At 59.4% G+C, this 115,343-nt stretch carries 100 protein-coding genes, 1 tRNA gene and 1 pseudogene (2 of these 102 cut by a window edge); 60 read left to right on the plus strand and 42 right to left on the minus strand.

Features of this window, described 5'->3' with window-relative positions; all coding sequences use genetic code 11:
• The 6 genes from JFT91_RS18460 to JFT91_RS18485 all read right to left on the minus strand — a co-directional run.
• Window positions 1-1,194 carry the beginning of a TonB-dependent receptor gene (locus JFT91_RS18460; RefSeq protein ID WP_201233418.1) on the minus strand. It extends 1,209 nt beyond the left edge of the window, so only the first 1,194 of its 2,403 coding nucleotides appear in the window; its start codon is at window positions 1,192-1,194; the stop codon falls past the left edge of the window.
• Window positions 1,195-1,261: 67 nt separating this feature from the next.
• Window positions 1,262-2,209, minus strand: a complete 948-nt coding sequence (locus JFT91_RS18465) for a FecR domain-containing protein (RefSeq protein WP_201203681.1) — start codon at window positions 2,207-2,209, stop codon at window positions 1,262-1,264.
• Window positions 2,209-2,718, minus strand: a complete 510-nt coding sequence (locus JFT91_RS18470) for a sigma-70 family RNA polymerase sigma factor (protein WP_201203684.1) — start codon at window positions 2,716-2,718, stop codon at window positions 2,209-2,211. The genes JFT91_RS18465 and JFT91_RS18470 overlap by 1 nt, the downstream gene beginning before the upstream one ends.
• A 131-nt stretch (window positions 2,719-2,849) precedes the next feature.
• A complete protein-coding gene (locus JFT91_RS18475) occupies window positions 2,850-3,893 on the minus strand; it encodes an alpha-xenorhabdolysin family binary toxin subunit B (protein WP_201233419.1) in 1,044 nt (347 codons plus the stop codon).
• Between the two features lie 27 nt (window positions 3,894-3,920).
• Entirely contained in the window at window positions 3,921-5,120 is a 1,200-nt protein-coding gene (locus tag JFT91_RS18480) for an alpha-xenorhabdolysin family binary toxin subunit A (protein WP_201233420.1), read from the minus strand.
• Window positions 5,121-5,371: 251 nt separating this feature from the next.
• The gene (locus JFT91_RS18485) at window positions 5,372-6,277 is read right to left on the minus strand and encodes a helix-turn-helix domain-containing protein (protein ID WP_201233421.1); all 906 of its coding nucleotides are present in this window, start codon (window positions 6,275-6,277) and stop codon (window positions 5,372-5,374) included.
• 162 nt (window positions 6,278-6,439) lie between these two features.
• Here JFT91_RS18485 and JFT91_RS18490 point away from each other — a divergent pair, with 162 nt between their 5' ends.
• From JFT91_RS18490 to JFT91_RS18540, 11 genes and pseudogenes are all read left to right on the plus strand, one after another.
• A complete protein-coding gene (locus JFT91_RS18490; protein ID WP_201225869.1) occupies window positions 6,440-7,798 on the plus strand; it encodes a glutamine synthetase family protein in 1,359 nt (452 codons plus the stop codon).
• 149 nt (window positions 7,799-7,947) lie between these two features.
• Window positions 7,948-9,036 carry a polyamine ABC transporter substrate-binding protein gene (locus tag JFT91_RS18495; protein ID WP_201233422.1) on the plus strand — a complete coding sequence of 363 codons (1,089 nt, stop codon included), beginning with the start codon at window positions 7,948-7,950 and terminating at the stop codon, window positions 9,034-9,036.
• Window positions 9,033-10,334, plus strand: a complete 1,302-nt coding sequence (locus JFT91_RS18500) for an NAD(P)/FAD-dependent oxidoreductase (RefSeq protein ID WP_201233423.1) — start codon at window positions 9,033-9,035, stop codon at window positions 10,332-10,334. Before JFT91_RS18495 ends, JFT91_RS18500 begins: the two co-directional genes overlap by 4 nt.
• A 210-nt stretch (window positions 10,335-10,544) precedes the next feature.
• Complete coding sequence (locus JFT91_RS18505) at window positions 10,545-12,200, plus strand: PqiB family protein (protein ID WP_201233424.1); 1,656 nt, start codon at window positions 10,545-10,547, stop codon at window positions 12,198-12,200.
• A 16-nt stretch (window positions 12,201-12,216) separates the two neighbouring features.
• Window positions 12,217-12,768: a PqiC family protein gene (locus tag JFT91_RS18510; protein WP_201233425.1), complete on the plus strand. Its 552-nt coding sequence runs from the start codon at window positions 12,217-12,219 to the stop codon at window positions 12,766-12,768.
• Between the two features lie 360 nt (window positions 12,769-13,128).
• A pseudogene (gene pmrG, locus JFT91_RS18515) lies at window positions 13,129-13,757 on the plus strand (lipopolysaccharide core heptose(II)-phosphate phosphatase PmrG).
• Window positions 13,758-13,812: 55 nt separating this feature from the next.
• Window positions 13,813-15,528 (plus strand): lipid IV(A) 4-amino-4-deoxy-L-arabinosyltransferase, encoded by a 1,716-nt coding sequence (gene arnT / locus JFT91_RS18520; RefSeq protein ID WP_201233426.1) that lies wholly within the window; start codon window positions 13,813-13,815, stop codon window positions 15,526-15,528.
• Window positions 15,525-17,042 (plus strand): ArnT family glycosyltransferase, encoded by a 1,518-nt coding sequence (locus JFT91_RS18525; protein ID WP_201233427.1) that lies wholly within the window; start codon window positions 15,525-15,527, stop codon window positions 17,040-17,042. The genes arnT (JFT91_RS18520) and JFT91_RS18525 overlap by 4 nt, the downstream gene beginning before the upstream one ends.
• A 210-nt stretch (window positions 17,043-17,252) precedes the next feature.
• A complete protein-coding gene (locus tag JFT91_RS18530; protein ID WP_201203704.1) occupies window positions 17,253-18,266 on the plus strand; it encodes an iron ABC transporter substrate-binding protein in 1,014 nt (337 codons plus the stop codon).
• Complete coding sequence (locus JFT91_RS18535; protein ID WP_201233428.1) at window positions 18,267-19,865, plus strand: ABC transporter permease subunit; 1,599 nt, start codon at window positions 18,267-18,269, stop codon at window positions 19,863-19,865.
• Entirely contained in the window at window positions 19,862-20,920 is a 1,059-nt protein-coding gene (locus JFT91_RS18540) for an ABC transporter ATP-binding protein (RefSeq protein WP_201233429.1), read from the plus strand. Before JFT91_RS18535 ends, JFT91_RS18540 begins: the two co-directional genes overlap by 4 nt.
• Here JFT91_RS18540 and JFT91_RS18545 read toward each other — a convergent pair whose 3' ends face one another.
• A complete protein-coding gene (locus JFT91_RS18545) occupies window positions 20,921-21,811 on the minus strand; it encodes a site-specific integrase (RefSeq protein ID WP_201226648.1) in 891 nt (296 codons plus the stop codon).
• Between the two features lie 433 nt (window positions 21,812-22,244).
• Between JFT91_RS18545 and arnB the strand changes: the two genes are divergently transcribed.
• The 14 genes from arnB (at window position 22,245) to JFT91_RS18615 (ending at window position 37,921) form a co-directional block, all read left to right on the plus strand.
• Window positions 22,245-23,393: a UDP-4-amino-4-deoxy-L-arabinose aminotransferase gene (gene arnB, locus JFT91_RS18550; protein ID WP_201233430.1), complete on the plus strand. Its 1,149-nt coding sequence runs from the start codon at window positions 22,245-22,247 to the stop codon at window positions 23,391-23,393.
• A complete protein-coding gene (arnC, locus tag JFT91_RS18555) occupies window positions 23,390-24,412 on the plus strand; it encodes an undecaprenyl-phosphate 4-deoxy-4-formamido-L-arabinose transferase (RefSeq protein WP_201225882.1) in 1,023 nt (340 codons plus the stop codon). Before arnB ends, arnC begins: the two co-directional genes overlap by 4 nt.
• Window positions 24,409-26,400, plus strand: coding sequence for a bifunctional UDP-4-amino-4-deoxy-L-arabinose formyltransferase/UDP-glucuronic acid oxidase ArnA (gene arnA, locus JFT91_RS18560; protein ID WP_201233431.1), 1,992 nt, complete (start codon window positions 24,409-24,411; stop codon window positions 26,398-26,400). The genes arnC and arnA overlap by 4 nt, the downstream gene beginning before the upstream one ends.
• Window positions 26,400-27,284: a 4-deoxy-4-formamido-L-arabinose-phosphoundecaprenol deformylase gene (gene arnD, locus JFT91_RS18565; RefSeq protein ID WP_201233432.1), complete on the plus strand. Its 885-nt coding sequence runs from the start codon at window positions 26,400-26,402 to the stop codon at window positions 27,282-27,284. The genes arnA and arnD overlap by 1 nt, the downstream gene beginning before the upstream one ends.
• Window positions 27,281-28,933 (plus strand): lipid IV(A) 4-amino-4-deoxy-L-arabinosyltransferase, encoded by a 1,653-nt coding sequence (arnT, locus tag JFT91_RS18570; protein ID WP_201233433.1) that lies wholly within the window; start codon window positions 27,281-27,283, stop codon window positions 28,931-28,933. The genes arnD and arnT (JFT91_RS18570) overlap by 4 nt, the downstream gene beginning before the upstream one ends.
• Window positions 28,930-29,274 (plus strand): 4-amino-4-deoxy-L-arabinose-phosphoundecaprenol flippase subunit ArnE, encoded by a 345-nt coding sequence (gene arnE / locus JFT91_RS18575; RefSeq protein WP_201233434.1) that lies wholly within the window; start codon window positions 28,930-28,932, stop codon window positions 29,272-29,274. The genes arnT (JFT91_RS18570) and arnE overlap by 4 nt, the downstream gene beginning before the upstream one ends.
• Window positions 29,271-29,675 (plus strand): 4-amino-4-deoxy-L-arabinose-phosphoundecaprenol flippase subunit ArnF, encoded by a 405-nt coding sequence (gene arnF / locus JFT91_RS18580; protein ID WP_201225887.1) that lies wholly within the window; start codon window positions 29,271-29,273, stop codon window positions 29,673-29,675. Before arnE ends, arnF begins: the two co-directional genes overlap by 4 nt.
• Window positions 29,672-31,051 carry a UDP-glucose dehydrogenase family protein gene (locus JFT91_RS18585; RefSeq protein ID WP_201225888.1) on the plus strand — a complete coding sequence of 460 codons (1,380 nt, stop codon included), beginning with the start codon at window positions 29,672-29,674 and terminating at the stop codon, window positions 31,049-31,051. The genes arnF and JFT91_RS18585 overlap by 4 nt, the downstream gene beginning before the upstream one ends.
• Window positions 31,024-32,643 carry an ArnT family glycosyltransferase gene (locus tag JFT91_RS18590; RefSeq protein WP_201233435.1) on the plus strand — a complete coding sequence of 540 codons (1,620 nt, stop codon included), beginning with the start codon at window positions 31,024-31,026 and terminating at the stop codon, window positions 32,641-32,643. Before JFT91_RS18585 ends, JFT91_RS18590 begins: the two co-directional genes overlap by 28 nt.
• A 35-nt stretch (window positions 32,644-32,678) precedes the next feature.
• Entirely contained in the window at window positions 32,679-33,197 is a 519-nt protein-coding gene (locus tag JFT91_RS18595; RefSeq protein ID WP_201233436.1) for a GNAT family N-acetyltransferase, read from the plus strand.
• Window positions 33,198-33,402: 205 nt separating this feature from the next.
• Window positions 33,403-34,569, plus strand: a complete 1,167-nt coding sequence (locus JFT91_RS18600) for an MFS transporter (RefSeq protein ID WP_201233437.1) — start codon at window positions 33,403-33,405, stop codon at window positions 34,567-34,569.
• A gap of 168 nt (window positions 34,570-34,737) precedes the next feature.
• Entirely contained in the window at window positions 34,738-35,424 is a 687-nt protein-coding gene (locus JFT91_RS18605) for an HPP family protein (RefSeq protein WP_201233438.1), read from the plus strand.
• Between the two features lie 235 nt (window positions 35,425-35,659).
• Entirely contained in the window at window positions 35,660-36,766 is a 1,107-nt protein-coding gene (locus JFT91_RS18610; RefSeq protein ID WP_201233439.1) for an enoyl-CoA hydratase/isomerase family protein, read from the plus strand.
• 3 nt (window positions 36,767-36,769) lie between these two features.
• Complete coding sequence (locus JFT91_RS18615) at window positions 36,770-37,921, plus strand: acyl-CoA dehydrogenase family protein (protein ID WP_201233440.1); 1,152 nt, start codon at window positions 36,770-36,772, stop codon at window positions 37,919-37,921.
• A 116-nt stretch (window positions 37,922-38,037) separates the two neighbouring features.
• Here the strand turns inward: JFT91_RS18615 and JFT91_RS18620 are convergent, their stop codons facing one another.
• From JFT91_RS18620 to JFT91_RS18645, 6 genes are all read right to left on the minus strand, one after another.
• The gene (locus tag JFT91_RS18620) at window positions 38,038-38,811 is read right to left on the minus strand and encodes an enoyl-CoA hydratase (RefSeq protein ID WP_201233441.1); all 774 of its coding nucleotides are present in this window, start codon (window positions 38,809-38,811) and stop codon (window positions 38,038-38,040) included.
• Between the two features lie 16 nt (window positions 38,812-38,827).
• The gene (locus JFT91_RS18625; protein WP_201233442.1) at window positions 38,828-39,955 is read right to left on the minus strand and encodes an acyl-CoA dehydrogenase; all 1,128 of its coding nucleotides are present in this window, start codon (window positions 39,953-39,955) and stop codon (window positions 38,828-38,830) included.
• Window positions 39,956-40,096: 141 nt separating this feature from the next.
• The gene (locus tag JFT91_RS18630; RefSeq protein WP_201233443.1) at window positions 40,097-41,290 is read right to left on the minus strand and encodes an acetyl-CoA C-acyltransferase; all 1,194 of its coding nucleotides are present in this window, start codon (window positions 41,288-41,290) and stop codon (window positions 40,097-40,099) included.
• A 12-nt stretch (window positions 41,291-41,302) separates the two neighbouring features.
• Window positions 41,303-42,064, minus strand: coding sequence for an SDR family NAD(P)-dependent oxidoreductase (locus tag JFT91_RS18635; RefSeq protein WP_201225901.1), 762 nt, complete (start codon window positions 42,062-42,064; stop codon window positions 41,303-41,305).
• 16 nt (window positions 42,065-42,080) lie between these two features.
• Window positions 42,081-43,745, minus strand: coding sequence for an AMP-binding protein (locus tag JFT91_RS18640; protein ID WP_201233444.1), 1,665 nt, complete (start codon window positions 43,743-43,745; stop codon window positions 42,081-42,083).
• A gap of 248 nt (window positions 43,746-43,993) precedes the next feature.
• A complete protein-coding gene (locus tag JFT91_RS18645) occupies window positions 43,994-45,010 on the minus strand; it encodes an AraC family transcriptional regulator (RefSeq protein WP_201233445.1) in 1,017 nt (338 codons plus the stop codon).
• A gap of 291 nt (window positions 45,011-45,301) precedes the next feature.
• On the opposite strand from JFT91_RS18645, the gene efeU reads away from it, so the two are divergent.
• The 4 genes from efeU to efeO (JFT91_RS18665) are packed head-to-tail and all read left to right on the plus strand — an operon-like array spanning window position 45,302 to window position 49,532.
• On the plus strand, window positions 45,302-46,156 hold the full coding sequence (efeU, locus tag JFT91_RS18650; RefSeq protein WP_201225904.1) for an iron uptake transporter permease EfeU: 855 nt from the start codon (window positions 45,302-45,304) through the stop codon (window positions 46,154-46,156).
• Window positions 46,157-46,164: 8 nt separating this feature from the next.
• Window positions 46,165-47,364: an iron uptake system protein EfeO gene (gene efeO, locus JFT91_RS18655; RefSeq protein WP_201233446.1), complete on the plus strand. Its 1,200-nt coding sequence runs from the start codon at window positions 46,165-46,167 to the stop codon at window positions 47,362-47,364.
• A gap of 17 nt (window positions 47,365-47,381) precedes the next feature.
• Entirely contained in the window at window positions 47,382-48,680 is a 1,299-nt protein-coding gene (gene efeB, locus JFT91_RS18660; RefSeq protein ID WP_201233447.1) for an iron uptake transporter deferrochelatase/peroxidase subunit, read from the plus strand.
• Window positions 48,681-48,707: 27 nt separating this feature from the next.
• Window positions 48,708-49,532 (plus strand): iron uptake system protein EfeO, encoded by an 825-nt coding sequence (gene efeO, locus JFT91_RS18665; protein ID WP_016986782.1) that lies wholly within the window; start codon window positions 48,708-48,710, stop codon window positions 49,530-49,532.
• A gap of 122 nt (window positions 49,533-49,654) precedes the next feature.
• Here efeO (JFT91_RS18665) and pssA read toward each other — a convergent pair whose 3' ends face one another.
• A complete protein-coding gene (gene pssA, locus JFT91_RS18670) occupies window positions 49,655-50,998 on the minus strand; it encodes a CDP-diacylglycerol--serine O-phosphatidyltransferase (RefSeq protein ID WP_201233448.1) in 1,344 nt (447 codons plus the stop codon).
• A gap of 193 nt (window positions 50,999-51,191) precedes the next feature.
• On the opposite strand from pssA, the gene JFT91_RS18675 reads away from it, so the two are divergent.
• Together JFT91_RS18675 and JFT91_RS18680 are read left to right on the plus strand one after the other, a co-directional pair.
• Window positions 51,192-51,755 (plus strand): TetR/AcrR family transcriptional regulator, encoded by a 564-nt coding sequence (locus tag JFT91_RS18675; RefSeq protein WP_201234013.1) that lies wholly within the window; start codon window positions 51,192-51,194, stop codon window positions 51,753-51,755.
• A 55-nt stretch (window positions 51,756-51,810) separates the two neighbouring features.
• Complete coding sequence (locus JFT91_RS18680) at window positions 51,811-52,290, plus strand: nuclear transport factor 2 family protein (protein ID WP_201233449.1); 480 nt, start codon at window positions 51,811-51,813, stop codon at window positions 52,288-52,290.
• A 121-nt stretch (window positions 52,291-52,411) separates the two neighbouring features.
• Here JFT91_RS18680 and sfnG read toward each other — a convergent pair whose 3' ends face one another.
• Window positions 52,412-53,494: a dimethylsulfone monooxygenase SfnG gene (gene sfnG / locus JFT91_RS18685; RefSeq protein ID WP_201225909.1), complete on the minus strand. Its 1,083-nt coding sequence runs from the start codon at window positions 53,492-53,494 to the stop codon at window positions 52,412-52,414.
• A 627-nt stretch (window positions 53,495-54,121) separates the two neighbouring features.
• On the opposite strand from sfnG, the gene JFT91_RS18690 reads away from it, so the two are divergent.
• From JFT91_RS18690 to JFT91_RS18705, 4 genes are all read left to right on the plus strand, one after another.
• Window positions 54,122-54,406, plus strand: a complete 285-nt coding sequence (locus JFT91_RS18690) for a DUF3077 domain-containing protein (RefSeq protein ID WP_201233450.1) — start codon at window positions 54,122-54,124, stop codon at window positions 54,404-54,406.
• Complete coding sequence (locus JFT91_RS18695; protein ID WP_201233451.1) at window positions 54,403-54,669, plus strand: short-chain dehydrogenase; 267 nt, start codon at window positions 54,403-54,405, stop codon at window positions 54,667-54,669. The genes JFT91_RS18690 and JFT91_RS18695 overlap by 4 nt, the downstream gene beginning before the upstream one ends.
• 275 nt (window positions 54,670-54,944) lie before the next feature.
• On the plus strand, window positions 54,945-56,429 hold the full coding sequence (locus JFT91_RS18700; protein WP_242489316.1) for a cation:proton antiporter: 1,485 nt from the start codon (window positions 54,945-54,947) through the stop codon (window positions 56,427-56,429).
• Window positions 56,430-56,446: 17 nt separating this feature from the next.
• The gene (locus tag JFT91_RS18705; RefSeq protein WP_201233452.1) at window positions 56,447-56,743 is read left to right on the plus strand and encodes a hypothetical protein; all 297 of its coding nucleotides are present in this window, start codon (window positions 56,447-56,449) and stop codon (window positions 56,741-56,743) included.
• 132 nt (window positions 56,744-56,875) lie between these two features.
• Here the strand turns inward: JFT91_RS18705 and JFT91_RS18710 are convergent, their stop codons facing one another.
• The 4 genes from JFT91_RS18710 to JFT91_RS18725 all read right to left on the minus strand — a co-directional run bounded on the left by JFT91_RS18710 (window position 56,876) and on the right by JFT91_RS18725 (window position 63,377).
• Complete coding sequence (locus JFT91_RS18710; protein WP_201225686.1) at window positions 56,876-57,412, minus strand: hypothetical protein; 537 nt, start codon at window positions 57,410-57,412, stop codon at window positions 56,876-56,878.
• Window positions 57,413-57,487: 75 nt separating this feature from the next.
• Window positions 57,488-59,407 carry a hybrid sensor histidine kinase/response regulator gene (locus JFT91_RS18715; RefSeq protein ID WP_201233453.1) on the minus strand — a complete coding sequence of 640 codons (1,920 nt, stop codon included), beginning with the start codon at window positions 59,405-59,407 and terminating at the stop codon, window positions 57,488-57,490.
• A 5-nt stretch (window positions 59,408-59,412) separates the two neighbouring features.
• Window positions 59,413-61,728 (minus strand): ATP-dependent DNA helicase, encoded by a 2,316-nt coding sequence (locus JFT91_RS18720; RefSeq protein ID WP_201233454.1) that lies wholly within the window; start codon window positions 61,726-61,728, stop codon window positions 59,413-59,415.
• Window positions 61,725-63,377, minus strand: coding sequence for a VRR-NUC domain-containing protein (locus JFT91_RS18725; RefSeq protein ID WP_201233455.1), 1,653 nt, complete (start codon window positions 63,375-63,377; stop codon window positions 61,725-61,727). The genes JFT91_RS18720 and JFT91_RS18725 overlap by 4 nt, the downstream gene beginning before the upstream one ends.
• Window positions 63,378-63,569: 192 nt before the next feature.
• On the opposite strand from JFT91_RS18725, the gene JFT91_RS18730 reads away from it, so the two are divergent.
• On the plus strand, window positions 63,570-63,794 hold the full coding sequence (locus JFT91_RS18730) for a YgdI/YgdR family lipoprotein (protein WP_008084086.1): 225 nt from the start codon (window positions 63,570-63,572) through the stop codon (window positions 63,792-63,794).
• Between the two features lie 54 nt (window positions 63,795-63,848).
• On the opposite strand, the gene JFT91_RS18735 is transcribed toward JFT91_RS18730, so the two are convergent.
• From JFT91_RS18735 to fdnG, 7 genes are all read right to left on the minus strand, one after another.
• Window positions 63,849-63,944: transfer RNA gene (locus tag JFT91_RS18735), tRNA-Sec, on the minus strand.
• A 6-nt stretch (window positions 63,945-63,950) separates the two neighbouring features.
• Complete coding sequence (gene selB, locus JFT91_RS18740; protein ID WP_201234014.1) at window positions 63,951-65,867, minus strand: selenocysteine-specific translation elongation factor; 1,917 nt, start codon at window positions 65,865-65,867, stop codon at window positions 63,951-63,953.
• Complete coding sequence (selA, locus tag JFT91_RS18745) at window positions 65,864-67,267, minus strand: L-seryl-tRNA(Sec) selenium transferase (RefSeq protein ID WP_201234015.1); 1,404 nt, start codon at window positions 67,265-67,267, stop codon at window positions 65,864-65,866. The genes selB and selA overlap by 4 nt, the downstream gene beginning before the upstream one ends.
• Window positions 67,268-67,327: 60 nt before the next feature.
• Complete coding sequence (fdhE, locus tag JFT91_RS18750) at window positions 67,328-68,254, minus strand: formate dehydrogenase accessory protein FdhE (RefSeq protein WP_201233456.1); 927 nt, start codon at window positions 68,252-68,254, stop codon at window positions 67,328-67,330.
• A gap of 3 nt (window positions 68,255-68,257) precedes the next feature.
• On the minus strand, window positions 68,258-68,923 hold the full coding sequence (locus JFT91_RS18755) for a formate dehydrogenase subunit gamma (protein WP_201233457.1): 666 nt from the start codon (window positions 68,921-68,923) through the stop codon (window positions 68,258-68,260).
• Window positions 68,920-69,855, minus strand: a complete 936-nt coding sequence (gene fdxH, locus JFT91_RS18760; protein ID WP_201225705.1) for a formate dehydrogenase subunit beta — start codon at window positions 69,853-69,855, stop codon at window positions 68,920-68,922. Before fdxH ends, JFT91_RS18755 begins: the two co-directional genes overlap by 4 nt.
• A 14-nt stretch (window positions 69,856-69,869) precedes the next feature.
• On the minus strand, window positions 69,870-72,935 hold the full coding sequence (gene fdnG / locus JFT91_RS18765; protein WP_201233458.1) for a formate dehydrogenase-N subunit alpha: 3,066 nt from the start codon (window positions 72,933-72,935) through the stop codon (window positions 69,870-69,872).
• Window positions 72,936-73,236: 301 nt separating this feature from the next.
• Between fdnG and JFT91_RS18770 the strand changes: the two genes are divergently transcribed.
• Together JFT91_RS18770 and JFT91_RS18775 are read left to right on the plus strand one after the other, a co-directional pair.
• Window positions 73,237-74,391, plus strand: coding sequence for a MalY/PatB family protein (locus JFT91_RS18770; RefSeq protein ID WP_201233459.1), 1,155 nt, complete (start codon window positions 73,237-73,239; stop codon window positions 74,389-74,391).
• A 146-nt stretch (window positions 74,392-74,537) separates the two neighbouring features.
• Window positions 74,538-75,317, plus strand: a complete 780-nt coding sequence (locus tag JFT91_RS18775) for a TSUP family transporter (RefSeq protein WP_064390185.1) — start codon at window positions 74,538-74,540, stop codon at window positions 75,315-75,317.
• Here JFT91_RS18775 and nudC read toward each other — a convergent pair.
• From nudC to JFT91_RS18795, 4 genes are all read right to left on the minus strand, one after another.
• On the minus strand, window positions 75,285-76,115 hold the full coding sequence (gene nudC / locus JFT91_RS18780) for an NAD(+) diphosphatase (RefSeq protein ID WP_201233460.1): 831 nt from the start codon (window positions 76,113-76,115) through the stop codon (window positions 75,285-75,287). The genes JFT91_RS18775 and nudC overlap by 33 nt on opposite strands.
• Before the next feature lie 6 nt (window positions 76,116-76,121).
• On the minus strand, window positions 76,122-76,934 hold the full coding sequence (locus JFT91_RS18785; RefSeq protein WP_201233461.1) for a crotonase/enoyl-CoA hydratase family protein: 813 nt from the start codon (window positions 76,932-76,934) through the stop codon (window positions 76,122-76,124).
• A 242-nt stretch (window positions 76,935-77,176) separates the two neighbouring features.
• The gene (locus tag JFT91_RS18790) at window positions 77,177-78,100 is read right to left on the minus strand and encodes a magnesium transporter CorA family protein (RefSeq protein ID WP_201233462.1); all 924 of its coding nucleotides are present in this window, start codon (window positions 78,098-78,100) and stop codon (window positions 77,177-77,179) included.
• Between the two features lie 7 nt (window positions 78,101-78,107).
• Entirely contained in the window at window positions 78,108-79,682 is a 1,575-nt protein-coding gene (locus JFT91_RS18795) for a RimK family ATP-grasp domain-containing protein (RefSeq protein ID WP_242489317.1), read from the minus strand.
• A gap of 92 nt (window positions 79,683-79,774) precedes the next feature.
• On the opposite strand from JFT91_RS18795, the gene JFT91_RS18800 reads away from it, so the two are divergent.
• On the plus strand, window positions 79,775-80,875 hold the full coding sequence (locus JFT91_RS18800; protein ID WP_201233463.1) for a GNAT family N-acetyltransferase/peptidase C39 family protein: 1,101 nt from the start codon (window positions 79,775-79,777) through the stop codon (window positions 80,873-80,875).
• Between the two features lie 136 nt (window positions 80,876-81,011).
• Here JFT91_RS18800 and JFT91_RS18805 read toward each other — a convergent pair whose 3' ends face one another.
• Both JFT91_RS18805 and JFT91_RS18810 read right to left on the minus strand, forming a co-directional pair.
• Complete coding sequence (locus JFT91_RS18805) at window positions 81,012-82,157, minus strand: PQQ-dependent sugar dehydrogenase (RefSeq protein ID WP_201233464.1); 1,146 nt, start codon at window positions 82,155-82,157, stop codon at window positions 81,012-81,014.
• 52 nt (window positions 82,158-82,209) lie between these two features.
• Complete coding sequence (locus JFT91_RS18810) at window positions 82,210-82,551, minus strand: hypothetical protein (RefSeq protein WP_201203348.1); 342 nt, start codon at window positions 82,549-82,551, stop codon at window positions 82,210-82,212.
• Between the two features lie 190 nt (window positions 82,552-82,741).
• Here JFT91_RS18810 and ku point away from each other — a divergent pair, with 190 nt between their 5' ends.
• Window positions 82,742-83,596 carry a non-homologous end joining protein Ku gene (gene ku, locus JFT91_RS18815; protein WP_201225502.1) on the plus strand — a complete coding sequence of 285 codons (855 nt, stop codon included), beginning with the start codon at window positions 82,742-82,744 and terminating at the stop codon, window positions 83,594-83,596.
• A 178-nt stretch (window positions 83,597-83,774) separates the two neighbouring features.
• Here the strand turns inward: ku and lpxO are convergent, their stop codons facing one another.
• A complete protein-coding gene (gene lpxO, locus JFT91_RS18820; protein ID WP_201146572.1) occupies window positions 83,775-84,674 on the minus strand; it encodes a lipid A hydroxylase LpxO in 900 nt (299 codons plus the stop codon).
• A gap of 380 nt (window positions 84,675-85,054) precedes the next feature.
• On the opposite strand from lpxO, the gene JFT91_RS18825 reads away from it, so the two are divergent.
• Both JFT91_RS18825 and JFT91_RS18830 read left to right on the plus strand, forming a co-directional pair.
• Entirely contained in the window at window positions 85,055-86,641 is a 1,587-nt protein-coding gene (locus JFT91_RS18825; RefSeq protein ID WP_201225500.1) for an ABC-F family ATPase, read from the plus strand.
• A gap of 241 nt (window positions 86,642-86,882) precedes the next feature.
• Entirely contained in the window at window positions 86,883-88,070 is a 1,188-nt protein-coding gene (locus JFT91_RS18830; RefSeq protein ID WP_201233465.1) for an MFS transporter, read from the plus strand.
• Between the two features lie 136 nt (window positions 88,071-88,206).
• Here the strand turns inward: JFT91_RS18830 and JFT91_RS18835 are convergent, their stop codons facing one another.
• Window positions 88,207-89,244 carry an alpha/beta hydrolase family protein gene (locus JFT91_RS18835; protein WP_201225496.1) on the minus strand — a complete coding sequence of 346 codons (1,038 nt, stop codon included), beginning with the start codon at window positions 89,242-89,244 and terminating at the stop codon, window positions 88,207-88,209.
• Window positions 89,245-89,480: 236 nt separating this feature from the next.
• Window positions 89,481-90,092, minus strand: a complete 612-nt coding sequence (locus tag JFT91_RS18840) for an FMN-dependent NADH-azoreductase (protein ID WP_201225494.1) — start codon at window positions 90,090-90,092, stop codon at window positions 89,481-89,483.
• A gap of 127 nt (window positions 90,093-90,219) precedes the next feature.
• On the opposite strand from JFT91_RS18840, the gene JFT91_RS18845 reads away from it, so the two are divergent.
• Window positions 90,220-91,128 (plus strand): LysR substrate-binding domain-containing protein, encoded by a 909-nt coding sequence (locus tag JFT91_RS18845; protein WP_201233466.1) that lies wholly within the window; start codon window positions 90,220-90,222, stop codon window positions 91,126-91,128.
• A complete protein-coding gene (locus JFT91_RS18850) occupies window positions 91,125-91,484 on the plus strand; it encodes an MmcQ/YjbR family DNA-binding protein (RefSeq protein ID WP_201233467.1) in 360 nt (119 codons plus the stop codon). Before JFT91_RS18845 ends, JFT91_RS18850 begins: the two co-directional genes overlap by 4 nt.
• A gap of 116 nt (window positions 91,485-91,600) precedes the next feature.
• Here the strand turns inward: JFT91_RS18850 and JFT91_RS18855 are convergent, their stop codons facing one another.
• Together JFT91_RS18855 and JFT91_RS18860 are read right to left on the minus strand one after the other, a co-directional pair.
• The gene (locus JFT91_RS18855; RefSeq protein ID WP_201233468.1) at window positions 91,601-92,029 is read right to left on the minus strand and encodes a DUF1294 domain-containing protein; all 429 of its coding nucleotides are present in this window, start codon (window positions 92,027-92,029) and stop codon (window positions 91,601-91,603) included.
• Window positions 92,026-92,856: an undecaprenyl-diphosphate phosphatase gene (locus JFT91_RS18860; RefSeq protein ID WP_201225486.1), complete on the minus strand. Its 831-nt coding sequence runs from the start codon at window positions 92,854-92,856 to the stop codon at window positions 92,026-92,028. The genes JFT91_RS18855 and JFT91_RS18860 overlap by 4 nt, the downstream gene beginning before the upstream one ends.
• A 305-nt stretch (window positions 92,857-93,161) precedes the next feature.
• Here JFT91_RS18860 and JFT91_RS18865 point away from each other — a divergent pair, with 305 nt between their 5' ends.
• The 9 genes from JFT91_RS18865 to fapF all read left to right on the plus strand — a co-directional run bounded on the left by JFT91_RS18865 (window position 93,162) and on the right by fapF (window position 101,363).
• Complete coding sequence (locus tag JFT91_RS18865; RefSeq protein ID WP_201233469.1) at window positions 93,162-94,796, plus strand: methyl-accepting chemotaxis protein; 1,635 nt, start codon at window positions 93,162-93,164, stop codon at window positions 94,794-94,796.
• A 149-nt stretch (window positions 94,797-94,945) separates the two neighbouring features.
• Window positions 94,946-95,509 carry a nicotinamide riboside transporter PnuC gene (gene pnuC, locus JFT91_RS18870; RefSeq protein WP_201233470.1) on the plus strand — a complete coding sequence of 188 codons (564 nt, stop codon included), beginning with the start codon at window positions 94,946-94,948 and terminating at the stop codon, window positions 95,507-95,509.
• Window positions 95,506-96,030: an ATP/GTP-binding protein gene (locus JFT91_RS18875; RefSeq protein ID WP_201234017.1), complete on the plus strand. Its 525-nt coding sequence runs from the start codon at window positions 95,506-95,508 to the stop codon at window positions 96,028-96,030. The genes pnuC and JFT91_RS18875 overlap by 4 nt, the downstream gene beginning before the upstream one ends.
• 345 nt (window positions 96,031-96,375) lie before the next feature.
• Window positions 96,376-96,825 carry a functional amyloid chaperone FapA gene (gene fapA / locus JFT91_RS18880; RefSeq protein WP_201225481.1) on the plus strand — a complete coding sequence of 150 codons (450 nt, stop codon included), beginning with the start codon at window positions 96,376-96,378 and terminating at the stop codon, window positions 96,823-96,825.
• Between the two features lies 1 nt (window position 96,826).
• Window positions 96,827-97,399, plus strand: a complete 573-nt coding sequence (gene fapB / locus JFT91_RS18885; RefSeq protein WP_201225479.1) for a fibril amyloid subunit FapB — start codon at window positions 96,827-96,829, stop codon at window positions 97,397-97,399.
• 68 nt (window positions 97,400-97,467) lie between these two features.
• The gene (fapC, locus tag JFT91_RS18890) at window positions 97,468-98,475 is read left to right on the plus strand and encodes an amyloid-like fimbrin subunit FapC (protein ID WP_201225477.1); all 1,008 of its coding nucleotides are present in this window, start codon (window positions 97,468-97,470) and stop codon (window positions 98,473-98,475) included.
• Between the two features lie 63 nt (window positions 98,476-98,538).
• The gene (gene fapD, locus JFT91_RS18895; RefSeq protein WP_201225475.1) at window positions 98,539-99,219 is read left to right on the plus strand and encodes a fibril amyloid maturation endopeptidase FapD; all 681 of its coding nucleotides are present in this window, start codon (window positions 98,539-98,541) and stop codon (window positions 99,217-99,219) included.
• Between the two features lie 44 nt (window positions 99,220-99,263).
• A complete protein-coding gene (gene fapE / locus JFT91_RS18900) occupies window positions 99,264-100,010 on the plus strand; it encodes a fibril amyloid subunit FapE (RefSeq protein WP_201233471.1) in 747 nt (248 codons plus the stop codon).
• A gap of 45 nt (window positions 100,011-100,055) precedes the next feature.
• The gene (gene fapF, locus JFT91_RS18905; protein WP_201225471.1) at window positions 100,056-101,363 is read left to right on the plus strand and encodes a fibril amyloid transporter FapF; all 1,308 of its coding nucleotides are present in this window, start codon (window positions 100,056-100,058) and stop codon (window positions 101,361-101,363) included.
• 88 nt (window positions 101,364-101,451) lie between these two features.
• On the opposite strand, the gene JFT91_RS18910 is transcribed toward fapF, so the two are convergent.
• A complete protein-coding gene (locus tag JFT91_RS18910) occupies window positions 101,452-102,777 on the minus strand; it encodes a sigma-54 dependent transcriptional regulator (protein WP_201225469.1) in 1,326 nt (441 codons plus the stop codon).
• Between the two features lie 355 nt (window positions 102,778-103,132).
• Here JFT91_RS18910 and JFT91_RS18915 point away from each other — a divergent pair, with 355 nt between their 5' ends.
• From JFT91_RS18915 to nhaB, 3 genes are all read left to right on the plus strand, one after another.
• Window positions 103,133-103,399 carry a hypothetical protein gene (locus JFT91_RS18915; RefSeq protein WP_201148807.1) on the plus strand — a complete coding sequence of 89 codons (267 nt, stop codon included), beginning with the start codon at window positions 103,133-103,135 and terminating at the stop codon, window positions 103,397-103,399.
• Between the two features lie 283 nt (window positions 103,400-103,682).
• Window positions 103,683-104,972 carry a hypothetical protein gene (locus JFT91_RS18920; RefSeq protein ID WP_201233472.1) on the plus strand — a complete coding sequence of 430 codons (1,290 nt, stop codon included), beginning with the start codon at window positions 103,683-103,685 and terminating at the stop codon, window positions 104,970-104,972.
• Between the two features lie 112 nt (window positions 104,973-105,084).
• Window positions 105,085-106,587: a sodium/proton antiporter NhaB gene (gene nhaB, locus JFT91_RS18925; RefSeq protein ID WP_201233473.1), complete on the plus strand. Its 1,503-nt coding sequence runs from the start codon at window positions 105,085-105,087 to the stop codon at window positions 106,585-106,587.
• Window positions 106,588-106,708: 121 nt separating this feature from the next.
• Here nhaB and JFT91_RS18930 read toward each other — a convergent pair whose 3' ends face one another.
• Genes JFT91_RS18930 through gnd form a run of 3 tightly spaced genes read right to left on the minus strand, consistent with a single transcriptional unit; the run spans window position 106,709 to window position 110,027 of the window.
• Window positions 106,709-107,530: an HAD family hydrolase gene (locus JFT91_RS18930; protein WP_201233474.1), complete on the minus strand. Its 822-nt coding sequence runs from the start codon at window positions 107,528-107,530 to the stop codon at window positions 106,709-106,711.
• Window positions 107,527-109,050: a glucose-6-phosphate dehydrogenase gene (gene zwf / locus JFT91_RS18935; protein ID WP_201225455.1), complete on the minus strand. Its 1,524-nt coding sequence runs from the start codon at window positions 109,048-109,050 to the stop codon at window positions 107,527-107,529. The genes JFT91_RS18930 and zwf overlap by 4 nt, the downstream gene beginning before the upstream one ends.
• Complete coding sequence (gene gnd, locus JFT91_RS18940; protein ID WP_201147906.1) at window positions 109,047-110,027, minus strand: phosphogluconate dehydrogenase (NAD(+)-dependent, decarboxylating); 981 nt, start codon at window positions 110,025-110,027, stop codon at window positions 109,047-109,049. The genes zwf and gnd overlap by 4 nt, the downstream gene beginning before the upstream one ends.
• 273 nt (window positions 110,028-110,300) lie before the next feature.
• Here gnd and JFT91_RS18945 point away from each other — a divergent pair, with 273 nt between their 5' ends.
• The 4 genes from JFT91_RS18945 (at window position 110,301) to JFT91_RS18960 (ending at window position 115,211) form a co-directional block, all read left to right on the plus strand.
• Window positions 110,301-110,483: a DUF6026 family protein gene (locus JFT91_RS18945; RefSeq protein ID WP_008082537.1), complete on the plus strand. Its 183-nt coding sequence runs from the start codon at window positions 110,301-110,303 to the stop codon at window positions 110,481-110,483.
• 195 nt (window positions 110,484-110,678) lie between these two features.
• Window positions 110,679-112,427 (plus strand): phosphoethanolamine transferase CptA, encoded by a 1,749-nt coding sequence (locus tag JFT91_RS18950; RefSeq protein ID WP_201225453.1) that lies wholly within the window; start codon window positions 110,679-110,681, stop codon window positions 112,425-112,427.
• Between the two features lie 146 nt (window positions 112,428-112,573).
• Window positions 112,574-114,820: a TonB-dependent siderophore receptor gene (locus JFT91_RS18955; RefSeq protein WP_201233475.1), complete on the plus strand. Its 2,247-nt coding sequence runs from the start codon at window positions 112,574-112,576 to the stop codon at window positions 114,818-114,820.
• A 181-nt stretch (window positions 114,821-115,001) separates the two neighbouring features.
• Window positions 115,002-115,211: a hypothetical protein gene (locus JFT91_RS18960; protein ID WP_201203305.1), complete on the plus strand. Its 210-nt coding sequence runs from the start codon at window positions 115,002-115,004 to the stop codon at window positions 115,209-115,211.
• Between the two features lie 85 nt (window positions 115,212-115,296).
• Here the strand turns inward: JFT91_RS18960 and JFT91_RS18965 are convergent, their stop codons facing one another.
• Window positions 115,297-115,343 carry the 3' end of a GNAT family N-acetyltransferase gene (locus JFT91_RS18965; RefSeq protein WP_201225447.1) on the minus strand. It continues 451 nt past the right edge of the window, so 47 of the gene's 498 nt are visible here — the last part of the coding sequence; its start codon lies beyond the right edge, outside the window — the gene reads right to left on this strand; it ends in the stop codon at window positions 115,297-115,299.

Below are 115,343 nucleotides of genomic sequence, written 5' to 3' on the forward strand. Positions count from 1 at the left end.
TTCATTGACGTCGAACTCAGCGTTGAGCGTGCCGAAGGTGTCCTCGGTTTTCGCCTGGCTCCACGGTTGCGCGTAGTTGCGATGCACATTGTTCGCGCTTGGAACCTTGGCATTGGCCGCAACCTGCACGCGTTCCTGCGGCGCATCGGTGTCGCGTTCGGTGTGGCCGATATCGGTCGAAAGGCGCAAGCGTTCACCGCGAAAATCCAGGCCGAGCACGGCCATGTCGCGGTCGACGCTCTGATGGTCCCACTCCGTGTCACCGGACTGTTTAACCCCGTTGAAGCGCAATCCAAACTGGTTGTCTTCGCCAAAACGGCGACCGACATCCACGGCGCCACCGACCTGATTGTTGGAGGCGTAATTGGCGGTCAATGAGGTGATCGGCTGGTCGCTGGCGCGCTTGGGCACCACGTTGATCCCGCCCCCTACACTGCCCCGCGGGGAAATGCCGTTGATCAGTTGGCTCGGGCCTTTGAGGATGTCGACCCGATCGGCCATTTCCATGTCGATCGTGTAGGTCGGCAACACGCCGTAGAGCCCGTTATAAGACACATCACTGTTGAACAGACTGAAACCACGGATGGTGAACTGCTCATAGCGGCCGCCCGCCGGGTTGGTCGCGCGCACTGACGGGTCGCTGCCGATCAGATCACCCAGGGTGCGCGCCTGCTGGTTCTTCACCGCTTCGCTGGTGTAAGTGGTCATGCTGAACGGGGTTTCCATGAAGTCCCTGGCGCCCAGCAAACCCTGTGAGCCACGGCGCGCCACCTGACCACCGGCAAACACATCAGCCTCCGTTGTGCCGGTCGCACCTAGAATCGAAGTCGGCGCCAATTGCAGGCTGCTGCCCTCGGCGGCAGGAATCAGCGTGTAAGCATGATCGCCCAGCGCTTGCAGTTGTAGACCGGAGCCCAGCAACAAGCGGCTGAACCCCTCCTCCACGGCGAACTCACCGGACAATCCGTTGCTGTTGCGGCCACTCACCAGCGCCGGATCCACCGACAGATTGACCCCGGCCAACCCGGCAAAACGCGTCAGCGCGGCACTCAAACTGCCGGCGGGCACCTGATAACTGCGCCGGGCGGCGTCATCGGCCCAACTGGATTGAATCAACACAGGGCTGGCACTCAGGCTCAGCACGAAGCTCAACTGCAACAACGGACGCAAACGACCTGGAAATACTGCGGGCATTGGAAGAAGCTCTCGATTTTGTTCACTTGCCTGGAATGACCAGCGAGGCGAAAAAAAGGGACAGGCTTCAGACGATATTTTTTCGCGGCGTCAGCGTGACCCAGAAACGCGTGCGCGAATGCACCTCCAGCGGCAGGCTCGCGGCGAGCAGCGCCAGCACTTTATCGGTGTTGTCGAGACGGAAACTGCCGGTGATACGCAGACTTTCCAGGGCCGGCTCCCAACGCAAAAGCCCTGAGCGATAACGGCTCAACTCGCGCAAGAAGTCGCCCAGTGGCTGGTTTTGCGCCATCAATACGCCTTCGCGCCAGCCGGGCATTTTTGCGTCGAACGCCGAGACCGGGCCGGCACCGGACGCTTGCAGATTGATCTGCTGCCCGGCCTGCAACAGCAACGCCGGCCCGTGCAACGGTTGCAACTGCACCGAACCACTGACCACCGCAACATTGCACTCACGCTCATTGAGGCGCACACAGACTTCGCTGCGACTGAGCATGATCCGGCCGTAAGGCGCATTGATCGTCAATGCTGCGCCGCCGAGCACATTGAGCGCCATTTCACCGCGCACCAGCGTCAATTGGCGGCTGGCCAGATCGACGTTCACCGCGCTCGCGGTATTGAGTTGCAGGATGCTGCCGTCTGCCAACAGTGTCTGTTTGTGTTCGCCGGTGTCGGTCTGCAAATCGGCGCGCCACACGTCGAGCGGCAACTGGCGACTGATCAACCACGCCGTCGGCACCAGCGCCGCCAGACCCAGTGCTCGCTTCAGTGCCGCACGCCGCGCCAGATCAGGGCGATCCAGCGTGGCCATGGCCAATTCTGCCGACAGGCTGGAAAAGCGCTGGCGCAGCGATTGGATCTTCTGCCAAGCGTTTTCATGGCGGCTATCGCTGTCTCGCCAATTCTTCAGCTGCACGTGATCGGCTTCACTGGCCTCGCCGGATTCGAGCAACGCTAACCACTGCGCGGCGGCACGCGCCACTTCCCGCGCCTCGGTGCCGGGCGCCACGCGCATCATAGATCCAACATCAAGCAATGCTCGTAAGCCATTGCCATATAACGTTTTACGGTGCGCTCCGAGACCTGTAGACGCTCGGCGATTTCACGGTAACCGAGGCCTTCGAGCTGACTCCAGAGAAAGGCGCGACGCACCGCTCGCGGCAAACCGTCGAGCAATTCGTCCAGCGCTTGCAGGGTTTCCAGCAGCACCCAACGTTGCTCGGGCGAAGGCACGCATTCTTCGGGCAATTGCGCGAGGGCTTCGAGATAGGCTTTTTCCAGGCTGCGGCGGGTATAGAAATTGCTCAGCAGACGTTTGCCGACGGTGAGCAAATACGCGCGCGGCTCGCGCATGTCGGCGATCGGTTGGGCACTGCACAATACGCGTAGAAAGGTGTCCTGACTGAGATCAGCTGCATCCCACGCATTGCCCATGCGCCGCCGCAGCCAGGTTTCCAGCCAGCCACGATGATCGCGATACAGTTCGTGCAGGTGCTGCGGCGATGGCGTCGCTGCGTCAGTCATCTAAAGAGGCCCTGGGCGAAGTCGGTTTCAAATGAGACTGATTCTAATTAACTTAAACCTCGACACAAAGGTCTTTCTCGTGCACAGGCAAGACAGGCGCGGCCAACCGCAAGATCAGTCGCGCCCTCCTCTCAACTGATCATCAGTGCGTTGTAGTCCGCGCTCAGCGACTCGAGGTGAGCCTGATAACGGCCCAGCAGCGAGGTCAGATCGCTTTGCACGTAATCAGTGCCGTGGAGTCGTTCAAGCGCCATCGCAAAGCCTTTCCAGACATTGGCAACCGCCATGATCTCCTCCCCCGCGACCCTGCGCAGACGACTGACGTCGACCACCGCTTGCGCGTCCGCCAAGACATCTTCGGCCATTTGCAGGTCGTCGTTCAGCCCGTCCATCAACTGCGCGATGCTCTCGATTTCCTTGTCCAGATTGTTCCGCGAGGTCGCCAGTTCGCTGTACTTGATGCCTTCGGAGACGACACCCAGCACTTTGCGAACCAGTTCAATACCCTGCTTGACCGCCTCCTTTTTCGGATTCTCCATGTCGATGTCGTCCAGCGCTTTGCCGCTGGGAATGTAGTTCTTGTACATGTCGGCCAGATTGAACTCGCGGATCACATCCTGCGCCTTGACCAGAACGTCACGCTGCTCCTGACACTTCGCCTTGTTGGCGCAGTGCTCGCTCAGTTGCGCCAGAATTCGCGCCTTGCGCAGCTTGGCCATGTTCAATGGCTCATCCGCGCGCCCGTCGATTTCGACCTTGTAGACACTGCACACGTCGCGTTCCAGGTGCTGCGCACAATCAATGAAGCGCGCCTCAACCCGCGCCAGCATTGCCTCGACGTTGCCCTTGATATTGCCGATTTCAGCGCTGACCATCTCGCGGTCTTCCGTGCTCAGATCGTTGCGGCCCAAGGCTTCACGCAACTCCAGCAACGCTGCGAAGTAGCTGTCCCCCGATGCAGCGCTCAACGCGGTGAGCAAGACCGGGAAGGACTCGCGCAGGGTTTGATCGGTGTTGTTCAGGTAAGCGCTGACGTTCTGTGCTCTTTCTTGCAGGACGTCGTCGTGTTCATTGCGAAATCGCGCCAGCCGCGAAATATCGCGAATGGTCTGGACGATTTTTTTAACGTCGAATGCCGGGATGTGTTGGGTATTGATAGATGTCACGCCGTTCATGGCAAATCTCCTTGAGTCAGTCGGCAATCAATGAAAGCTCTTTTTGTATTCGTCCAGGGCGTCATTGAACGTGGCCACCAATTCACCCGCCGTGTTTTTCACGTCACGCCATGGATCGATCACCAGCGCGAACTCGGCGACAAAAGACGTCAGGCGCAAGGCATCGTCGATGCGCTCGAATTGCTGCGCCGACGCATCGACCTTGCTCAGAATGGTTTGCCACATGGTGTTGAGGATGTTCAGTGCCGCTTCGGCGCCGGCCATGCGGATGCCGATGTCACCGAAATTCGACATTGAGCTTTCGATGGCGCTTTGCAGGTTTTCCTTGCCGCTGACCGACGCTTCCAGCGCATCGACCTCGGTCTTCAGCGCGTTGCGTTCCTTGCGTGCGGTCTCGGCTTTCGGGCCGAAGATCGAGCCGGAAATCGGCCAGAAAATCGGCAATCCACCGGAAAAAGACATTCCCACGTAGTAGTCGTAATCCTTGTCCAGCTGGATGATCCGGGCTTTTTTGTCCTTGATGGTTTGCTTGCTGCTGGCGATCGACTCCACCAGGTTATTGCGCTCCATCAGGTCATATTTGCCCTTCACTTCCGACTGCAAACCGAATACACGCTTGCCGCTCGACAGGTCGCCACCGGCGAGTTCTATCTTGAAGTTGGATATCCGCTCCTTGAGCTCTTTGGTCGCACCCTGCTGACGCTGAATATCGACGCGCATCAGCTTGATGATGTCGGCCACCGCCGAAGCCACTTCGCCATCGTCACTGGTGTATCTGATACCGGCCAGGTCATTGCCGGACATCTGCCCAAGCGTGGTTCTGACGCGGTCCATGATCGGCATTTCCTTGATCACGGAAATGATTTCACCGCCGCTGCTGACGATGTTTTTGGCGGCGGAGGCGAGATCGATGCTTTGCTGGATGATCTTACTTTCCACGGCATCCCAACTGGCGGCGTGGATGCGGATTTTCTTGAACAGCACCTGAATATCGGCAGGTTCAAGGCCGGCGACGTCGATCTTCTTGTACTTGAGATACGACTCGACTTCCGCCAACTCGCCCGGCAGCGACAGGCCTTTCTTCACGTACTGCTTGATCTTGATCACGTCTTCTTTGGTCAGGATCCCGGCGTCGCGTGCCACGCCTGGGTATTGACCGGAAATAAGATGTAGGACTGCCTGCGGGAGATTATTGCTGCTTTCTGTATCGCTCAATGGAACAGCCATCGGATAACCTCGGTTCATGAAAGACGACGCACCATTGCGTCGGCCAGCAGAACGCTAGATGACGTTTTTGCATGGCTCCAAGGAATCAATCGACTTTATGAGTGTGCGGCAAGCTATTGATTTAAAAAGAATCGTGACGCAGAGATGGTTGCCTTGGAAACATCGAGCTACATCTACCGGAGATGTCCTACACCGAGGGATTACAAACAAAGCGCACAGTCGAAACAAAAACGCTCGATACGTCGAGCGTTTTATTTATGCGTACGTTTAAGCGTCTCGCTCGGCAACTCCTTGAACAACGCCCGATAACTGCTTGAAAAACGCCCCAAATGCCAGAACGACCACTGCATCGCCACTTCCGCCACCGTGGTTTCCGTGGGCCGGCACTTGAGCAATTCACGGTGCGCGCTGTTCAGGCGGCGCAGGCGCAACCAGTGGCTGGGTGTCATCCCGGTGTACGCCTTGAACGCTTGTTGCAGTTGGCGCAACGACACGCCGGCGACGTTGGAAAGCTCCAGGAGATTGACCGTGTCTTCCGGCGAATCAGCGGCCCATTCACCGACGCGTTTCATGATGGTTCGCTCTTCAGTGCGCCGCTGCAATCCTCCACCGTCCAGACACACCCGCGCATTGTCGAGGATGAACAGACAGTCCTCCAACAACTGACTTGCAAGAGCGTCTTTATCAAGCGGATCAATAGCTTGCGACAACTTCGTGAGAGTCGAGCTTAACCAGCGACTGAACAAGGCGTTCTGCCCGCAGTTGAGCTGGGTCATGAACAAGCCTTCGAGTTTCGCCACATCCAGACCGTGTTGGCGGACAAATTCCGGGCCGAAGACCACGGCGATTTCCTGGTAATTCTCCGGGGTGATCCAGATGTTGCGGCTCTCTTCATTGAGCAGGTACAGCGCGTTATCGCTGCGATCAAAACAGAACGCCAGCGCACCGGACGGCGCACTGAAATTCTGCTCGACCCGAGTGTTCATCTGCTCTTCATAGACCTCGACACCTTGCAAATCCAGATAGCGGATCTGCCCGGCGAAATGGCCTGGCGACATCTGTTGGTAATGCTGGACCCAGCCCGGTGTGGCACGGACCTGCTCGGCCACATCGGCGGTGTTGAATGCTTGAACCTGGAGCGGATTGCACGTTGTCATGGGGTGACCTTGCGCACTCTTTTGGTGCGCTTTGGTGCTGCTTAAAGTGGATAGATGGAACTGCAAGGCTCGCCCAAGATAGTCGTCAACGCGCCACAGGGGAAGGGGCGGAAGATGAAACCCGCCCTCCCCGGCGTCTATAAAACCAATAACGAGGTCTTTATGAATGCCCCTTTCGATCAGCTGTTCACGTGGCTGAAAGATCACAAGATTACCGAAGTTGAATGTGTGGTCAGCGACCTGACCGGCATTGCCCGCGGCAAGATCGCACCGACCAACAAGTTCCTGCATGAGCGAGGCATGCGCCTGCCGGAAAGTGTGCTGCTGCAAACGGTAACCGGGGATTTTGTCGACGACGACATCTACTACGACCTGCTCGACCCGGCCGACATCGACATGGTCTGCAAGCCAGTGGCTGACGCGGTCTACGTGATTCCATGGGCCATCGAGCCGACCGCCATCGTCATCCACGACACCTTCGACAAGTTCGGCAACCCGATCGAACTGTCGCCGCGCAACGTGCTGAAGAAAGTCTTGCAGCTGTACACCGACAAAGGCTGGAAGCCCATTGTTGCGCCGGAAATGGAGTTCTACCTGACTCAACGCTGCGAAGACCCGGACTTGCCGCTCAAGGCACCACTGGGCCGTTCGGGCCGCGCCGAAAGTGGCCGACAGTCGTTCTCCATCGACGCCGCCAACGAATTCGATCCGCTGTTCGAAGACGTCTACGACTGGTGCGAACTGCAAGGTCTGGATCTCGACACCTTGATCCACGAAGACGGCCCGGCGCAGATGGAAATCAACTTCCGGCACGGCGATGCGCTGGATCTGGCCGACCAGATCACGGTGTTCAAACGCACGATGCGCGAGGCCGCGCTCAAGCACAACGTCGCCGCGACGTTCATGGCCAAGCCGATTGGCGACGAGCCGGGCAGCGCCATGCACATCCACCAGAGTGTGGTGGAAATCGCCACCGGCAAACCGATCTTTGCCAACGCCGACGGGCAGATGAGCGAGCTGTTCCTGCACTACATTGGCGGCCTGCAGAAGTACATCCCGAAAGTGCTGCCGATGTTCGCACCCAACGTCAACTCGTTCCGCCGCTTCCTGCCGGACACCTCGGCGCCGGTCAACGTCGAATGGGGCGAAGAGAACCGCACCGTCGGCCTGCGTGTGCCGACCTCGAGCCCGGAAGCCATGCGTGTCGAGAACCGCTTGCCGGGCGCCGATGCCAACCCGTACCTGGCCATCGCTGCGAGCCTGCTCTGCGGCTACATCGGCATGGTCGAAAAGATCGAGCCGAGTGCCGGGGTCGAGGGCCGTGCCTACGAACGCCGCAACCTGCGCTTGCCAATCACCATCGAAGAAGCGCTGACGCAAATGGAAGAGTGCGAAACCGTCGCGCAGTACCTGGGCGACAAGTTTGTGCGTGGCTACGTCGCGGTGAAACGCGCCGAGCATGAAAACTTCAAGCGCGTGATCAGCTCGTGGGAGCGTGAATTCCTGATGCTGAGCGTCTAAGACCTTCGTTGTCAGTACCACCGCTATCGCGAGCAGGCTCACTCCTACATTTGGAAAGCGCTCACCTGTAGGAGTGAGCCTGCTCGCGATGGCGGCAGCTTAAACACTAGCGAACCACCTGAAAAATCCAAAAAATTAGAGGTGTCGAAATGCGTCTGTTGAAATCCGTACTCCCGGTCGCCCTGAGCGTTGTGTTCAGCGCCGTAGCCCACGCCCAACCCCAGGTCAGCGTCTACAACTGGACCGACTACATCGGCGAAACCACCCTCGCCGACTTCCAGGCCAAAACCGGGATCAAGGTGATCTACGACGTTTTCGACTCCAACGAAACCCTGGAAGGCAAACTCCTCGCCGGCCGCACCGGTTATGACGTGGTCGTGCCGTCCAACCACTTTCTCGCCCGTCAGGTGAAAGCCGGCGCGTTCCTTAAACTGGATCGCGAGCAACTGCCGAACTTCAAGAACCTCGATCCGAAGCTGCTCGAACTTCTGGAGAAAAACGATCCGGGCAACGCGCACTCGGTACCGTACCTGTGGGGCACTAACGGCATCGGCTACAACGTCGACAAGGTCAAGCAAGTGCTGGGCATTGATCACATCGATTCCTGGGCCGTGTTGTTCGAGCCTGAGAATCTGAAAAAGCTCAGCCAGTGCGGCGTGTCGATGATGGACTCCGCCGACGAAGTGTTCCCTGCCGTGCTCAACTACATGGGCATGGACCCGCGCAGCGAAAACCCGGAAGACTTCAAGAAGGCCGAAGCCAAGCTGCTGAGCATCCGCCCGTACATCACCTATTTCCATTCCTCGAAATACGTGTCGGACCTCGCCAACGGCGACATCTGCGTGGCCTTCGGGTATTCCGGTGACGTGTTCCAGGCCGCCAACCGCGCCAAGGAAGCCAAGAACGGCGTGAACATCGCCTACGCCATTCCGAAAGAAGGCGCCAACCTGTGGTTTGACCTGTTGGCCATCCCGGCCGACGCCAGCAACACCAAAGAAGCCCACGCCTTCATCAATTACCTGCTCGATCCACAAGTGATCGCCAAGGTCAGCGCGTCGGTCGGTTACGCCAACCCGAACCCGGCCGCCAAGCAGTACATGGATCAGGCACTGGTCAACAACCCTGAGGTTTATCCACCTCAAGCAGTTCTCGACAAGCTCTACATTTCCACCACCCCGCCCCAAGCGATCATGCGTCTGATGACCCGGTCGTGGAGCAAAGTGAAGTCGAACAAATGAATCAGCACACCCAAGAACACGCCCGCTCCTACTACGCTGCTTCGGCGCGGGCGACCACTCCCTATCCAGTGCTGGACGGTGACCTCAGCGCCGATGTCTGCGTGATCGGCGGCGGGTTCACCGGGGTCAACACCGCTATCGAACTGGCACAACGCGGGCTCTCGGTGATCCTCATCGAGGCGCGCCGGATCGGCTGGGGAGCCAGCGGTCGCAATGGCGGGCAATTGATTCGTGGCATTGGCCATGATGTCGACGGCTTCGCCAAGTATGTCGGGCAGGAAGGCGTGCGCTATTTGCAGCGCGCTGGCATCGATTCCGTCGAGCTGGTGCGCCAGCGCATCGGCGACAACGGCATCGAGTGCGACCTGCGTTGGGGGTTCTGCGACCTGGCCAACACCACAGCGCAGTTCGATGCGTTCAAGGATGAATTGGTCGATCTCGCCGAACTCGGTTATGCCCACGAAACCCGACTGATCGGCCCGCAGCATATCCGCCAGCAAGTGGTCAACTCCGAGATCTATGCCGGCGGGCTGGTGGACATGGGCTCGGGTCATTTGCATCCGCTGGATCTGGTGCAAGGCGAGGCGCGACTGGCGGCATCCCTCGGCGTACGGATTTTCGAACAGAGCCAAGTGCTGGAGATCATCCACGGCGCGACGGTGCAGGTGCGTTGCGCCCGTGGCACGGTGCGCGCCGGCAGCCTGGTACTCGGCTGCAATGCGCATCTGGATGAACTCGAACAACGACTCAGCGGCAAAGTGCTGCCCGCCGGCAGTTACATCATCGCCACCGAGCCGTTGTCCGAGGAGCGTGCCGCGCAACTGATCCCCAACAATCTGGCGGTGTGCGACCAGAAAGTCGGCCTCGATTACTACCGGCTCTCGGCCGATCGGCGTTTGTTGTTCGGCGGTGCCTGCCATTATTCCGGGCGCGATCCTGCGGATATCGCTGCTTATATGCGCCCGAAGATGCTCAAGGTGTTCCCGCAACTGGCCGACGTGCGCATCGATTATCAGTGGGGCGGCAAGATCGGCATCACCGCCAACCGTTTTCCGCAGGTCGGCCGGCTCAAGCAACACCCGAACGTGTTCTATGCCCAGGGCTATTCCGGGCACGGCCTGAACGTCACCCATTGGTGCGCGAAACTGCTCGGCGAGGCGCTTCATGCCGGCCACAGCCAAGGCCTGGACGTGTTCAGTGGTGTGCCGCACATGACCTTTCCCGGCGGCCCTGCCCTGCGTTCGCCACTGCTGGCACTGGGCATGTTCTGGTATCGCCTGCGCGAACTCCTCGGCTGATCCCGGATCACCCGGGCCCTGTTGGAGCTGCCGCAGGCTGCGATCTCTTGATCTTTAAAAACAACATCAAAAGATCGCAGCCTGCGGCAGCGCCTACCGGTTCGGCTTTGGCATTCCCTACTTATTTGCTCTATCGCCAAGCACTTCTATATTGATGAAGTGCTTTTGCGTTCCTGACGCTCAGTGCCCCATCAATCGAGGAGGACATGGATGAAGTCGTCAGCCGCCGACGAGCCACGAGCACCGGGCCAGGCCCCGATCAAAACCCGCCGCTTTGGTATTTCACTCGTTTGGATCGTGCCGATTGTCGCCGTGCTGGTGGGCATCTCGCTGGTGGTGCACAACCTCCTGCAGGAAGGCCCGACCATCACCGTCAACTTCAAGACTGGCAGCGGTCTGACGGCGAACAAGACCGAGGTCAAGTACCGCAACGTGGTGATCGGCCAAGTCACGGATGTTGAACTGAGCGACGACCAGAAAAGCGTCAACGCCACGATCAAACTGGCCAAACAGGCCGAAACCTTCACCCGCGAAGATTCGCAGTTCTGGGTCGTGCGCCCACGGATCGGAGCCGGGGGCGTTTCCGGGATCGACACATTGCTTTCCGGCGATTACATCGGCGCCGACATCGGCCAGTCCAATGGCCGCGCCAAATACTTCAAAGGTCTGGAAAACCCGCCACCGATTACCTACGGCGAACCCGGAAAGCGTTTCATGCTGCACGCCCCGGACCTGGGCTCACTGGACATCGGCTCGCCGGTTTACTACCGCAAGATCCCGGTCGGCCAGGTCGTTACTTACGCCCTCGACCCGGATGGCAAGGGCGTCAATATCGAAGTGTTCATCCACGCGCCAAACGATGCCTTTGTCACCGAAAACACCCGTTTCTGGAACGCCAGCGGCATTGATATCAATGTCGGCGCCAACGGTTTTGCCGTGAAAACCGAGTCGTTATCGACCTTGCTGGTCGGCGGTATTGCCTTCCGTGCGCCGGACTACAGCCCCAACGACGTTGCCGCCGCCGACGACAAGGATTTCGATTTGTTCGCCGACCAGCAAACCGCCCTCGCCCCGCCCAACGGCAAGGCGCAATACCTGAGTTTGCGCTTCGATCAAGCCATGCGTGGGCTGAAGGTCGATGCCCCGGTCGAGTTCCTCGGCATGGAAATTGGTCGAGTGGTCGCAATCAATCTTGATTTCGACCCGCAAAAACGCAGTTTCCCGGTCAACGTCGGCATCGTCATCTATCCGCAGCGCCTCGGTCTGGCCTATAAAAAGATGCTCACCACCTTCAAGCACGATCCCAACGACGAAGCCGCCGGCATACGCCTGATGGGCACTTTCATCGACAATGGCCTGCGGGCCCAGGCCCGCAGCGGCAACCTGCTTACCGGGCAGCTGTACATCGCCCTGGACTTCTTCCCGAAAGCCGAAAAAGTGGCGTTTGATCCGACCCTGCGTCCGGTGGTGATCCCGACCGTTCCGGGCAGCCTCGAACAGTTGCAGGAAAAACTCGAAGCGGTGGTCGACAAGATCAACAAACTGCCGGTGGACCGCATCGCCAACAACCTCGACAGCAATCTGGTCGAACTGCGCAAAGGCCTGACCCAGTTCAACGCCAGAACCTTGCCCGGTGTGCAGAACACCCTTGCCGATGTCAGCAAGACATTGCAGTCCGCCAGCTCGACCCTGGCCGAAGACTCGCCGCAACGCGAGAAGCTCAACGAAACCCTCGACGAACTCGGACGCATGTCGCGCTCCCTGCGTGAACTCTCGGATTACCTCGGTCGCCACCCGGAATCGCTGATTCGCGGTCGCCCCGACAACGCGGCGCCACTGGATCTGAAAGGCCCGCCACGCAATTGAGCACAGGAGCTGAACCATGGCTTTACCGCTAAAGATCACCGTGCTCGCTGCGTGCATGCTGCTGGGCGCCTGCCGTAGCGACCCGATCAGCTTTCACACACTGACGCCGGTGCAACTGGGCAGCACCCGCGCTGGTGCGCAGATCCCGATTGAAGGCATCAGCGTGCCGCCGCAGGTCGACCGCCCGCAAATTGTCATCCGCCAAGGCAACAGCGGCCTGGCCATCCTGGAAACCCAATGGTGGGGCGCGAGTCTCGCCGATGAGTTGCGCAGTGCGCTGACCGATCAGCTGAGTAATACCAGCGGTCGCGGCAACGTCTCGGTGCGTATTGATGTGCAGCGCTTCGACTCGATCCCCGGCCAATACGCGCTGATCGATGCGAAATGGCGCTTGCGACCGCTGGGCGATGGCGACAACGGCCTGTTGACCTGCCGATCCACTCTGCAAACGCCATCAGGCCCGAGCATTGATGAGTTGGTCAGCGCCCAGCAGAACAACGTCAAGCGTCTGGCCGCGCTGATCAGTCAGGCGGCCGGCAACTCGCGCGGGTGTCCGCCAACGCCTTGAGCGTGCAATTAGCCTGGATACTGACGTCTTCAGGCTTGCGTGCGAGCATCATTCATTCATTCAGCTTTGACTCGACACTCGATGTTTGTTGAACCCACCCGCAAACAAAACTGCATTTGAGTTTGTTTATCAAATGTCCGCTTTAGTTGTGCCCGGTAACTTCCGGCAATATTTTCACATCTTCTTCACTGCCCCGCCACGCCCCCGAACGTAGTGTTCAGCCTGCATTCAACTCGGTCGTCGTAAAGTCGCTCACAGCCTGAGCCTTACGTTGCGCTGAATGAAATACCGAACATTCAAAGGGGCAGGATTGTGGCGCCGTTATTTCAATTAAAAACTTTATTCAGATCGCCGCGAACCCTGCGTTTGCGTTTGTTACTGGCGTTGGCTTGTGTGGGGTTCGTGGCCATTCTGGTCAGTGGTTTCGTGTTCTGGCCACGTTCACCAGCCGATCTGGATCACGCGAACAGCCGCGTCACCGCCGAATGGATGCAGGCCTGGCAAGTCGGCGAAGTGGTTGCACTGGTGCGCCATACCGAACGCTGCGATCGCTCCGAGAATACTTGCCTGGGGCCGGCCGATGGCATCACCCACGTCGGCAGCGTCGCGGCGGCGGCCGTTGGCCAGGGCTTTCAGCAATTGGGCATGCAGCAGGCTCAAGTGCTGAGCAGTCCGCTGACCCGAACCGCACAAACCGCGCAATACATGTTCGGTCAGGACGCCAGCACGCAAGACTGGCTGGCCACCTGCGGCCCAGTGCTGCGCGATGAAGTGATCGCACACAAAACTGCCGGGCAGAATCTGGTGCTGGTTACCCACAGTGGCTGCATCAGCGACTTTGAAAAGCAGACCGGTTTCCCCATGCGATTGCCGCCGAATACGGCAGCGTGTTGCTGGTGCGCATTGACAGCCATAAACAACTAAACGTACTGGGCATTATTAATGTGCCGTTCTGGAAGACATTAAATCTTGCCCATGCGCAGAACTAACACCATTCAATTCAACGCTTCACCCCCGACATTTCTTTCGCGCCAAGGTCCAGTCATGACGTCTGATAACAAACCGCTGCGCCACGCTGCCCGGCATTTATCGCCAGCCCCGTCGATAATCGAGCGCTGGGCCATCCCGGGGCTGATTTTCGCCTTCGTGCTGTTTTATCTGTTGCCACTGATGAGCCACGGTTTGTGGATCCCCGATGAAACCCGCTATGGCCAGATCAGCCAGGAAATGCTTCTGAGCGGCAACTGGGTTGCGCCGCACTTCATGGGCATTCGCTACTTCGAAAAACCGATTGCCGGTTACTGGATGATCGCCATCGGTCAGGCGATTTTCGGCGACAACCTGTTTGGCGTGCGCATCGCTTCGGCCCTGAGTACCGGCGCCAGCGTCTGGCTGACTTACCTGATGGCGCGGCGTTTGTGGAACAGCCCGCGCATCAGTGCCGCCTGCGCCTTGCTGTACATGAGTTTCGGCCTGATCGCCGGCCAGGCGGGTTATGCCAACCTCGATCCGCAGTTCACCTTGTGGGTCAACCTCAGTCTGGTCGCGGTGTGGTTTGCCATCGACAGTCCTACAACGCGCGCACGGCTGGGCAGTTGGGCCATGTTGGGCGCGGCGTGCGGCATGGGCCTGATGACCAAAGGGTTTCTCGCGCTGTTGCTGCCGGTACTGATCGCCGTGCCCTACATGATCTGGCAGCGGCGCTTCGGCGAATTGCTGCGTTACGGCCCCGTCGCCGTACTGGTCGCGGCGCTGGTGAGCGTACCGTGGGCGCTGGCCGTGCATTATCGCGAGCCGGACTTCTGGCGGTTTTTCTTCTGGCATGAACACATTCGCCGGTTTGCCGCGGGCGACGATGCCCAGCATGCACGACCATGGTGGTTCTATCTGCCGTTGTTGTTCGCCTCGACGTTGCCGTGGGCGATGTTGCTGCCCGCGGCGCTGGTCCGCACCTGGCGCGAAAAACGTCAGCCGAAAATCGCCTTCCTGGCGCTGTGGTTTCTGCTGCCGCTGGCGTTTTTCAGCCTGAGCAGCGGCAAGTTGCCAACCTACATAATGCCGTGCCTGCTGCCGCTGGCCCTATTGATGGGGCACACCGTGGTCAGTTGGCTGGAGCAACGCAACACCCGGGTTTTACGCCTCAACGGCATCATCAACACGGTGCTGGCGAGTGTCGCGCTGGCTGCCCTTATCTATCTGCAAGCCAGCAAAGATATCTACGAAAACACCGAGATGTTCAGCCTGTCACTGGTGTTTATCGTGCTGATCGGCTGGATCATCGCCAACGCCCTGCAAGTCATGCGGCCACTGACGTTGTGGGCGATGCCAGCGCTCGGCATCGGTTTGTTGATCGCGTTGCTGCCGGCAGCGATGCCAGCGCAGATCGTCGACAGCAAAATGCCAGACCAGTTTATTGCCGAACATCAGCAGGCGTTGAGCGAAACCTCCTCGCTGCTGAGCAATGACCTGGGCGCTGCCTCGGCACTGGCGTGGCGCTTGAAGCGGCCACAAGTGGACTTGTACAACACCGTGGGCGAACTGAAGTACGGCCTCGACGATCCGGCGATGGCTGCACGCAAAGTCGGCATGGACGATGTCGGGCAATGGATGACCGAAGCCCGCAAGAAAGGCTCGGTCGGTGTGCTGATGCGCGTCAACAGTACCCAGGAGGCCCAAGAGCTTGAGTTGCTGCCGGTGGACGGCAAGCACTACCAGCGTGGCAACCTGCAAATCTACATTTTTGCCAAGAGCCAGCCATGACCGCGAAGGCAAATGAGCGCAAGGCGTTATTGCTTCTGCTGGCCGCCACTGCCCTGATGCTGTTGTTCGGGCTGGGCAGTCGCGAACTCTGGGGCGCAGAAACCCGCTGGGCCAACATCGCATTGCAGATGCTGCAAAGCAGCGACTATTTCGATCCTTATCTCAAGGGCGGGCCTTATTACGACAAACCCTTGCTGTCGTATTGGCTGATTACCGCCAGCGCTTGGCTGACGGGCGGTCTGGGGCCGTGGTCGCTGCGTTTGTCTTCGGTCATCGCCGCGTGGTTGAGCGTGTGGCTGGTGTATTTGCTCGGCGAGCAGCTGTTTCGCAAAGGCACTGGGCTGGTTGCCGGCTGGATGCTGGCGACGACCTTCTATTTCGTCTTCTGGGCACGGGTTGCGACGGCGGACATCCTCACCGTGTGCGGCGTGCTCGCGGCCGTCTGGTGGTATTGGCGCGGGCCAGACGACACCCGGCTCGGACGCTATGTGGTGTTCTTCGGATTGCTGTCGCTGACCTCACTGTTCAAAGGCCTCATCGGTTTTATCTTGCCGGGGCTGGTGTTGCTGCCCCACCTGCTCCATGACGGCCGCTGGAAACGCCACCTCAATCTGCGCCTGTGCATGGCGCTGCTGATTGCCGGGGCGTTTTACATGCTGCCGTTCCTGCTGTCCCACCTGTATGGCGCGCCGAACTACGGGGAGAGCGGCCTGGGACTGGTGCTGCGGGAAAACGTCGTGCGGTTTTTCCAGCCATTCGACAACATCGGGCCGATTTACACCTACTTGCTGTACTTACCGATTTACACCTTGCCTTGGGCCCCGTGCTGGTTGATTGCATTGTGGGTCGCGATAAAAAACTGGCGGCAGATCGAACCGAATACCCGCTGGCTGATTCAGGGACTTGCCCTGCTGTTGATCTTCTTCACCGCCAGCGGCAGCCGTCGCAGCTATTACGTGCTGCCATTGGTGCCGTTCGCGCAATTGCTCGGCGCCTGGTGGATCACGCGACGCATGGCCCTGCGCAACGTCGAAGGGCGCGGACTGACAATCGGCTTCGCTATCGCCACCGCTGTATTGGTTGGCGTACTCGGCGTGCTGTATCCCTGGACGAACAGCGGTGGCGGCGTGATCCGCTTTGGCGAAACCGTGCGCGAACAAGCCAGCAGACAGGCACCGCTGGATCAGTGGCGCATGGTCATGGTCGAGGTCGACAACAAAGTGCCGATGTACCTGCAAACCGGCGGTGCGCCTTTCTATTACGTGGCAGAAACCGCGGACTTCCCGCGCACCGGCAACAGCGCGGCGATGATCGCCTGGCTCGAACGCACCAGCGGCCAGCCGTGGAATCCGCAGCGCACCATCATCGTCGCTCAATACCGCAAGGGTGACCCGCTGCCGCTCGACTACCTCAGCGCCGACCACCAGGTCATCACCACCACCGCCACTCGCGGCGAACAAGTCTTCCATGGCCGCGAAGACCAGAGCGTCGCCTACCTCCCCAATCCCTCCTGAAAGCATGACGCTGGATGACGCACGGCAATCGTGCGTCGCCGAGTCGCTGCTAATCTGAATGGCAATGACATGTATTAACGGTTTGTTTGACGTTTTTTTCTCATTTGCTTCTCTACATTGCCGGCGGCCCAACATATGCAAATCATTCGCATTGAGGTCCGCGCGCGAATGCCTGCACATAACGTCTGAAAAATCAGGAGCGTTCTCGACATGAATCCACTGTTTCCGTCCTTTCTGAAGCGCGCGTTGCTGGCCACTGCCCTGCTCGCTGCCGGTCAGGCCTTTGCGGCCGACAGCGTTGGCCTGGTGGTCTACAACGCCCAGCACGAAAGCCTGACCAAGGCCTGGGTGGCCGGGTTTACCGAAGAAACCGGCATCCCGGTGACGATCCGCAATGGCGATGACACCGAGATGGGCAACCAACTGGTGCAGGAAGGCGCGGCATCACCGGCGGACGTGTTTCTCACCGAAAACTCACCGGCCATGGTCTTGGTCGACAACGCCAAGCTGTTTGCCCCGATCGCCCCGGCGACTCTGGAACAAGTCGATTCGGCCTACCGCCCGGCCCACGGCCAATGGGTCGGCATCGCCGCCCGCTCCACCGTGTTCGTCTACAACCCGGCCAAACTGGCTGAAAAAGACCTGCCAAAATCCTTGCTCGACCTTGCCAGACCCGAATGGAAAGGTCGCTGGGCCGCCTCCCCGGCAGGTGCTGATTTTCAGGCCATCGTCGCTGCCGTGCTGGAGCAGAAAGGCGAAGCCGCCACCCTCGACTGGCTCAAAGCAATGAAGACCAACGCCACCGTGTATCGCGGCAACAGCGCGGTGCTCAAAGCGGTGAACGCCGGGCAGATCGACAGCGGCGTGATCTACCACTATTACAGCTTCGTCGATCAGTCCAAGACCGGCGAAAACAGCAACAACACCAAACTGCACTACTTCAAGCATCAGGACCCGGGCGCGTTTGTCAGCACCTCGGGCGCCGGCGTGCTGGCCTCCAGCAAACACCTGCAGGAAGCGCAGGCATTCGTCAAATACATCACCGGTAAAGAAGGCCAGGAAATACTCCACAGCGGCACATCCTTTGAGTACGCCGTTGGCAAGGACGCGCAGTCCAATCCGCAACTGGTGCCCCTCAAAGACCTCGATGCGCCGAAAGTCGATGCGTCAAAACTCGACAGCAAAAAAGCCGTCGAGCTGATGACCCAGGCCGGAATCCTGTAAGTGCTCCCGGAAAACTTGCCGGCGCAAGTTGCTGCGGCCTCATCCGCCCACCTGCCCCGCAGCGCCCGCTCCCTCACAGGGCGCGGGCGCTCGTGGGTGGTGGCGTTGGCGATCAGCGTTTCACTGTTGTCGCTGCTGCCGATCGCATTTGTGATCGGTGTGTCGTGGGCCACCGGCTGGCCGACCATCGAAGCCTTGGTATTTCGCCCGCGGGTCGCAGAGTTGCTGATCAACACCGTGCTGTTGGTGCTGTTCACCCTGCCCCTGTGCATCGTGCTCGGCACCACGCTGGCGTGGCTGACCGAACGCACCAACCTGCCCGGCCGGCGCTGGTGGTCATTACTGGCCGTGGCGCCGCTGGCGGTGCCGGCGTTCGTCCACAGTTATGCATGGGTCAGTCTGATTCCCTCGATTCACGGTTTGCCGGCCGGTGTGCTGGTGTCGGTGATCGCCTATTTTCCGTTTCTCTATCTGCCGATTGCGGCGACCTTGCGGCGTCTCGATCCGGCCATCGAGGATGTCGCCGAATCCCTTGGCCTGAAGCCCTGGGCGGTGTTTTTCCGGGTGGTGTTGCCACAGTTGCGCCTGGCCATCTGTGGCGGTGCGCTGCTGGTGGGGTTACATCTGCTGGCCGAATACGGCCTCTACGCGATGATTCGCTTCGACACCTTCACCACGGCGATTTTCGATCAGTTCAAATCGACCTTCAACGGCCCGGCCGCGAACATGCTCGCCGGTGTATTAGCGTTGTGTTGTCTGGCGATGCTCACCGTCGAGTCCGCCGCCCGTGGCAAGGCACGGTATGCCCGCGTCGGCTCTGGCAGCGCTCGCGAACAACGCACCGTGCTGTTAGGCAAAGGCACCGTCGCCCTCGGCCTGAGCCTGCAAACCCTGACCTGTCTACTGGCCCTCGGCGTGCCGTTGCTGACGCTCGGCCGCTGGCTGATCGCTGGTGGCCTCGACGTCTGGGAAGGTGGCGAGCTCTTGCCTGCGTTGCTGCAAACCCTGTCGTTCGGCGTGGCTGGCGCGTTGTTGACCAGCCTGGCGGCAATTCCGATTGCGTGGCTGTCGATTCGTGCGCCGGGTAAATTGCAGCGCGTGCTGGAAGGCTGCAACTACATCACCAGTTCATTGCCGGGGATTGTCGTGGCGCTGGCATTGGTCACCGTGACCATCCACTACGCCCGGCCGATCTACCAGACGACCATCACCGTGCTGTTGGCTTATTTGCTGATGTTCCTGCCGCGCGCGCTGGTCAGCCTGCGCGCCGGTTTCGCCCAGGCACCGGTCGAACTGGAGAACATCGCGCAAAGCCTCGGCCGCTCGCCGCTGCGCGCGTTGTGGCTGATCACTTTGCGTTTGGCCGCACCGGGGGCTGCTGCGGGTGCAGCGCTGGTGTTTCTGGCGATCACCAATGAATTGACCGCGACCTTGCTGCTCGCCCCCAACGGTACGCGCACCCTCGCTACCGGCTTCTGGGCCATGACCAGCGAAATCGATTACGCCGCCGCCGCGCCTTATGCGCTGTTGATGGTTCTGCTTTCGCTGCCGCTGACGGCCATTCTCTATCACCAATCCAGGCGCACCGCTGGCCGATGAACGCACTCGAACTGATTTCCCTGAGCAAATCCTTTGGCGCACAGAAAGCGCTGGATAACATCTGCCTGACCGTCCCGACCGGTAGCCGCACGGTCATCGTCGGCCCCTCTGGTTCCGGCAAAACCACGCTGTTGCGGATGATCGCCGGTTTCGAATTTCCCGATGCCGGCAGCCTGACCCTCAACGGTCAGGTGCTAGTCGACAACAGCCATGCGGTGCCCGCCTATCAACGGCAAATCGGCTACGTGCCGCAGGACGGCGCACTGTTTCCGCACATGACCGTTGCCGCCAATATCGGCTTCGGGCTGGCACTGACGGGCACAGCGCGGACCGAGCGCATTGCGCAGTTGATGGACAGCGTTGCGCTGGACGCCAACATGGCGAGTCGCTGGCCGCATGAACTTTCCGGCGGCCAGCAGCAGCGGGTTGCGCTCGCCCGGGCGTTGGCTCAGCAGCCACGATTGATGCTGCTCGATGAACCGTTTTCCGCGCTCGACACCGGCCTGCGCAGCGCCATGCGCAAAATGGTCGCACGGCTGCTCGAAGGCGCTGGCGTGACCACCATTCTGGTGACCCACGATCAGGGCGAGGCGTTGTCGTTTGCCGACCAACTGGCGGTCATGCGTGCCGGGCGGCTGGTGCAATCGGGGCATCCGATGGACCTCTATCGCTACCCGGACGACGAACAGACCGCGCACTTCCTCGGTGAAGCCGTGGTGATGCCTGCCCACATCGAATCCGGCGTGGCTCACTGTGACCTCGGCCCGGTGCCGGTGAACAGCAACGGCTTTATCGGCGATGCGCAGATCATGCTGCGCCCCGAGCAACTGCAAGTGTCCGACGCAGTGATCGGCACCCAAGGCTGTCACGCCGTGGTCACTGAACGCGACTTCGCCGGCAACACCTGCACACTGACGGTCGAACTCTGCTCAGCCACCCAGCAGCGCTCAGGCCGTTCGCTGCTGGTGCGCAGCTCCGGCATGCACGCGCCATCGGCCGGCAGCGCTGTGCAGCTATCGGTGCTCGGCGCCGCCCATGTATTGGATATGCCCTGATCAGAGATCGAAACGATCCACCGCACGCCGCCGCTCGTTGTCGTCCCGCACATCGTAGTTGGCGGTGGTCTGGATATTGCTGTGGTGCGCCAGCTTCTGCGCGATCGACAGATCGTGCTCTTCGATGACCCGCGTGATGAACGAACGACGGAAGTCGTGGGGCATGATCTTCACCCCGACCTGTGTACCGCGCTGGCGAGCGATGTAGTAGATCGCGTGCTTGGTGATGCGCTCACGGGTGATATGGCTACCGCGACGAATGCGGTTGAACAGAAACCCATCGTCACTCTCGCCTTCCTTGAGCTGCGAACGACGCAGTTCCAGCCAGGCATCGAGTTTGGCGAAGGCCCAGGCGGGCGCGTACTTGATCAGTTGCTTGTTGCCCTTGCCAGTGACGGTCAGGCTGCGTTCGCGGAAGTCGACCTGATCCAGATCCAGGTCCACTGACTCCGACTTGCGCATCCCGGTGCCATACAGCAGCGCAATCACCGCAGCGTCGCGCAGCCCTTGCGGTCGCGGGTCAGCGGCGCAGACTTCCATCAGCTCGTGAATCAGCGTGCGCTTCAGATTGCGTCCTTGCGACAGGCGTGTCCCGGCAATGCCTTTCACCGAGCGCATCTTCAACAGGTGATCCTGACTGATCAGGCTCATGCGCCAGGCTTCGTTCATGACCCCGCGTACCGCATTGACATACAGCGAAGAAGTATTCGGCGCGTAATTGTCTTCGCGTAAAGCGGCGACCAAGGCGACAACATCTTCAGGTTGTAATGCATGCCAGGGAATGTCCTCGACATTCATGTCTTCAAAACCGAGGCGGTCGGCAGCGTCTTGCAAGACATAACGCATGGTCAGTTGGCTGGAAGGCGCCAGGCGCGCCAGATACAGCGTCATCGGATTGGTTTTGCGGGTTTCCTGCGGGACAGCGGACAAGTCAGTCAAACGTAAAGGCCTTGAGTAAAAACAATTCAACACAACAACTAACAACTGCAACATTCCCCGTCTAAAGGGAATACTTCTGTAGGACTTTTCTACTAAGAATGACGATAAGCGGTAGAAGTCTGAACAGCGGCTGTATGAGTTTCAGATAAACGATTCGCCGACCGGTTTTTCATGTTCCTTTCACAAAAACGGGCATAACCTTAATTCCAACAGATTCCGTGTCGGCCCTGCCCAAACTGCCGCGCGAAGCCACAAAAGTCAACCAACCCCCGACGGTAAGTCTTCTCGGCAACTTATTGATGCAAGGCTGTTTTTTGCGTCTACGCTGAAGCTGGACCCTGTTTAAAGAGTTGGTTTTCTTCTGATTGTTTGTGATGAGGTGTCCATGAGTCAGGCGTTTCTCCCCTTCTCTCGCCCCAGTATCGGCGAAGAAGAAATTGCAGCCGTAGAACAAGTACTGCGTTCCGGCTGGATCACCACCGGGCCAAAAAACCAGGCACTCGAAGAACAATTCGCGCAGTACGTTGGCTGCCGGCATGCCGTGGCACTTTCTTCGGCCACCGGTGGCATGCACATCGCCCTGTTGGCATTGGGCATTGGTCCGGGCGATGAAGTCATTACTCCTTCGCAAACCTGGGTTTCGACCGCCAACATGATCTCGCTGCTCGGCGCCAAACCGGTGTTTGTCGACGTCGACCGCGACACCCTGATGACCGACGCCGGGCGCATCGAAGCCGCGATCACCCCGCGCACAAAAGCGATCATCCCGGTGCATTACGCCGGTGCCGCGTTTGATCTCGACCCGCTGTATGCGCTGGCCGACAAGCACGGCATCGCGGTGATCGAAGACGCCGCCCACGCCGCCGGCACCCGTTACAAGGGTCGCCACGTCGGATCGCAGGGCACGGCAATCTTTTCCTTTCACGCGATCAAGAACATGACCTGTGCCGAAGGCGCGATGTTCGTCACCGACGACGAAGCCCTGGCCAGTCGCGTACGCATGCTCAAGTTTCATGGCCTGGGCGTTGACGCCTACGATCGCCTGACCGGTGGCCGCAAGCCGCAGGCACAGGTAATGGAGCCCGGTTTCAAATACAACCTCGCCGACATCAACGCCGCGATCGCACTGGTGCAACTGGAACGTCTGGAGGCGATCAACGCCCGCCGCACTGAACTGGCCAGCGCCTACCGGCAAAAACTCGAAGGCCTGCCGGTACAACCGCTGGCTGTGCCGGACTACGCGCAACAGCACGCCTGGCACCTGTTCATCCTGCGCATCGACAGCGAGCGCTGCGGCATGGACCGCGAAGCCTTCATGAAAGGCTTGCAGGACCAAGGCATCGGCACCGGTATCCATTTCATCGCCACCCACCTGCACACCTGGTACCGCCAGCGTGATCCCGACCTGTATCTGCCCAACACCGAATGGAACTCGGCGCGGCTGTGCTCGATTCCGTTGTTCCCCGACATGACCGATCAAGACCTTGATCGCGTGGTCGGGGCCATCGCCAACCTTATGGACAAACGCCCGTGAAACCTTACCCAATCCGCTGCGTGTCGATCGTCATCCCGGTCTACAACGAACAGGACAGTCTGCCGGAACTGCTGCGCCGCACCGAAGCGGCGTGCCGGATGCTGCGTCACGACTTCGAGATCGTCCTGGTCGATGACGGCAGCCGTGATGAGTCCGCCAACCTGCTGGAGGAAGCCGCCAGCCGTGAAGACAGCCCGTTCGTGGCGGTCATCCTCAACCGCAACTACGGTCAGCACGCGGCAATCATGGCCGGTTTCGAGCAATGCAAGGGCGACGTGGTGATTACCCTCGACGCCGACCTGCAGAACCCGCCGGAAGAAATCCCGCGGCTGGTCGCTGAAGCCGAAAAGGGCTACGACGTCGTCGGCACCGTGCGCGGCAACCGTCAGGATTCAGCGCTGCGTCGTTATCCGTCGAAACTGATCAACCTCGCGGTGCAGCGCTCTACCGGCGTCGCCATGAGCGACTACGGCTGCATGCTCCGCGCCTATCGCCGCACCATCATCGACGCGATGCTTGCTTGCCGCGAACGCAGCACATTCATCCCGATTCTGGCCAACAGCTTCGCCCGCCATACCACCGAAATCGTCGTGACCCACGCCGAGCGTGAACACGGTGATTCGAAATACAGCCCGATGCGTTTGATCAACCTGATGTTCGACTTGATCACCTGCATGACCACCACGCCGCTGCGTCTGTTGAGCATCGTCGGTTTCACCATGGCCGGGCTCGGTCTGTTGTTTGCCTTTGCGCTGATCGTCATGCGCCTGGCCTTTGGTTCCGGCTGGGCCGGTGACGGCATGTTCGTGCTGTTCGCCGTGCTGTTCGTGTTCACCGGCGGCCAGTTCATCGGCATGGGCCTGCTCGGCGAATACCTGGGACGCATGTACAGCGATGTGCGCGCCCGCCCGCGTTTCTTCATTGAAAAAGTGCTGCGCAGCCACGCCGTTACCCCGGCGCCTGCCGTCACTGTTGATGGTCTCTCCTCTTCCTCTACTTCCGGTCAGGTTCACTCATGAGTGCAAAAACTGTTGTCTTCGCTTACCACGATATTGGCTGCGCCGGCATTGAAGCCCTGCTCGACAGCGGCTATGACATTGCAGCCGTGTTCACTCACGCGGATGACCCGAAAGAAAACGCTTTCTACGCCTCTGTGGCACAACTGTGTGCCAACAAGGGCATCCCCGTGCACGCGCCGGAAGACGCCAACCACCCACTGTGGATCGAGCGCATCGCCAAACTCGACCCTGATTACATTTTCTCGTTCTACTACCGCAACCTGCTGAGCGAGCCACTGCTGGCACTGGCCAAAAAAGGCGCGTTCAACCTGCACGGCTCGCTGCTGCCACGCTACCGTGGCCGCGCCCCGGCCAATTGGGTGCTGGTCAACGGTGAAACCGAAACGGGTGTCACCCTGCACCGCATGGTCAAGCGCGCCGACGCTGGCGGCATCGTTGCCCAGCAACGTGTTGCCATCGAGCGCAGCGACACCGGTTTGACCCTGCACGCCAAGCTGCGCACCGCCGCCGCCGACCTGCTGCGCGACACGTTGCCCGCCATGCTCCAGGGCAAGATCAGCGAAACCGCACAGGACGAATCGAAAGCCACGGTCTTTGGCCGTCGCTCAGCGGCAGACGGCAAGTTGGTCTGGGCCAAACCGGCCGAAGAACTGTTCAACCTGGTGCGCGCCGTGACGCGTCCTTACCCTGGCGCCTTCTGCGCCGTGGGCGAGCACAAGTTGATCGTCTGGAGCGCCGAAGTCGTCCAAGGCAACGACGGTCAGGCGCCGGGCCGCGTGATCAGTGTCGATCCGCTGCGCATCGCCTGCGGGCAAGACTCACTGGTGATCAACGCCGGTCAGCGCAACGATAACGGTCTGTACCTCAGTGGCCCGCAACTGGCCAGCGAACTGGGCCTGGTTGACGGCTCGCTGCTGCGCGGCGCCGAGTCCGGTCGTGCGCCACGTCGCACTCGCGTGCTGATCCTCGGCGTCAACGGCTTCATCGGCAACCACCTGTCCGAGCGCCTGCTGCGTGACGACCGCTACGAAGTCTACGGTCTGGACATTGGTTGCGATGCGATCGAGCGTCTGCGCAGCCACCCGAACTTCCACTTCGTCGAAGGCGACATCAGCATTCACTCGGAGTGGATCGAGTACCACATCAAGAAGTGCGACGTGGTGCTGCCGCTGGTGGCCATCGCCACGCCAATCGAATACACCCGCAACCCGCTGCGCGTATTCGAACTCGACTTCGAGGAAAACCTCAAGCTGGTGCGCTACTGCGTCAAATACAACAAGCGCGTGATCTTCCCGTCGACCTCGGAAGTCTATGGCATGTGCCAGGACAAGAACTTCGACGAAGACAGCTCGAACCTGATCGTTGGCCCGATCAACAAACAGCGCTGGATCTACTCGGTGTCCAAGCAATTGCTCGACCGCGTGATCTGGGCGTACGGCGCCAAGGGCCTGAACTTCACCCTGTTCCGCCCCTTCAACTGGATGGGCCCGCGTCTGGACCGTCTGGACTCGGCGCGTATCGGCAGCTCCCGCGCGATCACACAGTTGATCCTCAACCTGGTGGAAGGCACGCCGATTCGTCTGTTCGACGGTGGCGAGCAGAAGCGTTGCTTCACTGACATCGCTGACGGCGTTGAAGCACTGGCGCGCATCATCGATAACGACAACGACGTCTGCAACGGCCAGATCATCAACATCGGCAACCCGGACAACGAAGCCAGCATCCGTCAGCTGGGCGAAGAGCTGCTGCGTCAGTTCGAAGCTCACCCGTTGCGCAGCAACTTCCCGCCGTTCGCCGGTTTCCGCGACGTCGAGAGCAAGGCGTTCTACGGTGCCGGCTATCAGGATGTCGAGCATCGCAAACCAAGCATTGCCAACGCCAAGCGCCTGCTCGACTGGACGCCGACCGTGGAAATGCGCGAGACCATCGGCAACACGCTCGACTTCTTCCTGCGTGAAGCCATGCTCGAAATCGCGGACAAGCGTTGATGCAGGCCGGTCTACGCATCGACGTCGACACCTTTCGCGGCACCCGTGAAGGTGTGCCGCGTTTGCTGGAAATGCTCGACGAGGCGCAGATCAAGGCAACGTTTTTCTTCAGTGTCGGCCCGGACAACATGGGCCGGCATCTGTGGCGCCTGATCCGCCCGCAGTTTCTCTGGAAAATGCTCCGCTCCAATGCTGCCGGCCTGTATGGCTGGGATATTTTGCTGGCCGGCACGGCGTGGCCGGGCAAACCGATTGGCCGCGAACTCGGGCACCTGATGCGTCAGGCCCGCGACGCCGGTCATGAGGTTGGCCTGCACGCCTGGGATCACCACGGCTGGCAGGCCAATGCCGGGCGCTGGAGCGAAGCGCAACTGGTCGAGCAGATCCGTCAGGGCGTCGACACCTTGAGCGACATTCTTGGCGAGAAAATCACCTGTTCGGCCGCTGCTGGCTGGCGTGCCGACGAGCGCGTGATCGAGGCTAAACAGGCGTTCGGCTTTCGCTACAACAGCGATTGCCGAGGCTCGCGCCTGTTCCGCCCGTTGTTGGCTGACGGTACGCCGGGCACGCCGCAGATTCCCGTCGACCTGCCGACCTTCGACGAAGTCGTCGGCCCCACCGTCGCGGCGCCGGATTTCAACGCCTTTATCCTCGACCGGTTTCGCCCGGAAAAACTCAACGTCTACACCATCCACGCCGAAGTAGAAGGGATTCTGATGGCTCAGGATTTTCGCCAATTACTGGCCGATGCACGCCAGCGCAACATTGAGTTCACCCCGCTGGGTGACTTGCTGCCCGAGTTCTTCAACACCTTGCCCGTAGGTCGCGTACAACGCGGCGCTCTCGATGGCCGCGAAGGCTGGCTGGGAGTGCAAGGCGCATGACTAAACGCTGGACATTGCCGCTGCTGTTGTTGGGCATCTGTCTGCTGGCTTACTGGCTGCCGCTGGGTAGCCATGGCCTGTGGATTCCCGACGAAACCCGTTACGCACAGATCAGCCAGGACATGCTGCTGAGCGGCAACTGGGTATCGCCGCATTTCATGAGCCTGCGTTATTTCGAGAAGCCGATTGCCGGCTACTGGATGATCGCGCTGGGCCAGCAATTGTTTGGGCAGAACCTGTTCGGCGTGCGTTTCGCTTCGGCGCTGAGCACGGGGCTGAGCGTGTTGCTGTGCTATCTGATCGCCCGGCGCTTGTGGCAAGACCCACGCAAAAGCTTCGTCTGCGCCCTGCTCTACATGAGTTTCACGATTGTTGCCGGTCAGGCCGGCTACGCCAACCTCGATCCGCAATTCACCTTCTGGGTCAATCTCAGTCTGGTGGCGCTGTGGTTTGCCGTCGACAGCCAGACCAGCGGCAAACGCATGGCTGGCTGGGCTGTGCTCGGGCTGGCGTGCGGCATGGGTTTCATGACCAAGGGGTTTCTCGCCTGGCTGCTGCCGGTGCTGATCGCCTTGCCGTGGATGCTCTGGCAAAAACGCTGGCGTGAGCTGCTGATGTACGGCCCGGTCGCTATTGCCGTGGCGATCGTCATCAGCCTGCCGTGGGTGTTGTCAGTGCACGCGCAGGAACCTGACTATTGGCGGTTCTTCTTCTGGCATGAGCACATCCGCCGCTTTGCCGGTGACGATGCCCAGCACGATGCGCCGTGGTGGTTCTACTTGCCGCTGCTGGTGGCTTTCAGCCTGCCGTGGGTTGGTTTGATGCCGACCGCGTTCAAACAGGCGTGGCAGACCCGCGCCCAGCCCAAAGTGGTATTTGTGTTGCTGTGGCTGCTGATGCCGCTGCTGTTTTTCAGCCTGAGCAACGGCAAGCTGCCGACCTACATCCTGCCCTGCCTGCTGCCGATGTCGCTGTTGCTGGGCAGTGCCCTCGCCGACCGTTTGCGTCTGGAGCAAGGTCGTGCGCTGAGCGTCAATGGCCTGCTCAATCTGTTGCTGGGCGTGGTCACGCTGATTGCGCTGGTGTACCTGCAATTGACCAAACCGGTATACGACCACGAACTGCACAGCATGGTGCTGGTGTTCATTGCCCTGATCGGGTGGATCATCGCCAACCTGCTGCAAGCCTTCCTGCCGCTGCAATGCTGGGCGGCACCGGCCTTCGGCAGTCTGTTGCTGATTGCCGTGCTGCCGGCGGCACTGCCCAAATCGGTGGTCGCCAACAAGATGCCGGATCAGTTCATCAAGCATCACGTCAGCGAACTGGCGCAAACCACGCACCTGCTGAGCAACGATCTGGGCGCGGCGGCGGCGTTGTCCTGGCGCCTGCATCGCCCGCAAGTCGCGTTATACAACACGATAGGCGAATTGAAATATGGCCTTGCCTATCCTGACGGCATTCAACAGCGGGTCGATCCCGATCAAGTGCAACAGTGGATGCGCGAGGCGCGCCGCAGTGGTTCGGTCGGCGTGGTGATGCGCGTCAAGGGGCAAGACGAACTGGACGAAATCGACAGACTGCCAAAGGACGGCATCCGTTACGAACAGGGCAACCTGGTGATCATGATTTTGCCCAAGGAGGCGTCATGAGCCTGTTGCTGCTGTTGGCCGCGTGCCTGCTGACGTGCCTGGGTCAGGTCGCTCAAAAATACGCCGTGGAGAGCTGGCGCGGTGTTGACTCTTCATGGGCCGACAAACTGCGTTCGCCATGGTTGTGGGTGGCGCTGGTCGCCCTCGGCTGCGGCTTGCTGGTGTGGTTGCTGGTCCTGCAGCGCCTGGAAGTCGGCATCGCCTACCCGATGCTCAGCCTCAACTTTGTGCTGATCACCCTGATTGCGCGTTTCGTCTTCCGTGAACCCATCGACCGCCAGCATTGGCTGGGTGTCGCCTTGGTGATCGGCGGTGTGGTTCTGCTGGGGCAACAGTCATGAACCCGCGTCGCGGCATCACGTTCGCCCTGGGCAGCGTTTTCCTCGTCAGCGCGGCGCAACTGGGCATGCGCTGGAGCATGACGCGCCTGCCCGTGCCGGACCAATGGCTGCTCGTCGACAGCATCGACTGGCGTGCGCTGGCCGTTGTCGTCGCAGCCATTATTGCCTACGCCCTGTCGATGCTCTGCTGGCTCGCCGCCCTGCGCGATCTGCCGCTGGGCCGCGCGTATTCGCTGCTGAGCATCAGCTATGCGCTGGTGTACCTGCTGGCGGCCAGTCTGCCGCTGTTCAACGAATCCTTCAGTTTCACTAAATCACTCGGCGTGGCGCTGGTCATGCTCGGGGTCATCACCATCAACACTCGTCCGGCTCGTGCGCCCGAATTCAGGAGTGCTCCATGAAAATCACAGTATTTGGCAGCGGTTACGTCGGTCTGGTGCAAGCGGCTGTGTTGGCCGAGGTCGGCCATGATGTCGTCTGCATGGACGTCGACCAGAAGAAGGTCGATCTGTTGCGTCAGGGTCACGTCAGCATCTTCGAACCGGGGCTGTCCAGCCTGGTGCGCGAAGGGCTGGATTCGAAACGCCTGCACTTCACCACTGATGAGAAACTCGCCGTGCAGCACGGTCGGGTGGCGTTCATTGCAGTCGGCACACCGTCGCGTGAAGACGGTTCGGCCGATCTGCGTTACGTGCTCTCGGTCGGCGACGCCATCGCTCGTCATCGCGAACAGCCGCTGATTCTGGTGGAAAAATCCACGGTACCGGTGGGCACCGGTGACTCCCTGCGCGCGCACATCGAAAAAGCCCTGATCAAGGTCGGCCGCTTGCTGCAATTCGATATCGTCTCCAACCCGGAGTTTCTCAAGGAAGGCTCGGCGGTTGCCGATTGCCGCCGTCCGGATCGCATCGTCATTGGCTGCGAGGGCGATGAAGTGCGCGACGTCATGCGCGACCTGTACTCGCCGTTCAACCGCAACCACGACCGCATCATGTTCATGGACCTGCGCAGCGCCGAGCTGACCAAATACGCCGCCAACTGCATGCTGGCGACCAAAATCAGCTTCATCAACCAGATCGCCGAGCTCGCCGAGCACCTCGGCGCCGACATCGAATCGGTGCGCCAGGGCATCGGCGCCGACACGCGCATCGGTTACCACTTCATCTATCCAGGCTGCGGTTATGGCGGTTCGTGCTTCCCCAAAGACATGCGCGCGCTGATCCACAGCGCTGAAGAGGTGCATTGCTCCAGCGATTTGCTGCAAGCGGTCGAGGCGATCAACCAGCGGCAGAAACACAAGCTGTTCGAGCGTATCAACGCGTTCTACAAAGGCGATTTGCGCGGCAAGACCTTTGCCTTGTGGGGCCTGGCGTTCAAGCCCAACACCGATGACATGCGCGACGCGCCGAGCCGGGTGCTGCTGGAGGAATTGTGGGCGGCCGGCGCCAGCGTGCGTGCGTTCGACCCGGAAGCCATGCAGGAAACCCAGAATCTCTACCCGGACGAATCGAAACTGATGCTGATGGGCACCCCCGAATCGGTGTTGCCCGGTGCTGACGCCTTGATCATTTGCACTGAATGGCAACAGTTCAAAGCGCCTGATTTCGACTTGATCAAACAGCGCCTCAACACCCCGGTGATCTTCGACGGGCGTAACCTCTATGACGCCGAGCGCCTGGAACGCAACGGTTTCCATTACTTCCCTATGGGCCGTGGCGAATCGCGCAAACTGCCGATTACGCTGCAACAATGGCCGCACGCGTCCGACGTCGCTTGATCACGTTATCGCCTGACATTCGCCGGCAGTCCCTGATCGCAGGGCTGCTGGCGTTTTTATTGTTCATGGCCGGGGTCTACGGGCAGGCCCCTATCGGTTTCGATTCACGCTTTGTGCTGTTCGCGCAGGAAATGCTGCGCCACGGGCCAACGGTGTTTCCGAGCACTTATGGACAGCCGTATGCCGATTACTCGGCGTTGTCGACGTTGTTTATCTGGCTGCTGTCATTGCCGTTCGGGGCCGTCAATGCGTTCACCGCATGGGCACCGAGCGCCATCGCCGGCGCGCTGATCGTGACGTTGATGTATCGGCTGTTGGCACCGTATTCGCGGCGCTGGGCGCTGATCAGCATCGCGCTGTTGCTGCTCACCAGCACGTTCCTCACCGAAGTCCGCGCGGTGTCGCAGGACTTGATGCTCGCAGCGGTCGCATTCGCGGTGTTCTATCTGGGCTATGCCCACGATCACTTTGCGGGCGGACGCCGTGGGTGGTTGATCTTCGTGTTGCTGTTGCTCGGTTTCGGCATTCGCGGACCCATTGGTCTGGTGGTGCCGACCGGCATGCTGTGCAGTTATTACTTGCTCAATCGACAGTGGCCGCGATTGCTGGTGTTTGGCGTGCTGGCGTCGGTGTTACTCGCGGCATGCGTCGGGCTGTTGTTGTGGCTGGCGCAACTGAGCGGTGGCCCGGCATTCATGCAGGACGTGATCCGCATGCAGTTCATGGGGCGCATGGACGGCAGCGAAGGCGTCAGCGGCTCGCTGTATTACTTCACCAGTTCGCTGGGCAACTATGCGCTGGCGTATCCATTGGCTTTGCTGGCATTGGCAGCCGCGTGGTTGAGCAAACCGCATCAGCGGGGGCCGGCGTTGCGGCTGGTGCAGTATTGCGCGGCGGCGGGACTGATCGTGATGGTTGGCCTGTCGATTCCGCAGGCGAAGAAAGCGCGGTATTTGCTGCCGATGTTGCCCATGGCGGCGATCATTGCGGCGTATCCCTTTCAGGTTCTCCACGGTTGGGTGTTCCGTTGGCTGCGCGGTTTGATGTTGGCGGTGTGGCTGCTGACACCGGGGTTACTGCTGGTGGCTCTGCTGGTCGCGCGGCGTCGGTTCCCCGAGCAATTGACCGACATCACGCTGATTTTGCTGGTGCTCGGCGTGCTGCAACTGGCGGCGCTCTCGCGGTTGTTGATCCCGCGTTGGCGTGCCGAAGTGCTGGCGCTGTGTTCGGTGCTGGCGTTATGGACGGTGTATGCGGCGGTGTTCGAACCTGTGGAACAGCGCCTCTATAACACGCAGACTTTCAGCCGCGCCGCCTTCGCGCAGGTTATCCAAAACCCTGCGCCGTTGGTGCTGCACGGTATGGGCAAGGACGCGAAAGCGATCAAATTCATGGTCAACATCGAGCAGGATCTGCAACCGCAGTTCACCGACTCGGTGCAGCAACTGGAAGCCCTCAAGGGCCCGACGTGGCTGATGATGGATCGTAACGACTTCCAGGCCTTGAAAGGTACGCCACTGGAAACCCTGCAACCGCTGGTGAGCGGCCGTTTCGATAAAAACGACTACGTATTGCTGTGGCTGAAACCGTAATCTGTCGGGCTTTGCTCGACAGGATTCGTCCCGACATGACTTTCATCGTCCGCCGCGCCAGCCCTGCTGACGCGGCCGCCCTCCCCGCTATCGAACGCTCGGCCGCCGAACTGTTTCGTCTCGACCCTGCCCTCGCCTGGCTCGCCGACGCTGAAGTGCCTGGCGTTGAGCAACATGTGCAAGCCATCGAGCAGATGTGCGTTTGGGTGGTGGAAAGTGCTGGCCAGCCATTGGCCGGGTTTCTTCGGGCGCTGCAAATCGACAATCAGTTGCACATCGAAGAACTGTCAGTGAGTCAGGATTATCAAGGACAAGGCATGGGGCGTGCGCTGGTGTTGGCGGCAATTGAACAGGCGCGCCGAATGCAATTGCAGGCCGTGACCCTGACCACTTTCCGTGATCTGCCGTGGAATGCGCCGTTCTATCAGCGCCTCGGGTTTGCCGTGCTCACCCGGCAGGACACGCCGCCACATCTGCTGAGCGCCCTGCAAAGCGAAATCGCCCACGGCTTCCCCGGCGAACGACGCTGCGCCATGCGCCTGCCCCTCCCCTGAAATCCACCACATCCCCTGTAGGAGCTGCCGAAGGCTGCGATCTTTTGATCTTGTTTTTTCAAGATCAAGATCAAAAGATCGCAGCCTGCGGCAGCTCCTACAGGGACACACCCACATGTCGGGTGTGTCAGGTTGACCGCCGGGCGAGAGCCGGGGAGGATGACGGCGCGCCCCTCGTATTTGAAATAAGGACATTGACCTCTTCGTGGCCACTTACTCCCGCCTGATCCGCCGACTGATGATCACCTCGCTGACCGTCGTCGTCAGCCGTGCCCTGATCAGTCCGCTGCTGACCCTGTTCCTCAGCAACAAACTCGGCCTCAACCCACAGGATGTCGGCTTGCTGCTGGGCATCGCGGTGTTCAGTGCCACGCTGCTGTCGCTATATGGTGGCTACATCATTGATCGGCTCGACAAGCGTCAGTTGCTGATCGTTACCATGCTGTCGAGCGGCGTTGGCCTGACGCTGCTGACCTTTGCGCAGAACCTGTATCTGGTCACGCTGGTGTTGATCATCAGCGAAACCGCGTCGGCGCTGTTCCTGATCTGCTCCAAGGCAATGCTCAGTGAAAACCTCCCGGTGGGCCAACGGGTCAAGGCGTTTTCCCTGAACTACACGCTCACTAACATCGGTTACGCGATTGGCCCGATGATCGGCGTGGTGATTGCCGGCATCCAGCCTTCCGCGCCCTTCATCGTCGCTGGGGCCATCGCCATTGGCAGTATTTTCCTGCTGCTCGGCGCCGGCAAAGACGCCAATTCGAACGCACCGGTTGGCCAGCCACAAAGCTTTCTGAAAACGCTGATCATCCTGAAGAACGACCGCACGATGATCCTGTTCACCCTCGGCTGCCTGCTCAGCACCCTGGTTCACGGGCGTTTCACCCTGTACTTGTCGCAATACCTGTTGGTCACCCACCGCCAGCAGCAAACCCTGGACACCATGGCCGCGCTGCTCGCCTGCAACGCGATCACGGTGATTTTGCTGCAATACCAGGTCGGCCGGTTGCTCAAGCGTGAACACTTGCGCCACTGGATTGCCGGTGGTACGGCACTGTTCATTGTCGGGCTGATCGGTTTCAGCCTGGCCGACAGCCTTGTCGGCTGGTGCGTGGCGATGTTCATCTTCACCTTGGGCGAGATGATCATTTACCCGGCAGACTTTCTGTTTGTCGACACGCTCGCCCCGGAAGAACTGCGCGGCAGCTACTACGGCGCGCAGAACCTGGCGGCACTCGGCGGCGCGGCGAGCCCGGTGATGTGCGGGTTTCTGTTGATGCACACGCCGGCCCCGAGCATGTTTTATGCGCTGAGCGTTTTGGCCGCATTAGGCGGTTATTTGTGTGTGGTCAGCGGGCGTCGGGGCGCTTAAATTCAAAAATAATGCACTCAAACTGCATTTATATGAATTTGTCAGCATCGAAATAGATCGGCAAACTGTGCGCGTTCCTCCCCCAATGTTGGAACACTTCGAGGGCTTTCCGGATTGCCGGACAAGTCCTTTTTTTTGCCCTGAATTTGCTGCAAGGATCGGATTCACATGCTCGCTCGCTGGTTGCCCGCCGCCATCAACACCCGCCCGACCGAATGGAGCCGCGCCGCCATCGGCATGGCTTTGGGGACGCTGTTTAGCGTGTGGTTATGCGCTCAGGTGTTTGGCCATGAAGTGGCTTACCACCTGATCGGCCCGTTGGGTGCTTCGGCGGTGTTGCTGTTCGCCGTGTCGTCCGGCGCACTTGCCCAACCGTGGTCGATCATTGGCGGTTATCTGTGTGCCGGCGGCGTCGCGCTGCTGGTCGCACACGTACTGGGACGAACCCTTGGCAGTGCCTGTCTGGCGGCGGGCATGGCGCTGGTTCTGATGTGCTGGTTGCGCTGCCTGCACCCTCCCGCTGGCGCGCTGGCGTTGACCCTGGTGTTGGCCGATCCGGCGACCATCGCCATGGACTGGCACGCCATGGCGCCTGTGATGCTCGGTGCCGCGTGCCTGTTGCTCAGTGCTTTGGCCTACAACAATCTGACGCGCATTCGTTACCCGAAACGCCCTGCCGAACCGGCGCCATTGGTTGCTCCAGTGGACATCCAGGCAATCACCGCTGAAGACCTCAAGCTCGCGCTGGCCGACATGGAAGCCTTCATCGACATCACCCCCGAAGACCTCGAGCAACTGATTCACGCCAGCGAACTGCACGCCAAACGCCGCAGCATTACCACAGCCTTCACCTAACCCCTTATGTAGGAGCTGCCGCAGGCTGCGATCTTTTGACTTTGATTTTTAAAGATCAAAAGAGCGCAGCCTGCGACAGCGCCTACATGAGCCCGCCTACATGTTCGACCAAGGTAAAAATGCAGACAGGCGCTGCACATATCCCCGTTGTACACGACAAATTTGCACTGTTACGATCCGGTAACGCTCGCGCGCGAGCTTCTCGAATAAAGACAATAAAAGCAGGGAGTTACTGATGACAGCTCAGGCTTCATCCCCGCGGACACAGTCCATGGATGCCACGCAAGACGACGTGCTGGCCGAGGTTCGCAACCACATCGGTCACCTCACTCTCAACCGCCCCGCCGGCCTCAATGCCATTACCCTCGACATGGTGCGCCTGCTGCAACAACAGCTCGACGCCTGGGCGACTGACGCCAATGTCCATGCGGTAGTGCTGCGCGGTGCTGGCGAAAAAGCCTTCTGCGCCGGCGGCGATATTCGATCGCTGTACGACAGTTTCAAAAGCGGCGACACGTTGCACGAAGATTTCTTTGTCGAGGAATACGCCCTCGACCTGACGATCCATCACTACCGCAAACCGGTGCTGGCGCTGATGGACGGTTTTGTCCTCGGCGGCGGCATGGGCCTGGTGCAAGGTGCCGATCTGCGCGTGGTCACCGAGAAGAGCCGACTGGCGATGCCGGAAGTGGCCATCGGTTATTTCCCGGACGTCGGCGGCAGTTATTTCCTCTCGCGCATTCCCGGTGAACTGGGGATTTATCTGGGCGTCAGCGGCGTACAGATTCGCGCGGCCGATGCGCTCTATTGCGGCCTCGCCGACTGGTATCTGGACAGCAGCAAACTGGCGACCCTCGACGAAAAACTGGATCAACTGGAATGGCAGGACACGCCGCTCAAGACTCTGCAAAACCTGCTGGCCAAACACGCCGTGCAAACCCTGCCCGATGCGCCACTCGAAGCCTTGCGCCCAGCCATTGATCATTTTTTCGCGCTGCCGGACGTGCCGAGCATGGTCGAGCAACTGCATGCAGTGAACGTTGCCGACAGCCACGAGTGGGCGACCAGCACGGCGGATCTGCTGCAAACCCGCTCGCCGCTGGCCATGGCCGTGACGCTGGAAATGCTCCGTCGCGGTCGGCATCTGAGCCTGGAAAACTGCTTCGCCCTCGAACTGCATCTGGATCGTCAGTGGTTTGCACGCGGCGACCTCATCGAAGGCGTACGCGCGCTGCTGATCGACAAAGACAAATCACCACGCTGGAACCCGCCGACCCTCGCTGCGCTGGACGCTGCGCATGTCGCGAGTTTCTTCCACGGTTTTGCTGAGAGCGGGAGCTGAGCCATGCACGATCTCGAACTGACTGAAGAACAAGTGATGATCCGCGACATGGCTCGGGATTTTGCCCGCGGCGAAATCGCGCCCCACGCGCAAGCCTGGGAAAAGGCTGGCTGGATCGACGACGCCCTAGTGGCGAAAATGGGCGAGTTGGGCCTGCTCGGCATGGTCGTGCCGGAAGAATGGGGCGGCACTTACGTCGACTACGTGGCGTACGCCCTGGCGGTCGAAGAGATTTCTGCCGGCGACGGCGCGACCGGTGCGTTCATGAGCATTCACAACTCGGTCGGCTGCGGCCCGGTGCTCAACTATGGCAGCGAAGAGCAGAAACAAACCTGGCTGGCGGATCTGGCCAGCGGTAAAACCATCGGCTGCTTCTGCCTTACCGAGCCGCAGGCCGGTTCCGAAGCGCACAACCTGCGCACCCGCGCCGAGTTGCGTGACGGCCAGTGGGTCATCAACGGCGCCAAGCAATTTGTCAGCAACGGCAAACGAGCGAAACTGGCCATCGTGTTTGCGGTGACCGATCCGGATCTGGGCAAGAAAGGCATTTCGGCGTTTCTGGTACCGACCGACACGGCGGGGTTCATCGTCGACCGTACCGAACACAAGATGGGCATCCGCGCCTCCGATACCTGCGCGGTGACGCTGAACAACTGCAGCATTCCCGAGGCCAACCTGCTTGGTGAACGCGGTAAAGGCCTGGCGATTGCCCTGTCCAACCTTGAAGGCGGACGCATCGGCATCGCCGCACAGGCACTGGGTATTGCTCGGGCGGCGTTTGAAGCGGCGTTGGCGTATTCCAAGGATCGGGTGCAGTTCGACAAGCCGATCATCGAGCACCAGAGCATCGCTAATCTGCTTGCTGACATGCACATGCAACTGAACGCGGCGCGGCTGTTGATCCTGCATGCGGCACGGCTGCGCTCAGCGGGCAAACCGTGTTTGTCAGAGGCGTCGCAGGCCAAGTTGTTTGCGTCGGAAATGGCCGAGAAGGTCTGCTCGTCGGCGATTCAGATTCATGGCGGGTATGGGTATCTGGAAGATTATCCCGTCGAGAAGTACTACCGCGATGCGCGGATCACGCAGATTTATGAAGGCTCGAGCGAGATTCAGCGGATGGTGATTGCACGGGATTTGAAGAACTATCAGCTCTAAAAGCATCGCGAGCAGGCTCACTCCTACAGGGTCTTCGGGTGTACACAAAAACTGTGTCAACCGCTATTCCACTGTAGGAGTGAGCCTGCTCGCGATGAGGTCAGCTCAGACGCTGCTTATTTGCCCTGAAACTCCGGCGCACGCTTGGCCACAAACGCCGCCATCCCTTCCTTCTGATCCTGGGTGGCAAACGCCGCATGGAACACCCGGCGCTCGAAGCGCACGCCTTCAGTCAGATTGACTTCGAAGGCACGGTTGACGCTCTCCTTGATCATCATCGCAATCGGCAGCGATTTGCTGGCGATCACCGCCGCGACTTTCAGCGCTTCATCGAGCAATTCGTCACTCGGCACAATGCGCGCGACGATGCCGCAACGCTCGGCTTCCACCGCATCGATCATGCGTCCGCTCAGGCACATTTCCATGGCTTTGGCCTTGCCCACCGCGCGGGTCAGGCGCTGCGTGCCGCCCATGCCCGGCAGCACGCCAAGGTTGATTTCCGGTTGGCCGAATTTGGCGTTGTCACCCGCCAGAATGAAGTCGCACATCAGCGCCAGTTCACAGCCACCGCCGAGGGCAAAACCGTTCACGGCGGCGATGATCGGCTTGCGGCGGTTGGCCACGCGGTCACTGTCGCTGAACAGGTCATCCATGTAGATCTGCGGGTAGCTCAGCTCGGCCATTTCCTTGATGTCGGCACCGGCGGCAAAAGCCTTTTTCGAACCGGTGAGGACGATGCAGCCGATGTTGGCGTCAGCTTCCAGCGCATCGAGCGCCTGGTTCACTTCGCTGACCAATTGCGCGTTCAGGGCGTTCAGCGCCTGCGGTCGGTTGAGGGTGATCAAGCCAACGCGGTCGTGGATTTCCAGCAGAATCGTTTCGTAGTTCATGAATTCAGATTCCTTCTCAAAGATTGCGCGAGATGACCATGCGCTGAATGTCGCTGGTGCCTTCGTAGATCTGGCAGACGCGCACGTCGCGGTAGATGCGTTCCAGCGGGAAGTCGTTGAGGTAACCGTAACCACCGAGGGTTTGCAACGCCATTGAACAGACCTTCTCGGCCATCTCGGAGGCAAACAACTTTGCCATCGATGCTTCAACCAGCGCCGGTTGCCCACTGTCTCGCAGGGCCGCCGCGTAATGCACCATCTGCCGGGCAACGGCGATCTGGGTGGCCATGTCGGCGAGGCGGAACGCGACAGCCTGATGCTCAATGATCGGCTTGCCGAAGGTGTCACGCTCACGCGCGTAATCACGCGCCGCTTCGACCGCCGCGCGAGCCATGCCCACCGATTGCGAGGCGATACCAACACGCCCGCCCTCAAGGTTGGCCAGAGCGATTTTGTAGCCTTCGCCCTCCTCCCCCAATCGATTGGCCACCGGGACTTTGACGTCCTCGAAAAGAATCTGACAGGTGTCGGAAGCGTGCTGGCCGAGCTTGTCTTCGACACGTGCAACTTTGTAACCCGGCGAATCGGTCGGCACTATAAACGCGGAGATGCCGCGCTTGCCGGCGCTTGGATCAGTGACGGCAAAGACGATGACGATCCCGGCGTTCTGCCCGGAAGTGATGAACTGTTTGCAGCCGTTCAGCACGTAGTGATCACCTTCGAGGCGCGCACGGGTTTTCAGACTGCTGGCGTCGGAACCGGCCTGCGGTTCGGTGAGGGCGAAGGCACCGAGCATCGCACCGCTGGCCAGCGGTTTGAGGAAGCGTTCGCGCTGATCGTCGTTGCCGAATTTGAGGATTGGTACGCAGCCCACCGAGTTGTGCACGCTCATGATCGTCGAGCAGGCGCCATCGCCGGCAGCGATTTCTTCCAGGGCCATGGCGTAAGCCAGGTAGCCGGTGTCACAACCGCCCCACTGCTCGGGCACGAGCATGCCGAAGAAGCCCAGTTCGGCCATTTCAGCGATGGCTTCCTTGGGGAAACGGTGCTCGCGATCCCACTCGGCGGCGAACGGCTTCAGCCGTTCCTCGGCGAACTGCCGGGCCATGTCGCGGATCTGGGTTTGATCTTCGTTGGGAATCATGGTGAATCCTTAAATGTCAGTCGCACCGCTAACCCCTTGTAGGAGTGAGCCTGCTCGCGATGGCGTCGTGTCAGTCAACACTGATTTATATGACCCACCGCTTTCGCGAGCAGGCTCACTCCTACAAGGGGACTGCGTGAATCAGTAGAGGCATTCCACGGCCATGGCCGTTGCTTCGCCGCCGCCGATGCAGATGGCCGCGATCCCGCGCTTGAGATTGCGCTGGCGCAACGCCGAGAGCAACGTCACCAGAATCCGCGCACCGGATGCGCCGATCGGATGGCCCAGCGCACAGGCACCGCCATGCACGTTGAGCTTGTCGTGCGAAATCTCAAGATGAGTCATCGCCGCCATGGCCACGACGGCAAATGCTTCGTTGACCTCGAACAGATCCACCTGATCCAGCGACCAACCGGTCTTCTTGATCAGCTTGTTGATCGCCCCAATCGGCGCCACCGGAAACAGGCCCGGCGTGTCAGCAAACGCCGCATGGCCATGAATCACCGCCAGCGCTTTCAAACCAAGTTTCTGCGCCTGCGACTGACGCATCAGCACCAATGCTGCCGCACCGTCGGAGATCGAACTGGAGTTGGCCGCCGTCACCGTGCCGCCCTCGCGGAACGCCGGTTTCAGCGAGGCGATCTTGTCCAGTTTGGCTTTTGGCGGCTGCTCGTCATGGCTGATCAGCACCTGCTCTTTGCCGACGGTCACGGTCAGCGGGACGATTTCGTCCTTGAAGCTGCCGTCCTTGATCGCCTGCTGCGCGCGGGTCGTCGAGGCGATGGCAAACGCGTCTTGCGCTTCGCGGCTGAAGTCATTGGTTTCAGCACAATCCTCGGCGAAGGTGCCCATCAAACGGCCCTTGTCGTAGGCGTCTTCGAGGCCATCGAGGAACATCGAATCGAGCACGCGGCCGTGGCCCATGCGGTAACCGGCGCGGGCACGGTCGAGCAGATACGGCGAGTTGGACATGCTTTCCATGCCCCCGGCGATCACCACGTCAGCGCTGCCGGCAATCAGCATGTCGTGCGCGAGAATCGTGGTTTCCATGCCCGAGCCGCACATCTTGTTGACGGTGGTGCAACGGGTCGACTTGTCCAGCCCGGCGCCCAGCGCAGCTTGACGCGCAGGTGCCTGGCCGAGGCCGGCAGGCAGTACGCAACCGAACAGCACTTCATCAACCGAGTCGCTGGCAACGCCGGCACGTTCAACCGCAGCCTTGATCGCCGCAGCGCCAAGTTGTGGCGCGGTGAGGCTTTTCAGTTCGCCCTGAAAGCCGCCCATCGGGGTGCGCACGGCGCTGACGATAACAATTGGATCGTTGAAAATAGTCATGACAAATCCTCCTTACTTGGCGGCCATGCGCAAGGCGCCGTCGAGACGGATCACCTCGCCATTGAGCATGCTGTTTTCGATGATATGCCGAACCAGTGCAGCGTACTCGGCAGGCTTGCCCAGGCGCGGCGGGAACGGTACGCCGGCGGCCAGCGAGTCACGCACTTCCGGGGTCATGCCGGCCATCATCGGCGTTTCGAAAATGCCGGGGGCGATGGTCATCACGCGAATGCCAAAACGCGCCAGTTCGCGCGCGGCCGGCAGGGTCAGGCTGGCGATCGCACCTTTGGACGCCGCGTACGCGGCTTGACCGATCTGGCCGTCAAACGCCGCGACTGAAGCGGTATTGATGATCACGCCACGTTCACCGTCAGCATCTGCCGCAGATTCCGCCATCGCCGCAGCGGCCAGACGCAGCATGTTGAAACTGCCGATCAGGTTGACGTTGATCACCTGGGCGAAGCTGCTCAGCGCATGCGGGCCGTTCTTGCCGAGGATCTTCTCGCCACGCACGATACCGGCGCAATTGATCAGGCCGTTGAGGCTGCCAAACGCGGCGACCGTCGCTTGCACGGCAGCTTCGGCGGCGGCTTCGTTGCTGATGTCGGCGACCACGCTTTGTGCGCCCAGCCGCTCGGCCTGTGCGGCGACGGCTTCAGCGTTCATGTCCACCAACATCACCTTGGCGCCGGCACTGACAAGCAATTCAGCGGTGGCGGCACCCAGGCCAGACGCGCCGCCGGTGACGATAAAAACCTTGTTCTCGATCTGCATGACAGTTTCCTTCAATTCAAGCTGAAACGTTGTGCGCCGCGGCCTCTTGAGCCTTGGCGATTTCCTGGTTGCGCAAGATAAAGCGCTGCAATTTGCCACTCGGGGTCTTGGGCAATTCGCTGACAAATTCGATTTCACGCGGGTATGAATGCGCGGCGAGACGCTTGCGCACGTGCTGGCGCAACTCTTCGGCCAACTCTGGCGCCGCGCGGTATTGCGCGCTGAGCACGACGAAGGCTTTCACCAGTTCGGTGCGCTCCGGATCCGGTTTGCCGACCACGGCCGCTTCGACCACCGCGGGGTGTTCGATCAGCGCGCTTTCGACGTCGAACGGGCCGACGCGATAGCCGGAGGTGGTGATCACGTCATCGCTGCGGCCAACGAAGCTGATGCTGCCGTCCGGGTTCCATTCCACGGTGTCGCCGCTCAGGTAGTAATCGCCGACGAAGGCTTTGGTCGGCGCGCCTTCATAGCCGCCAAACCAGCACATCGGCGATTGAGGCCGATCGATGGCAAGAATCCCGGGCTGGCCGACACCCAGTTCGTTGTATTGGTCGTCGAGCACGACGATGCGATGGCCCGGCGAGGCAAAACCGGCGGCGCCGACGTGTACCGGATGGTCGAAACCGTGGTGATTGCACAGCACCATGCCCAATTCGGTCTGGCCGTAATGATCATGAATGACCACGTCGAGATTGTCGGCGAACCAGCGAATCACTTCGGGGTTCAGCGGCTCACCGGCGCTGCTGACGATGCGCAACTTGCCCTTGATCGACCTGGCGAACTCGTCGCCGCCGGCAATCAGTAGGCGATAGGCCGTCGGCGAACCCGTGAGGTTGGTGATGCCGTACTTGTTGATCACCCGGCAGGTGCTTTCGAGGGTGAACGGACCATCGTAGAACGTGATCGGATGGCCCATCGACAACGGCCCGGTGACGCCGAAATAAATGCCATAGGCCCAGCCCGGATCAGCGACATTCCAGAAGGCATCCTGCGGGCGCAGATCAACGGCATCCCGGGTGTAGCTCTGGAATGCGACGATGGCTTTGAGCGGTACGGAAAGCGCTTTCGACGGGCCAGTGGTGCCCGAAGTGAACATCAGCAGGAACGGATCTTCGCCGGTCAGCAGAACCGGCTCACAGACGTTGGAATAATTGGCCAGTTCGGCCCAGAAACTGAAATCGCCACGGACGATGCCCTGGCCTTTGGCGCCACCGACGGTGACCAGGGTCGGACAGTCGACGACTTCTGCGAGTTTCGGCCGATTGACCGCGTCGGTCACCACGACTTTGGCGCCTGAACTGTTCAGGCGATGTTCGAGTGCTTTGGGGCCAAAAGCGGTGAACAGCGGCTGATAGACCGCGCCGATTCGCCAGGTGGCGAACACGGTGATGAGCAATTCGACGTTGCGCGGCAGCAGGCCGGCGACCTTGTCGCCCTTCTGTACGCCCTGCGCGAGGAGAAAATTGGCGAAACGCGCGGCTTTGTCCTGCAAGTCGCTGAAAGTGTACGTCGCACTGGCGCCGTCGCGGCCTTCCCAGAACAGCGCAATGCGTCCCGGCAATGCATGGCGGTCGCAGCATTCGACGCAGGCGTTGAGCGCCGCTAGCGTACCGCTGAGCGCGGCATCCACGGTGTGCTGATAGTTGAACTGTTCAGTGGCAGACAAGTAATCGCGCATTGCCAGAATCCCTCTGTGTTTTTATTAGGCTGGGAAGCGTAAACAACAGGGGGATAGTCGCGCTGTGGGGCTGTGGCGGCAATGGTCAAAGCCATCAAAGTGGCTGACTGGTTTGGCCAGGGTTCAGATCATTTGGCGCCTGAGCGGACGCTTTCGCGAGCAGGCTCGCTCCCACAGGGGAATGCATTGCAAATTGTGGGAGCGAGCCTGCTCGCGAAGTGGCCGGATCAATCACTACAAAATCCGGATCAGACTGCTTCGTTGAGGATCAACGTGCGGTAGTGCCCGGGATTCGACCCCGACCACTTGCGAAACGCCTTGTAGAACGAACTCGCATCGGCAAACCCCAACCGCGCCGCGATCTCGACAAAACTGATCGAAGGCTCCGCCAGCCAGACAATCGCCAGTTCCTTGCGCACGCTGTCCTTGAGCCCTTGATACGTCTGCCCTTCCTCGGCAAGACGCCGGCGCAAGGTCGAGGCCGACATGCACAATTGCTGCGCCAGGGCGTCGGTTTCCGGCCATTGCTCGGCGGGTAATTGCCGCAAATCCTGCTTGATCCGACTGGCCAGGCTTTCCGGGTCGCGGTACTTCACCAGAATGTTCGCCGGCGCCTGGGCCAGAAAGCGCTTCAGCTCGTCGGCTGTGCGCTTGATTGGCAGTTCGAGGCAATCGGCAGAAAAGATCATCCGTGTGCGCGGCCGGTCGAACCGCAGGTTTTCCGAGAACATCACCCGATAGTCGTCAGTGAAGTCCGGCGCCGGACAGCGCAGTTCGATGGCCAGAATCGGAATCCTGCGCCCCGCCAGCCAGCAGGCGACGCCGTGGACGATCATCCAATAGGTGAAGTAGGTGAAAGCGCGACGTGGCTCGGGGTCGTCCTCCAACAGGACGATTTCCGCCAGGCTCTGCTGGTGCACCAGTTGCGCGGGCAGGCGCTCGAGCATCAGTGACAGAAAACTCAAGCCACTGCCCAAGCCGGCCGCGAGCGTCGGTTGCGCCATCGCGCTGCGGCAGAGGAACTCCAGACTGCCGGACTTGAGCTTGCGCAAGTCCATGCCGAAAAACTCGTCATCGCCGCGCCGGGCCAGCAAGCGCCAGAGTCTGGCGTACTGCGAGGCCGGTACACGACCGTTTTCGGTTTGCAACAGCGCCGGATCGATGCCGACCTTGCTCAAGACTTCTTCCGTGGCCACGCCCGGGGCACAACTTTGCAACAGTGCTTCACGCACCAGTTGAACGGCGATGGTGTCTTTTTCCGACATGGAACCCAGCAAATCCTGTTGTTTTTCGAATGACCCGCATCTTACCGCAGGACACGAATTGAACACGAACCCCTGTAGGAGTGAGCCTGCTCGCGATGGCGGCCGGTCAGAAAAATATGTGCTGACTGACCCAGCGCCATCGCGAGCAGGCTCACTCCTACAGGGATCTGTGTGAGGCAAAAATTGAGGTTGTTCAGCTACCGTTCAGCTTCATGTCAATGAATGTCATGTGAGAATGAGTGTCATTATGTTACAACTTGTAACCTCTTCGAATGACTTAGTGGATGTCGAATGCTCGTTCCCTTTCTGATCATGCTGCGCGAAGGCATTGAAGCCGCGCTGATCGTTGGCATCATCGCCAGCTACCTCCAGCAAACCGGCCGTGGCCAATGGATGCCGGCCGTGTGGATCGGCGTATTTCTGGCCGCCGCCCTCGCCCTGCTGGTCGGTGGCGGTCTGGAACTGGTCAGTGCCGAGTTCCCGCAAAAGCAGCAAGAGCTGTTTGAAGGCGTGGTCGGACTGGTGGCCGTGGGCATTCTCAGCTCCATGGTGTTCTGGATGCGCAAAGTAGCGCGCTCGATCAAACATTCCCTGCAAGCCTCACTGGATCACGCCCTGACCTCTTCGAAACACCAGGTCATCGCGCTGATTGCCATGGTCTTTTTCGCCGTCGCGCGTGAAGGGCTGGAGACGGTGTTCTTCCTGCTCGCGGTGTTCCAGCAAAGCGAAGGCCCGGGCGCGCCCATCGGCGCCCTGCTCGGTCTGATCCTGGCGATCATCGTCGGTTTCCTGATCTACAGCGGCAGCATGCGCCTCAACCTTTCGGCATTTTTCAAGTGGACCGGGTTGTTCATTCTGGTAGTCGCCGCCGGGATTCTCGCCAACTCGGTGCAGGCGCTGCATGAGGCTGGGCTGTGGAATCACCTGCAAACCGTACTCTTCGACTTCAGTGCGACGCTACCGATGGATGGTCCGTTGGGCTCGGTGCTGGCCGGCATGTTCGGTTATCAGGACACGCCAACCGTGAGCACCCTCGGCGCCTATCTGATTTATCTGCTGGTGGCGCTGGTGATGTTCTTTTATCCCGCCGGGGCCGCGCCCGCTTCAGCAAAAGCCGCCAAATCGTCTTCAGCTTCCAGCCAATAAGGGCATTCATGTCAAAGCCTAACTCTCCTCAGGCCACCCCTCCCCGTGCCTTGCGCTGGGCGCTGGCCGGCTCGGTGGTCGTGATGATCGCTGCCGGTGGCCTGTTCTGGTACGCCTCGAAAATGGCCGCGGCCAAGCGTCAGCACAACCACAATGAAGTGGTGGTCAACATTCACCCCGGCAGTTGCGAGCCGAATGAACTGAGCGTGCCCGCCGGCCGCGCCAGTTTCCGCATCGTCAACCGCTCCGAGCGCGCAGTGGAATGGGAAATCCTCGATGGCGTGCTCGTGGTTGAAGAGCGCGAAAATATCGCCCCCGGTTTAAGCCAGGTGATCAACGCCAACCTGCAACCCGGTGATTACGCGATCACTTGCGGTTTGCTGAGCAATCCGCGCGGCACCCTGCACGTAACGCCGACCGCCGCGTCCGACGCCGCCGCCAAAGCCAAACCGTCGATGGTCGCTTTTGTCGGGCCGTTGTCAGAGTTCCGCGTGTATCTGGCCAGCCAGAGCAGCGCGCTGATCAAAGCGGTGAGCGCACTCGATCAAGCAATCGAAAGCGGCGATTTGAGCCAGGCGCAAGCACTGTACCTGCCGGCCCGCGCCGCTTATCAGCGTCTGGCTCCAGCCGCGCAGCGCTTGGCCGAACTGGATAACAACATCAATGCCCGCGCCGACTATTTCGAAAAACGCGAACAGGACCCGGCCTTCGTCGGTTTCCACCGCCTCGAATTCGCACTGTTCCAGCAGCGCACACTCGACGAACTGGCGCCGGTTTCGCAGCGGCTGCTGAGCGACGTCACCACACTCAAAACGCAACTGCTCGCCCAGACCCTGCCGCCGGAGCAACTGGTCAACATCGTCGTGCGCAACCTCAATACCTTGGCCGACGTGCGTGCGGCCAGCGGTGAAGAGGAGCGCTACAGCCACAGCGACCTCAATGGTTTTGCCGCCAATCTGCAAACCGCGCACAAGGTCGTCGATCTGCTGCGGCCAATGCTGACCAAGTCTGCGGCCGACCTGTTACCGAAGATCGACCAGGCGCTGGCGGACTTCGACACCGAGCTCGACCACTACAAGATCAAGGACGGCTACGCCAGCTACGACTCCGTCAGCGGCGAACAACGCAAGCAGATCGCCGACAAGGCCCAGGCTCTGGCCGACGCACTTGATGGCATCGATCCCGCCCTCGGCCTCTCCGGCCTGTAAGCAGAAGACGAGTACCGATGAAAGATTCAGAACAACTCAACCTGCAACGTCGCCGAGTCCTGATGGGCATGGGCGCCGCCGGTGTTGCCCTGGCAGGTTCAGCACTGAGCTGCCCGGCCATGGCTGCGGCACCTGCGCAAGTTACCGAAGCGCCCAGCAGCGACAAGACCGAAGACCGCCACGACTTCCACGGCGTGCATCAGACCGGCATCGTCACCCCGCGCCCGGCCTCGGGCATGTTCGTATCGTTCGATGTGCTGGCCAGCGATCGCGAAGACCTTGAGCGGCTGTTCCGCACCCTCAACGAGCGCATCGCGTTCCTGATGAAGGGCGGCCCGGTGGCGCAGATCGATCCGAAACTGCCGCCACCGGATTCCGGCATCCTCGGCCCCAATGTGACCCCGGACAACCTGACCATCACCGTGTCTGTCGGCGAATCGCTGTTCGACGAGCGCTTCGGCCTCGCCGATGCCAAGCCCAAACGCCTGATCCGCATGGTCGGTTTTCCCAACGATGCGCTGGAAGCCGATTGCTGCCACGGCGACTTGAGTTTGCAGTTCTGCTCGAACACCACCGACACCAACATTCACGCCCTGCGCGACATCGTCAAAAACCTCCCGGACCTGCTGCTGGTGCGCTGGAAGCAGGAAGGCAGCGTGCCGCCGCAAGCCCCGGCGAAACCCGGCGTACCGGCGCAGTCGGCGCGTAACTTCCTGGGTTTTCGCGACGGCTCGGCCAACCCCGATTCCAACGACAACAAAACCATGGACAGCATTGTCTGGGTGCAACCGGGCAGCGATGAACCCGCCTGGGCGGCCCACGGCAGTTATCAAGCGGTGCGGATCATCCGCAACTTCGTCGAGCGCTGGGATCGTACGCCGTTGCAGGAACAGGAAAGCATCATCGGTCGGGTCAAAACCAGCGGCGCGCCGATGGGCGCCCAGCACGAAACCGAGGTCCCGGATTACCACAAGGATCCAGAAGGCAAGCTGACCAAACTCGATGCGCACATTCGCCTGGCCAACCCGCGCACCGCCGCGAGTCAGGCCAACCTGATCCTGCGCCGGCCGTTCAACTATTCCAACGGCGTCAACAAGAACGGCCAGCTCGACATGGGACTGCTGTTCATCTGTTACCAGGCCGACCTGGAGAAAGGCTTCATTACCGTGCAGACCCGCCTCAACGGCGAACCGCTTGAGGAATACCTCAAACCGGTCGGCGGCGGTTACTTCTTCACCCTTCCGGGTGTTTCGGGCGACAAGGATTTCATCGGTCGCTCGTTGCTCAACGCCACACAACCTAAAACAGCTGCATAAAATAATCTCAACACTGGAGCCGCCCTCATGAAAAAGACGCCACTCGCGTTATTGCTGACCCTCGGTTTGCTCAACACCCCGCTGTCGGCGTTCGCCGCGACAGCACCGCTGGACCTGGTGGGGCCGGTGTCGGACTACAAGATTTACGTCACCGAGCAACTCGATGAACTGGGCAGTCATACCCAACAGTTCACCGACGCCGTGAAAAAGGGCGACCTGGCCACCGCACAAAAGCTCTACGCCCCGACCCGCGTTTACTACGAGTCGATCGAGCCGATTGCCGAGCTGTTCAGTGACCTCGACGCGTCCATCGACTCCCGCGTCGACGACCATGAGAAAGGCGTGAAAGCCGAAGACTTCACCGGCTTCCACCGCATCGAGTACACGCTGTTTTCGGAGAAAAGCACCCAGGGCCTGAACGAGCTGGCGGACAAGCTCAACAGTGACGTCAAAGACCTGCAAACCCGTGTGGCCGGCCTGACCTTCCCGCCTGAAAAAGTCGTCGGTGGCGCTGCGGCGTTGCTCGAAGAAGTGGCCGCGACCAAGATCTCCGGCGAAGAAGATCGCTACAGCCACACCGACCTGTATGACTTTCAGGGCAACATAGACGGCGCGAAAAAAATCGTTGATCTGTTCCGTCCGCAGATTGAAAAACAGGACAAGGCCTTTGTAGCGAAGGTTGACAAGAACTTTGCCACCGTCGACAAGATCCTGGCCAAGTACAAGACCAAAGACGGTGGTTTCGAGACATATGACAAGGTGAAGGATAACGACCGCAAGGCGTTGGTAGGCCCAGTCAATACACTGGCGGAAGACCTGTCCACATTGCGTGGCAAGTTGGGTCTGAACTGAGTTTTTTAGCGTCTGGTCTGGCCCTATCGCGAGCAGGCTCACTCCTACAGTTGGAATGCGTTCCCTTGTAGGAGTGAGCCTGCTCGCGATAGCGGTTGTATGACCGCTACAAATTTAAAACCTTACAAAATCCGGTAGAGCAATCGCTCGATCCGCACCCGACTCACACGCTTGAGAAACTTGGCCACGGCCCCCGGGTATTCCGGCAACGTTTCCAGGCTCTGAAAGCTGTCGATCCGCGTGGTATGGCGGAAAATCTCTTCCAGCTCCTGCGCCCGCGGCGCCAGCCACTCCCCCTTCGGATCATCGATCAGCAGCGCGTTTTCCAGATCCAGACGGAACGCCCGTGGATTGAGATTGTTGCCGGTCAGCAGCGTATAGCGCTGATCGATCCACATGCCCTTGAGGTGATAGGTGTTGTCGCCATCACGCCACAGGTGCAGGTTCAACTGGCCGCTGTCGATGTTTCGCTGATGCCGCTTGGCGAAGCGCCGCAGGCTGATTTCGTACAGATACGGCAACGCCGCGATCACCTTGAACGGCTCGCTCGGCGGAATGTAAAAGTCGTTGGCGGTCTTGTCGCCGACCACAATGTCGATCTTCACCCCACGGGCCAGGGCACGATTGACCTCGCGGATCACGCCGAGCGGCAGGTTGAAGTACGGCGTGCAAATGGTCAGTTGCTGTTGCGCGCTGGCGATCAGTTCGAGAATCGCCCGGTTCAGCGGGTTGTTCTTGCCCACGCCGAGCAATGGACTGACCGACAGACCCGTGTGCGCCGTGCTGCCGGCGCTGGTGTCGTAGGTTGCGTATTTGAGCCGACTGCGCAGGTCGCCGATGTCGTTGCGCAGGCTGCGCGTAGTCGGCAGGTTGGGCAGGTCGAGACGATGCACCGCTTTCGATTCGATCAGACCGTGCTTGACCAAGTGGTGCATCGAGTCGGCCAGTTCGTGGCTTTGCAGCACGTGGTAACGGTCGAACCGGTACTTGTCGAACTTGTGCAGGTAGACGTTGTTAAGACTCGCACCGCTGTAGACCACGCAATCATCGATCACAAAGCCCTTCAGGTGCAGCACGCCGAACAGCTCGCGGGTCTGCACCGGCACGCCGTAGACCGGCACCTCGCTCTGATGCGTGCGAGTCATTTCCTGATACCACGCCGCGTTGCCCGGCTGCTTGCCGGCACCGATCAAACCACGCTGAGCGCGCAGCCAGTCGACGACCACGGCAATTTCAAGCTCTGGGCGCTTGAGTTTGGCGGCGTGCAAGGCATCGAGGATTTCCTGACCGGCTTCGTCTTGCTGTAAATAGAGCGCGACGATGTAGATGCGCTGGGTCGCCGCAGCGATTTTCCCCAGCAGGCAACGACGGAATTCGGCGGCACCGGACAGAATGGTCACGGCCTCGGCGGTCAGCGGAAAGCTGCGCAATTTGGGCAGCAAGGAACGTTTGAAAAGCAACGGCATAGGGCTCGCAATGGGTCGAATCCGAAGAACCCGAGAGCTTACACCATCGTATCCCTCGGGTCTTGCCGACACTCTAAAGATCGCAGCCTTCGGCAGCGCCTACACAGATCAATGTAGGAGCTGCCGAAGGCTGCGATCTTTTGATCTTAAAAACACCTTGCCAAAGGAGAACAATCGTTCTACTTTTTCACCCATGAACGAAATCACTAGTAACGACACACGCGACATCATTCTGGATGTCACCGAAAAGCTGATCTATAAAAGTGGCATCGCTGCCACCAGCATGGATCTCCTGGTGAAAACCGCCGGCGTTTCGAGAAAAAGTATTTACCGCTATTTCGCCGACAAGGACGCACTGACTGTCGCCGCCCTGCAACGCCGCGACGTGCGTTGGATGCACTGGTTCAAAAGTGCCGTCGATCAGGCCGAAACACCGGCTGATCGCCTGCTCAACCTGTTTGCCGTGCTCAAGGCGTGGTTTGCTTCCGAAGGTTTCCGCGGCTGCGCGTTCATCAACACCAGCGGCGAAACTGGTGACCCACAGGATCCGGTGCGTCTGGTCGCCAAAGAGCATAAACAAAAGCTGCTCGACTACGTATGCGAGCTGTGTGCTGAACACGGCGCCGAAGATCCGCAACTGCTGGCCAAACAGCTGCTGATCCTGATTGATGGCGCCATTACCGTAGCGCTTGTGATGGGTGATCACAGTGCCGCCGATAATGCGCAATGCATGGCGCGAAAGTTATTGGACCTGTAACGCCTTAATAAGCCTGACACGTTGTTTAAACGTTAACTTTTTCGGGAGACTGAATATGTCTACTGCAGCCCAGGTGCGTCCACCCTTGCCACCCTTCAACCGTGAATCAGCCATCGAAAAAGTTCGTCTGGCCGAGGACGGCTGGAATTCCCGCGATCCGGAAAAGGTCTCGCTGGCCTACACCCTCGACACGCAATGGCGCAATCGCGCCGAGTTCGCCCACAACCGCGAAGAAGCCAAAGCGTTCCTGACCCGCAAGTGGGCCAAGGAGCTGGATTATCGACTGATCAAGGAACTCTGGGCTTACTCCGATACGCGCATCGCCGTGCGTTATGCGTATGAATGGCACGACGATTCGGGAAACTGGTTCCGCTCGTACGGTAATGAAAACTGGGAGTTCGATGAAAACGGGCTGATGTTCCAGCGTTATGCCTGCATCAACGACATGCCGATCAAGGAAAGTGAACGCAAGTTCCACTGGCCGCTGGGCCGTCGCCCGGATGATCACCCCGGCCTGTCCGACCTCGGCCTCTGATTCAACACCGATAACATTTAGGAGTGAGCCTGCTCGCGATAGCGGAGTATCAGTCAACACTTAGGCTGAATGTTAAGACGCCATCGCGAGCAGGCTCACTCCTACAGGGGATGTGTGGGGTTCAGGCGACGGCGGCGGTTTTTTCGGATTCGAGTTCGCGCACCAGCGGCAACACGCGCTTGCCGAAATACTCGACTTCTTCCTGAAAGTGCAGAAACCCCGCCAGCACCAGATCCACGCCCACCGCTTTCAACGCGACGATTCGTTCGGCAATCTGCAACGGTGTGCCGATCAGGTTGGTCTTGAAGCCGTCGTTGTACTGAACCAGATCCTCGAACGTCGACTTCGCCCAATTACCCTCGCCCTCCGGTGAAGCCCGGCCCGCCTGTTTCGCGGCATCGCCAAACGCGTTCACCGCTTCCGGATCGGCCTGCTCGATGATCTGCGCCAACACCGCCCGCGCCTCTTCTTCGGTGTCCCGAGCGATGACAAACGCGTTGACGCCAATCTTCACCGAATGATTGTTCGCTGCAGCCTTCTGCCGAATGTCATCAACCTGCGCCTTGATACCTTCGACGCTGTTGCCGTTGGTGAAATACCAATCCGACACTCGCGCCGCCATATCCCGCGCCGCACGTGAGCTGCCGCCCTGGAAAATCTCCGGGCGCCCCAGCGGTTTCGGTTTCAAGCTGTAATTGTCGAAGCGGTAGAAGTCGCCGCGAAAGCTGAAGTTGTCCTGACTCCAGACACCGCGCAGCGAGCGAATGAACTCTTCGGAGCGGCGATAACGCTCATCGTGTTCCAGCCAGTGTTCGCCAATCGCCTGAAACTCGCCTTTGAACCAACCGCTGACGATATTCACCGCGATGCGCCCGTTGGTGAGCTGATCGATCGTAGCCAGTTGCTTGGCGGCCAGCGCTGGTTGCCAGGGGCCGGGCAAAATCGCCGCGATGACTTTAAGTGTGTCGGTGGCAGCCAGCAAGGCATGGCTGAACGCGACCGACTCATGCTGAAACTCGGCACCATAACCGGCAGTGAAGCGGATCTGCGTCAGCGCGTATTCAAACCCGGCAGCTTCGGCGAGTTGCGCCAGTTTGCGGTTGTAGTCGATACCCCAATCGGTGCGTTGTTCGATCTTGCTGACCACCAGCCCTCCGCTGACGTTTGGCACCCAGTAGGCAAATTTCACGGCTTGCTGACTCATTGGCGTGTCCTCGGGACATTTTGGGAGATGGGAGTGGTAGAGCAGCAAGCGTGCCAGCCGCGAAACACCCGGATTGACTGCGATTGAGAGGTGCGGGAGTGTTTTGCTGGAGGGCTGTTTGTCGGGTGGCTGTTGGCTGGGCAACAGTTGCAGCAAAGATTTACGGGGCTGGCGACCTCCTCGACCATGCCCGATGAACAAGTGCGGAATTTCGCCGCGAAAATCCCGCTCGGCCGTCACTACGGCAGCTTGAGCTATGGAATGCGATCAACCTGTGGGAGGGGCTTGCTCGCGATAGCGCGGGGTCATTCAACATCATTGCTGTCTGATACAACGCTTTCGTGAGCAAGCCCACTCCCACAATGATTTGTGGTCATCCTGCAAGGATTGCGGCGGTTGACGGGTCTGCCCTCACTCCCTATCCTCGCGTCCGTCACGACTCATTCGTGATCGGGTTTGACGGCTCGGTATTTCCCTAGGTCCTTTGCGCAGCTCCATGGCAGCTGTGCGTGGGGCGCTTTCGAGTGCGCCGGGTTCCTAGGACCGGTCCGTCAACCCGCGTACAGTTGCCACCCAATTCGTTTGACGGCGATTTCGTGGCAACTCCAATTCCTGGGAGATGCACCGATGACCGATCCAACCACAATCGCTACCCCCTTCACCCGCTGCGACCACGTCGCCCACCACCTCTTCGCCGTTCAACCCGGCATCCCGTTACTCGACGCCCTCGAACACGCCACGGTCTACCTCAGTTGCGCCGAAGCCCTCGCCCATCAAGCCCCCACCGCCACCCGCCCGGAACACAGCGGCTCCTTGCGCTGGGCCAGCCAACAAATGCTCGGCACTGCACGCGCATTGGTGCAGGCATCGGTCGATGGTTTGCACGCCGCTCGCACTGGGGGTGACGCATGAATTCGCACCTTTCGATGACGCATAACGAAGACAGCATTCCCGTACTGCTGGTCTCCACCGAGGCTCCGCTGGATGTGTTGCACGCCAGTGCGGCGAGTCGGTTTCTGGCGGTGACGCAGATGATGGAAAGCCTGGCCAGTCTCGATATCACCTCGGCCAAGGGTGCCGACGTGCAGCAACTGGCCCACGCGGCGGCGATGTTGCTGCGTGATGGCTGTGATGTGATGGATGTGTTGGGGCGGCAGATCCAGTTGCGGGTTTGATCTATAAGCTTGTGTAGGAGCTGCCGCAGGCTGCGATCTTTTGATGTTGGTTCTCAAGATCAAAAGATCGCAGCCTGCGGCAGCTCCTACACGGTTACGGGTTCGGTAAATAAAGTGAACCCGGCCCTCTGGCGACTCTCCATACCTTTAAGTGCCCAACCGGTCCGCAGGGTCAGGAAGTCGTCATGTCTACGCCTATTATCAAGCTCTTCATTTATTGGACGTCGGGACGTGGTGCCTGTGCCGTCCGTTGAAACCTGCGCGGGCGGCGCATCATGAGTTTTGTCGTGTGGGTCGCAGTGCTCGGTGCTGTGTTGCTGACGCTGGCACTGACCTCGTCGTACCTGCGCTGGATGCCGGTGACCACATCGGCGGTGTGTCTGCTGCTGGGAATCGGGATCGGCCCCAGTGGCCTTGATCTGTTGAAACTGTCACTGGAAAACGCCGCGTCGTGGATGGAGCACCTGACGGAAGTGGCGGTGCTGTTTTCACTGTTCGTCTGCGGACTCAAGCTGCGATTGCCGCTACGCGACAAACGTTGGCGGATTGCTTTCGGTTTGGCGGGACCGGTGATGGTGCTGACCATCGTCGGCGTTTGTCTGTTGTTGCATTGGGGCTTGCAGTTGCCGTGGGGGGTGTCGCTGTTGATCGGCGCAATCCTGGCACCGACCGACCCGGTGCTGGCGGCACTGGTACAGGTCAATGATGCGCGGGATGTCGACAGTGTGCGCTTTGGCCTTTCCGGCGAGGCTGGATTGAACGACGGCATCGCCTTTCCGTTTGTAATCCTCGGGCTGTTGCTGATCCAGAATGACAGCGATTGGCAGGGTTGGGTCTTGCGCAGTCTGCTGTGGGCGGTTCCCGCCGGGCTGCTGACCGGTTACTGGATGGGCCGGGGCATCGGCCGCGTCACCCTGGCACTGCGCATCCGCAATGATGACAGTACCTTGAGCCCCAACGATTATCTGGCTTTGTCGCTGATCGCTTTGGCGTATGTCGTCGCCGAAGCCATTGGCGGTTACGGGTTTCTCTCCGTATTTGCTGCCGGCCTCGGCTTGCGCCAGGTCGAAGTGAAATCCACTGGCGTCAGCCAATTACCCGCCGAACATCTGGTGCAACCGCTAGTCGGTCACCAGAACATCGAACCCCAGCACGCGCTGCACGGCGATACCGGACAGCTGGAAACCAGCCAGGTCGCCGCCGGCATCATGATGGGCGACATGTTGTCGTTCGGCAGTCTGGTCGAACGGGCCATGGAAGTGTTTCTGGTCACGTTGCTCGGTGTGGTGCTGGTGGCACATTGGGACTGGCGAGCGCTATGGGTGGGCGGCGTGTTGTTCTGCCTGATACGCCCGGCCTGCGTTGCCCTTATGCCGTGGGGTGGATTGCTGGAGGGTCGCCAACGCCTGTTGATTGGCTGGTTCGGCATTCGAGGGATCGGCAGCCTGTTCTATTTGTTCTACGCCCTGAACCAGGGCCTGTCCGGGTCGTTGGCCGCGGTCTGCACCAACCTGACGTTGTCTGTTGTGGCGCTGAGCATTTTGCTGCATGGCATCAGCACTCAACCCATCCTGGCCCGCTACGAACAACGGCAAAACCAAATCCCCCACACGGGTTTCCGGGGGATGAAAATCTTCAGCAAAAAATGGATCTCTCGGCGATGGCCAGCGGTCACAAGCATAACCCCCGCCAGATGCACCCGGCGGGGCCCGGCAGGTTCGGTTCCCCTGCGGCGCGAAGCTTATGAAATGGAACCCTGAAAATTAAGGTTACAGTCATGAAAGAATGCTCGACTCCTGCGCAAATCAAGGCTTGCAGAGCGTTGGCTCTGGAGCGCAATCGCCAATTGTTTGATAACGCCCATACCCTGAATCGAGCGGCGCATGAGCTGCTCGAAAGCGGGCAGCTGGATTCTGAACAGTTTGAGCATTACCGCGCATTACGCCGTAAGGCCGATGTGAAATTTGCCGATGCGATCGAGCATTTGTGTGTGCTGAACGAGGATTTTCCGCCGATTCCGATGTCGGTGCAGAACTCTCAGGGGTTGCGGCGACAGCTTGAAACTGCCGACTGAAATAGTGACCGTTCACTTTCCTGTAGGAGCTGCCCCAGGCTGCGATCTTTTGATTTTGAAAAACAAGATCAAAAGATCGCAGCCTGCGGCAGCTCCTACAGGGAGAGTGTATTGGTAGATTTCGGGAGCAGATCAGCCGCCGGGGTTGGTGACCTGGATGAACACCGAATAACTGCCCAACAGCACCCAAAAGGTCGCGAAGATCCAAGGCGTGCGCACCGAGAACAGCAGCGACTTGCGATAACCCTTGTGGCTTGATTCCGTTTCGCAGAACAGCGGCGACTCGTCATAGGCCAGCCCCATCAAAGGCTCGCTGTGGAGCAAATGACTCTGTTTGAAGTGCCAGTGATCGATGATGTCATACGCCGCGCGAATCCCTGGCCAGGCATTGAGTGAACTGAGTAGCCCGAGCAAGGCCAGAAACGGTGGCACCACCAGCGTAAACAACTTGCCCCATTCCGGGTTGAGATTGGCCATGCACGACGCAAAAGCAATCACCAGGAACGACTGCGCGGCCAAATAAGCATCCGTACGATTGGCCAGAATGCTGGTTTCGTACTGGATTTCCCGGCGATAGAAATCCAGGCGTTCCTTGGGTGAGCCGAACATCTTGGCGTCATGTTCGGTCAGGGTTTCTTCAGCGTTCGGCTGGGTCAGTATGCGAGACAAGAGGCGCACGCTCCGGAGTGGGAAAACCTTTAGAAGTCGTCCCTTCCAGACAAGTTCAGCCTGATTCACTGAGTGTCATTTCATCGATTGGGCAATGATCTCCACCAGGTTCAGTTGAGTAAACGGTTTGGGCAGACGTGGCAGCTGTGCGGCAAAGCCCTCCAGGCGCTCGGCGTAACCGGTGGCAAGGATGATCGGCAGATCCGGTTTGAGCAAACGCACCGTATGAGCCAGTTGTGCGCCGCTCATCTGTGGCATCGCCATGTCGGTGATCATCAGGTCAATGACCTCGCCCTGATCAAGCAACGCCAACGCCTTGGCGCCCGACGTGGCATTGAGGACTCGATGGCCGAGGTCTTCGAGCAGCAGGCTGGTGCTGGTCAAGACCAGGGAATCATCGTCCACCACCAGCACGCTGAGCCGTGGCACCACCATCGGTTCGACAGGTGGGTACAACGGCCTGCTTTTCACACCTTCGCCGGCCACCGGAATCCACAATTCAGCCGTAGTGCCCGCGCCCTTCTCACTTTTGAGGATGAAACGGCCACCGAGCTGCTCGATGAACCCGTGCACCATCGACAACCCCAGACCTGTGCCTTTGCCCAGGCCTTTGGTGGTGAAAAAAGGATCTTTGGCCGACGACAGCGTAGCGGCATCCATGCCTTCGCCGGTATCGATCACACTCAGGCAAATGTAACGACCTGCCGCCAGTACCGAGTGGGCCTGTTCGAACACGACTTGCGGCTCCGCGCTGATGACCACACGGCCGCCGTCGGGCATGGCGTCACGGGCATTGGTCGCCAGGTTGAGCACGGCGAGCTCCAGCTGATTGGTGTCTGCCAGCACGGGTTCGAGGTTGCCGGGAAAGTCCGTTTCGATTTTGATCCCCGGCCCCAATGAGCTACGCAGCAAGCCGGTAATGCCTTGCACCAATTGCGCAATATTGACCGGCTCGGTTTTCAGCTCCTGTCGCCGGGCAAACGCCAGCATGCGCTGAGTCAGCGATACCCCGCGCAGCGCGCCTTGGGTGGCGTTTTCCAGCAGGCGGGTGATTTTCGGATCATCGCCCGTGCGTTTCTGCAGAATTTCCAGATTACCGAGGATCACCGTCAGCAAATTGTTGAAGTCATGGGCGATGCCGCCACTAAGTTGCCCGATCGCCTGCATCTTCTGCGCCTGGAACAGGGCTTCGCGGGTTTTTTCCAGAGCCTGCTGCGCCTGGTGAGCTTCGGTGACGTCGCGGGTGATTTTGGCGAAACCGAGCAATATCCCGGTTTCCCCACGAATGGCATCCACCACCACATGGGCGAGAAAACGTGTGCCGTCCTTGCGCATGCGCCAGCTCTTGTTTTCGAACCGGCCCTCGCGAGTGGCAGTCTCCAATGCTCGCTGAGGTTCGCCGAGCTCACGGTCTTCCGGGGTATAGAAAATCGAAAAATGCTGGCCGATGATTTCTTCCGGCAGATAGCCCTTGATGCGCTGAGCGCCCTGATTCCAGTTGCTGACGCGGCCCTCCGGGCTGAGCATGTAAATGGCGTAATCGGTAACGCCCTGCACCAGCAGGCGAAACTGCTGTTCGCTTTGCTTGAGAGTTTCTTCGGCCATCTTGCGATCAGTGAGATCACGGGTGATCTTGGCGAAACCGAGCAGTTTGCCGTGGGGATCGATGATCGGGTCGATCACCACATGGGACCAGAAGTTGGTGCCATCCTTGCGCACACTCCAGCCTTCGCCCTCGAAACGACCTTCGCGAATGGCGGTATCGAGGGCTTTTTGTGGCAGGCCGGCAGCGCGATCATCGGCGGTATAGAAACGTGAAAAATGCTCGCCGAGGATTTCGGCCTCTTCATACCCTTTGAACCGCTTGGCACCTGAGTTCCAACTGGTGATAACGCCATCCGGGTCGATCATGTAGATCGCATAGTCGACCACCGCATCGATCAACAGCCTGAAGCGCATCTCTTCTATGGCGGCGCTCTTGTTGTTTTTGCTCATCACTCTCACCAGCCGTTGTCATGAGCAGAAGTATGGGGCAATCCAGCCAATTGGGAAGCCGCTTCGTTGCTGATTGTCCACCAGCGGGGCAGCAGTTGTTTTATCCGGCTTTCGGCAAACCGGTCATCGATGAGCATCACCATGCCGCGATCTTCGCGGGTACGGATCACCCGCCCCGCCGCCTGCACGACTTTCTGTATGCCTGGATAAAGGTAGGTGTAGTCGTAACCCGCGCCGAAAATCGCCGCCATGCGCCGCTTCAACTGCTCGTTGACCGGGTTGAGCTGCGCCAGGCCAAGGGTGGCGATGAACGCGCCGATCAACCGTGCACCCGGCAGGTCGATGCCTTCACCGAATGCGCCACCGAGTACGGCGAAACCGACGCCTTGACTGTCAGCGGTGAACTGGTCAAGAAACGCCTGTCGCTGCTGTTCGGCCATGCCCCGCGATTGCTGCCACAGGGTGATGTGCGGATGTTGCTCGGCAAGCAATTGCGCGACTTGTTGCAGGTAATCGAAGCTGCTGAAGAACGCCAGATAGTTGCCCGGGCGCTCGCTGAACTGTTTGGCGATCAGCTCGACGATGGGCAGCAGCGACGCCTGACGATGGTTGAAGCGCGTCGAGATGCGGCTGACGATGTGCACCTGCAACTGCGCGGCGCTGAACGGCGATTCGACGTCGACCCAGACTGTGTCGGCCGGCGTGCCGAGCAGATCGGCGTAGTAGTTGCGCGGGCTCAACGTCGCGGAAAACAGCACGCTGCTGCGCGCCGCTTTCAGGCGTGGCCCGATGAACGCTGCCGGCACCACGTTGCGCAGGCACAACTGCGACAGTGGACGTTTGCGGTCGAGGTCACGCTTGCTGATGTCGAACAGGTAATGCTCGTCGAACAACTCGGCGACTCGGCCAAACTGCAACAAGTCGAAATAGAAGTTCTGCAACCCGCTATCAAGGCCCTGCGGGTGGTCGTTGAGGTAATCGCCGATGGCGGCACAACACAGGGATATCGCTTGCAGCAGTTTTTCCGGGGCCTTGTCGTATGCCTGATACGCCGCCAGTTGTGGCGCATGCAGCGCGTTCCACTCCCGATTAAGCCGTTGCAGAGACTTTTTCAGTGCTTCGGGCGCGGTTTTACGCACATTGCCGAGCGTGAATTGATCAAGGCTGGCGCTGTACATCTGCCGTCCGCGCTCGACCAGGTTATGCGCTTCATCCGCCAACACCGCGACTTTCCATTGGTTGAGCTGGGCCAGACCGAACAGCATCGCGCTGAAATCGAAGTAATAGTTGTAGTCGGCGACCACCACGTCCGCCCAGCGGGCCATTTCCTGACTCAGGTAATACGGACATACCGTGTGTTGGGCCGCGACCTCACGCATGGCCGCCTGATCAAGCAGATTGATTCGGCTCGCCGCTTCACGGGCGGCGGGCAAACGGTCGTAAAAACCCTGGGCCAACGGGCAGGATTCGCCGTGACAGGCTTTGTCCGGGTGCTCGCAGGCCTTGTCGCGGGCAACCATCTCCAATACCCGCAAGGGTAAAGTTGCAGATTGCTCGAACAGCACCTGGCTGGCATCGAGCGCAAGTTTGCGCCCCGGCGTCTTGGCGGTGAGAAAGAACACCTTGTCCAGTTGCTGCGGCGCCAGCGCCTTGAGCATCGGGAACAGCGTGCCAAGGGTTTTGCCGATCCCGGTCGGCGCCTGAGCCATCAGGCAACGTCCGGTGCTGATTGCCTTGAACACCGATTCCGCCAGATGCCGCTGACCGGGACGAAAGTCTGCATGGGGAAACGTCAGTTGTTGCGCGGCCAGATTGCGCGCCTCGCGATGGGCCATTTCCTGCTCGGCCCAGTACAGGAACAGCGCACATTGCTGTTCGAAAAACTGTTGCAAGGCCACCGCGCTGAACGCTTCGACTAGGCAGGTCTCCTTTTCGCTGACGATGTCGAAATACACCAGCGCCAGATTGATCTGCTGAAGATCGAGTTTGCGGCACATCAGCCAACCGTAGATTTTCGCCTGCGCCCAGTGCAGTTGCCGGTGATTGGCCGGTTGCTTGCTCAGATCGCCGCGGTAGGTTTTGACTTCTTCAAGGCAGTTCTGCGCCGGGTCGTAGCCATCCGCCCTGCCCTTGACTTGCAACTGCCGAAACGCGCCTTCGAGGGCCACTTCGCTTTGATAGTGGTCGCTGCGCCGTGAGGCCACCGTGCGGTGCCCGACGATGCCTTCGAGCGCGGTCGGTGATGGAGTGAAGCGCAGGTCGAGGTCGCCGGTCTTGGCGGTAAACTCGCACAGTGCCCGCACGGCAATGCTGTAGCTCAAGCGCTCTGCTCCGCCCATTGCACGTAACACACGGCCACTGGCATCTGGTGCTCATGGCAGAACTCGAGCCAGCGCAGTTGGTTGTCCTGCAAGCGATCGCCGGGGCCTTTGACTTCGATCATTCGATAGGTTTTGTGCTGCGGCCAGAACTGGATCAGGTCAGGCATGCCGGCGCGGTTGGCCTTGATGTCGAGCAGCAGGCGATTGAACCAGTGTTTGAGATGCTCGGCAGGCAGACAGGCCAGCGCCTGCTCCAGCAGTTGCTCGTTGAGTGCGCCCCAGAACACGAACGGCGATTGGAGGCCCCACTTGGCGACGAAACGTTCACGGATGGTGTCGGCATAGCGGCCGTCATCGAGTTCGTTGAGGCAAGCCTGAAACAGTTCGGCGCGGCGCTGCTGGAAGTCTTCATTGAGCAAGTCGACCGGGCCCCGCTGGAACGGGTGAAAGAACGCACCCGGCAGCGGCGCGAAGATGGCCGGCCAGCACAACAGACCGAACAACGAGTTGATCAGGCTGTTTTCGACGTAATGCACCGGGCCTTCGTCGTCGTGCAAATGCGCCTGCACGTAAAACTCCACGGACAGCGACGGATCGCTGCGCGGCAAGTGCAAATCCAGGCGCTCCACCGGTTTCGCGGTGAGGCGTTTGCGCGGCGGGCCACCGAGTTTGCGGCGCAATCGCGGCAGAATCCGTTGCAGGCCCTGCTGTTCGGCGGCGCTTTCCACGGCCTGCTCGGCCGATGTTCCCAGTTCCAGCGCCAGCGCATATTCGCCGCTGCGCTCCAGCACCCGAATCATGCGCAGGCGGGCGCCGGGGTAGGCGCAGTCGCGGTAAATCCTCAGGGCCAGGGCAAACTCGCCGATGCGCTCGCAATATTGCCCGATCTGGAACAACACCTTGCCGCGCCGACGTTGCAGCCATGGATTATCGAAGTGCAGTGCGCTGACCTGATCGGCAATGATTTCCAGCGGTTCGCCGGCCTCGAAGCGTAATTGGCAGTTGTGCAGGAACAGGCAGGCATCAACGTCTTCACGGCTGCGCAACCCCCGGGAATCGGCGCAGAACTCGACTTTTTCGTAAGTGAAGATGCCCAGATCAGCGAGGACGAACTCGGACCAGTCCTGGTACAGGTTGCCAAAGAACATCAGACGCAAGCGGTCGCACAGGTCCATGATGGTCAGGCTGAACAGACGCTCGGCAAGCAACGGCGCCCAGTCACGCAGGCTGCGCGGTTCGTTGAACTGCTCGGCCAACAGCGGCAACCAGCCATCCTTGCGGCCCTTGGGCTGTTCGATGAAAGCACCGAAAGCCTGGAGGATTTCGCCCTTGAGCAGCACATCGAACACTTCTGCCATGCTCAGCGCCGCGTGCTCATCGAGCCAGGTGTGTTGCAACAACGGTTGCGCGGCTTGGGCGATATCGCCGATCTCGGCATAACCGAGTTTGCTGGCGCGAAAATGCACGCCCTTGCGCATTACCATGCGCACCAGCAAAGCCTGCGAGGCACGGGGCAAGGCATTGAAGTCGCGGATGAACCGTTGCTCCGTTTCGCTCATCACATCGGCATAACGAAGCTCAAGCCAATCAAGCACTTGCCGGAAGTTGTTGAGGTAATAAAACGGATCGTCGAGGGGATTGGCAGTCACGGGAATTCAGGGCCATGGCAAGCGAGTACTGGTTATGCGTACAGATAACAGTTCTGCACTGCCCGGTGCAAACGGAAAAAGATCAATGGCATTTTTTAACCGGCACATCGAACTTTTTCCGGCGCAATGGCACCAACCGCGTTAGAACACCGACATTGTGCGGTATCAAATCATGAGGAGTCAGAGGTGGGTATGAAAATCAAAACGCTTGGCATTCCCTTGGCAGTAGCGGCCCTGCTGGTATTGGGCGGTTGCTCGACCCAGACCGTGGTGACCCTGCAGAACGGCACACAGTATTTGACCAAGGACATGCCGAAGACCAAAACCAAGGACGGCTTTTACGAGTTCGAAGATATTTCCGGGGCCAAGGTGAAAGTCCGCGCCGACGAAGTCGCCACCGTACGCAAAGAAGACTGACGGCTTACCCTCTGCGCAGGCACAGCCGAAGGTTGCGATGTTTTGCGCTTGATATGGCGGAAGGCAGCCGGAGTCGAACCTGCCCGGGAACGGATGCCGTCCCCAACCGGGTTTGAAGCCCGGCCGCGCCACCGGGCGCGATTGCCTTCCATTAACTCAGTGCGCGTCGGCGCTGGCCAACGCATTGTCGTAGCGGATTTGCCGTGACTCGCCCATGCGCCGGGTGAGGCCCAGGCGATCAAAGTATTCGAGGAACTGAATACAGCGTTTGCGTCCCAAGCCTAGCGCATCGCGGAAGGTTGTCACCTCGATCTGCGGATTTTCCCTGGCGAGTTTCAGCAGCACCTCGGCCATTCGGCGCAACTGCACGTCGCTCAAAAACAGGTCGCGCACCACTTGATGCATCAAGCCCAGCCGCGCCCGTTTTCGCAGCAGCAGGCGCACCACGGCGTCGTCCTGGCCGAGCACTTGGGCCGCGTCACGGACCCACGGCGGATCGAAACCAGCGTTTTCAAACAACGGTTGCAGCTGTTCCCAGAGGCTTTCGTCCTCGGCATTCAGGCGCACCTGATGATCCGGCAGGTGCAGCCACGGGCCACTGGCGGTGATCGCGCCGGCGTCGCGCAATTCATCGAGCAAGCTGACGAAGGTCGAACGTTCCAGCGGCAAAGCGCTGAAGCGCCTTAGACGATCACGGTCTGGCCCCATTTGATCGGGTTCCAGCTTATGAAAGCTCGCCAGTCGTTCCAGCAGTGTGAATTTCAACTGCCCCCAACGCTGCACGTTGAACAGCACAGGACCTTGGCGGGTGTCGATCAGGCGCACGTTTTCCGGCAGCGACCACGTTGAGCGCAGGCGATTGAATTGCCGTTCCAGCCGTTGCGGATCAAGACCGCCCGCGCTGTGATAAAGCATTGCCGGCAAGACCTGCTCGAAGCTTTCGCTGCGGGCCAAAGCCTTGAGTTGTGCCAGCCGTTCGGGGCTGCGGCGCTGTCGGGCCGGGGCAAACGGGTCGAGCACACGGCCGCCTCCGAGGGTGCGTTGAGCGCTGGAGTCGCGCAGGATCAGCCGATCGCCCTTCACCGCGTGAACCGGCGCGTTGATCAGTAGTTGCGCGAACATGCGCTCGCCGGGACTCAGGCGCGATCCTTCAAGCAATGCAACTCGAGCGATGACGTCTTGCGTGCCGAGGTGCAGGTGTACTGGGTGAAAGTGCTCGAAAGTGCGTTCACCCGGCAGCATCTGAAACTCGATGTCGATTCGCTGGGTGGGTGCCAGCAGCCACTCCGCCAGCAGCCATTGGCCGCGATGGATTTGCGTCAGCTCAAGGCGTTCGCCGCTCAGGTTCAGGGCAACCCTCTGTCCGGCGAAGGCCTGTTCGGCAGGTTGGTTCTGCGCATGCAAGCCGCGCACCCTGACCGATTTGCCGAAAGGCCCAAGCGCCAGTTTGTCACCCAGCGACACCGTGCCCGACAACGCGGTGCCCGTGACCACGATCCCGGCGCCGGCAACGCTGAACGCGCGGTCGATGGCCAGCCGAAAACCGCCTTCGCGGCTGCGCGCCTGCACGTTGCTTTGCGCGTGCAACAACGCCTTGCGCAGCTCATCGATGCCCTGCGCCGTGACGCTCGACACGGTTAGAATCGGCGCTTCGGCAAACGGCCCGCTCGCCAGCAAATCCAGGGTCTGGCGCTGAACTTCCGCCACCCTGCCCGCCTCGACCCGATCACACTTGGTAATCGCCACCAGCGCACGTGGAATGCCGAGTAATTCGACGATTGCCAGATGCTCACGGGTTTGCGGCATCACGCCGTCGTCCGCAGCGATCACCAGTAACACCAGATCGATGCCCTGCGCGCCGGCAAGCATGTTGTGGGTGAATTTCTCGTGGCCCGGCACATCGATAAACCCGGTCAACCCTTCGCCCGATTCAAGTTCGGCATAGAGATAACCGAGGTCGATGGTCATCCCGCGCTCGCGCTCCTGTGGGCGGCGGTCGCCGGTTTGACCGGTCAACGCTTGCAGCAGAGACGTCTTGCCGTGGTCGATGTGCCCCGCCGTGCCGACAATCACGGCTCGACCTGCAATTGCGGCAATTGCCCCAGCCACGCCGGCTCATCGTCGAGTTGGCGCAGATCCAGCCACAGCGCATCGTCATCAATGCGCCCAAGCACCGGGATCGGCAAGGCGCGCAACGCCGCTTCCAGATGCAACAGGCAACGCCCGCGCAAACGTTTCGACACTTGCGGACGCAGGCACAGCGCCGCACTCGGCAAGCGCGCCACCGGTTGGCTACCGCTGCCGATCATGCCCAGCGCCGGGATCGCGCTGACTGACCACGGCTCGCCCAAGGTCTGCACCAACAACGGTTGCAGGCGTTGCGCTTGAGCGAGAATGTCAGCCTGCGCACGGGTCAGCAGGCGCAGACTCGGCAAACGCTCGGCGAGTCGATCCGGATCCCGGTATAAACCGAGCACCGCCTCCAACGCGGCCAAGGTCAGTTTGTCGACCCGTAATGCGCGTTTCAGCGGGTTTTTCTTGATCTTCGCGATCAGCTCTTTGCGCCCCACGATCAACCCTGCCTGCGGGCCGCCGAGCAATTTGTCGCCGCTGAAGGTGACGATATCCGCGCCATCGAGCAACGCCTGACGCACCGTCGGTTCGGCCGGCAAACCCCAACGGGTCAGATCCAACAGACTGCCACTGCCCAGATCCTCCAGCAACGGCAAGCCATGCCGATGGGCCAACTCGGCCAGCTCGGCAGTCGGCACCCGCGCGGTAAATCCTTCAATGCTGTAATTGCTCGCATGCACACGCATGATCAAGCCGCTGCGTGGGCTGATCGCCGCTTCGTAATCGCGAGCATGCGTACGATTGGTCGTGCCGACTTCATGCAGACGCACGCCAGCGCGGGCCATGATGTCGGGGATGCGGAACGCGCCGCCGATCTCGATCAGCTCACCGCGCGAAATGATGCCTTCCTTGCGCGCGCCGAGGCTGTTGAGGGTCAACAGCACGGCAGCGGCATTGTTGTTGACCACGGTGACGGCTTCGGCGCCGGTCAATTCGCGAATCAGGCCTTCGATCAAGTCGTCACGGTCACCGCGCTTGCCGCTGGCCAGATCGAATTCCAGATTGAGCGGATAACGTGCGGCCATTCGCACCGCTTCGATGGCTTCTTCGGGCAGCAAGGCCCGACCAAGGTTGGTGTGCAGCACCGTGCCCGTCAGGTTGAACACCCGCCGCACATGGCTGCGCTGTTGCTGGGCAAGGCGCTCACCGACGCGGCCGGCGAGCACTTCGGCGCTGACTTCGACTGCGCACAACTGCCCGCTCAACACTCCGGGGCGCAGTTCATCAAGCAGTTGCCGCAGGCACGCCAACAACGCCTCACGTCCGTAACGCTCGGCCAACGGCAAACAGGCGGGATGACGCAATAAACCATCAATGGAAGGTAAACGCAGGGACATCAGCCACTCCTGGAGACAGATCACTGCGCACGGCAGTGAAAAACAGAAGTGTAGACGCTGCGGTCATTCGTCTCCCGGTGCGAGCAACAGATTCGGTGCCAGACGCTGGTAGCCGTCCTGGGCCAGACGCATGTCCAGCAGCAAACTGCCGAGATCCGCCGACAACGCCTCGGCTTCGGCATCGTTCTCCAGGTAAAGCAATTTCAGATAACTGTTGCAACTCGGACAGACTTCCGCGCGCAACGGTGCCTGATTGGCGGCGTGGCGGTCGTCCTCAAGGCTGAAATAATCGAGGCCTTTGCTCGACTCGCAGTACACGCACTTGACCCTCACCACGTGCCATTCGCAGGCGCACAGCGAGCACACCAGATACCGCAAACCGTTGTGTTTGCCGCGATGGCGAATGACCCCGGCCATGGCCGGTGAACCACAGGCCGGGCATTGGCTGAGGCTGTTGCCGGGTGTCAGTTGCAGGTTGGCCACGCTGAGCAGCCAATGGCTCCATGCCGCTTGCAAAGCCGCGCCGAGGAACGGCACCAATGCCGCCGGCACCATTGAATATTGGCCGCTGACCAGCGCCACAGCCCAAGCGCGCAGTTGCCCGTGACTGGCGCTGCGCAGAGTGGTGAGCGCATCCATCACGGCGGGTTGCGCGGGCGGCGTGTAGCGTTGCAGCAAGGCGTCCAGCCAGACTTGCCAATCATCTTCGCGGACCAGGGTATCGGCAGCGAACGGCGGCATGCCGTGCTGCTGGCACAGCTCAAGCCGTTGCTGATCGACGGTTTCTGTCGAGGGCGGATCGTCCAGCACTTGTTGTTGCGCTTGGCATAAACCGGCGATCAAGCGCAAATAGTCGGCCAACGGATGCCCTTCGGCCAATTGCTCGAGCCGTTGCGCGCGCAGGGTGAACAGGTTATGCGGTGGCAAGTGCAGAAACGGCGGCGAACTCGCCGCCGCTTCGATTTCTCCGGGTTCCAGAATGGTTGCCAAAGGTCAGCCCTTTTTAGTGATCGGTCGTTCCGGCGCATCCGGGTGATGTTCATCGCGGGTGATGTCGCGATACCACAGCTCATGGTGTTTTCTTGCCCAGGCGCGACTGACCCAGCCATGCATCATCGCGTCGACCGAGCCCTTGATCCACAGACCGGCATAGATGTGAATGATGATGCTCAGCACCAGAATAAACCCGGCCAATGCGTGCAAAAGCATCGCCCAGCGAATCACGGTGATGCCGAAAAACGCGCTGAAATAGGCGCGCCAGATCACCAGGCCGGTGAACAGCAAGCCGAGCATGCACAGCAGTAAAGTCCAGAACAGCAGCTTCTGCCCGGCGTTGTACTTGCCTACGGGTGGCACGCTTTCTTCGTCGTTGACCAGCACCCGATCAATGCGCCGCAGCCATTTCCAGTCGTTGTCGATGAAGAAGTTCGCGCGCCAGAAACGAAACACCAGACCGAGGAACAACACGAACATCGCCACGCCCATGAACGGGTGCAGAATCCGCGTCCACGGCCCGCCACCAAACAGGTTGCTCAGCCAGAACAGAGACGGGTGAAACAACGCCAGTCCCGAGAGCCCGGCCATGAAGAACAGGATCGCCACCAGCCAGTGATTGGTGCGCTGGTTGGCGGTGTAACGCAGGATTGTCTTGTTGCTCATGGCCGGTCCTCCCCGCGTGGATCGAAGGTGTGCACCGCCGGATCGACGACATGCACCGAGGTGTCGGGTGGCGTTGGATGTTCGTCCTCTTCGACGCGATTCGGGCCAATGCGCACGTAATGGAAGAACCCGGCGAGCACCGCCGCGCCCATGGCCAGCAGGCCCAGGGGTTTGCTGATGCCTTTCCACAGGCCCACCAATGGGCTGATGGCTGGATCCTGCGGCAGGTTGGCATAGATGGTTGGGGTGTCGGCGTGGTGCAACACGTACATCACGTGCGTGCCACCAACCCCTGCCGGGTCGTACAGACCGGCGTTTTCAAAACCACGACTTTTCAGGTCGACGATGCGTTCGGCGGCGTGTTCCTTCATGTCTTCCTTGGTGCCGAAGACGATGGCGCCGGTCGGGCAGGTTTTCACGCAGGCCGGTTCCAGCCCTACCGCCACCCGATCTGAACACAAGGTGCACTTGTAAGCCTTGTGATCCTTTTGCGAGATCCGTGGAATATTGAATGGGCAACCGGTGATGCAGTAACCGCAGCCGATGCAGTGATCCTGATCGAAATCGACGATGCCATTGGCGTGCTTGATGATCGCGCCGGGGCTCGGGCACGCGGCCAGGCAACCGGGCTCGGCGCAATGCATGCAGCCGTCCTTGCGGATCAGCCATTCGAGGTTGCCGGCATCGGTTTCATGCTCGGTAAAGCGCATCAGCGTCCAGGTTTCTGCGCTCAAGTCTTGCGGGTTATCGTAGGTGCCGTGGTTGTGGCCGACCTCGTCGCGCAGCTCGTTCCATTCCGAACACGCGACCTGGCAGGCCTTGCAGCCGATGCATTTGGTGGTGTCGATCAGCTTGGCGACTTCGTCCTGATTCCTCACCGACGGCGGCACAGTTGTAGTGGCCGAGCGGGCAATGATGTCTTGGCTGGCCATCTAAAGATTCTCCATTAGAGCTTCTCCACGTTGACCAGGAATGACTTGGATTCCGGGGTCTGAGTGTTGCCATCGCCGAGGAACGGCACCAGGGTGTTGGTCAGGTAACCGTGACGCGTCAGGCCGGTGAATCCCCAGTGCAGCGGAATACCGATCTGATGCACGACCTGGCCGTTGACCTGCAATGGCCGGATCCTTTTTGTCACCACGGCCACTGCTTCGATGAAGCCGCGCTTGCAACTGACGCGCACACGATCACCAGCGGCAATGCCCTTCTCTTTCGCCAGCACCTCACCGATTTCGACGAACTGTTCCGGTTGGGCAATCGCATTCAACTTGCAGTGCTTGCTCCAGAAGTGGAAATGCTCAGTCAACCGGTAACTGGTGCCGGCGTACGGGAAGTCCTTGGCCTCACCGAGGGTCTCCCAGACCGAATCGAAGATCCGCGCCGCCGGATTGCTGGTGGCTTTCTTGTTTTGCGGATGCAGCGGGTTGATGCCGATCGGCGTTTCGAACGGCTCGTAGTGCTCGGGGAATGGCCCTTCGTTCATCTTGTCGACGGCGAAGAACCGCGCCACGCCTTCGGGGTTCATGATGAACGGATTCATCCCGGCCTCGGGTGGCACGTCGGCCTTGAAGTCTGGCACGTCGGTGCCGCCCCAGGCTTTGCCGTTCCACCACACCAAGCGTTTTTTCGGGTCCCACGGTTTGCCGGAGACATCTGCCGAAGCGCGGTTGTAGAGAATCCGCCGGTTGGCCGGCCAGGCCCACGCCCAGCCCAGATGTTGATGCATGCCGTATGGATCGGCGTTGTCGCGCCGCGCCATCTGGTTGCCAGCCTCGGTCCAGCTGCCGGCGAAAATCCAGCAACCGGACGCCGTGCTGCCGTCGTCCTTGAGCAAGCCGAACCCGGCCAGTTGCGATCCGGCCTTGATCGCTGCGCCAGTGGCGTCGGTAAAGTCTGCCAAGGCGCTGCCGTTGATCTCTTTGGCCAGTTCCTCCGGCGAAGGCTCGTCGGTGATTTTGTACGGCCACGACAGCTTCAGCAGCGGATCGGGGAATTTGCCACCTTCAGCCTGGTAACGCTTGCGCAGGCGCAGGAACAGTTCGCTCATGATGCGAATGTCGGTCTGCGCTTCACCGGGGCCATCGGCGCCTTTCCAGTGCCATTGCAGCCAGCGGCTGCTGTTGACCAGCGAGCCGTCCTCTTCGGCAAAACAAGTGGTGGGCAGACGAATGACTTCGGTCTGGATCTCTTCGCTCTTCACATCGTTGTAAGGCCCGACGTTGTGCCAGAACTCCGAGGTTTCGGTGGCCAGCGGATCCATCACCACCAGCCATTTCAATTTGGCCAGCGCGCCCATCACGCGATTTTTGTCCGGCAACGCGGCAATCGGGTTGAAGCCTTGGCATATGTAACCGTTGACCTTGCCCTGGCTCATCAGGTCGAACATCTTCAGGACGTCGTAGTTGGGGATGTCGAGTTTCGGCAGGTAGTCGTAGACCCAATTGTTCTCGACGGTGGCGTTCGCGCCGTACCAGGACTTCATCAGGCTGACGTGGAATTTGCTGTAGTTCTGCCAGTAGGACAACTGCCCCGGCCGCAGCGGCATTTGCGTGCGTTTTTTGATGAAGGCGTTGTAGTCCTGCTCGGCATCGCCGGCCAGCGTCAGGTAACCCGGCAATGAGTTGGAGAGCAAACCCAGGTCGGTCAGGCCTTGAATGTTCGAGTGCCCGCGCAAGGCATTGACGCCGCCGCCCGGCATGCCGACGTTGCCCAGCAGCAATTGCACCATCGCCGCGCTGCGAATGATCTGCGCGCCAATGGAATGCTGGGTCCAGCCGAGGGCATAGAGAATCGTCATGGTCTTGCCCGGTATCGAGCAGGTGGCGATTTCGTCCCAGATTTTCTGCATGGCGTCGACCGGCATCCCGCAAATCTGGCTGGCGAGGTCGATGTTGTAGCGGCTGTAATGCTGCTTCATCAATTGATAGACGCAGCGCGGGTCTTGCAGCGTCGGGTCGACTTTGGCAAAGCCGTCCTCGCCCAGCTCGTAACCCCAGCCGGACTTGTCGGTGTAGCTGCGCTTGGCCACGTCGTAGCCGCTGAAGATGCCGTCTTCGAAGCCATAACCTTCTTTGACGATGAACGACACGTCGGTGTAGTTGCGCACGTATTCGTGCTGGATCTTGTCCTCGGTCAGCAGGTAATTGATCAAGCCGCCCATAAAGGCGATGTCGGTGCCGGTGCGGATCGGCGCGTAATAGTCGGCCACGGATGCGGTCCGGGTAAAACGCGGATCAACCACGATCAGCCGCGCAGCGTTGTGCGCTTTGGCTTCGGTCACCCATTTGAAGCCGCACGGATGCGCTTCTGCAGCGTTACCACCCATCACCAGGATCAGATTCGCGTTAGCGATATCGGTCCAGGTATTGGTCATGGCACCACGGCCGTACGTCGGGGCAAGACTTGCCACCGTCGGGCCGTGTCAGACACGCGCCTGGTTATCGAACCCCAGCATGCCGAGGCTGCGAATCACCTTCTGAGTGATGTAACCGGCTTCGTTGGACGCTGCCGACGCTGCGAGGAATCCGGTGGTCAGCCAGCGGTTCACCGTTTGCCCGTTGGCATTTTTCTCGATGAAGTTGGCGTCGCGGTCGGCTTTCATCAGGTCGGCGACACGATCAAGCGCCTGGTCCCAACTGATTCGCGTCCATTCACTGCTGCCGGGCTTGCGCGTCTGCGGGTAGAGCAAGCGGCCCGGGCTGTGAATGAAGTCCAGCAGGCCTGCGCCCTTCGGACAGAGGGTGCCGCGATTGACCGGGTGGTCGGCGTCGCCCTCGATGTGAATGATGCTTTGCGCTACGTTCTTCGCTCCATCGCCCTGGCTGTACATGATCAAGCCGCAACCGACCGAGCAATACGGGCAGGTGTTGCGGGTTTCATGGGTGTGGGCGAGCTTGAAGTGGCGCACCTGCTCGGCGAAGGCCAGCGTCGGGGCCATGCCCAACGCGCCCAGGCTCGAGCCTGCAAGGCCGATACCGGCGACCTTGAAGAACTGACGACGGCTAAGATCCATCGTGCACTCCTGATCAGGTGAAACCCGGTACTTGTGCCGGGTTTTATCGGGACAATCACGGTTGCGGCAAACCTCTGCCGACCTTTTCACTGTAGACAAAGACCATACGATCTGTGTGAAAACCGACCGTCGGCCGTTTGTCGGGCAACACACAAATCTGTGTAGGAGCTGCCGAAGGCTGCGATCTTTTGATCTTGCTCTTTGAAAACAAAATCAAAAGATCGCAGCCTTCGGCAGCTCCTACAGGGGTTCAAGGTTTATCATGTTCGGCAGAATTAACCCCGCCTTCACGAGACCGCGCATGACTTTCGATTTTGATCAGGTATTCGACCGCCACAACACGGGCAGCACCAAATGGAGCCGCTACTCGGCCGAAGTGTTGCCGATGTGGGTCGCTGATATGGATTTCGCCGCGCCACCGGTGGTGATCGAGGCGCTGCAACAGCGTCTGCTGCACCCGCTGGTCGGTTACAGCGTGGCGCCGGACAGCCTGCGTGAAGCCATCGTCGCCGACCTCTGGAACAAGTTTGCCTGGAAGGTCAAACCGCAAGAGCTGATCTTCCTGCCAGGCGTTGAATCGGGCTTCAACATGGCTTTGAAAGCGCTGGTGCAACCGCAACAGAACGTCGTGGTGCAGGTGCCGAATTACCCGCCGCTACGTCACGCGCCGGGCCATTGGGGCCTGAACAAGGTCGAGCTGGAATTCGTCGCGCAGGCTGACGGCACTTACCTGACGCCGCTGGACGTGTTGCGTGACTCGCTGAACGGTGGTGGCGCGCTGCTCCTGAGCAACCCGCACAACCCGCTCGGCAAAGTCTTCGATCGTGAAGAGTTGCAAGCGGTGGCGGACATTTGCGTCGCACAGGATGCGTGGATCATCTCCGACGAAATCCACGCCGAGTTATGCTTCGACGGCCGCGTGCATGTTCCGACCGCCTCCCTGAGCCCGGCAATCGCCCAACGCACCATCACCCTGATGTCGGCGAGCAAGGCGTACAACATTGCCGGCCTGAAAACATCGTTCATGATCATCCAGGACGCCGCCTTGCGTGAACGCGTCAACCACGCCCGTTGCGGCATGGTCGACAGCGTCAATCCGCTGGGCATGGAAGCCACCCGTGTGGCCTACAGCGAAGGCGCGCCGTGGCTGACCGAGCTGAAAACCTACCTGCAAGCCAACCGCGACTGGCTGGTGGACGCCGTGCGCAGTCGCTTGCCGGGCGTGTCTATCAATGTGCCGCAAGGGACTTATCTGGCGTGGCTCGATTGCTCGGCGCTGGATCTGGACAATCCGCAGCAGTTCTTCCTTGAACAGGCCAAAGTCGGTTTGAGCGCCGGCCTGGATTTCGGCGATCAGCACCAGCAATTCGTGCGCCTGAACTTCGGCTGCCCGCGTTCGCTGCTCGAAGAAGGCATTGCGCGGATGGAACGTGCACTGGTCAGTCGCCCTGCCTGAGACAACCAGATAGCGGTTGGGAGGGCTGGCCTCTTCGCGGGCTTGCTCGCGAAGGCGTCAGTCGACTCGCCGCAACAGCAGGAAATGAGTAACATGACCGCCCTCCCCGCAGCGATCACCTGCGCCTTGCCGAATAAGCCGATTCCATGCCTTTCGAACTCAGCGTTGACCTCACCACCCTGGCCATTCTGGCTATTGTCGCTTTCATTGCCGGTTTCATCGATGCCATCGCTGGCGGTGGCGGTCTGTTGACCACGCCTGCATTGCTGACGGCCGGCCTGCCGCCACATCTGGTGCTGGGCACCAACAAACTCAGTTCGACCTTCGGCTCGGCCACCGCCAGTTTCACCTTCTACCGGCGCAAGCTGTTCCATCCACGGCAATGGGTGCACGCGATTGTCGGGACCCTGGTCGGTGCACTGACGGGCGCCATCGTCGCCCATTACCTGCCAGCCGAATGGCTGAACAAGATGCTCCCGGTGATCGTCTTCGCCTGCGGTCTGTACCTGTTGTTCGGCGGTACGCCAAAAGCGCCGCTGGACAGCGACGCTCCGATCAAAAAGAAATGGCAATCGACCCAAGGCTTCAGCCTCGGTTTCTACGATGGCGTGGCCGGGCCGGGCACCGGCGCGTTCTGGACGGTGAGCAGTTTGTTGCTCTACCCGATCGATCTGGTCAAGGCCAGCGGCGTCGCGCGCAGCATGAACTTCGTCAGCAACATTGCGGCGCTGTCGGTGTTCGTGTTTTCCGGGCAAGTGGACTGGATCATCGGCCTGAGTATGGGCCTGTCGGTGATGGTCGGCGCTTTCTTTGGCGCGCGCACCGCGATCAGCGGTGGCGCCAAGTTCATTCGCCCGGTGTTCATCACCGTGGTGCTGGGTTTGACCGTGCGCCTAGCCTGGCAGCACTGGTTCAGCGTGGCCTAAGCGCCGCGCCACGTAGACATCGATCAGGTAACGGGCAATCGACTTTGACGCCGGCAACGGCGGCAATTGGTGCACGTTGAACCACTGGGCGTCTTCGATCTCGTCTTCCTGACAGATGATTTCGCCGCCAGCATATTCGGCATGGAAGCCGAGCATCATCGAGTGCGGGAACGGCCAGCACTGGCTGCCCAGGTACTGGATATTCTTCACCTCGATGCTGACTTCCTCGCGCACCTCGCGAATCAGGCAATCCTCCGCCGACTCGCCCGGCTCGGCAAAACCGGCCAGCGTACTGTAGACCCCGGTGACGAAACGCGGTGAGCGCGCCAACAGGATCTCGTCGCCACGGGTGATAAGCACGATCATGCTCGGCGAAATCCGCGGATAGCTGCGCATATCACACGGCTGACAATACATCGCGCGCTCACGCGGCACCTGCGTCATCGCTTGCCCGCAATTACCGCAGAAACGGTGTTCGCGGGCCCAGGTGCCGATCTGTGCGGCGTACCCCAAGACTTTGTAAAGGGTGTGATCGCCGTCGAGCATGAACGCCCGCAGACCTTTCCAGTTACAACCCGACACCTCACTGACGCTGCGCAATTCCAGCAGGTATACCGGCTCGCCATCGAGATGGCCGATGCCGTGCTCGGCGAGGATCGACAAGTCCTGACGTTTAAGCCATTCCCGTGGGAACAGCGCGCCGTTGTCATCGAACAGAAAGCCTTCGGGGCTACGCGCCACGGCCCAGCCGCCGGGTTGATCAGTGTCCAGTACTGCAGTGGTCCAGCGAGATGTCATGGTTTCTCAATCCAGAAATTCAGGTTTCTGTTTGCTCATATGGGCGGCCATGGCCACGCGCAAATCGGTGGATTGCAACATGGCGGCGTTCCAGGTGGCAACGTATTCGAGACCGTCGTCGATGCGATGGTCGCGCATGTAGCTGATCATTTCCTTGGTACCGGTGACCGCGATCGGCGATTTCGAGGCGATGTCGCGGGCAATGTCGATCACGCCTTCCAGCAGCGCTTCTTTATCGCTGTAAACGCGATTGACCAAGCCGATGCTGCGAGCCTCTTCGGCACCGAAGGTGCGACCGGTGTAAGCCAGTTCACGCAGCATGCCGTCTCCGATGATTCGCGGCAACCGTTGCAAAGTGCCAACATCGGCGGCCATGCCGATATCGATTTCCTTGATCGAGAATTGTGCGTCTTCGGCCGCGTAACGCATGTCGCAGGCGGCGATCAGATCGATTGCACCACCGAGGCAATAGCCCTGAACGGCCGCAAGCACCGGTTTACGGCAGTTGTCGACGGCATTGAAAGACGCTTGCAAGGTGAGGATCTTGCGGCGCAGCAGTCGCGCATTGCGGCCGACATCCTTGCCCAGTTCATTGGCGACGCCAGCGAGCATCATCAGATCGATGCCCGAGGAAAAATGTTTACCGTTGCCGCTGAGCACCACTACGCGAACTTCATCGGTGTCGTCGATCCACTGGAAAATCTCGACGATCTCGCTCCAGAACGCCGCGTTCATCGAATTGATTTTTTCCGGGCGATTGATCTGCACATGGGCGATGTTATCGGCCAGTTCGACGCTGAAGGCGGAGTATTGAGTCATGGCAGTGATCCTTTACCGGGCTGAAAATGAGGCCCGAACTATACCAAGGCACCACGATGGCGGTTCGGCCAAATGCGGGACTATCACACTCCCCCCGTAGGAGCTGCCGCAGGCTGCGTCCTTTGATTGTGATTTTTTAAAGATCAGATCAAAAGATCGCCGCCTGCGGCAGCTCCTACGGGGATTGGTGAGCTCTGGAGATGCGAGCCTGCTCGCGACGGCGCCAGATCAGGCAACACCCATCACCTGGCCAACCGCCTGAGCCCAAACAACATCCCCCCTGCCCCTAACAACATCACCGCCAGGAACACCGGATACGAGACCCACCAAGGCGTCCCGGCGGTCATCATGCTGAACTCCGACATCCCACCAATGCTCGCAATCAGGTTCAGCGGCAAAAACACCACGTTGATCAACGTCAGTTTGCGCAGCAAATTGTTCATGCTGTTGTTCATCAGATTGCCACGCGCGTCGATCAGCCCGGAAAACACCGTGGAATAGATCTCCGCCTGCTTGTAGCACTGGTTGTTTTCGATGATCAGGTCATCGATCAAACCGATCGCTTCGCTGCTGAAATGCTGTTTTTCGGCATGATTGCGCAGCCGTGTCAGCACCGCACCGTTGCTGTGCAGGGCATTGATGTAATAGATCAGGCTCTCGCTGAGGTTGAACATCTGCACCAGGTGCTGGTTCTGCATCGAGGCGTTGAATTTCTGCTGCAACTCGCGGGCAACCAGTTTGATGACCTTAAGATGCCCGAGATAGTGATGGATATTGTTGAACAGCAGATCCAGCAGCACATCCAGCGGTGTGTTCAATGGCTGACGGGTACCGAGACCGTGCAGCGGCGTGTCGTCGGTGGCGATCACCAGCAGTTGTCCCGGCGCGAACAGCAGACCGCAGGACGACACCTCGAACGCCAGACTGCCGCCACCGGAATAGTTTTCCGGGCGTTTCCAGATCAGGAACAGATGATCCGGGTGAAACTCGATCCGCGACACCTCGTCCGGGTCCAGCGCCGAGGCCAAGGCATGTTCATCGACTTTGAAATGACTGTGCAGTAAATCGCGCTCGGCGGCGTCGGGGTTGCTGAACAGCATCACCTCGGCATCCAGCCGTTCAACCCGCTGCAAGGCGCCGTGGCTCAGGGCAAAACTGCTGATCATCGGCGTGTCACCAGGCCTGGCCGCGACGTTTCAGCTCTAGCCGTCGCACAAACTCTTCCAGCACCAGTGAATACAGATCGTCCTGCAAGTAGGCGTCTTCGATGCCGGCGTCAAGATTGGGGTTGTCGTTCACCTCGATCACCACCACTTTGTCGCCCGCCTGCTTCAGGTCAACCCCGTAGAGGCCGTCGCCGATCAGGTTGGCTGTCTTCACCGCCAATTCCACTACGGCGCGTGGTGCTTCGTGGATCGCCAGCGTCCGGCATTCGCCGTTGACGTCCTGGCCCTTGGCTTTGTGGTTGTAGATCTGCCAGTGGCCTTTGGACATGAAGTACTGGCAAGCGAAGATCGGTTTGCGGTTGAGCACGCCGATGCGCCAGTCGTACTCGGTGTAGAAAAATTCCTGAGCCAACAACAACACAGAGTGTTCGAACAGTTCGGCGGTCGCTTCGAGCAACGCTTGCTGGCTTTCGACCTTGATGACACCGCGAGAGAAACAACCGTCGGGAATCTTCAGTACCAAGGGAAAACCGAGGCGCTCGCCGACACGTTCAAAGTCTTCGGGTCGTTCCTTGTAAAGGATTTCCGTGGCGGGCATGCCCAACTGATGACTGTTGAGCAGATCGGTCAGATAGACCTTGTTGGTGCAGCGCAAAATCGACGCCGGATCATCCATCACCACCAGTCCTTCGCTTTCGGCTTTCTTGGCGAAGCGATAGGTATGGTTGTCGACGCTGGTGGTTTCGCGGATCAGCAGGCCGTCATACTCGGCAAGTCGTGCGTAGTCCTTGCGTTCGATCAACTCGACATCGATGCCCATGGTCTTGCCGACCCGCACGAAATTTTCCAATGCCTTGCTATTCGACGGCGGCAAAGCCTCTTGTGGATCGTGCAAGATCGCCAGATCGTATCGAGCCACTTGTGGTGAGCGCGGCGTGCGCCAGACTTTACGGCTGAAACCGTCCAGTGCGTTGGCAAACTGATCCTCCTGGTCGTCACGCAACTTGTGCAAGGCGCCGGACTTTATCCCTTCTATGTGCCAACCGTTAGTTCGACGAAACTCAACTAACAGAATCGGACAGGGAAATACTTCAAACAATTGACGCGCCAGATCCTGCAGCGGTTCGATGTGCGTACGACCGAAATAAAGTGTCAGGGTAAAACCTTCGGTATCGCTGTAAAGATGATGACTAAGTGCTTTTTCGAGGGTTTTATCGAGGTCATCCAGCGCCAGACCGTACAGTGATTTCTTAGTCAGTTCACTGATCGTGCGCACGGACGGAATCACCTTGTGCCCGCGGGCTTCGGCCAGCAGCGAGCAGTAATAACCGTGCCCCAGATACTTGTAGCTACGACACAGATTGATCACCTGGACACGCTTGCCCGTCTCGCTTTCACGGGTTTGTTCCAGGTATTCCTGAGCGGTGATGATGTCTTCACTGGGAAAATAAGATGCCCAATCTTCCTTGCGCTCGACAATGATCAGCACTCGACTCGAGGCTCTGATCGCTGAATTTAAATAAGTTGCCGCCGGCAAACTTTGCTCGGATACTTCGCGCCAATGACCCTGTACCGCTGACATAGAGATTGATCCGTTGGAGAACAAGACCTTTTCTATTAAGCACGAAGTTTTACGAAAGTCCCGTTTCGTTACGCAACTTTTACGGTGGTCATATGAGTGCTGTTTTTCGTCTGGCGGTAGTTGAAGATTTGCCGGCGCTGCTGGCATTGGAAAGGCAATGTTTCACCACGGATCGGCTGACCAGCCGCAGCTTCCAGTGGATGATCACCCGCGCGCACGGCCAGTTGTTGGTGGTCGAGCGCGCAGGCCAACTGCTTGGCTACGCCCTGGTGTTGTTTCATCGTGGCACATCGCTGGCGCGCCTGTACTCCATCGCTATTGCCAGTGAGGCTCGCGGCACGGGTCTCGGCATGCAATTGCTGCAACGGATCGAGGCCTGTGCGCTGGAACATGATTGTGCGTATCTGCGCCTGGAAGTCCGCACCGACAATCCCACTGCCATTGCGCTGTACGAGCGTAACGGTTACCGGCGTTTTGCTCTGATTCACGATTACTACGAAGACCATGCCGACGCCTTGCGCCTGGAGAAACGCATTCTCCAGCACCGTGACTCGCGCAGCGTCAAGGTGCCTTATTACGCGCAAACCACTGATTTCACCTGCGGCCCGGCGTGTTTGTTGATGGCCATGGGCGCGTTGCAATCAAAGCGTTTACTGGAGCGCCGGGAAGAATTGCAGCTTTGGCGCGAGGCAACGACCGTGTTCATGACCTCGGGCCATGGCGGATGCAGTCCGCAAGGCCTGGCATTGGCGGCGTGGCGCAGAGGTTTTAGCGTCCGTTTGGAGCTGAGCCTGGAGGGGCCGCTGTTCCTTGAAGGTGTACGCGATACGCATAAAAAAGACGTCATGCGTTTAGTGCATGAAGAGTTCACTGCGCAACTCGCAGAGACCGATGTGGAATGTGTAATCGGCGCATCAGTGGATTTGCCACGATTGCTCGACGCCGGTGGCCAGCCTTTGGTGCTGATCAGCAGCTATCGCCTGACCCGCTCAAAATCACCGCACTGGGTTGTGGTGACCGATTGCGATGAGGACTTCGTCTACCTTCATGATCCCGATGTTGACCACAGCCAACACCGACAGCCGATGGACTGCCAGCACGTACCCGTCAGTCATGGCGAGTTTGAAAAAATGTGCCGGTTTGGGCGTGGGAAGCTGAGAGCTGCGGTGGTTTTGTACGCCCGCAATGAGTAAGTCAGGCATTCGTGCTTTTGTGGCGAGGGAGCTTGCTCCCGCTGGGTTGTGCAGCAGCCCCGGGAAACTTGTGAGCGCTACGCACTCAAGCGGGAGCAAGCTCCCTCGCCACAGGTTGTGTGTGTGAATTACAAATTTACTTCAACCCAAGCTTGTACAGCGAACCATTCGACTCATCCGTCAGCACATACAAATACCCATCCGGCCCTTGCCGAACATCGCGAATCCGCTGTTTGAGTTCACCGAGCAAACGCTCCTCATGCACTACCTTGTCGCCATCGAACTGCAAGCGAATCAACTCCTGCGTTACCAAAGCACCGATAAACGCGTTGTGTTGCCACGGTTTAAAACGATCACCATCGTAAAAGGCCATGCCTGTAACACCCGGTGATTTTTCCCAGACGTGGTGCGGAGCGACGGTGCCTTCGACGGTCTTGCCCTGCGCTTCCGGGATCGGCTGCATTGAATAGTTGATACCGTGAGTCGCCAAAGGCCAGCCGTAGTTCATGCCGCGCTCGATGATATTCACTTCATCACCTCCGCGCGGGCCGTGCTCGTTCTCCCACAGCGTACCCGTCCACGGGTTGAGCGCTGCGCCCTGCGGGTTGCGAATGCCGTAGGCCCAGATTTCCGGGCGCACGCCGGACTGGCCGACAAAGGGATTGTCGTCAGGCACCTTGCCGTCCGGGTAGATCCGCACGATTTTGCCTTGCAGCTTGTCGAGATCCTGTGCGGTCGGCCGATCGTTGTTTTCGCCCAAGGTGATGAACAGATAACCGTCTCGATCAAATACCAGCCGTGAACCGAAGTGATTGCCGACCGAAAGTTTCGGCTCCTGACGGAAGATCACTTTGAAATCCTCAATCGTCTTCAGGTCGTTCGACAGTCGCCCACGACCGACCGCGGTCCCGGCCTTGTCTCCGGCACCACCACCTTCGGCATATGAGAGGTAAACCAGACGATCCTGTTTAAAGTCTGGCGACAGCACTACATCCAGCAAACCGCCCTGCCCCTTGGCCCACACTTTCGGTACCCCGCCGATCGGCGTCGACAGCTTGCCATCACTGGTAACCACCCGCAGATTGCCTGGCCGCTCGGTCACCAGCATGCCTTGGCGATCGGGCAGAAAAGCCAGCGCCCATGGATGTTCAAGCCCCTGGGTTATCGTCGTGACTTCGAGGGTGCCCTGCTCGCTTTGCAGCTCCTGGGGCGCTGCGGCGAACGCCGGTGCGCTGATCAGAGCGCCGGCACACAGGCTGGCTAGAAGGGTTTTACGCAACATGTACGATTCCTTTTGTTCACTTGAAAGGCTGGCAGAACTTCAGTCCTGCCGTTCAACGGTCGCTGTCGGTACCCCGTGAGGGCGGATTGGGAATGAAGGTCGGTGGCTTGCTGGGCACGCTGCGAATTGGCTGGCCATTACCGATACCACGGTTCTCCACGGTAGGCTGGCGCGGCGTTGGCACGGTATTGGGCCCACGTACCGGCGGTGTGCTGGGCTGAGTGCCTTGCATGCTGTTGGGATTGGCCCGACGAATCGGGCTGTTGTAGGGATTGTTGCTGTTGCCAGTCGGACTTTGCGCGAGGAGTAACGTAGACGCTGGCGGCACAACGTCCGCGTGAACCAGACCGCCACTCACGGCGAGGACAGCAATGCCAAGCAAGATTCGGTTCATGGAGCGGCCTCTCGATGCGCAGGGGATAGAGCCTTCGAGTCCACGCTACGCGCTGGGTTCGGATTTGTTAACCCATGGGCGTTAAACAACATGTAACACGAGTTGACCAAGCGCCCGCAAACCAGCTCAATCGCAGGAAACTTTCGTCCGCCGCTACAGGTCATCCGATCATCACTCGGAGAACACCACCATGGCTCGGGCAATCTGGAAAGGCGCGATCAGTTTCGGACTGGTACACATCCCCGTCGCGCTGGTTTCCGCGACATCGTCACAAGGCGTGGACTTCGATTGGCTCGACAGCCGCAGCATGGATCCGGTGGGTTATAAACGGGTCAACAAAGTCACCGGCAAAGAAGTCAGCAAAGAAAACATCGTCAAAGGCGTGGCGTACGAAAAAGGTCGCTATGTGGTGCTCAGCGAGGAGGAAATTCGCTCGGCTCACCCGGTTTCCACGCAAACCATCGATATTTTTTCCTTTGTCGATGCCGAGCAGATTCCCTTGCAGAACATCGACACGCCCTACTATCTGGCGCCGGACAAACGCGGCGGCAAGGTCTACGCGCTGCTGCGTGAAACATTGAGCAAAACCAATAAAGTCGCCCTCGCGCGCGTGGTTTTACATACTCGCCAGTACCTGGCCGCGTTGATGCCGCTGGAGTCGGCGCTGGTTCTGGTCAAATTGCGTTGGCCACAAGAGGTGCGCAGCCTGGATGAGTTAGCGCTGGGCAGCGAAGTGACCAAGCCACAACTGGCCAAGGGTGAGCTCGACATGGCCAAACGCTTGGTGCAGGACATGAGCGCGGACTGGAAACCTGAGGATTACAACGACGAGTTCGAAGACAAGATCATGGCGCTGGTCGAGAAAAAGGCCCATGAAGGCCAGATCGAGGATGTCGAGACGGTGGGTGGCGAGGAAGAGCGCAAAACCGCTGATGTGATTGATTTGACCGAGCTGTTGAAACGCAGCCTTGGCGGCAAAGCCGCGGCCAAGCCGAAGGCCAAGGCCGCGCCAGCGAAGAAGACCAAAAAAGCGTCGGGGGAATGACAACTGAAGAATCGTCAGGCAACTGACAGGTAGCTTTTGAGAGAGTCACAGACACCGCAGGTATCTGTGTAGGAGCTGCGGGACGCTGCGATCTTTTGACTTTCAGATTTGAAAGACAAGATCAAAAGATCGCAGCGTGCCGCAGCTCCTACAGTAATTACCGAGCATTTGGCATCGATCAGATCAGGATGAAGATCGCCAGCAGACCGCCGAAGATCGCCCACTTCTCCATGTAATACAGCTTGCGATTGCGCTTTTTCAGTTCTTTGCCACGCAGGCGAATTTTGTAGATTTTGGTGAACAAACGGTTGATCCCGCCAGTCCGGTCACCCGCATCGTTCGGCGCACCCGCCGCCGACATCACGGTTTTGCTGAACCAGGCGTTGAACGCCGCCGCCCAGCGATATTTCATCGGGCGCTCAATGTCGCAGAAAAGGATGATCCGATTCTTGTCAGTGGTGTTTTCCGCGTAATGAATGAATGTCTCGTCAAACATCACTGCCTCACCATCGCGCCAGTGGTAGTTCTCACCATCAACGTTGATGTAGCAACCGGCATCGTTCGGCGTGTCCAGGCCCAAGTGATAACGGTAGGAACCGGCATACGGGTCACGATGGCGCACGAGTTTCGACCCCGGCGGCAATTCCGCGAACATTGCAGCCTTGATCGAGCCGATGCTCTGCACCAGTTCAGTGGTGCGAGGGCAGAGTTTCATTGCCGACGGATGGCTGTCGCCGTACCACTTCAGATAAAAGCGCTTCCAGCCGCTTTTGAAGAACGAGTTGAAACCGACATCGTCATACTGATTGGAGCGTTTGATCTCGCCGGCACGCAGCAAATTCTGACCTTCTTCGCGGATCTCCTGCCAATGCGCCTGCAACACGCTGAGATCAGGAAAATCCGCCGGGTCCAGGTAAGGCTTGTTAGGCTTCTTCGAGAACAGGTAAAGAAAGCAGTTGATCGGCGCCAGAAACGTCGAGTGATCGCTCAGTTGGCGACCGAGTTTGTGGCGCACTCGTCCACGAAGATGAACGTATGCAATGGAAATGACATAAATAGCAGCAATGATGAGTTTCACGGAAATCGTCACACGTCAGAAGTGAACAAACTGCGCGCCTGGCGGCTCGTGGCCTAGCGTCTTATGCAGTGGTCTGAATACCAATGGCACATCCTTGAGCCCGCGCGGTTGAAGGCGCTGGGTGATATGCATGGCATTTTAGCCACACTTTGTAACCGATAGTGAACACTCATCTGTGAAAAACTGTCCCGCGATTGCGCCAATCGGCGCCCGCGGCGTCTTCGCCCTATCGTTTAAAGAGCCAGACCAGTACAATCGCCGCCAAACTTTACGCGCCCCCCTTGGTTGATGACGGGAACCCCCCGCCTCAGCGCACTTTGACTCGGGCCAAGCGCTCCAGCCGCACCCTCGCTACTCAGAATGCTTCGCAGGAATAACTCTTGATCTCTACAGCTAACATCACGATGCAGTTCGGCGCCAAGCCGCTCTTCGAAAACGTTTCGGTCAAATTCGGCGCGGGCAACCGCTATGGCTTGATCGGCGCCAACGGTTGCGGCAAGTCGACCTTCATGAAAATCCTCGGCGGCGATCTCGATCCGTCCGGCGGTCAGGTCATGCTCGAGCCGAACGTGCGCCTGGGCAAGTTGCGTCAGGATCAGTTCGCCTACGAAGAATTCACCGTGATCGACACCGTGATCATGGGTCACGAAGAGCTGTGGAAGGTCAAGGCCGAGCGCGACCGCATCTACTCGCTGCCGGAAATGAGCGAAGAAGACGGCATGGCCGTGGCCGAACTGGAAACCGAATTCGCCGAGATGGACGGCTACACCGCCGAATCTCGCGCCGGTGAACTGTTGCTGGGCCTGGGTATCGGCATCGAGCAACACTTCGGCCCGATGAGCGAAGTGTCGCCAGGCTGGAAACTGCGTGTGTTGCTGGCTCAGGCACTGTTTTCCGATCCGGAAGTGCTGTTGCTCGACGAACCGACCAACCACCTGGACATCAACACCATTCGCTGGCTGGAAAACATCCTGACCCAGCGTAACAGCCTGATGATCATCATCTCTCACGACCGTCACTTCCTGAACAGCGTGTGCACCCACATGGCTGACCTGGATTACGGCGAGCTGCGCCTGTTCCCGGGCAACTACGACGAGTACATGACCGTGGCGACCCAGTCCCGCGAGCAACTGCTGTCGGACAACGCCAAGAAGAAAGCACAGATTTCCGAGCTGCAATCGTTCGTCAGCCGCTTCTCGGCCAACGCCTCGAAAGCCAAGCAGGCCACTTCCCGCGCCAAGGCGATCGACAAGATCCAACTGGCCGAGGTCAAGCCTTCGAGCCGCGTGAGCCCGTTCATCCGCTTCGATCAGAACAAGAAGCTGCACCGTCAGGCGGTCATCGTCGAAAAAATGGCCAAAGGCTTCGACGGCAAACCATTGTTCAAAGACTTCAGCTTCCAGGTTGAAGCTGGCGAGCGCGTGGCGATCATCGGCCCGAACGGTATCGGCAAGACCACCCTGCTGCGCACGCTGGTCAACGAACTGACGCCGGATGCCGGCAGCATCAAGTGGACCGACGCCGCAGAACTGGGCTACTACGCTCAGGACCACGCGCATGACTTCGAAGACGACGTCACGCTGTTCGACTGGATGGGTCAGTGGACGCAAGGCGAGCAGATGATTCGCGGTACTTTGGGCCGCATGCTGTTTTCCAACGACGAGATTCTCAAGTCGGTCAAAGTGATTTCCGGTGGTGAGCAAGGTCGCATGCTGTTCGGCAAGCTGATTCTGCAGAAGCCAAACGTGCTGATCATGGACGAACCGACCAACCACTTGGACATGGAATCGATCGAGGCGCTGAACCTGGCGCTGGAAAACTACCCGGGCACGCTGGTTTTCGTCAGCCACGACCGTGAGTTCGTATCGTCCCTGGCCACGCGCATCATCGAGCTGAGCCCGGATGGCGTGACCGACTTCAGCGGCACCTACGACGACTACCTGCGTAGCCAAGGCGTCGTGTTCTAAATAGCAGCGCCGAGTTTCGAGCGGCTAGCTGCAAGCTGAAGCCCTGTCCATGTGACAGGGCTTTTGTATTAAAGAGGCAAGATCAAAAGATCGCAGCCTGCGGCAGCTCCTACAAAATCAAAAGCGAACTCCTGTAGGAGCTGCCGCAGGCTGCGATCTTTTGATCGTTAGCCTGCTTTCTTTTATCTGACACCCACGCCATGATGCGAACTCTCCCACCGCCGCCCGCGAACGAGTCCTCATGTCTGCGCAGCAACAGCCTCCGCAAAGCTCCATGGCGATCACCCTGCAGATCGTCTCCATCGTTTTCTACACGTTTATTGCCTTCCTCTGCATCGGTTTGCCGATTGCGGTGTTGCCCGGTTACGTGCACGAACAGCTGGGTTTCAGTGCGATCATTGCCGGCCTGGTGATCGGTTCGCAGTATCTGGCGACCCTGCTCAGCCGGCCTATGGCCGGACGCATGTCGGATACGATCGGCACCAAACGGGCAATCGTTTATGGTTTGCTGGGCATTGTGCTAAGTGGCGTGCTGACGTTGATTTCGACGCTGCTGCAAAGCTTCCCCCTCACCAGCCTGTTGATTCTGATCGCCGGGCGTCTGTTGCTGGGTGTTGCCCAAGGCCTGATAGGCGTTGGGACGATCAGTTGGTGCATGGGCCAGGTCGGTGTCGAACACACCGCAAAGTCCATCGGCTGGAACGGCATAGCGTCTTATGGTGCGATTGCGATTGGCGCGCCCTTGGGTGTAGTGATGGTGGCTGATTACGGCTTTACCAGCCTTGGCATCGCCCTGTCTGTGTTGGCGACCGGGGCATTGCTGCTGATCCGCAACAAACCTTCGGTGCCAGTGATACGCGGCGAGCGCCTGCCATTCTGGGCGGTGTTCGGACGGATTGCGCCATTCGGTGCCAGCCTGACACTGGCCTCGATCGGCTACGGCACGCTGACTACCTTCATCACTTTGTACTACCTGAATCGAGGCTGGAGCGGCGCGGCGTATTGCCTGACGGTGTTCGGCGTGTGTTTCATACTGTCGCGGCTGTTGTTCATTTCGGCGATCAGCCGATTTGGCGGGTTCAACTCGGCCATCGCCTGTATGACCATCGAGACCATCGGCCTGACGCTATTGTGGCTGGCGCCCTCAACCGCGTTTGCGCTGATCGGCGCCGGATTGGCGGGCTTCGGGTTGTCGTTGGTGTACCCGGCGCTCGGGGTCGAGGCGATCAAACAGGTGCCGAGTTCCAGTCGCGGCTCAGGCCTGGGCGCTTATGCGGTGTTCTTTGATCTGGCGCTGGCGATTGCCGGGCCATTGATGGGCGCAGTGGCGTTGAATCTGGGCTATTCGTGGATTTTCTTCTGTGCGGCGCTGTTGTCAGTGATCGGCTTGGGGCTGACCCTGCTGCTCAGACGCCGCGCCAAGACCTGAGGTCTGGCGAAATCCTTGTAGGAGTGAGCCTGCTCGCGATAGCGGAGTATCAGTGAAGGAAATGTCGACTGACACTCCGCTATCGCGAGCAGGCTCACTCCTACATTAGCGGACTAGCGGTGTTTGTGGGGTCAGGTTATTGGTCGGCAGTCTGCATGCCGGCGCGCGTTGGTTGGCCCAGCGCATGGGAGAAAAAGCGCCCGGCTTCGGAAATGAGGTTGCGGTGGATGTCCTCGCGATCGACGCCGTCGGCATCGGTGCACAACGCTGGCATGGCGATGATCTGCTCTTCGTTGCACGGCGCCATGAACACGAAGTGCCCTGCCCCCGCCAGCAATTTGAAGTCTGGCGCCGTCGGCAGCTTGCGCGCCAGGGCGGCGGCGTTTTTATCGAAGGCAACCAATTTGTCGCCGTCGCCGCTGTAGAGCAGCACCGGCACATGCACATCGGCCAACGTATGACGGCCGAATTTCAGGCTCAACGGCGCCATCAGCAGCAAGGCGTGAACGCGCGGATCGGCAACGGGCTGAAGGTCATCACGGTCAACGATGAGTTCGCCCTGGGTGTTGCAGGCGTCACGATCATCCGGGCGTTCCTGGCAGTAACGACGCAGACGATCCAGATCCGGCTGCGCGCCAGACAGAATCAGTGCTGTCTCGCCACCTGCGGAATAGCCGATCACGCCGACTTGTTCGGCGTTGACGTACGGCGCCAGCATGCGGTCGCCCAAGGTTGCGGTAATGGCTTCGGAAATCTGGATCGGTCGCCCATAGAGATTGCTCAAAGTGCCGAGCCGGCTGTGATCCTTGGAGTTGTCGCCGGGGTGAATCACCGCCACAACGACAAAACCTTTGCGGGCCAGCGAAGTGGCGAGGTCGTGCAAGGCCAATGGCGTGCCGGTGTTGCCATGCGAAAGCATCAGCATTGGAAAGCGGCCGATAGCGACCTTGGTATCCTCACCCGCCTCCACCGAATATCCCTCGAGAAGGCTCATGTGCTCGCGATCACTGGAAGGATAGAACGCGATGGCGCGCATCGGTTGCAGGTCGAGTGGATCAAGGAAGGTCATTTCGTGGTAACCGACGCTCCAGACAGGATGACGCCCCGGCGCAGCTTGCACTGAATTCATGCTGCCCAGCAGGCAAATCAGTAACGTTGCACAAAGACGCATCATGGGATGCCCCACCCTGTTGTTACTCAATCGAAAGATCCGTTGCGTTGCGGGCCAGAAACGCCGGGGATTCGGTGTTCCGGTACGACAATGCCTTCAGACGTTGATCGTTTGACTGCATAACCCGGGCCAGATTATGTAACAGTCGGAAACAAAAAACTCCATATTTGGCCCTTGCAGAACCAGAATACAGAGTTTTTTGGGCGTTACCTGAACCTCAGCTGTTTTTTACGCAAGCCTTACGCAGCGGCGAACAATTGCTCGCTGATCTTTGCCTGAGCTGCGGTCATCGCGTTGTTACGCACTTCGTCGCCATACGCCAGGCCTTCGGCACGGACAATTTCGATGTCGGTGATGCCGAGGAAGCCCAGAACCAGCTTCAGGTATTCTTCGTGGGCGATACCGCTGGCCTGACCGGCATGGATACCGCCGGAGGTGGAGACGATCACCACTTTCTTGCCGCCGCACAGGCCTTCAGGGCCGGCTTCGGTGTAACGGAAGGTTTGACCTGCAACGGCAACGCGATCGATCCAGGCCTTGAGTTGGGTCGGTACGGTGAAGTTGTACATCGGTGCAGCAATGACCACGGCGTCGGCAGCGATGAACTCGGCCAGGGTCGAAGCGCTCAGCTCGGCTTCGTGCTGTTGCGCAGCGTTGCGCAGTTCTGCAGTAGTGCCGGCGGCCACCAGAGTGGTCGACGAGAAGTGGCTGATGGCATCAGCGGCGAGGTCGCGGTAAGTCACTACAGCGCTCGGCTCAGCGACTTGCCAGGCTTTGACGACTTGGCTGCTCAGCTGACGGGAAGCCGAGTTGTCGCCCAGAATGCTCGAATCGATATGCAGCAGTTTCATGTGGAATCTCCTGGAAGGAATCGCCGGTGGCGACGGAATGGAGACAATCCTACGCAAGAAACCAATAGCTGATTAGCCGCCGACAATGCGATAGTTTGTCCCATTGATAGAACAGCTGGATAACACCATGCAAGACCTCAACGACCTCTACTACTTCGCCAAAGTCGTCGAAGCCGGCGGCTTTACGGCAGCCGGGCGATTGCTCGGCATTCCCAAGTCACGGTTGTCACGACGGATTGCCGAACTGGAAGAACGCCTGGGCGCACGCTTGTTGCAGCGCACCACGCGACAACTCAACCTGACTGCCGTGGGTGAGCGTTATTTGCGCCATTGCCAGGCGATGCTGCTGGAAGCCGAGATGGCTGATGAAGCGGTGGCCAGCATGTCCAGTGCGCCGCGCGGGCGTTTGCGGGTGTCTTGCCCGACAGGCCTTGCCCAAGAACTCCTGTCGACGATCATCAGTAGCTTCCTTGGTAAATTCCCTCAGGTGCAACTGGAAGTCGTGCTGCTCAACCGCCGGGTGGATCTGGTCGCCGAGGGTTTCGACGTTGCCCTGCGTGTACGCGAACAGGGCGATGAAGACCCTCTGCTGGTGACCCGACGCCTGCGCCAGGCGCAAACGGTGGTGGTGGCCAGCCCGGCGTTTATCCAGGGTCAAACGATCAACCATCCGCAGGACTTGAGAAACCTGCCGGTACTCGGTGCGCTGGAAGCGGATCGTCTGGTACACGTACGCTTGCTCGACCAGCAGAGCAAAAGTTTCGAGTTAAGCATGGAGGCGCGGCTCGGCGTTGATGACTTTATCGTACGCAAGGCCTGTGTGCTGGCAGGGCTGGGTTTCACCTTGCTGCCGATGATGTACTGCGAAGAGGAACTACAAAACGGCACACTGGTGCAATTGCTGCCCGAATGGTCGTTGCCCGGTGGCTGGCTGCAAGCGGTGTATCCGCATCGACGCGGGGTGATGCCGGCGGTGCGCGCGTGGATCGATCATCTGGTCGAATCGTTTAATGCCTGTGGGGAACGACTGTTATGAAAATGGCAAAGATGAGCGAGGCCGATGTGGCCGCCTTCTGCCTGGCATTGCCGGGTGCTCGGGAAGACTATAAGTGGGGTGGCGTGCGGGTATTTTCGATTGCCGGCAACAAGATGTTTGCCTTGCAGGGTTTGCGCGGCGACTCACTGGCGTTCAAGGTCGACAAGGATCTGTTTCTCGGTCATTGCGACCGTCCGGGCATTCATCCGGCGCCGTATCTGGCGCGGGCGCAGTGGATCATCATGCATCCGCCCTACCCGCTGGCGGCCGAGGAATTGCGCGAATTGTTGCAGCGTTCGCATCAGTTGGTGGTGAGCAAGTTGCCGAAGAAAACTCAAATCGCTCTATTGCTGTAACCCCGTTCCCTGTAGGAGTGAGCCTGCTCGCGATAACGGTGGATCAGCTAACAAGTTGTCGACTGACAATTCGCTATCGCGAGCAGGCTCACTCCTACAGGGGAATTTGGTGTGGGTTAGAACAGGTTCAGCAGGTTCAACCGGAGGAACAGCTGGTCGATCCAAAACACCTGATGCAACAGGACGATCACCCAGAACAGAACCTGAAACGACACCTTGCGCGTCTTGTGCCGGAACACTTGCTGGGCGATCAGCGCGCCCGGCCAGCCGCCGGCCAGTTCCACGGCATGAAGGATGTTCTCCGGCGTGCGCCAGGCATCGGCGCGGGCCTTGCGTTTATCTGCCCAGTAGAGAAAAAACGCCAGCACACTGACGATGCCGTACCCCGCCAATGGCACCAGCGAGATCCCGCGCAACCACATCGACAGCGAGCCGAACAACGGCAACGCACAGATGATCAGCAACACCACCAGTTTCAACTTCAAATGCTGGATGTTGCCACTCGATGGCCGGCCCTCAGGGCGGCGTGCGCGGGAGTCACTCATGGCTTGGCTGCCGACCAGTCGATCCAGCCGAACTGCCAGGTCGCCAGAATCACCAGACCGAAGACGATCCGGTACCAGGCAAACGCCGCGTAGCTGTGGGTGGCGATGAACTTGAGCAAGCCGCGCACAGCGATCATGGCGAAGATAAACGCGGTGACGAAACCGATGGCGAATACCGGGAAATCCGCTGGCACAAACAGGTGGCGGTACTTGTAGCCCGAATACACTGCCGCACCGACCATGGTTGGCATGGCGAGGAAGAACGAGAACTCGGTGGCGGTTTTACGCGACAGACCGAACAGTAAACCGCCGATGATCGTCGAACCGGAGCGCGAGGTGCCCGGAATCATTGCCAGACATTGCGCAAAACCGACTTTAAGCGCGTCTTTCCAGGTGATTTCATCGACCGTTTCGGCGTGCACGGCATGCTGACGCTTTTCTGCCCACAACATGATGACGCCGCCAACCACCAGCGCGGCCGCGACCGTGATCGGATTGAACAGGTATTGGTGGATCAGGTCGGCAAAAATCACCCCCAACACTACCGCCGGCAAGAACGCGATCAGCAGATTGGCGGTAAAACGCCGTGCACTGGGCTGCGTCGGCAGGCCCTTTACCACGTCGAGAATCTTGCGGCGAAACTCCCAGATCACCGCGAGAATCGCGCCGAGTTGAATAATGATGTTGAACGCCATGGCCCGTTCGCCGCCGAAATTGAGCAAGTCGGCAACAATGATCTGGTGTCCGGTACTGGAAATGGGCAAAAACTCCGTCAGCCCCTCTACAACTCCAAGTATCAGTGCCTGCAAGGCGGTCCAAAGATCCATCAATCCCCCAAAGAGCGATGCGCGCGGGCATGCTCCGATAGTATTTTTCTAACGTTCACTGCGATCAGCGTAGCTGTGTATGGCTGTACCGATTCCGCGCACACAGGATCTACACGAAACAGTCAAAATTCCGTGAAATATCAACTTCGATTCAGGTTTTCATGCGCGGGGCCGAAATCCTAACAGACAAGCCTTGACAGCGCTGCCGCGTTATACGACTTGGGTCGCGTATGCCCGCTCACAAAATCGTGGTTGGATGCTGGCGGTCGTTTATTACAAGAAAAAGAATCCGGAGTGACAGCGTTATGAACAGCTTGCGCAGTGTGTCGATCAGCCGACGCTTGTGGCTCATTTTGATTGTGGCAATGGTCATGTTGTTGACCTTGGGCGTGTTGATGCTCAAGCAGATCCACGATGACCTGTATCGCGCCAAAGCCCAGAAAACCCAGCATGTGGTGCAGACCGCCAGCGGTTTGCTGACCTACTACCACGACCTCGAAACCGCCGGTACGCTGAGCAAAGAAGCGGCACAAAAACAAGCGCTGACAGCGATTCGCGGCCTGCGCTATGACCAGAGCGATTACTTCTGGATCAACGACCTCACGCCCGTGATGGTCATGCACCCGACCAATCCAAAGCTCGAAGGCCAGAATCTCTCGGCGATCCGTGACCCGGATGGCTTTGCGGTGTTCAACGAGATGGTCGCCATCGCCAAAGCCAAAGGCGCCGGTATGGTCGATTACCGTTGGCCGAAACCCGGCGCCAGTGAGCCGGTGGCCAAGACCTCGTATGTGAAGTTGTTCGAACCTTGGGGTTGGGTGCTCGGCTCCGGCGTCTACGTCGATGATGTGCAGGCCGAATTCAAAGGTCAGGTGATCAATGCTTCGGTCATCGGTTTGGTGATCGCGGTGATCATGGCGCTGCTGGTAATCTTGATCGCACGCAGTATCGTGCGCCCGTTACAGGAAACCGTGAACGCCATGGCCAACATCGCCAGCGGCGAGAGCGACCTGACCCGCAGCCTCGATACCCACGGCAAGGATGAAGTCACCGAATTGGCTCATCACTTCAACGGTTTCACTGCCAAGTTGCGCCGGGTGATCGGTGAATTGCAGGTGTCTGCCAGCGCGCTCGGTCAATCCTCCAGCGAACTGGGCAACGATGCTTCGCAAGCGCAACAACGCAGCCAGCAGCAATCGCAACAGATGGAGCTGGTTGCCACAGCGATCAACGAAGTGACTTACGGCGTTCAGGATGTCGCGAAGAACGCCGAGCACGCGGCTGCCGAAATGCGCGACGCCGAAGCACAGGCGCAACAAGGCCAGATCAACATTGACGGCAGTCTGCAACAGATCGACAAACTCTCGGGCACCATTGATCAAGCTGTCGAGGTGATCCGCACCCTCGCCGCCGAGAGCACGCAGATCGGCAGCGTCCTGGAGGTCATTCGTTCGATTGCCGAACAGACCAACCTGCTCGCCCTTAACGCGGCCATCGAAGCGGCGCGGGCCGGTGAACAGGGTCGCGGTTTCGCCGTGGTCGCCGATGAAGTGCGCCTGCTGGCGCAACGTACGCAGAAATCGACGGCCGAGATCCAGTCGATGATCGAGCGCCTGCAAAATCACTCCGAAGCTGCCGTGAAAGTTATCGGCGACAGCAGCAAGGCGTCGCAACTGACCATCGAACAGGCCGGGTTGGCCGGTGCCAGCCTCAGCGCGATCGGACAGGCATTGCGCAACCTCAATGGTCTGAATGCGTCGATCGCCAGCGCCACGCTGCAACAGGCGCATGTGGTCGAGGACATCAATCAGAACGTGACCCAGGCCGCCGGTCTGTCACACAGCACGGCCATCGCAGCCGAGCAGTCGAGTGCCGCTAGCGTGCGACTCGGCCAGTTGAGTGAACAACTCAACGGCCTCCTGCGCCAGTTCCGCGTCTAGCACCGCCCTACCATAGGAGTGAGCCTGCTGGAGATGGCGTCGTGTCAGCCAACCAAGAGTGGCTGACCCACCGCCATCGCGAGCAGGCTCACTCCTGCAGGTTTTCTGGGTACAATCCGCTCCCTTTTCACTTCCCCCAAGGAACCCACATGTCCGGGCTAGAACTGTTTGCGGCCGCTCTCGGTGTGATCGCCGTCTGGCTGACGGTCAAACAGAATCCATGGTGCTGGCCGATCGGGCTGGTCATGGTGCTGCTCTACAGCTGGGTCTTCTTTGAAGTGAAACTGTATTCGGACATGTTGCTGCAAGTGATCTACGCCGCGCTGCAAGTCTATGGCTGGTGGCAATGGACGCGCGCCGGGACGATGCAAGACGGCCGTGAAGTCACGCGTCTGGATCAGCGATCGATCCTGCTCGGCCTCAGCGTCGGCGCTGTTGGCAGCGTGCTGTTGGGCGCCGCCATGGCGCACTGGACCGATGCCGCGCAGCCGTGGCTGGACGCGGCGCTGACGGCTTTCAGCCTGGTTGCGCAGTTGTGGATGGCGCAGAAGCGCCTGCAATGCTGGGCGTTGTGGTTTGTACTCGATGTGATCTTTGTCGGTCTGTTCATCTATAAGGACCTCTACCTGACGGCAGCCTTGTACGCCTTGTTCACCCTGATCGCCGTGCAAGGCTGGCGCGAATGGCGCGCCGACCCGGCGCTGCGCACATGAAAGTGGTGGTGCTCACCGGGCCTGAATCCACCGGCAAGAGCTGGCTGGCGGCGGGTTTGCAGAAACGGTTCGGCGGTGTGCGAGTAGACGAGTACGTGCGCAGGTTCATCGAGCAGAACCCTCGCGATACCTGCCTGGCGGACATCCCCGAAATCGCCCGTGGTCAGCTGCAATGGGAAGATCAGGCACGTGCACAACAGCCGGCGCTGCTGATTCTCGACACCCACCTGCTGAGCAATATGCTCTGGAGCCAGACGTTGTTCGGCGACTGCCCGGACTGGCTGGAACCCGAACTGCTGGCGCGCCACTACGACCTGCACCTTTTGTTGTCGCCGGAGCAGATCGACTGGACCGACGACGGGCAGCGCTGCCAACCGGATCTGGAGCAACGTCTGGCGTTTTATCAGGCTACGCGGGAATGGCTGGAACGCCATGACCAGCCCTTCAAGATCATTCAAGGCAATTGGGCTGAACGCCAGGCGCGAGCCTTTGCAGCGGTCGAAGCACTGCTCGCGCAATAACCAGTCTTTGTGGGCCTGTTTACCCGGTTTTGGGGGCAAAGTGTCCGTTCCTGAAACACCTCCCCGCGTGCAAAGGGCCCGTTTCAAGGGATTGATCGCTTTGATCGTGCCCTTGTTACACCGCTGAAACACACCCCCGCAAACCCTCGTTCCAGAGCATTGTTCAGCCGATAGACAGGATGGGGACACCCGGCGTGTTTCAATCTTGAAACAGCTTGTGTATCAGTCACGCGTTCCATTCGTATAACTCATTGAAACTTAAACCATTTTAAAAAGCGGCACAGCTTTCGCTCTCTCCTTCCCAACGCTGACATGAGCCAGCCCACTGAAGAAGGAATTGCCGCCGTGGGGAACTTCAATAAAGGCTTGACCTGCCTTCTGCTGATCGGATCAGCAGCCAGCACATTGCTCAGTTTCAATGTTCAGGCTGAAGGCAATGGCGTGATTGTTCTCAACCGCGACGTTCAGCCTATTCCTATCGGTCGCAGTGGTGGCAAAGACCCCTACCCGACCACCGTCAACGCAAACCCGTCCGGGCGCATCGATCAAGCGATGACCAGCACCGAACTCAATGACGGCGACTTTGCCAGCGTAGCCAGCGGCTCGTCCATCCGTGGCGGCATGTCGACAGCAACCGGCGCCCTCCCAGGCACCAGTGTCCTGACCAATCCCAACGGCCTGCCCGGCATGAGTGCCGGTCATGGCGGCGGCGGTGGCGGCGCGATCTCCAACACCATCAATCGCTCGCTCAGCACTGGCCTCGCCCCGCTGACCCGCATGGCTGGAGGCCAATAAGATGAAGCGCACGCTGCTCCTGCTCGCCCTGCTCGGCTGCACCAGCGCCATGGCCGACCCCAGCTCAGTGGACAACGCCAACATTCAGAACACCGGCATCCAGTACCGCGGCAACTACAACATCAACCAGGCCGCCGGTGACCAGATGCAACAGACCAACACCAAGGCGGTCGCCATCGGCACCTCGGCCAGCGCGACCACTGTCGTGCGGCAGCACATCGACACGCCCGGCAATCCGGCAACGAACGCCAGCGCCACCATTGGCGGCAACTCTTTCAGTAATGGCAACGGGATCCTGGGCGTGAACCAGGGTGCCGGGGCCAACAACCAGATGGCCAACGTGACGCGCGTCAGCATCAGTGCTGGCCCGCAAAGCGTTGACGATAGCGCCCTTTCGCAACAGAACGTGGCGTTGTTACCGAGCTCAGGAGCAACTGGTACCTCACCCGGCAGTCGCCAGGTCACCACAAGTGATCAGGCCTTCACCGGCAGCCGAGGGGTAATCCAGGTGAACCAGAGTGCCGGGGTGGGGAACCGTATGGCCAACACCCTGAGCATCCGGGTCGCAGACTGACCCAAATAAAAAGCAGTGCAATTAGAAAGTACCAACACTTAACCAACTAATAAGCACGGAGAAACACCATGAAAACTCAAATGGCTCTGAAACCTCTGGTTTTCGCTCTTGCAGCAGTAATGGCGATGGCAGCGCAGGCAGGCGGCAACGATCATGGTAACAATGGCGGCCACGGCGGCCATAATCCTCCTCAACCTCAAGGCCCAACCCTTGAAGAGCTGCTGCAAATCGGCGCAGGCGCCGGTGCCGCAGTACTCGACGTGCAAAGCAGCGGCGGCAACGCCGTGCTCAACCAGGGCACCCAAAACAACGCCAACATCAACGGTTCGGCCAACGGCACCAACGGCAATGTCGGCATGAACAACACCGCAGGCGACGGCAACCAACAAGACAACGCTGCGGCATTGGCCACTGCTGACGAAAGCTTCATCTTCGGCTCTGCGGTGTCTGCTTCCAGCGCTACTCAGGTCAACGCCAACAACGCTGTGGGCAACTACTCCAGCACTGCCAACGCCAGCCTCAACAACGTCGGCAACGGCGGTTCCGGCAACATCGGCGTGAACAACAGTGCCGGCAACTTCAACCAACAGAAAAACAACCTGGCAATCGCTGTTTCGGGTGGCCGTGTAGCTCAGGCTGCCGCAGCTGCCAACCAAAGCTCCAGTGGTCTGTCGGTGTCTAACAACGGCACTCAAACCTACAAAAAAGACACCCTCACTGGCACCGTTGCCGCCGTCGGCGTGTTCGGCGCTGCTGGTACTGCAACCACCAAAGATGACGATCATGGTCACAGCGGTGGCGGTTATGGCAGCAACGACAAAGGCCATGGCCCAAGTGGCGGCGGTAAAGACACCAAGTCTGACTTCGTTGCCGTGGGTGTATTCGGCCTGGCTGGCGTGACCACTCAACAAGTGATGACTCCAGACGGCTGGAAAAACCCTGTCACCAACAACGCCAACATCTCCAATGTCGGCAACAACTTCTCCGGCAACGCTGGCTACAACAACGCCGCCGGTGTAGGCAACCAACAAAGCAACTCGCTGTCCATCGCTGCAGGTTGCAAAGCCTGCATGTAATCGCGATCGAAACGAAAGCCCCGGAAACGGGGCTTTTCCTCAGTCCGCAAAGGCGTATCGATCATGCGTAAGACTGCCCTTATCGCTCTGCTTTGTCTGTCCGGCCTGACCCAGGCTGCCCAGATGCCCGTGGCTGCCCTTCCCGGCGGCACGCTCATCTACAAGCACGTGCAAAGCATCCGTGAGCGCAAGTTTGCCGACATCGTCGAACAGAAAACCGACTTCAGCTGCGGCGCTGCCGCACTGGCCACGGTGTTACGCCAAGGCTATTGGCTCGACGTCGATGAGGAGCACATCATCAAAGGCATGCTGGTCAACGCAGACCAGGACCTTGTTCGTACTCAAGGTTTTTCCATGCTCGACATGAAGCGCTACATAGAAAGCATCGGCATGCGCGCCAGGGGCTACAAGATTCCGCCGGAAAAACTCGACGCTGTAACAATCCCGGTGGTGGTACTGATGGAAATTCGCGGCTACAAGCATTTCGTGGTGCTGCAGCGCTCGGACAAGGATTGGGTCTACATCGGAGACCCGGTACTCGGCCACAAACGCTACGCCCATGATGACTTTGTCAAAGGTTGGAACGGCATTGTCTTCGCCATCGTCGGCCCCGGTTATGACAAAACCAATGCATTACGCAGCCCGCCGACACCGCTGACGGCCAAGAACAAGCTGGATAACTTCAACCCTGTCAGAGATGCTGAATTGATGGACTTCGGGTTCATACAGAGCGACTTCTTTTAATCGCCGATTATAAAGAGTGGGACTGGATGTCCCGGGAGCAGCAGATGAAAACCTCATACTGGCTGGCCGCCGCCTGCCTGGCAGCGAGCGCGTCAGGCTATGCCAATGCAGGATTCAAACCCATAGAAATACAGGACAACGAACTGTCCGAGCTACGCGGTCGATATGTCATGCCGGGGCGAATCATCAGCTTCGGCATTGTCATGAGCAGTACCTGGCGCAACGCCAGTGGCGATCTGATCGGCGCAGCGACCTCGATGCAACTTCAGGCTGCCACGGTAAAACCGGAATTCTACGTTCAGACGATCAAGGAACACGGTAACGGCAACGCCCTCGCGACCGGTACCGGCACAGTCACCGGGGGCGCCGGGCTCAATAGCAGCCAGGGCGTAACCCAAAGCGTGCGCGCCGCTGGCGACAACAACAGCGCCTACAACAACGTCGCGATCAATGTCTCGGAGGCCAATCAGGCCCCGGCGCTGGTGCCCGCCCAAGGGCAGGCGTTGGTCGCCGGACAAACCATCGGTGGCAGTAACGCCGCTGGCAGCGTGGCGGTTTCGGCCACTGGCGGTGGCGTGCAAATGGCCATTCAGGCCTCGGGGAATCAGGGCACAGCCCTGCAACAAGTCGCCCAGGGTGGCTTGCTGCAGAACACCCGTTTGCTCGGCAGTGCCAACGTGGTCAATAACATGACTCAACTCAACGTGGTACTCAACAATAACGGCATGAGCGCCGGCGCACTGGACTGCAACCTGACTCAACTCAGGGCACTACGCAATATCGGATATTGAACTACGCTGAGTCTCGATCATTGGGCTTAAAGGGACGGCTTATTCATGTATCGATCAGTATCACTGCGTGCCGCTGTATGTTTGAGCACTCTTCTACCTGCAGCCATGTTGCAAGCGGCACCGGACGCCGACGTAGAAGCTCTGAAACAGGAACTCGTGGAGCTAAAGCAACGATACGAAGCACAACAAAAAGCACTGGCGGTACTCGAACAACGAGTCCGCCAAGTGGAAGACCAGCCGGCGGCGCCGCAACCGAAGCGTCTGGCCAAGTCGCCGTCCGACTTGAAAGGCAATCCTAAAGTGGCCACCGGCACCGGGGCAGCAGCAGCGTCGGGGGGCGCAGCCGGGGGCAGTGGCGCTTCTTACGGTCAGTCGCTGGCAGATGATTCGCAACCGGCGCAGAGCGTATCCAACCTGTACGACGAGGCCAGCGGTTTCTTCGGCGGGGGCAAATTCAGTCTTGAAACCGGCATCACCTATTCGCGCTACGACACCCGACAGCTGATCCTCAACGGCTTTCTGGCGCTGGACTCAATCTTCCTCGGCAACATCAACCTTGACCGGATCAAGGCGGATACCTGGACGCTCGACCTGACAGGCCGGTACAACTTCGACAACCGCTGGCAGTTCGACTTGAACGTACCGGTCATCTATCGCGACTCGACTTATCAGTCCGGCGGCGGCAACGGCGGCGCGTCCAATGTCACAACCGAACAGGATGTAACCCGTGACCCAACCCTCGGTGACGTGAACTTCGGCATCGCCTACAAGTTCCTCGACGAGTCGGCCAACACCCCGGACGCCGTGGTCACCTTGCGGGTCAAGGCACCGACCGGCAAGGATCCGTTCGGCATCAAGCTGCGCCAGAGCGATGCCAACTCCAACCTGTTCGTGCCTGACACCCTGCCAACCGGCAACGGCGTGTGGTCGGTCACCCCTGGCCTCTCGCTGGTCAAGACCTTCGACCCGGCGGTGCTGTTCGGCAGTTTGTCCTACACCCACAACCTGGAGGAGTCGTTTGACGACATCAGCTCGACCGTCAACCAGAAAACCCCGGGCAAGGTACAAATCGGCGACAGCTTCCAGATCGGTGCCGGTGTAGCTTTCGCACTGAACGAGAAGATGAGTATGTCGTTCTCGATGTCTGACCTGGTGCAGCGCAAGAGCAAGCTGAAACAGGATGGCGGCGATTGGCAATCGGTGGTGTCCAGTGACGCCAACGCCGGTTACTTCAACGTCGGCATGACCATCGCAGCCACCGACAACCTGACCATCGTGCCAAACCTGTCGATTGGTTTGACCGACGATGCACCGGACTTCACCTTCAGCCTGAAATTCCCGTACTACTTCTAAAGCAAAAACAAGATCGCAGCCTGCGCCAACTCCTACAGGTTTCAAATGTAGGAGCTGCCGCAGGCTGCGATCTTTTGATCTATGTTTTTTAACGTATCTGATGCTTGTGCAGTAAGCGGTAAAACGTCGGCCGCGACACACCAAGCACTTTCGCCGCGATGCTCAGGTTGTCGCTGTGCCGGTTCAATACATCGCACAACGCCTGGCGTTCGGCGCGAGTCTTGTAGTCTTCCAGCGTGCCCATAGGCGTAGCGATCGAGTGCTGGCTGATCAAGCCGAGATCCCGCGCTTCGATCTGCCGGCCTTCGGCCAACACCAGCCCACGGCGTACCCGGTTGGCCAGCTCTCGGACATTGCCCGGCCAGTCGTGCTTGCCCATGGCAATCAGCGCGTCCTCACTGAAACTGCGCGGACGGCGGCCGGTTTCGTGGCTGTAGAAGTGCGAAAAGTGGTTGGCCAGCATCGACAGATCGCCATGCCGCTCCCGCAGTGGCGCGGTAACCACTTGCAGAACATTGAGCCGGTAATACAAATCTTCGCGAAAGCGTTTTTTCTCGATGGCGGCTTCCAGATCGACGTGCGTTGCCGCCAGTACCCGTACATCTACCGGAATCGGTTGACTGCCGCCGACCCGCTCAATGTGTTTTTCCTGAAGGAAACGCAACAGATTGGCCTGCAACTCCAGCGGCAAGTCACCGATCTCATCGAGAAACAAGGTGCCACCGTTGGCCGCCTCGATGCGCCCGACCTTGCGCTGATGCGCGCCGGTAAACGCGCCTTTTTCGTGGCCGAACAATTCGGACTGAATCAAATGTTCCGGAATCGCCCCGCAATTGATCGCCACAAACGGTTTGCTGTGGCGTTGCGATTGCCGATGCAGGGTACGCGCGACCAGTTCTTTACCGGTGCCGCTTTCGCCACGGATCAACACCGGCGATTCGGTCGGCGCCAGTTTGCTGAGCAACTTGCGCAGTTCGCGAATCGGCCTGCTGTCGCCGAGCAATTCATGTTCGGGCTGATCGACGTGAATCGTCCCCTGCCCGCGCAGGCGCGCCATGCCGAACGCCCGGCCGAGGGTAACTTGCACCCGCGACACATCGAACGGCAGGGTATGAAAATCGAAAAACCATTCGCAGACGAAATCGCCGACGTTCTGCAAACGCAGAACTTCCTGGTTGAGTACAGCGATCCATTCGGTGCCACTGCGGCTGATCAACTCTTTGACCGCTTCGGGGCGTTCCAGATGAAACGGCTGCAAGCGCAACAAGCCGACATCACAACTACGGTCGGCGGCGTTTTCCAGAGTACAACTGTCGACATCCCAACCTACCGCGCGCAAACCGGGCAATAAGCGGTGACAGTCGTCGCAGGGATCGACTACCAATAAACGTCTTAACGGAGGCGCTTCGCTCATGACTGTTCCTTGGCGCCAAATATTAGAAATGATTGTAAAAACAGTCATTTGGCAGACCCGACTGTAACATTAGCAAGATTTTGACAGCGCCTTGTACCGATTGCTTATAGGCGTACAAGCAAACACGTTATAAGAAACCAGGTTGTTAGTGTCCTATCGACTTGTTTTGCTTTCAAAGCTTTCACTAGGCTTTCGAAAGCCGTCTAAAAACCAGCCAGATGAAAGAAAGTTGAAATTTTCTTTGTGTCAGGTGTGACCCGCTAGCGGGTTGCGTGCATCAGTACAAGTAACCAGCCGAACGGTAAGCCCAACCGACGGCACATCACTTGATTGGGCACGACAGAGAGAAGACCCCATGACCGCCCCGCTCCGTATCAACGAAGCTCTTTTGATTGCCAACCACGCCTTCAAACCTTTCCAGTGCGTGGCCTGGGCTCCACAAGACGGCAATGGCGAACTGAGCCTGACCGTTATCGATCGCACCAACTCGCACATCGGCCGCAAACAAATTCCGAGCAGTGCCTATTCTGATCCGGCACAGCTCGAAGTGCTGTTGCAACAGGCCCGCGCTGAACTGAGCGAAGAGGGTTACCTGTTGCAATCCTGGTCGATGCCGCACTGACAGCCGGACGCTGCGGATGACAAAAACGTCATCCGCCCGCCGCTTGTTAGTTACTGTTTCTGATAAGTCCCCCGTTACATGTGTGCAACTTTTCACAGCGCAGATCCGCTTAACTGCTTGGCAGGCTTGCTATTGGTTCGAAAAGACACTGTTCTGGCACAGTGTGACCTCCCATCTGTTAGTTCTTACAGTTGTACTTCTTGTTGTTCAGGTTTTGAATGTTTCGCTCATGCAGTTACCCACCGGTTTCCCGGTCACGGTCAACTCGCAAGGAGATGCGTGCATGTCCACCCTGAACGCCTTTGCGCTGCCGACGCTTTTGAATAATGCCGGCCAACTCGACAAATCATTTGCCGCCACCGGAGTGGCTCAGGTGTATTTCGCCGGCAGTCTGTCCAGCCTGACTCAGGATGTTGCGCTCGATGCGCAGGGGCGGATTCTGGTTGCCGCCAAGGTCGGCATCGCTACGGGCAGCCGCTTCGGCTTGGCGCGTCTGCTGACGGATGGCTCTGCCGATCTGTCCTTTGGTGATCAGGGCAGCGTGATCGATACATTTGCCCCGGGCTTCGAAGCCATGGCCGGTAAAGTACAGGCGCTGCCCGATGGACGAATCCTGCTGGCGGGCCTGCATTATGAAAACACTCATCGCACCCTGCCCGCTCTTGCCCTGTTTGATGCGCAAGGCAAGCCTGATCAAACCTTCGGCGAGAATGGCCGTCAGGTGGTCCGTCTGCCGGGAGATTTGTCCATGGGTACACGCGACAGCTGGCTGCCGCCTGGCGTACCGGGCGCCGAAGCCTGCGATTTCGCCGTACAGGACGACGGGCATATTCTGCTGATCGCCAATCACCACTTCGAATTGGCTGATCACGCCGGCATGCTGATTCGCCTCAAGCCTGACGGCAGTCTGGATGACACCTTCAACGGTCGCGGTTTCGTGATGATCCGCCAACTGCTGCTCAATACCTGGCTCAGCAGGCTGATGCTGCAGAAGGATGGCCGAATTGTGGTGGGCGGCTCGATCGATTTTCCTCAGGAAGGCCTGTTGGCGCGTTATCTGCCCAATGGCTGTCTGGATGAACGCTTCGCGGTGGACGGCTTCATGGCGTTCAAGGCCCACGGTAAAAGCGCTCAGGTCAGTCAGATCCTTGAATCCGCAGACGCCCTGCACTGTTTCGGCAGCAGCCACGACCCGATCCGTTGCCTGGCGCTCACCCTGCACCACAATGGCCGGGCGGATTTGCGCCGCAATGACGGCCAGCCGCAACTGTTGGAAATCGGCCCCAGCGGCTGTCAATGGAGCGCCGCCCAGTGCATGGCGGACGGCCGGATCATCGCGGTGGGCGCCACCATTGGCGGCGTCGAGGCGGATTTCATTGTCGCCCGTTACTGCGCCGACGGGCGCCTTGACCAAAGTTTCGGTGAGGGCCGCGGCTGGTTACGCACGCGATTGGGGCGAAGTCTGGACACAGCCAATTCACTGGCCATGCAAAAGGATGGCGCGATCCTCGTTGGTGGTTATTCCCTCGATGGCAATTATCGGGCGATGGTCGCGCGCTACCTCAATCTATAACCCTCATTTCCAGACCGGCAGCTCCTACACGGGGCCGTGCTCGCGTGGTTACAACTTGAATTTATTTGACACATCCGGCAACTTGCGCGCTTCTCAAGACAAGGAGCAACCGATGTCCGGTTCAATGGCCCAGGCGTTCGCGCAAAACTTTCTCGGGCACTCGCCACGCTGGTACAAGGCGACCATCGTCGGTTTCCTGATCCTCAATGCGCTGGTGTTATGGACGGTCGGCCCGGTCGCTGCCGGCTGGCTGCTGGTGATCGAATTCATTTTCACCCTGGCGATGGCACTCAAGTGTTATCCGTTGATGCCCGGCGGGCTGCTGCTGATCGAAGCGCTGCTGCTGAAAATGACCACGCCACAAGCGCTTTACGATGAACTGGTGCACAACTTCCCGGTGATCCTGCTGCTGATGTTCATGGTCGCCGGCATCTACTTCATGAAGGATCTGCTGCTGTATCTGTTCTCGCGCCTGCTGTTGGGTGTGCGCTCGAAAGCGGCGCTGGCGTTGATGTTCTGTTTCCTCTCGGCCTTCCTTTCGGCGTTTCTAGATGCCTTGACCGTGACCGCGGTAATCATCAGTGCCGCCGTCGGTTTCTATTCGGTGTATCACCGGGTTGCCTCGGGCAACGATCCGCGCCAGGACAGCGAGTTCGGCGACGATCAGCACCTGCCAAAGCTGCACCACGATGACCTTGAGCAATTTCGCGCGTTCCTGCGCAGCCTGCTGATGCACGGCGCAGTCGGCACCGCGCTGGGCGGTGTCTGCACGCTGGTGGGCGAGCCGCAGAATCTGCTGATCGGTCACGAAATGGGCTGGCACTTCGCTGAGTTCTTCCTGAAAGTCGCCCCGGTTTCGTTGCCGGTATTGGTGGCAGGCCTGGTGACGTGTGTGCTGCTGGAGAAACTGCGTTGGTTCGGTTACGGCACGCTGCTGCCGGACAACGTCCGCGCCGTGCTGGCCAATTACGCGGCCGAAGACGATGCTGAACGCACCTCACGCCAACGCGCTGCGTTGCTGGTGCAAGGTACGGCGGCGCTGATCCTGATTGGCTGCCTGGCGTTTCACGTAGCGGAAGTCGGCCTGATCGGCTTGATGGTGATTGTACTGATCACGGCGTTCAGCGGGATTACCGACGAGCATCGCCTGGGCAGCGCATTCAAGGACGCGATGCCGTTTACTGCGTTGCTGGTGGTGTTCTTTGCGGTGGTAGCGGTGATTCACGATCAACAGCTGTTTGCACCGCTGATCGAGTGGGTGTTGGCGCTGCCCGTCGAGCAACAACCGGGCATGCTGTTTATCGCCAACGGCGTGCTGTCGGCGATCAGTGACAACGTATTTGTCGCGACGATTTACATCACGGAAGTGAAACAGGCGTTCCTGGCCGGACACATGAGCCGTGAACACTTCGAGACGCTGGCGATTGCGATCAACACTGGCACCAACCTGCCAAGTGTGGCCACGCCGAATGGTCAGGCCGCGTTTCTGTTCCTGTTGACCTCGGCGATTGCGCCGCTGGTACGCTTGTCGTACGGGCGAATGGTGTGGATGGCGTTGCCGTACACCGTCGTGATGGGCCTGCTGGGCTGGTACGCCGTCAGCTACTGGCTGTAATTACACCGAATAAACTGTAGGAGTGAGCCTGCTCGCGATAGCGGTGTGTCAGCCCAGAAAATGGTGACTGAAACATTGCTATCGCGAGCAGGCTCACTCCTACATTTGTTTTGGGGTGAATTCAGCGCGGCAGGATGTATTTTTCGATGGCCTGGGCCACGCCGTCGTCGGTGTTGGGGGCGGTGACCACATCGGCCTGGCGCTTTACCGCCTCCTCCGCCTGGCCCATGGCAATCGACAGCCCCGCACAATGGAACATCGCCGGGTCGTTGCCGCCGTCACCGATGGCAGCGGTGTGCTCCAGCGGCACGCCAAGGTGTTTGGCAAGGGTCGCCAATGCCGTGCCTTTGTTGGCTTCCAGCGCGGTGACATCCAGATACACCGGTTGCGAGCGCGAAACCTGCGCCATGCCGTTGACCTTGGCTAACAACCGCGCCTCCAACTCAACCAACAGTTCAGTGTTGTTGCTGGTCGCGACAATCTTGTCGATGCGCTCCAGGTACGGCTCGAAGCTCTCAACCACCACCGGCGGATAGCCGAGGCCATGCTGCTCGCGCGGCACCATCGGCCCGTGCGGGTCCTTCAGCAGCCAGTCGCCACCGCTGAACACCCAGATTTCGACATCCGGCTGATCAGCGAAGGTTGCCAGCGCAATCAGCGCGGTGGTCGCCGGCAGGTAATGCGCCACCAGCAAACTGCCGTCCGGGTTGACGATGGTGCCGCCATTGAACGCCGCTGTCGGCACATCAACGCCCAACGCCTCGATCTGTTGCAACATGGCTTTCGGTGGACGCCCGGTGGCCAGGCTGAACAACACGCCGGCCTCGCGCAACGAACGGACAGCATCCAGGGTGCGCTGGCTCAGGGTGTGATCGGGCAGCAACAGCGTGCCGTCCATGTCACTGAGCAGAAAACGGATAGGTTGTTTCGGCAAATCACTCATCCGAGACCATGCCAGACGCGGCCATCGCGAGTCAGCAGTTCTTCGGCAGCTTGCGGGCCATCTTCACCGGCGGCGTAGGTCTGAATGCTTGCGTCCTGCTGCCAGGCATCAAGGAACGGTTGCACCGCACGCCAGCCGTTCTCGATGTTGTCGGCGCGCTGGAACAGCGTCTGGTCGCCGGTCAGGCAGTCGTAGATCAGCGTTTCGTAGCCGGTCGACGGCTGCATCTCGAAGAAGTCTTTGTAGGCAAACCCCAGCTCGATGTTAGCCATGTTCAACGCCGGCCCCGGCCGTTTGGCCAGCAGGTCGAACCACATGCCCTCGTTGGGCTGAATCTGGATGCGCAGATAGGTCGGTTGCAGCTCGTCGACTTCGGTGTCACGGAACTGCGCGTACGGCGCCGGTTTGAAGCAGATGACAATCTCGGTGTCACGCACGCTCATGCGTTTGCCCGTGCGCAGGTAGAACGGCACGCCGACCCAGCGCCAGTTGTCGATCATCACCTTCAGGGCGACGTAGGTTTCGGTGCTGCTGTCGGGTGCAACGTTGGCTTCTTCGCGGTAACCGTTCAACGGCTTACCGCCGACTTCACCCGCGCTGTACTGACCGCGCACCGAGTTGGCCCGAGCCTCTTCGACGGTCCACGGGCGGATCGCACCGACCACTTTGGCCTTCTCGCCACGCACCGCATCGGCGCCGAACGCCGCCGGTGGTTCCATGGCAACCATGGCCAGCAACTGGAACAGGTGATTGGGCACCATGTCACGCAGCGCACCGGTGTGTTCGTAAAAACTGCCACGGGTTTCGACGCCGACGGTTTCGGCGGCGGTGATCTGTACGTGGTCGATGTAATGGTTGTTCCAGAAGGCTTCGAACAGACTGTTGGAGAACCGGCTGACCAGAATGTTCTGCACGGTTTCCTTGCCCAGGTAATGGTCGATCCGATAGATCTGCTTCTCGGACATCACCTTGAGCAAACAGGCGTTGAGCGCCTCGGCAGTTTGCAGATCGGAGCCGAACGGCTTCTCGATCACCACCCTTCTGAACGCTTCCGGGGCTTCTTCGAGCAAACCGGCGCTGCCGAGACGGCGCACCACTTCACTGAAGAATCGCGGCGCGGTGGCCAGGTAAAACACCGCATTGCCGGTGCCGCTGTCGGCGATTTTCGCCGCCAGCGCGGAATATGTGCTGTCGTCCAGGAAGTCCCCCTGAACATAGCTGATACCTTTGGCGAGCTTGGCCCACAAGGCCGGATCAAGCATCTGATCGCCCTTGCCGACCTTCGCCGCCGCTTCGGTACGGATGAAGTCTTCGAGCTTCTGCGCGAAGGCCTCATCGGTAATGGCGTTGTGGTCAACGCCGACGATCCGCAGATTCTCGTCAAGCAGGCCGTCGCGACTGAGGTTGTACAGCGCTGGCATCAGCAAACGCTTGACCAGGTCGCCGTGGGCACCGAACAAAAACAGCGTGGTCGGTGGTGCGGGTTCTGCCTTGGATTTTCTACGGATCGTATGGGTCATTTCTTCGGTGTCTCCACGTGGCCGCCGAAGCCGAAGCGCTGGGCCGAAAGAATCTTGTCGCCAAAGGTGCCTTGACCGCGCGAACGGTAGCGCGAGAACAGCGAGTTCGACAGCACCGGTACCGGCACCGCTTGTTCCATGGCCGCTTCGATGGTCCATTGACCTTCGCCGCTGTCGGCGACGGAACCGGAGAAACCGTCGAGTTTCGGATCGCTGGCCAAGGCATCGGCGGTCAGGTCGAGCAGCCACGACGACACCACGCTGCCACGACGCCACACTTCGGCGATGTCGGCGACGTTGAGGTCAAAACGCTGATCTTCCGGCAGACGCTCGCTGGACTTGGTCTTGAGGATGTCGAAGCCCTCGGCGAACGCGGCCATCATGCCGTACTCGATACCGTTGTGAATCATCTTCACGAAGTGGCCGGCACCGGCAGGGCCGGCGTGGATGTAGCCGTGTTCGGCACGGTGGTCGTCGGACTTGCGATCCTTGGTGCGCGGGATGTCGCCCATACCCGGCGCCAGTGCGGCGAACAGCGGGTCGAGGCGCTGCACGGTTTCAGCGTCGCCGCCGATCATCATGCAATAGCCGCGCTCCAGGCCCCAGACGCCGCCGGAGGTACCGACGTCGATGTAGTGCAGGCCCTTCTCGGCCAGGCTCTTGGCCCGACGGATATCATCCTTATAGTTGGTGTTGCCGCCGTCGATGATGGTATCGCCAGCTTCAAGCAAAGTGCTCAGGGTGGCGATGGTGTCTTCGGTCGGCGCGCCGGCCGGCAGCATGACCCAGACCGCACGCGGTTTGGCCAGGCCGGCAACCAGTGCCGGGAGGTCGGCGACGCCGGTGGAGCCCTCGGCGACCAGGTTATCAATGAAAGCGGTATTGCGGTCGTAAACAACGGTGGTGTGACCGTTGAGCATCAGACGCCGCGCAATATTGCCGCCCATGCGGCCCAGTCCAATAATCCCGAGTTGCATGTGCTGATGCTCCTTACTACAAATAAATGTGTGTCATTGGTTATAGCCCAACGCGACTGATGGAGGTTAGTCCAGAGCGTTGCGATGAAGTTTCCGTGCATTGTGCCCGAATCAGACTGATAACGCCCCGAAACGTGGCGAAGACACACCGACCCTGAAAAATAAAAAAGTTCCATTCACAAGCAAAAGAAATCAAAATTGGCGCCGATAGTAAGTCAGCAGCCAAAAACGGCAGCGATTTACAGTTGATGCACGCCATTTGCGAGGTGAGCAATGGGCACAGTACACACAGCAATGCCGCCACAAACCCTGTACGTGACAATCCGTCGCGATGAATTGCGCCAGTTGAAAGACGAGCGCGACCAACTCAAGCAGGAGCTGGCGCAGTTGCGCGCGTTGACTCAGGGCGCTCAGCCCAAACCTCTGCCGGTGGTCATGCGCAACCCGCACGCCTGACCCCGCCTGATCGGGAACGGCGCCCGTCGTTCCCTACATGATTCACCTCTGACGGTCATCTGCAACTAACAAAGTTTTCACATCCCCTTGGTGATACTCCGGCGCATTCTGGCCGGACGTTCGCGTGCGGCCTCCGTTCGTCGGTTCCATGGAAGCTTTCCGGCGGTGGTTGCAACGACTGAGCTGGAGTGCTGAATGGCATTGTTCAAACGCAGCAAAACGACTGCGACAGGTTTCGACTGGGCCGGACTTCTCTGGCTGTTCGTTTTCTTCTGGTACTTTTCCGGTATTACCCAGCTGCTGATTCAGTTGACCGGCACCTCCGGGTTCACCGGGTTCCGCCAGGCGTTCGTGATGAGCGCGATCTGGCTGGCGCCGATGTTGCTGTTCCCCAAGCGCACCAAACTGCTCGCCGCCGTGATCGGCATCGTGTTGTGGGCCTGCTCGATGGCCAGCCTGGGTTACTTCTTCATCTATCAGCAGGAATTCTCCCAGAGCGTCATCTTCATCATGTTCGAGTCGAACATCTCTGAAGCGGGCGAGTACATGACTCAGTACTTTGCCTGGTGGATGATTCCAGCGTTTCTTGCCCACACCTTGTTCGCCTACTTCCTCTGGACTCGCCTGCGCCCGGTGTACCTGCCCCGTGGCCGTGCGTTCGTGGCAGCCATGGCGATTATCGTGGCCGTCGTCGGCTATCCGCTGGTCAAGCAGACCATGCGCACCGGCAGCTTCGCCGGCGGTTTCGAAAAATTCGAAACACGCATCGAGCCTGCCGTGCCGTGGCAGATGGCCGTGGCGTATCACCGCTACCTCGACACCCTTGCCGAAATGCAGGGCATGCTGCACAGCGCCAGCAAGATCCCGCCGCTGCACAACCTCAAGGATGCCGGTGCCAATCAGCCTTCCACGCTGGTGCTGGTGATCGGTGAATCGACCAACCGTCAGCGCATGAGCCTCTACGGCTACCCGCGCAAGACCACGCCAGAACTGGACAAACTCAAAGACCAGCTCGCGGTGTTCGACAACGTCATCACTCCGCGCCCTTACACCATCGAGGCGCTGCAACAGGTGCTGACGTTTGCCGATGAAGAACACCCGGATCTGTACCTGTCGACACCGTCGCTGGTGAGCATGATGAAACAGGCCGGCTACAAGACCTTCTGGATCACCAACCAGCAGACCATGACCAAGCGCAACACCATGCTTACTACGTTCTCCGAGCAGGCCGATGAGCAGGTGTACCTGAACAACAACCGCAACCAGAACGCGGCGCAGTACGATGGCGACGTAATCGAGCCGTTCAACAAGGCCCTGACCGATCCTGCGCAACGTAAACTCATCGTCGTGCATTTGCTCGGCACGCACATGAGCTATCAGTACCGTTATCCGCCGAGCTACGACAAGTTCCAGGATCGCGATGGCGTACCGGCCGGCGTGCGTGACGATCAGTTGCCGACCTACAACAGCTACGACAATGCGGTGCTGTACAACGATTTCGTGGTCTCCAGCCTGATCAAGGATTACGCCAAATCCGATCCGAACGGTTTCCTGCTGTACCTCTCCGACCACGGCGAAGACGTCTTTGACTCGGTCGGCCACAGCACGCTGGGACGCAACGAAAACAAACCGACTGCGCCGATGTACACCATTCCCTTCATGGCCTGGGCTTCGCCGAAGTGGCGTGAAAACCATGACTGGAGCTTCGCCGGTGATCTCGGGCGGCCGTATAGCAGCTCGCAGTTGATCCACACTTGGGCGGACATGGCCGGTTTGAGTTTTGATGAGCTTGATCGCAGCAAAAGCCTGGTCAGCGACAGCTTCAAGCCGCGTCCGCTGCTGATTGGCAATCCGTATGAGCGTGAACAGCGAGCGTTGATCGACTTCAGCCTGATGAAGCCGAAGAAGCCCGACGCTCCCCCAGCGGATGTCGCACAAAAGTAACACTGAGAAGGGGCCGAAACCGGCCCCTTTTTCATGCCCGCAACGCCATCAAATAATAATGTTTCGCGTTTGACACTAAATCTCATGCCCTCACTTCGTCTTTGAACAAACGGATTTTTTCCCTCGAAGACAAGGAGTCGGCTGCGATGTTCGCGCCCATCACCCGTTCCATGACCCTCACGCTAGGCCTTTGTGGTGCAGCCCTGAGCCCCGATCTGCTGGCTGAATCCGCAGCGGAAAAACCGCCGGAGCCTGCCGCCACGGCGCTGGAACTGGAATCGACCAGCGTCACTGCCCAGGGTTTGGGCACCACCACTGAAAACACTGATTCTTATACGACCGGCGCGATGAGCACGGCGACGCGGTTGAACCTGTCGATCAAGGAAACCCCGCAATCGGTGTCCGTGGTCACTCGTCAGCAAATGGATGATTTCAAACTCGGTACATTGTCCGAGGCCATGCGTCAGACCACCGGGGTCGTTGTGCAGCACCTCGATTCGGACCGCGTGAACTATTCGTCACGCGGTTATTCGATCAACAACTTCCAGATCGACGGGATGCTCAACACCTTCGACCGGATGAAGACCGACGCCGACACCATCATCTATGACCGCATTGAAGTGGTGCGCGGCGCCACGGGCCTGACCACCGGCGCGGGCGATCCTTCTGCAACCATCAACATGGTGCGCAAGCGGCCGACTGCACAATTGCAGGCGCTGGCCGGGGTCAGCGGCGGCAGCTATGACGATTACTACAGCTACGTCGATGTCGGCGGCCCGCTGGCGTTCGATGGCCGTCTGCGCGGGCGTACGGTATTGGCGTATCGCGACAGCCAATCGATACGCGACAAATACGCCCTGCAACGCGAGGTCGGCTACGGCATTCTCGAAGCTGACCTGACCGAGTCCACCGTACTTGCCGTCGGTTATGACTATCAGGATAAACAGGTCCAAGGCAGTTCCTGGGGCACCGTGCCTTACTGGAATGCCGATGGCAGCAAGGCCGGTCTCGGGCGCTCGACCAACATGGCGACCTCGTGGAGTTCCTGGCCGCTGCGCGACAAAACCGCCTTCGCCACCCTTGATCAGGAATTGGCCGGTGGATGGCGCCTGAAAGCCGCGTATACCCATCGCCAAAGCGATGTCGACGGCAAGGTCTATTACGGCGGTGGCGGCTTTCCCGAGGCCGATCGCAGCGGCATGCTCGCCTACACCTCGCACATGATCGGCACGCAGAAGATGAGCGTCTATGACTTCAATATCTCCGGCCCTTATTCGTTGCTCGGTCGCGAGCACGAAATGATGTTCGGCTATGGCGAAGCCGAACATCGCTCCTACTCGCCCAAGACCTTCGATGGCCCGGTTCCGGACGACTACGGCAAGATCCGCGACTGGAAGTACATGGGCAATATCGCCAAGTTTCCCGATACTGTCAGCGACCTTACCGGCTCCCGAGGCAACACTCGCCAGAAGGCCGGTTACCTCGCCACCCGCCTGAGTCTCACCGACGAACTGCATGCGGTGATCGGCAGCCGTTATGGCAGCTGGGAAGGCGAAAACAGCGATTATTACTATGACAACAACCGGCAATTGACCCGTGTCGATGCAACTAGTCAAAAACAGAACGACATCTGGACGCCCTACGCCGGCCTGCTCTATGACCTGACGCCGGAATACACCGCCTACGTCAGCTACACCGACATTTTCAAACCGCAAAGCAATCGCGACAGCAGCCGCAATTACCTCGATCCGGTGGTTGGCAGCAATTACGAACTGGGACTCAAGGGCAGCCTGCTGGAAGAACGCCTGAATCTGTCGACGGCAGTGTTCTGGAGCAAACAGGACAACGTTGCCGAAGTCGACGATTCGGTCGCGCCGGATCCGGTCACCGGCGAGGAGTTCTACAAAAGCGGCGGCAAGGGCAACAAGGTCAATGGCTTTGAAGCCGAAGTCTCCGGCGAGATCCTCCATGGCTGGAACATGACCGCCGGTTACACCTACACCCATTCAGTGAATGGCGACAAGGAGCGCACCAACACCAACCAACCGCTGAACATGCTGCGTTTGTCCACGGCGTATCGCTTGCCAGGCAACTGGAATGCCTTGACGGTTGGCGGCGCAGTAAATTGGCAGAGCGACGTTTATGGCAATTCCAACCGCCCGGTCGGGCGTGGTGCCAATGGCCGGATCATCACCGAGCGTACGCGAATCAACCAGGACGCTTACACCGTGGTCAATCTGATGTCGCGTTATGAATTCGACAAGCACCTGTCAGCATCGCTGAACGTCAATAACCTGTTCGACAAGAAGTATTACGACAACGTCGGTTTCTACAACGGCGTGTACTGGGGTGACCCGCGCACGGTGACCTTGAGCCTGGACTGGAAGATCTGACCCCTTCCCCTCTGACGCGGTGCGCCTGAAGTGCGCCGCGCCTGTCAGATAACACCTCGCAACATGCTGCAAAAACTACACTGAACGGGCGTTAACCCCGAGTTAATTCACGTCCTACAGACTTTGTTTCGAGTTCAGCTTCATGGATGAACGGCTCCGACGTTTTTCAGTAGGAGGCACCATGAAAATCACTACCGCAATCCTTGCCGGTCTATTCACCCTTGGCTCTGCCAGCGTTTTTGCCGAAGGCGGCGCTGAGCGCATGCATTATTACTACGACAACTTCCCGGTCCACCATGCGCAAAGCGCACAGACCGACGAGGCCAAAGCAAAGGAAATTCGCGTCCCCGCCGACCAGACGGCGCAAGTGACGGAGTCCTATCGAAACTGAGTTTTCTTGAGCAACCGATGAACCTCCCATGGCTCAGCTCTGGCCTGGGAGATGACAGTTGGGCGCCCTGTTCGGGCGCCTTTTTTTATGCCTGCAGATCCTTGATCCAGAACAGCATCCGCCCGTACGCCG

It is taken from the genome of Pseudomonas sp. TH08 (genome assembly GCF_016651275.1).
Lineage (GTDB): Bacteria > Pseudomonadota > Gammaproteobacteria > Pseudomonadales > Pseudomonadaceae > Aquipseudomonas.

What these genes read in the sequence shown, in the direction of transcription:
- nudC (WP_201233460.1), bottom strand. Translation starts at nt 76,115, where the DNA reads ATGACATCTCGCTGGACCACTGCAGTACTGGACACTGATCAACCCGGC.
- JFT91_RS18730 (WP_008084086.1), top strand. Translation starts at nt 63,570, where the DNA reads ATGAAAATCAAAACGCTTGGCATTCCCTTGGCAGTAGCGGCCCTGCTG.
- JFT91_RS18700 (WP_242489316.1), top strand. Translation starts at nt 54,945, where the DNA reads ATGAGTTTTGTCGTGTGGGTCGCAGTGCTCGGTGCTGTGTTGCTGACG.
- nhaB (WP_201233473.1), top strand. Translation starts at nt 105,085, where the DNA reads ATGTCCGGTTCAATGGCCCAGGCGTTCGCGCAAAACTTTCTCGGGCAC.
- JFT91_RS18920 (WP_201233472.1), top strand. Translation starts at nt 103,683, where the DNA reads ATGTCCACCCTGAACGCCTTTGCGCTGCCGACGCTTTTGAATAATGCC.
- JFT91_RS18505 (WP_201233424.1), top strand. Translation starts at nt 10,545, where the DNA reads ATGAAGTCGTCAGCCGCCGACGAGCCACGAGCACCGGGCCAGGCCCCG.
- fapC (WP_201225477.1), top strand. Translation starts at nt 97,468, where the DNA reads ATGAAAACTCAAATGGCTCTGAAACCTCTGGTTTTCGCTCTTGCAGCA.
- JFT91_RS18840 (WP_201225494.1), bottom strand. Translation starts at nt 90,092, where the DNA reads ATGAAACTGCTGCATATCGATTCGAGCATTCTGGGCGACAACTCGGCT.
- JFT91_RS18540 (WP_201233429.1), top strand. Translation starts at nt 19,862, where the DNA reads ATGAACGCACTCGAACTGATTTCCCTGAGCAAATCCTTTGGCGCACAG.
- JFT91_RS18585 (WP_201225888.1), top strand. Translation starts at nt 29,672, where the DNA reads ATGAAAATCACAGTATTTGGCAGCGGTTACGTCGGTCTGGTGCAAGCG.
- JFT91_RS18630 (WP_201233443.1), bottom strand. Translation starts at nt 41,290, where the DNA reads ATGACTATTTTCAACGATCCAATTGTTATCGTCAGCGCCGTGCGCACC.
- JFT91_RS18525 (WP_201233427.1), top strand. Translation starts at nt 15,525, where the DNA reads ATGACCGCGAAGGCAAATGAGCGCAAGGCGTTATTGCTTCTGCTGGCC.
- JFT91_RS18620 (WP_201233441.1), bottom strand. Translation starts at nt 38,811, where the DNA reads ATGAACTACGAAACGATTCTGCTGGAAATCCACGACCGCGTTGGCTTG.
- JFT91_RS18830 (WP_201233465.1), top strand. Translation starts at nt 86,883, where the DNA reads ATGTCTGCGCAGCAACAGCCTCCGCAAAGCTCCATGGCGATCACCCTG.
- JFT91_RS18865 (WP_201233469.1), top strand. Translation starts at nt 93,162, where the DNA reads ATGAACAGCTTGCGCAGTGTGTCGATCAGCCGACGCTTGTGGCTCATT.
- JFT91_RS18845 (WP_201233466.1), top strand. Translation starts at nt 90,220, where the DNA reads ATGCAAGACCTCAACGACCTCTACTACTTCGCCAAAGTCGTCGAAGCC.
- JFT91_RS18635 (WP_201225901.1), bottom strand. Translation starts at nt 42,064, where the DNA reads ATGCAGATCGAGAACAAGGTTTTTATCGTCACCGGCGGCGCGTCTGGC.
- JFT91_RS18860 (WP_201225486.1), bottom strand. Translation starts at nt 92,856, where the DNA reads ATGGATCTTTGGACCGCCTTGCAGGCACTGATACTTGGAGTTGTAGAG.
- JFT91_RS18790 (WP_201233462.1), bottom strand. Translation starts at nt 78,100, where the DNA reads ATGATCAGCAGTTTTGCCCTGAGCCACGGCGCCTTGCAGCGGGTTGAA.
- fdxH (WP_201225705.1), bottom strand. Translation starts at nt 69,855, where the DNA reads ATGGCCAGCCAAGACATCATTGCCCGCTCGGCCACTACAACTGTGCCG.
- JFT91_RS18810 (WP_201203348.1), bottom strand. Translation starts at nt 82,551, where the DNA reads ATGAACCGAATCTTGCTTGGCATTGCTGTCCTCGCCGTGAGTGGCGGT.
- fapD (WP_201225475.1), top strand. Translation starts at nt 98,539, where the DNA reads ATGCGTAAGACTGCCCTTATCGCTCTGCTTTGTCTGTCCGGCCTGACC.
- JFT91_RS18530 (WP_201203704.1), top strand. Translation starts at nt 17,253, where the DNA reads ATGAATCCACTGTTTCCGTCCTTTCTGAAGCGCGCGTTGCTGGCCACT.
- JFT91_RS18945 (WP_008082537.1), top strand. Translation starts at nt 110,301, where the DNA reads ATGGGCACAGTACACACAGCAATGCCGCCACAAACCCTGTACGTGACA.
- JFT91_RS18675 (WP_201234013.1), top strand. Translation starts at nt 51,192, where the DNA reads ATGAACGAAATCACTAGTAACGACACACGCGACATCATTCTGGATGTC.
- JFT91_RS18640 (WP_201233444.1), bottom strand. Translation starts at nt 43,745, where the DNA reads ATGCGCGATTACTTGTCTGCCACTGAACAGTTCAACTATCAGCACACC.
- pnuC (WP_201233470.1), top strand. Translation starts at nt 94,946, where the DNA reads ATGTCCGGGCTAGAACTGTTTGCGGCCGCTCTCGGTGTGATCGCCGTC.
- arnT (WP_201233426.1), top strand. Translation starts at nt 13,813, where the DNA reads ATGACGTCTGATAACAAACCGCTGCGCCACGCTGCCCGGCATTTATCG.
- JFT91_RS18495 (WP_201233422.1), top strand. Translation starts at nt 7,948, where the DNA reads ATGCGTCTGTTGAAATCCGTACTCCCGGTCGCCCTGAGCGTTGTGTTC.
- efeO (WP_201233446.1), top strand. Translation starts at nt 46,165, where the DNA reads ATGTCAAAGCCTAACTCTCCTCAGGCCACCCCTCCCCGTGCCTTGCGC.
- arnB (WP_201233430.1), top strand. Translation starts at nt 22,245, where the DNA reads ATGAGTCAGGCGTTTCTCCCCTTCTCTCGCCCCAGTATCGGCGAAGAA.
- JFT91_RS18615 (WP_201233440.1), top strand. Translation starts at nt 36,770, where the DNA reads ATGCACGATCTCGAACTGACTGAAGAACAAGTGATGATCCGCGACATG.
- gnd (WP_201147906.1), bottom strand. Translation starts at nt 110,027, where the DNA reads ATGCAACTCGGGATTATTGGACTGGGCCGCATGGGCGGCAATATTGCG.
- sfnG (WP_201225909.1), bottom strand. Translation starts at nt 53,494, where the DNA reads ATGAGTCAGCAAGCCGTGAAATTTGCCTACTGGGTGCCAAACGTCAGC.
- arnF (WP_201225887.1), top strand. Translation starts at nt 29,271, where the DNA reads ATGAACCCGCGTCGCGGCATCACGTTCGCCCTGGGCAGCGTTTTCCTC.
- JFT91_RS18855 (WP_201233468.1), bottom strand. Translation starts at nt 92,029, where the DNA reads ATGAGTGACTCCCGCGCACGCCGCCCTGAGGGCCGGCCATCGAGTGGC.
- JFT91_RS18475 (WP_201233419.1), bottom strand. Translation starts at nt 3,893, where the DNA reads ATGAACGGCGTGACATCTATCAATACCCAACACATCCCGGCATTCGAC.
- JFT91_RS18910 (WP_201225469.1), bottom strand. Translation starts at nt 102,777, where the DNA reads ATGAGCGAAGCGCCTCCGTTAAGACGTTTATTGGTAGTCGATCCCTGC.
- JFT91_RS18875 (WP_201234017.1), top strand. Translation starts at nt 95,506, where the DNA reads ATGAAAGTGGTGGTGCTCACCGGGCCTGAATCCACCGGCAAGAGCTGG.
- efeU (WP_201225904.1), top strand. Translation starts at nt 45,302, where the DNA reads ATGCTCGTTCCCTTTCTGATCATGCTGCGCGAAGGCATTGAAGCCGCG.
- efeO (WP_016986782.1), top strand. Translation starts at nt 48,708, where the DNA reads ATGAAAAAGACGCCACTCGCGTTATTGCTGACCCTCGGTTTGCTCAAC.
- JFT91_RS18705 (WP_201233452.1), top strand. Translation starts at nt 56,447, where the DNA reads ATGAAAGAATGCTCGACTCCTGCGCAAATCAAGGCTTGCAGAGCGTTG.
- JFT91_RS18915 (WP_201148807.1), top strand. Translation starts at nt 103,133, where the DNA reads ATGACCGCCCCGCTCCGTATCAACGAAGCTCTTTTGATTGCCAACCAC.
- JFT91_RS18950 (WP_201225453.1), top strand. Translation starts at nt 110,679, where the DNA reads ATGGCATTGTTCAAACGCAGCAAAACGACTGCGACAGGTTTCGACTGG.
- JFT91_RS18795 (WP_242489317.1), bottom strand. Translation starts at nt 79,682, where the DNA reads ATGTCAGCGGTACAGGGTCATTGGCGCGAAGTATCCGAGCAAAGTTTG.
- JFT91_RS18590 (WP_201233435.1), top strand. Translation starts at nt 31,024, where the DNA reads ATGGCCGCACGCGTCCGACGTCGCTTGATCACGTTATCGCCTGACATT.
- JFT91_RS18610 (WP_201233439.1), top strand. Translation starts at nt 35,660, where the DNA reads ATGACAGCTCAGGCTTCATCCCCGCGGACACAGTCCATGGATGCCACG.
- arnT (WP_201233433.1), top strand. Translation starts at nt 27,281, where the DNA reads ATGACTAAACGCTGGACATTGCCGCTGCTGTTGTTGGGCATCTGTCTG.
- JFT91_RS18510 (WP_201233425.1), top strand. Translation starts at nt 12,217, where the DNA reads ATGGCTTTACCGCTAAAGATCACCGTGCTCGCTGCGTGCATGCTGCTG.
- JFT91_RS18805 (WP_201233464.1), bottom strand. Translation starts at nt 82,157, where the DNA reads ATGTTGCGTAAAACCCTTCTAGCCAGCCTGTGTGCCGGCGCTCTGATC.
- pssA (WP_201233448.1), bottom strand. Translation starts at nt 50,998, where the DNA reads ATGCCGTTGCTTTTCAAACGTTCCTTGCTGCCCAAATTGCGCAGCTTT.
- efeB (WP_201233447.1), top strand. Translation starts at nt 47,382, where the DNA reads ATGAAAGATTCAGAACAACTCAACCTGCAACGTCGCCGAGTCCTGATG.
- zwf (WP_201225455.1), bottom strand. Translation starts at nt 109,050, where the DNA reads ATGACCCATACGATCCGTAGAAAATCCAAGGCAGAACCCGCACCACCG.
- JFT91_RS18770 (WP_201233459.1), top strand. Translation starts at nt 73,237, where the DNA reads ATGACTTTCGATTTTGATCAGGTATTCGACCGCCACAACACGGGCAGC.
- JFT91_RS18755 (WP_201233457.1), bottom strand. Translation starts at nt 68,923, where the DNA reads ATGAGCAACAAGACAATCCTGCGTTACACCGCCAACCAGCGCACCAAT.
- JFT91_RS18490 (WP_201225869.1), top strand. Translation starts at nt 6,440, where the DNA reads ATGAATGCCCCTTTCGATCAGCTGTTCACGTGGCTGAAAGATCACAAG.
- JFT91_RS18465 (WP_201203681.1), bottom strand. Translation starts at nt 2,209, where the DNA reads ATGCGCGTGGCGCCCGGCACCGAGGCGCGGGAAGTGGCGCGTGCCGCC.
- JFT91_RS18785 (WP_201233461.1), bottom strand. Translation starts at nt 76,934, where the DNA reads ATGACTCAATACTCCGCCTTCAGCGTCGAACTGGCCGATAACATCGCC.
- fapE (WP_201233471.1), top strand. Translation starts at nt 99,264, where the DNA reads ATGAAAACCTCATACTGGCTGGCCGCCGCCTGCCTGGCAGCGAGCGCG.
- JFT91_RS18645 (WP_201233445.1), bottom strand. Translation starts at nt 45,010, where the DNA reads ATGTCGGAAAAAGACACCATCGCCGTTCAACTGGTGCGTGAAGCACTG.
- JFT91_RS18485 (WP_201233421.1), bottom strand. Translation starts at nt 6,277, where the DNA reads ATGACAACGTGCAATCCGCTCCAGGTTCAAGCATTCAACACCGCCGAT.
- fapB (WP_201225479.1), top strand. Translation starts at nt 96,827, where the DNA reads ATGAAGCGCACGCTGCTCCTGCTCGCCCTGCTCGGCTGCACCAGCGCC.
- JFT91_RS18545 (WP_201226648.1), bottom strand. Translation starts at nt 21,811, where the DNA reads ATGACGCTGTATCTGGCGCGCCTGGCGCCTTCCAGCCAACTGACCATG.
- JFT91_RS18500 (WP_201233423.1), top strand. Translation starts at nt 9,033, where the DNA reads ATGAATCAGCACACCCAAGAACACGCCCGCTCCTACTACGCTGCTTCG.
- arnE (WP_201233434.1), top strand. Translation starts at nt 28,930, where the DNA reads ATGAGCCTGTTGCTGCTGTTGGCCGCGTGCCTGCTGACGTGCCTGGGT.
- arnA (WP_201233431.1), top strand. Translation starts at nt 24,409, where the DNA reads ATGAGTGCAAAAACTGTTGTCTTCGCTTACCACGATATTGGCTGCGCC.
- arnD (WP_201233432.1), top strand. Translation starts at nt 26,400, where the DNA reads ATGCAGGCCGGTCTACGCATCGACGTCGACACCTTTCGCGGCACCCGT.
- JFT91_RS18625 (WP_201233442.1), bottom strand. Translation starts at nt 39,955, where the DNA reads ATGATTCCCAACGAAGATCAAACCCAGATCCGCGACATGGCCCGGCAG.
- JFT91_RS18775 (WP_064390185.1), top strand. Translation starts at nt 74,538, where the DNA reads ATGCCTTTCGAACTCAGCGTTGACCTCACCACCCTGGCCATTCTGGCT.
- JFT91_RS18800 (WP_201233463.1), top strand. Translation starts at nt 79,775, where the DNA reads ATGAGTGCTGTTTTTCGTCTGGCGGTAGTTGAAGATTTGCCGGCGCTG.
- JFT91_RS18930 (WP_201233474.1), bottom strand. Translation starts at nt 107,530, where the DNA reads ATGAGTGATTTGCCGAAACAACCTATCCGTTTTCTGCTCAGTGACATG.
- fapF (WP_201225471.1), top strand. Translation starts at nt 100,056, where the DNA reads ATGTATCGATCAGTATCACTGCGTGCCGCTGTATGTTTGAGCACTCTT.
- JFT91_RS18850 (WP_201233467.1), top strand. Translation starts at nt 91,125, where the DNA reads ATGAAAATGGCAAAGATGAGCGAGGCCGATGTGGCCGCCTTCTGCCTG.
- JFT91_RS18690 (WP_201233450.1), top strand. Translation starts at nt 54,122, where the DNA reads ATGACCGATCCAACCACAATCGCTACCCCCTTCACCCGCTGCGACCAC.
- JFT91_RS18605 (WP_201233438.1), top strand. Translation starts at nt 34,738, where the DNA reads ATGCTCGCTCGCTGGTTGCCCGCCGCCATCAACACCCGCCCGACCGAA.
- JFT91_RS18835 (WP_201225496.1), bottom strand. Translation starts at nt 89,244, where the DNA reads ATGATGCGTCTTTGTGCAACGTTACTGATTTGCCTGCTGGGCAGCATG.
- JFT91_RS18595 (WP_201233436.1), top strand. Translation starts at nt 32,679, where the DNA reads ATGACTTTCATCGTCCGCCGCGCCAGCCCTGCTGACGCGGCCGCCCTC.
- JFT91_RS18715 (WP_201233453.1), bottom strand. Translation starts at nt 59,407, where the DNA reads ATGAGCAAAAACAACAAGAGCGCCGCCATAGAAGAGATGCGCTTCAGG.
- JFT91_RS18680 (WP_201233449.1), top strand. Translation starts at nt 51,811, where the DNA reads ATGTCTACTGCAGCCCAGGTGCGTCCACCCTTGCCACCCTTCAACCGT.
- ku (WP_201225502.1), top strand. Translation starts at nt 82,742, where the DNA reads ATGGCTCGGGCAATCTGGAAAGGCGCGATCAGTTTCGGACTGGTACAC.
- JFT91_RS18470 (WP_201203684.1), bottom strand. Translation starts at nt 2,718, where the DNA reads ATGACTGACGCAGCGACGCCATCGCCGCAGCACCTGCACGAACTGTAT.
- JFT91_RS18960 (WP_201203305.1), top strand. Translation starts at nt 115,002, where the DNA reads ATGAAAATCACTACCGCAATCCTTGCCGGTCTATTCACCCTTGGCTCT.
- JFT91_RS18695 (WP_201233451.1), top strand. Translation starts at nt 54,403, where the DNA reads ATGAATTCGCACCTTTCGATGACGCATAACGAAGACAGCATTCCCGTA.
- JFT91_RS18955 (WP_201233475.1), top strand. Translation starts at nt 112,574, where the DNA reads ATGTTCGCGCCCATCACCCGTTCCATGACCCTCACGCTAGGCCTTTGT.
- JFT91_RS18480 (WP_201233420.1), bottom strand. Translation starts at nt 5,120, where the DNA reads ATGGCTGTTCCATTGAGCGATACAGAAAGCAGCAATAATCTCCCGCAG.